This is a genomic window from Defluviimonas sp. D31 (genome assembly GCF_033436765.1).
Lineage (GTDB): Bacteria > Pseudomonadota > Alphaproteobacteria > Rhodobacterales > Rhodobacteraceae > Albidovulum.
Genome location: NZ_JAWQFN010000007.1, coordinates 1 through 109,482, shown reverse-complemented (window position 1 = coordinate 109,482; position 109,482 = coordinate 1). Strand labels below are relative to the sequence as shown.

General features: G+C 66.5%; 111 protein-coding genes, 1 tRNA gene, 1 other RNA gene and 2 pseudogenes (1 of these 115 only partly in view). 52 read left to right on the top strand and 63 right to left on the bottom strand.

The window, feature by feature from the left end:
• The 3 genes in view from R5H32_RS13670 to R5H32_RS13660 are tightly spaced (at most 44 nt apart) and all read right to left on the bottom strand, a layout consistent with a single transcriptional unit that may run on beyond the window.
• Nucleotides 1–83, bottom strand: the 5' portion of a protein-coding gene (locus tag R5H32_RS13670) for a DUF4345 domain-containing protein (RefSeq protein ID WP_318339240.1). 319 nt of this gene lie to the left of the window's left edge; 83 of the gene's 402 nt are visible here — the first part of the coding sequence; the start codon lies at nt 81–83; the stop codon falls past the left edge of the window.
• Nucleotide 84: 1 nt separating this feature from the next.
• Nucleotides 85–915, bottom strand: coding sequence for a DUF302 domain-containing protein (locus R5H32_RS13665; RefSeq protein ID WP_318339239.1), 831 nt, complete (start codon nt 913–915; stop codon nt 85–87).
• Between the two features lie 44 nt (nt 916–959).
• On the bottom strand, nt 960–2,540 hold the full coding sequence (locus R5H32_RS13660; protein ID WP_318339238.1) for an arylsulfatase: 1,581 nt from the start codon (nt 2,538–2,540) through the stop codon (nt 960–962).
• A 148-nt stretch (nt 2,541–2,688) separates the two neighbouring features.
• On the opposite strand from R5H32_RS13660, the gene R5H32_RS13655 reads away from it, so the two are divergent.
• From R5H32_RS13655 to R5H32_RS13635, 5 genes are all read left to right on the top strand, one after another.
• Nucleotides 2,689–3,597: a LysR family transcriptional regulator gene (locus tag R5H32_RS13655; protein ID WP_318339237.1), complete on the top strand. Its 909-nt coding sequence runs from the start codon at nt 2,689–2,691 to the stop codon at nt 3,595–3,597.
• 450 nt (nt 3,598–4,047) lie between these two features.
• Nucleotides 4,048–6,192 (top strand): malate synthase G, encoded by a 2,145-nt coding sequence (locus R5H32_RS13650; RefSeq protein WP_318339236.1) that lies wholly within the window; start codon nt 4,048–4,050, stop codon nt 6,190–6,192.
• A 72-nt stretch (nt 6,193–6,264) separates the two neighbouring features.
• Entirely contained in the window at nt 6,265–6,687 is a 423-nt protein-coding gene (locus R5H32_RS13645) for a GlcG/HbpS family heme-binding protein (RefSeq protein WP_318339235.1), read from the top strand.
• A 96-nt stretch (nt 6,688–6,783) separates the two neighbouring features.
• Nucleotides 6,784–7,563 (top strand): gamma-glutamyl-gamma-aminobutyrate hydrolase family protein, encoded by a 780-nt coding sequence (locus R5H32_RS13640; protein WP_318339234.1) that lies wholly within the window; start codon nt 6,784–6,786, stop codon nt 7,561–7,563.
• A gap of 63 nt (nt 7,564–7,626) precedes the next feature.
• Nucleotides 7,627–8,034, top strand: a complete 408-nt coding sequence (locus R5H32_RS13635) for a cytochrome c (protein ID WP_318339233.1) — start codon at nt 7,627–7,629, stop codon at nt 8,032–8,034.
• A 93-nt stretch (nt 8,035–8,127) separates the two neighbouring features.
• Here the strand turns inward: R5H32_RS13635 and arsC are convergent, their stop codons facing one another.
• From arsC to R5H32_RS13620, 3 genes are read right to left on the bottom strand one after another with little or no spacing between them, the layout of a single operon-like run.
• Nucleotides 8,128–8,475 (bottom strand): arsenate reductase (glutaredoxin), encoded by a 348-nt coding sequence (gene arsC, locus R5H32_RS13630; RefSeq protein ID WP_318339352.1) that lies wholly within the window; start codon nt 8,473–8,475, stop codon nt 8,128–8,130.
• Nucleotides 8,466–9,524 carry a quinone-dependent dihydroorotate dehydrogenase gene (locus R5H32_RS13625; RefSeq protein ID WP_318339232.1) on the bottom strand — a complete coding sequence of 353 codons (1,059 nt, stop codon included), beginning with the start codon at nt 9,522–9,524 and terminating at the stop codon, nt 8,466–8,468. Before R5H32_RS13625 ends, arsC begins: the two co-directional genes overlap by 10 nt.
• Nucleotides 9,521–9,859 (bottom strand): DUF952 domain-containing protein, encoded by a 339-nt coding sequence (locus tag R5H32_RS13620; protein WP_318339231.1) that lies wholly within the window; start codon nt 9,857–9,859, stop codon nt 9,521–9,523. Before R5H32_RS13620 ends, R5H32_RS13625 begins: the two co-directional genes overlap by 4 nt.
• A 152-nt stretch (nt 9,860–10,011) precedes the next feature.
• On the opposite strand from R5H32_RS13620, the gene R5H32_RS13615 reads away from it, so the two are divergent.
• Nucleotides 10,012–11,532 carry a bifunctional metallophosphatase/5'-nucleotidase gene (locus R5H32_RS13615; RefSeq protein ID WP_318339230.1) on the top strand — a complete coding sequence of 507 codons (1,521 nt, stop codon included), beginning with the start codon at nt 10,012–10,014 and terminating at the stop codon, nt 11,530–11,532.
• A gap of 160 nt (nt 11,533–11,692) precedes the next feature.
• Nucleotides 11,693–11,899: a cold-shock protein gene (locus R5H32_RS13610; RefSeq protein WP_318339229.1), complete on the top strand. Its 207-nt coding sequence runs from the start codon at nt 11,693–11,695 to the stop codon at nt 11,897–11,899.
• A 139-nt stretch (nt 11,900–12,038) separates the two neighbouring features.
• On the opposite strand, the gene R5H32_RS13605 is transcribed toward R5H32_RS13610, so the two are convergent.
• Nucleotides 12,039–13,079: a fatty acid desaturase gene (locus tag R5H32_RS13605; protein WP_318339228.1), complete on the bottom strand. Its 1,041-nt coding sequence runs from the start codon at nt 13,077–13,079 to the stop codon at nt 12,039–12,041.
• 189 nt (nt 13,080–13,268) lie between these two features.
• Entirely contained in the window at nt 13,269–13,517 is a 249-nt protein-coding gene (locus R5H32_RS13600; RefSeq protein WP_318339227.1) for a ParB N-terminal domain-containing protein, read from the bottom strand.
• 242 nt (nt 13,518–13,759) lie between these two features.
• Here R5H32_RS13600 and R5H32_RS13595 point away from each other — a divergent pair, with 242 nt between their 5' ends.
• Nucleotides 13,760–15,217, top strand: coding sequence for a calcium-binding protein (locus R5H32_RS13595; protein WP_318339226.1), 1,458 nt, complete (start codon nt 13,760–13,762; stop codon nt 15,215–15,217).
• 145 nt (nt 15,218–15,362) lie between these two features.
• Here the strand turns inward: R5H32_RS13595 and R5H32_RS13590 are convergent, their stop codons facing one another.
• Nucleotides 15,363–16,046, bottom strand: coding sequence for an AIM24 family protein (locus tag R5H32_RS13590; protein WP_318339225.1), 684 nt, complete (start codon nt 16,044–16,046; stop codon nt 15,363–15,365).
• 1 nt (nt 16,047) lies between these two features.
• A complete protein-coding gene (locus tag R5H32_RS13585; protein ID WP_318339224.1) occupies nt 16,048–16,857 on the bottom strand; it encodes a hypothetical protein in 810 nt (269 codons plus the stop codon).
• A gap of 63 nt (nt 16,858–16,920) precedes the next feature.
• Here R5H32_RS13585 and R5H32_RS13580 point away from each other — a divergent pair, with 63 nt between their 5' ends.
• Nucleotides 16,921–17,859: a TAXI family TRAP transporter solute-binding subunit gene (locus R5H32_RS13580; protein WP_318339223.1), complete on the top strand. Its 939-nt coding sequence runs from the start codon at nt 16,921–16,923 to the stop codon at nt 17,857–17,859.
• Between the two features lie 102 nt (nt 17,860–17,961).
• Here the strand turns inward: R5H32_RS13580 and R5H32_RS13575 are convergent.
• Nucleotides 17,962–18,072 (bottom strand): annotated as a pseudogene (locus tag R5H32_RS13575) (hypothetical protein); the annotation flags it as partial.
• Nucleotides 18,073–18,082: 10 nt separating this feature from the next.
• Nucleotides 18,083–18,259, bottom strand: a complete 177-nt coding sequence (locus R5H32_RS13570; RefSeq protein ID WP_318339222.1) for a chromosome partitioning protein ParB — start codon at nt 18,257–18,259, stop codon at nt 18,083–18,085.
• Nucleotides 18,260–18,780: 521 nt separating this feature from the next.
• On the opposite strand from R5H32_RS13570, the gene R5H32_RS13565 reads away from it, so the two are divergent.
• A complete protein-coding gene (locus tag R5H32_RS13565) occupies nt 18,781–19,557 on the top strand; it encodes a DUF1194 domain-containing protein (protein WP_318339221.1) in 777 nt (258 codons plus the stop codon).
• A 151-nt stretch (nt 19,558–19,708) separates the two neighbouring features.
• On the opposite strand, the gene metG is transcribed toward R5H32_RS13565, so the two are convergent.
• The 5 genes from metG to R5H32_RS13540 form a co-directional block, all read right to left on the bottom strand.
• Entirely contained in the window at nt 19,709–21,427 is a 1,719-nt protein-coding gene (gene metG, locus R5H32_RS13560; RefSeq protein WP_318339220.1) for a methionine--tRNA ligase, read from the bottom strand.
• A 56-nt stretch (nt 21,428–21,483) separates the two neighbouring features.
• Entirely contained in the window at nt 21,484–22,839 is a 1,356-nt protein-coding gene (locus tag R5H32_RS13555; protein ID WP_318339219.1) for an arylsulfotransferase family protein, read from the bottom strand.
• Between the two features lie 75 nt (nt 22,840–22,914).
• On the bottom strand, nt 22,915–24,138 hold the full coding sequence (locus R5H32_RS13550; RefSeq protein ID WP_318339218.1) for an MFS transporter: 1,224 nt from the start codon (nt 24,136–24,138) through the stop codon (nt 22,915–22,917).
• Between the two features lie 223 nt (nt 24,139–24,361).
• Nucleotides 24,362–24,928 carry a YceI family protein gene (locus tag R5H32_RS13545; protein WP_318339217.1) on the bottom strand — a complete coding sequence of 189 codons (567 nt, stop codon included), beginning with the start codon at nt 24,926–24,928 and terminating at the stop codon, nt 24,362–24,364.
• A 46-nt stretch (nt 24,929–24,974) separates the two neighbouring features.
• Nucleotides 24,975–25,637, bottom strand: coding sequence for a hypothetical protein (locus R5H32_RS13540; protein WP_318339216.1), 663 nt, complete (start codon nt 25,635–25,637; stop codon nt 24,975–24,977).
• A gap of 168 nt (nt 25,638–25,805) precedes the next feature.
• On the opposite strand from R5H32_RS13540, the gene R5H32_RS13535 reads away from it, so the two are divergent.
• Nucleotides 25,806–26,849 carry an aldo/keto reductase gene (locus R5H32_RS13535; RefSeq protein ID WP_318339215.1) on the top strand — a complete coding sequence of 348 codons (1,044 nt, stop codon included), beginning with the start codon at nt 25,806–25,808 and terminating at the stop codon, nt 26,847–26,849.
• Here the strand turns inward: R5H32_RS13535 and R5H32_RS13530 are convergent.
• Nucleotides 26,843–27,829, bottom strand: a complete 987-nt coding sequence (locus R5H32_RS13530) for a GlxA family transcriptional regulator (RefSeq protein ID WP_318339214.1) — start codon at nt 27,827–27,829, stop codon at nt 26,843–26,845. The genes R5H32_RS13535 and R5H32_RS13530 overlap by 7 nt on opposite strands.
• Before the next feature lie 99 nt (nt 27,830–27,928).
• Between R5H32_RS13530 and R5H32_RS13525 the strand changes: the two genes are divergently transcribed.
• The 3 genes from R5H32_RS13525 to R5H32_RS13515 all read left to right on the top strand — a co-directional run bounded on the left by R5H32_RS13525 (nt 27,929) and on the right by R5H32_RS13515 (nt 30,084).
• Nucleotides 27,929–28,435, top strand: a complete 507-nt coding sequence (locus R5H32_RS13525; protein ID WP_318339213.1) for a lipocalin family protein — start codon at nt 27,929–27,931, stop codon at nt 28,433–28,435.
• A gap of 294 nt (nt 28,436–28,729) precedes the next feature.
• Entirely contained in the window at nt 28,730–29,953 is a 1,224-nt protein-coding gene (locus tag R5H32_RS13520; protein ID WP_318339212.1) for a hypothetical protein, read from the top strand.
• Nucleotides 29,950–30,084: a hypothetical protein gene (locus R5H32_RS13515; RefSeq protein WP_318339211.1), complete on the top strand. Its 135-nt coding sequence runs from the start codon at nt 29,950–29,952 to the stop codon at nt 30,082–30,084. The genes R5H32_RS13520 and R5H32_RS13515 overlap by 4 nt, the downstream gene beginning before the upstream one ends.
• 42 nt (nt 30,085–30,126) lie before the next feature.
• On the opposite strand, the gene R5H32_RS13510 is transcribed toward R5H32_RS13515, so the two are convergent.
• Together R5H32_RS13510 and R5H32_RS13505 are read right to left on the bottom strand one after the other, a co-directional pair.
• The gene (locus R5H32_RS13510; RefSeq protein ID WP_318339210.1) at nt 30,127–30,912 is read right to left on the bottom strand and encodes a sulfite exporter TauE/SafE family protein; all 786 of its coding nucleotides are present in this window, start codon (nt 30,910–30,912) and stop codon (nt 30,127–30,129) included.
• A gap of 90 nt (nt 30,913–31,002) precedes the next feature.
• Complete coding sequence (locus R5H32_RS13505; RefSeq protein WP_318339209.1) at nt 31,003–31,866, bottom strand: helix-turn-helix transcriptional regulator; 864 nt, start codon at nt 31,864–31,866, stop codon at nt 31,003–31,005.
• A gap of 100 nt (nt 31,867–31,966) precedes the next feature.
• Here R5H32_RS13505 and R5H32_RS13500 point away from each other — a divergent pair, with 100 nt between their 5' ends.
• From R5H32_RS13500 to R5H32_RS13490, 3 genes are read left to right on the top strand one after another with little or no spacing between them, the layout of a single operon-like run.
• Nucleotides 31,967–32,185 (top strand): DUF2061 domain-containing protein, encoded by a 219-nt coding sequence (locus R5H32_RS13500; RefSeq protein ID WP_318339208.1) that lies wholly within the window; start codon nt 31,967–31,969, stop codon nt 32,183–32,185.
• Complete coding sequence (locus R5H32_RS13495) at nt 32,178–33,065, top strand: fatty acid desaturase (protein ID WP_318339207.1); 888 nt, start codon at nt 32,178–32,180, stop codon at nt 33,063–33,065. The genes R5H32_RS13500 and R5H32_RS13495 overlap by 8 nt, the downstream gene beginning before the upstream one ends.
• A gap of 36 nt (nt 33,066–33,101) precedes the next feature.
• Nucleotides 33,102–33,995, top strand: coding sequence for an EamA family transporter (locus R5H32_RS13490; protein ID WP_318339206.1), 894 nt, complete (start codon nt 33,102–33,104; stop codon nt 33,993–33,995).
• A 145-nt stretch (nt 33,996–34,140) separates the two neighbouring features.
• Here R5H32_RS13490 and R5H32_RS13485 read toward each other — a convergent pair whose 3' ends face one another.
• Together R5H32_RS13485 and R5H32_RS13480 are read right to left on the bottom strand one after the other, a co-directional pair.
• The gene (locus R5H32_RS13485; RefSeq protein WP_318339205.1) at nt 34,141–34,821 is read right to left on the bottom strand and encodes an NUDIX hydrolase; all 681 of its coding nucleotides are present in this window, start codon (nt 34,819–34,821) and stop codon (nt 34,141–34,143) included.
• Nucleotides 34,814–35,212, bottom strand: a complete 399-nt coding sequence (locus R5H32_RS13480) for a DUF983 domain-containing protein (protein WP_318339204.1) — start codon at nt 35,210–35,212, stop codon at nt 34,814–34,816. The genes R5H32_RS13485 and R5H32_RS13480 overlap by 8 nt, the downstream gene beginning before the upstream one ends.
• A gap of 161 nt (nt 35,213–35,373) precedes the next feature.
• Here R5H32_RS13480 and R5H32_RS13475 point away from each other — a divergent pair, with 161 nt between their 5' ends.
• The 4 genes from R5H32_RS13475 to R5H32_RS13460 all read left to right on the top strand — a co-directional run bounded on the left by R5H32_RS13475 (nt 35,374) and on the right by R5H32_RS13460 (nt 37,494).
• Entirely contained in the window at nt 35,374–35,979 is a 606-nt protein-coding gene (locus R5H32_RS13475; RefSeq protein WP_318339203.1) for an EF-hand domain-containing protein, read from the top strand.
• A gap of 78 nt (nt 35,980–36,057) precedes the next feature.
• Entirely contained in the window at nt 36,058–36,642 is a 585-nt protein-coding gene (locus R5H32_RS13470; protein WP_318339202.1) for an RNA polymerase sigma factor, read from the top strand.
• A complete protein-coding gene (locus R5H32_RS13465; protein WP_318339201.1) occupies nt 36,635–37,009 on the top strand; it encodes a hypothetical protein in 375 nt (124 codons plus the stop codon). Before R5H32_RS13470 ends, R5H32_RS13465 begins: the two co-directional genes overlap by 8 nt.
• 5 nt (nt 37,010–37,014) lie before the next feature.
• Nucleotides 37,015–37,494 carry a periplasmic heavy metal sensor gene (locus R5H32_RS13460; protein WP_318339200.1) on the top strand — a complete coding sequence of 160 codons (480 nt, stop codon included), beginning with the start codon at nt 37,015–37,017 and terminating at the stop codon, nt 37,492–37,494.
• Between the two features lie 9 nt (nt 37,495–37,503).
• On the opposite strand, the gene R5H32_RS13455 is transcribed toward R5H32_RS13460, so the two are convergent.
• Nucleotides 37,504–38,877, bottom strand: a complete 1,374-nt coding sequence (locus R5H32_RS13455) for a diguanylate cyclase domain-containing protein (protein WP_318339199.1) — start codon at nt 38,875–38,877, stop codon at nt 37,504–37,506.
• Nucleotides 38,878–38,965: 88 nt separating this feature from the next.
• Between R5H32_RS13455 and R5H32_RS13450 the strand changes: the two genes are divergently transcribed.
• The 5 genes from R5H32_RS13450 (at nt 38,966) to R5H32_RS13430 (ending at nt 43,826) form a co-directional block, all read left to right on the top strand.
• Nucleotides 38,966–39,262 (top strand): DUF3572 domain-containing protein, encoded by a 297-nt coding sequence (locus tag R5H32_RS13450; RefSeq protein ID WP_318339198.1) that lies wholly within the window; start codon nt 38,966–38,968, stop codon nt 39,260–39,262.
• A gap of 85 nt (nt 39,263–39,347) precedes the next feature.
• Nucleotides 39,348–40,058 (top strand): HAD family hydrolase, encoded by a 711-nt coding sequence (locus R5H32_RS13445; protein WP_318339197.1) that lies wholly within the window; start codon nt 39,348–39,350, stop codon nt 40,056–40,058.
• A gap of 99 nt (nt 40,059–40,157) precedes the next feature.
• A complete protein-coding gene (locus tag R5H32_RS13440; protein ID WP_318339196.1) occupies nt 40,158–41,711 on the top strand; it encodes a trimethylamine methyltransferase family protein in 1,554 nt (517 codons plus the stop codon).
• Between the two features lie 481 nt (nt 41,712–42,192).
• Entirely contained in the window at nt 42,193–42,774 is a 582-nt protein-coding gene (locus R5H32_RS13435; protein ID WP_318339195.1) for a heme NO-binding domain-containing protein, read from the top strand.
• Nucleotides 42,774–43,826, top strand: a complete 1,053-nt coding sequence (locus R5H32_RS13430; protein ID WP_318339194.1) for a GGDEF domain-containing protein — start codon at nt 42,774–42,776, stop codon at nt 43,824–43,826. Before R5H32_RS13435 ends, R5H32_RS13430 begins: the two co-directional genes overlap by 1 nt.
• A gap of 1,084 nt (nt 43,827–44,910) precedes the next feature.
• On the opposite strand, the gene R5H32_RS13425 is transcribed toward R5H32_RS13430, so the two are convergent.
• From R5H32_RS13425 to R5H32_RS13395, 7 genes are all read right to left on the bottom strand, one after another.
• Nucleotides 44,911–45,468: a PqiC family protein gene (locus tag R5H32_RS13425; protein ID WP_318339193.1), complete on the bottom strand. Its 558-nt coding sequence runs from the start codon at nt 45,466–45,468 to the stop codon at nt 44,911–44,913.
• Between the two features lie 4 nt (nt 45,469–45,472).
• Complete coding sequence (locus R5H32_RS13420) at nt 45,473–47,557, bottom strand: MlaD family protein (RefSeq protein ID WP_318339192.1); 2,085 nt, start codon at nt 47,555–47,557, stop codon at nt 45,473–45,475.
• Nucleotides 47,554–48,189 carry a paraquat-inducible protein A gene (locus R5H32_RS13415; protein ID WP_318339350.1) on the bottom strand — a complete coding sequence of 212 codons (636 nt, stop codon included), beginning with the start codon at nt 48,187–48,189 and terminating at the stop codon, nt 47,554–47,556. The genes R5H32_RS13420 and R5H32_RS13415 overlap by 4 nt, the downstream gene beginning before the upstream one ends.
• The gene (locus R5H32_RS13410; RefSeq protein WP_318339191.1) at nt 48,156–48,794 is read right to left on the bottom strand and encodes a paraquat-inducible protein A; all 639 of its coding nucleotides are present in this window, start codon (nt 48,792–48,794) and stop codon (nt 48,156–48,158) included. Before R5H32_RS13410 ends, R5H32_RS13415 begins: the two co-directional genes overlap by 34 nt.
• 884 nt (nt 48,795–49,678) lie before the next feature.
• The gene (locus tag R5H32_RS13405; RefSeq protein ID WP_318339190.1) at nt 49,679–50,344 is read right to left on the bottom strand and encodes a TetR/AcrR family transcriptional regulator; all 666 of its coding nucleotides are present in this window, start codon (nt 50,342–50,344) and stop codon (nt 49,679–49,681) included.
• Between the two features lie 2 nt (nt 50,345–50,346).
• Nucleotides 50,347–51,888, bottom strand: coding sequence for a trimethylamine methyltransferase family protein (locus R5H32_RS13400; RefSeq protein WP_318339189.1), 1,542 nt, complete (start codon nt 51,886–51,888; stop codon nt 50,347–50,349).
• A complete protein-coding gene (locus R5H32_RS13395; RefSeq protein WP_318339188.1) occupies nt 51,888–54,290 on the bottom strand; it encodes an FAD-dependent oxidoreductase in 2,403 nt (800 codons plus the stop codon). The genes R5H32_RS13400 and R5H32_RS13395 overlap by 1 nt, the downstream gene beginning before the upstream one ends.
• Before the next feature lie 248 nt (nt 54,291–54,538).
• Between R5H32_RS13395 and R5H32_RS13390 the strand changes: the two genes are divergently transcribed.
• Nucleotides 54,539–54,808: a hypothetical protein gene (locus R5H32_RS13390; RefSeq protein ID WP_318339187.1), complete on the top strand. Its 270-nt coding sequence runs from the start codon at nt 54,539–54,541 to the stop codon at nt 54,806–54,808.
• A 12-nt stretch (nt 54,809–54,820) separates the two neighbouring features.
• The gene (locus tag R5H32_RS13385; protein WP_318339186.1) at nt 54,821–56,101 is read left to right on the top strand and encodes an ABC transporter substrate-binding protein; all 1,281 of its coding nucleotides are present in this window, start codon (nt 54,821–54,823) and stop codon (nt 56,099–56,101) included.
• 99 nt (nt 56,102–56,200) lie between these two features.
• Here the strand turns inward: R5H32_RS13385 and R5H32_RS13380 are convergent, their stop codons facing one another.
• The 10 genes from R5H32_RS13380 to R5H32_RS13335 are packed head-to-tail and all read right to left on the bottom strand — an operon-like array spanning nt 56,201 to nt 68,741.
• Nucleotides 56,201–57,706: a M81 family metallopeptidase gene (locus tag R5H32_RS13380; RefSeq protein ID WP_318339185.1), complete on the bottom strand. Its 1,506-nt coding sequence runs from the start codon at nt 57,704–57,706 to the stop codon at nt 56,201–56,203.
• Between the two features lie 27 nt (nt 57,707–57,733).
• Nucleotides 57,734–58,594 (bottom strand): alpha/beta hydrolase, encoded by an 861-nt coding sequence (locus R5H32_RS13375; RefSeq protein WP_318339184.1) that lies wholly within the window; start codon nt 58,592–58,594, stop codon nt 57,734–57,736.
• 41 nt (nt 58,595–58,635) lie between these two features.
• The gene (locus R5H32_RS13370) at nt 58,636–60,657 is read right to left on the bottom strand and encodes a CocE/NonD family hydrolase (protein WP_318339183.1); all 2,022 of its coding nucleotides are present in this window, start codon (nt 60,655–60,657) and stop codon (nt 58,636–58,638) included.
• A gap of 3 nt (nt 60,658–60,660) precedes the next feature.
• Nucleotides 60,661–62,673 carry a CocE/NonD family hydrolase gene (locus tag R5H32_RS13365; protein WP_318339182.1) on the bottom strand — a complete coding sequence of 671 codons (2,013 nt, stop codon included), beginning with the start codon at nt 62,671–62,673 and terminating at the stop codon, nt 60,661–60,663.
• Nucleotides 62,670–63,650 (bottom strand): ABC transporter ATP-binding protein, encoded by a 981-nt coding sequence (locus tag R5H32_RS13360; RefSeq protein ID WP_318339181.1) that lies wholly within the window; start codon nt 63,648–63,650, stop codon nt 62,670–62,672. Before R5H32_RS13360 ends, R5H32_RS13365 begins: the two co-directional genes overlap by 4 nt.
• Entirely contained in the window at nt 63,647–64,606 is a 960-nt protein-coding gene (locus R5H32_RS13355; protein WP_318339180.1) for an ABC transporter ATP-binding protein, read from the bottom strand. The genes R5H32_RS13360 and R5H32_RS13355 overlap by 4 nt, the downstream gene beginning before the upstream one ends.
• Nucleotides 64,603–65,415 carry an ABC transporter permease gene (locus R5H32_RS13350; protein ID WP_318339179.1) on the bottom strand — a complete coding sequence of 271 codons (813 nt, stop codon included), beginning with the start codon at nt 65,413–65,415 and terminating at the stop codon, nt 64,603–64,605. Before R5H32_RS13350 ends, R5H32_RS13355 begins: the two co-directional genes overlap by 4 nt.
• A 25-nt stretch (nt 65,416–65,440) precedes the next feature.
• Complete coding sequence (locus R5H32_RS13345) at nt 65,441–66,385, bottom strand: ABC transporter permease (RefSeq protein WP_318339178.1); 945 nt, start codon at nt 66,383–66,385, stop codon at nt 65,441–65,443.
• Between the two features lie 45 nt (nt 66,386–66,430).
• Entirely contained in the window at nt 66,431–67,987 is a 1,557-nt protein-coding gene (locus R5H32_RS13340; RefSeq protein ID WP_318339177.1) for an ABC transporter substrate-binding protein, read from the bottom strand.
• Nucleotides 67,988–68,033: 46 nt separating this feature from the next.
• The gene (locus R5H32_RS13335; protein ID WP_318339176.1) at nt 68,034–68,741 is read right to left on the bottom strand and encodes an XRE family transcriptional regulator; all 708 of its coding nucleotides are present in this window, start codon (nt 68,739–68,741) and stop codon (nt 68,034–68,036) included.
• A gap of 145 nt (nt 68,742–68,886) precedes the next feature.
• On the opposite strand from R5H32_RS13335, the gene R5H32_RS13330 reads away from it, so the two are divergent.
• Both R5H32_RS13330 and R5H32_RS13325 read left to right on the top strand, forming a co-directional pair.
• Entirely contained in the window at nt 68,887–70,905 is a 2,019-nt protein-coding gene (locus R5H32_RS13330; RefSeq protein WP_318339175.1) for a CocE/NonD family hydrolase, read from the top strand.
• Between the two features lie 180 nt (nt 70,906–71,085).
• Nucleotides 71,086–71,448 (top strand): hypothetical protein, encoded by a 363-nt coding sequence (locus R5H32_RS13325; RefSeq protein WP_318339174.1) that lies wholly within the window; start codon nt 71,086–71,088, stop codon nt 71,446–71,448.
• A 167-nt stretch (nt 71,449–71,615) separates the two neighbouring features.
• Here the strand turns inward: R5H32_RS13325 and R5H32_RS13320 are convergent.
• From R5H32_RS13320 to R5H32_RS13300, 5 genes are all read right to left on the bottom strand, one after another.
• Nucleotides 71,616–71,690 (bottom strand) — tRNA-Glu (locus R5H32_RS13320).
• 82 nt (nt 71,691–71,772) lie between these two features.
• Nucleotides 71,773–73,515 carry a single-stranded-DNA-specific exonuclease RecJ gene (gene recJ / locus R5H32_RS13315; RefSeq protein WP_318339173.1) on the bottom strand — a complete coding sequence of 581 codons (1,743 nt, stop codon included), beginning with the start codon at nt 73,513–73,515 and terminating at the stop codon, nt 71,773–71,775.
• A gap of 128 nt (nt 73,516–73,643) precedes the next feature.
• The gene (glpX, locus tag R5H32_RS13310; RefSeq protein ID WP_318339172.1) at nt 73,644–74,609 is read right to left on the bottom strand and encodes a class II fructose-bisphosphatase; all 966 of its coding nucleotides are present in this window, start codon (nt 74,607–74,609) and stop codon (nt 73,644–73,646) included.
• Nucleotides 74,610–74,705: 96 nt separating this feature from the next.
• Nucleotides 74,706–75,992 (bottom strand): homoserine dehydrogenase, encoded by a 1,287-nt coding sequence (locus tag R5H32_RS13305; protein ID WP_318339171.1) that lies wholly within the window; start codon nt 75,990–75,992, stop codon nt 74,706–74,708.
• Nucleotides 75,993–76,120: 128 nt separating this feature from the next.
• Complete coding sequence (locus R5H32_RS13300) at nt 76,121–76,372, bottom strand: hypothetical protein (protein WP_318339170.1); 252 nt, start codon at nt 76,370–76,372, stop codon at nt 76,121–76,123.
• Nucleotides 76,373–76,480: 108 nt separating this feature from the next.
• On the opposite strand from R5H32_RS13300, the gene R5H32_RS13295 reads away from it, so the two are divergent.
• Complete coding sequence (locus tag R5H32_RS13295; protein ID WP_318339169.1) at nt 76,481–77,068, top strand: TetR/AcrR family transcriptional regulator; 588 nt, start codon at nt 76,481–76,483, stop codon at nt 77,066–77,068.
• A 69-nt stretch (nt 77,069–77,137) separates the two neighbouring features.
• Here the strand turns inward: R5H32_RS13295 and R5H32_RS13290 are convergent, their stop codons facing one another.
• A complete protein-coding gene (locus R5H32_RS13290) occupies nt 77,138–78,049 on the bottom strand; it encodes a pirin family protein (RefSeq protein ID WP_318339168.1) in 912 nt (303 codons plus the stop codon).
• 121 nt (nt 78,050–78,170) lie between these two features.
• Between R5H32_RS13290 and R5H32_RS13285 the strand changes: the two genes are divergently transcribed.
• The gene (locus R5H32_RS13285; protein WP_318339167.1) at nt 78,171–78,671 is read left to right on the top strand and encodes a hypothetical protein; all 501 of its coding nucleotides are present in this window, start codon (nt 78,171–78,173) and stop codon (nt 78,669–78,671) included.
• On the opposite strand, the gene R5H32_RS13280 is transcribed toward R5H32_RS13285, so the two are convergent.
• Genes R5H32_RS13280 through R5H32_RS13270 form a run of 3 tightly spaced genes read right to left on the bottom strand, consistent with a single transcriptional unit; the run spans nt 78,663 to nt 81,768 of the window.
• On the bottom strand, nt 78,663–79,340 hold the full coding sequence (locus R5H32_RS13280) for a hypothetical protein (protein WP_318339166.1): 678 nt from the start codon (nt 79,338–79,340) through the stop codon (nt 78,663–78,665). The genes R5H32_RS13285 and R5H32_RS13280 overlap by 9 nt on opposite strands.
• Before the next feature lie 5 nt (nt 79,341–79,345).
• Nucleotides 79,346–79,942 carry a pilus assembly protein gene (locus tag R5H32_RS13275; RefSeq protein WP_318339165.1) on the bottom strand — a complete coding sequence of 199 codons (597 nt, stop codon included), beginning with the start codon at nt 79,940–79,942 and terminating at the stop codon, nt 79,346–79,348.
• Nucleotides 79,942–81,768 carry a pilus assembly protein TadG-related protein gene (locus tag R5H32_RS13270; protein WP_318339164.1) on the bottom strand — a complete coding sequence of 609 codons (1,827 nt, stop codon included), beginning with the start codon at nt 81,766–81,768 and terminating at the stop codon, nt 79,942–79,944. Before R5H32_RS13270 ends, R5H32_RS13275 begins: the two co-directional genes overlap by 1 nt.
• A 397-nt stretch (nt 81,769–82,165) precedes the next feature.
• Here R5H32_RS13270 and R5H32_RS13265 point away from each other — a divergent pair, with 397 nt between their 5' ends.
• The 3 genes from R5H32_RS13265 to R5H32_RS13255 all read left to right on the top strand — a co-directional run bounded on the left by R5H32_RS13265 (nt 82,166) and on the right by R5H32_RS13255 (nt 85,483).
• The gene (locus tag R5H32_RS13265) at nt 82,166–83,596 is read left to right on the top strand and encodes a Glu/Leu/Phe/Val dehydrogenase (RefSeq protein ID WP_318339163.1); all 1,431 of its coding nucleotides are present in this window, start codon (nt 82,166–82,168) and stop codon (nt 83,594–83,596) included.
• 104 nt (nt 83,597–83,700) lie between these two features.
• Nucleotides 83,701–84,498: a crotonase/enoyl-CoA hydratase family protein gene (locus R5H32_RS13260; RefSeq protein WP_318339162.1), complete on the top strand. Its 798-nt coding sequence runs from the start codon at nt 83,701–83,703 to the stop codon at nt 84,496–84,498.
• Nucleotides 84,499–84,559: 61 nt separating this feature from the next.
• Complete coding sequence (locus R5H32_RS13255) at nt 84,560–85,483, top strand: DMT family transporter (protein ID WP_318339161.1); 924 nt, start codon at nt 84,560–84,562, stop codon at nt 85,481–85,483.
• Between the two features lie 10 nt (nt 85,484–85,493).
• On the opposite strand, the gene dtd is transcribed toward R5H32_RS13255, so the two are convergent.
• Nucleotides 85,494–85,931: a D-aminoacyl-tRNA deacylase gene (gene dtd / locus R5H32_RS13250; protein WP_318339160.1), complete on the bottom strand. Its 438-nt coding sequence runs from the start codon at nt 85,929–85,931 to the stop codon at nt 85,494–85,496.
• 156 nt (nt 85,932–86,087) lie between these two features.
• On the opposite strand from dtd, the gene R5H32_RS13245 reads away from it, so the two are divergent.
• Nucleotides 86,088–86,504, top strand: coding sequence for an Hsp20/alpha crystallin family protein (locus R5H32_RS13245; protein ID WP_318339159.1), 417 nt, complete (start codon nt 86,088–86,090; stop codon nt 86,502–86,504).
• Between the two features lie 7 nt (nt 86,505–86,511).
• On the opposite strand, the gene R5H32_RS13240 is transcribed toward R5H32_RS13245, so the two are convergent.
• Entirely contained in the window at nt 86,512–87,453 is a 942-nt protein-coding gene (locus R5H32_RS13240; protein ID WP_318339158.1) for a DUF2927 domain-containing protein, read from the bottom strand.
• Between the two features lie 359 nt (nt 87,454–87,812).
• The gene (locus R5H32_RS13235) at nt 87,813–89,081 is read right to left on the bottom strand and encodes a pseudouridine synthase (RefSeq protein WP_318339157.1); all 1,269 of its coding nucleotides are present in this window, start codon (nt 89,079–89,081) and stop codon (nt 87,813–87,815) included.
• A gap of 102 nt (nt 89,082–89,183) precedes the next feature.
• Between R5H32_RS13235 and R5H32_RS13230 the strand changes: the two genes are divergently transcribed.
• From R5H32_RS13230 to R5H32_RS13220, 3 genes are all read left to right on the top strand, one after another.
• Complete coding sequence (locus R5H32_RS13230) at nt 89,184–89,639, top strand: nucleoside deaminase (protein ID WP_318339156.1); 456 nt, start codon at nt 89,184–89,186, stop codon at nt 89,637–89,639.
• 57 nt (nt 89,640–89,696) lie between these two features.
• Nucleotides 89,697–90,581 carry a sulfotransferase domain-containing protein gene (locus tag R5H32_RS13225; protein WP_318339155.1) on the top strand — a complete coding sequence of 295 codons (885 nt, stop codon included), beginning with the start codon at nt 89,697–89,699 and terminating at the stop codon, nt 90,579–90,581.
• Between the two features lie 373 nt (nt 90,582–90,954).
• Entirely contained in the window at nt 90,955–91,182 is a 228-nt protein-coding gene (locus R5H32_RS13220; protein WP_318339154.1) for a hypothetical protein, read from the top strand.
• 42 nt (nt 91,183–91,224) lie between these two features.
• On the opposite strand, the pseudogene R5H32_RS13215 reads toward R5H32_RS13220, so the two are convergent.
• Nucleotides 91,225–91,917, bottom strand: a pseudogene (locus tag R5H32_RS13215) (metal-dependent hydrolase).
• Between the two features lie 134 nt (nt 91,918–92,051).
• Nucleotides 92,052–92,582 carry a prolyl-tRNA synthetase associated domain-containing protein gene (locus R5H32_RS13210; RefSeq protein WP_318339153.1) on the bottom strand — a complete coding sequence of 177 codons (531 nt, stop codon included), beginning with the start codon at nt 92,580–92,582 and terminating at the stop codon, nt 92,052–92,054.
• 123 nt (nt 92,583–92,705) lie between these two features.
• Between R5H32_RS13210 and gatC the strand changes: the two genes are divergently transcribed.
• The 5 genes from gatC (at nt 92,706) to rnpB (ending at nt 96,443) form a co-directional block, all read left to right on the top strand.
• Nucleotides 92,706–92,993, top strand: a complete 288-nt coding sequence (gatC, locus tag R5H32_RS13205; RefSeq protein WP_263336555.1) for an Asp-tRNA(Asn)/Glu-tRNA(Gln) amidotransferase subunit GatC — start codon at nt 92,706–92,708, stop codon at nt 92,991–92,993.
• Nucleotides 92,990–94,477 carry an Asp-tRNA(Asn)/Glu-tRNA(Gln) amidotransferase subunit GatA gene (gene gatA / locus R5H32_RS13200; protein WP_318339152.1) on the top strand — a complete coding sequence of 496 codons (1,488 nt, stop codon included), beginning with the start codon at nt 92,990–92,992 and terminating at the stop codon, nt 94,475–94,477. Before gatC ends, gatA begins: the two co-directional genes overlap by 4 nt.
• A 32-nt stretch (nt 94,478–94,509) precedes the next feature.
• Nucleotides 94,510–95,355 (top strand): hypothetical protein, encoded by an 846-nt coding sequence (locus R5H32_RS13195; RefSeq protein WP_318339151.1) that lies wholly within the window; start codon nt 94,510–94,512, stop codon nt 95,353–95,355.
• 3 nt (nt 95,356–95,358) lie between these two features.
• A complete protein-coding gene (locus R5H32_RS13190) occupies nt 95,359–96,033 on the top strand; it encodes an N-acetylmuramoyl-L-alanine amidase (RefSeq protein WP_318339150.1) in 675 nt (224 codons plus the stop codon).
• Nucleotides 96,034–96,044: 11 nt separating this feature from the next.
• An RNA gene (gene rnpB, locus R5H32_RS13185) (RNase P RNA component class A) lies at nt 96,045–96,443 on the top strand.
• A 39-nt stretch (nt 96,444–96,482) separates the two neighbouring features.
• On the opposite strand, the gene R5H32_RS13180 is transcribed toward rnpB, so the two are convergent.
• On the bottom strand, nt 96,483–96,710 hold the full coding sequence (locus R5H32_RS13180) for a hypothetical protein (RefSeq protein ID WP_318339149.1): 228 nt from the start codon (nt 96,708–96,710) through the stop codon (nt 96,483–96,485).
• Nucleotides 96,711–96,829: 119 nt separating this feature from the next.
• Here R5H32_RS13180 and R5H32_RS13175 point away from each other — a divergent pair, with 119 nt between their 5' ends.
• The 4 genes from R5H32_RS13175 (at nt 96,830) to R5H32_RS13160 (ending at nt 99,548) form a co-directional block, all read left to right on the top strand.
• Nucleotides 96,830–97,765, top strand: coding sequence for a LysR family transcriptional regulator (locus tag R5H32_RS13175; RefSeq protein WP_318339148.1), 936 nt, complete (start codon nt 96,830–96,832; stop codon nt 97,763–97,765).
• Between the two features lie 225 nt (nt 97,766–97,990).
• The gene (locus tag R5H32_RS13170; RefSeq protein ID WP_318339147.1) at nt 97,991–98,689 is read left to right on the top strand and encodes a tellurite resistance TerB family protein; all 699 of its coding nucleotides are present in this window, start codon (nt 97,991–97,993) and stop codon (nt 98,687–98,689) included.
• 119 nt (nt 98,690–98,808) lie between these two features.
• On the top strand, nt 98,809–98,976 hold the full coding sequence (gene rpmG, locus R5H32_RS13165) for a 50S ribosomal protein L33 (protein WP_017928995.1): 168 nt from the start codon (nt 98,809–98,811) through the stop codon (nt 98,974–98,976).
• A 65-nt stretch (nt 98,977–99,041) separates the two neighbouring features.
• Nucleotides 99,042–99,548 (top strand): GNAT family N-acetyltransferase, encoded by a 507-nt coding sequence (locus tag R5H32_RS13160; RefSeq protein ID WP_318339146.1) that lies wholly within the window; start codon nt 99,042–99,044, stop codon nt 99,546–99,548.
• Nucleotides 99,549–99,596: 48 nt separating this feature from the next.
• Here the strand turns inward: R5H32_RS13160 and R5H32_RS13155 are convergent, their stop codons facing one another.
• Both R5H32_RS13155 and R5H32_RS13150 read right to left on the bottom strand, forming a co-directional pair.
• Complete coding sequence (locus R5H32_RS13155; protein ID WP_318339145.1) at nt 99,597–100,376, bottom strand: Bax inhibitor-1/YccA family protein; 780 nt, start codon at nt 100,374–100,376, stop codon at nt 99,597–99,599.
• 112 nt (nt 100,377–100,488) lie between these two features.
• Nucleotides 100,489–100,695 carry a DUF1127 domain-containing protein gene (locus R5H32_RS13150; protein WP_318339144.1) on the bottom strand — a complete coding sequence of 69 codons (207 nt, stop codon included), beginning with the start codon at nt 100,693–100,695 and terminating at the stop codon, nt 100,489–100,491.
• A gap of 122 nt (nt 100,696–100,817) precedes the next feature.
• Here R5H32_RS13150 and R5H32_RS13145 point away from each other — a divergent pair, with 122 nt between their 5' ends.
• Nucleotides 100,818–101,753 carry a LysR family transcriptional regulator gene (locus R5H32_RS13145; protein WP_318339143.1) on the top strand — a complete coding sequence of 312 codons (936 nt, stop codon included), beginning with the start codon at nt 100,818–100,820 and terminating at the stop codon, nt 101,751–101,753.
• On the opposite strand, the gene R5H32_RS13140 is transcribed toward R5H32_RS13145, so the two are convergent.
• A complete protein-coding gene (locus R5H32_RS13140; RefSeq protein WP_318339142.1) occupies nt 101,654–102,625 on the bottom strand; it encodes an NADPH:quinone oxidoreductase family protein in 972 nt (323 codons plus the stop codon). The two genes, R5H32_RS13145 and R5H32_RS13140, sit on opposite strands and share 100 nt — an antisense overlap.
• 327 nt (nt 102,626–102,952) lie before the next feature.
• On the opposite strand from R5H32_RS13140, the gene R5H32_RS13135 reads away from it, so the two are divergent.
• Nucleotides 102,953–103,315: a helix-turn-helix domain-containing protein gene (locus tag R5H32_RS13135; protein WP_263336521.1), complete on the top strand. Its 363-nt coding sequence runs from the start codon at nt 102,953–102,955 to the stop codon at nt 103,313–103,315.
• A gap of 62 nt (nt 103,316–103,377) precedes the next feature.
• Nucleotides 103,378–104,178, top strand: a complete 801-nt coding sequence (hisN, locus tag R5H32_RS13130) for a histidinol-phosphatase (RefSeq protein ID WP_318339141.1) — start codon at nt 103,378–103,380, stop codon at nt 104,176–104,178.
• 274 nt (nt 104,179–104,452) lie between these two features.
• On the opposite strand, the gene R5H32_RS13125 is transcribed toward hisN, so the two are convergent.
• Nucleotides 104,453–104,725, bottom strand: a complete 273-nt coding sequence (locus R5H32_RS13125) for a hypothetical protein (protein WP_318339140.1) — start codon at nt 104,723–104,725, stop codon at nt 104,453–104,455.
• A complete protein-coding gene (locus R5H32_RS13120) occupies nt 104,722–105,051 on the bottom strand; it encodes a hypothetical protein (RefSeq protein ID WP_318339139.1) in 330 nt (109 codons plus the stop codon). Before R5H32_RS13120 ends, R5H32_RS13125 begins: the two co-directional genes overlap by 4 nt.
• A 146-nt stretch (nt 105,052–105,197) precedes the next feature.
• Between R5H32_RS13120 and R5H32_RS13115 the strand changes: the two genes are divergently transcribed.
• Nucleotides 105,198–106,187: an IS1595 family transposase gene (locus R5H32_RS13115; RefSeq protein WP_318339138.1), complete on the top strand. Its 990-nt coding sequence runs from the start codon at nt 105,198–105,200 to the stop codon at nt 106,185–106,187.
• Nucleotides 106,188–106,325: 138 nt separating this feature from the next.
• On the opposite strand, the gene R5H32_RS13110 is transcribed toward R5H32_RS13115, so the two are convergent.
• From R5H32_RS13110 to R5H32_RS13100, 3 genes are all read right to left on the bottom strand, one after another.
• Complete coding sequence (locus R5H32_RS13110) at nt 106,326–106,775, bottom strand: nuclear transport factor 2 family protein (protein WP_318339137.1); 450 nt, start codon at nt 106,773–106,775, stop codon at nt 106,326–106,328.
• Between the two features lie 26 nt (nt 106,776–106,801).
• Nucleotides 106,802–107,203: a cupin domain-containing protein gene (locus R5H32_RS13105; RefSeq protein WP_318339136.1), complete on the bottom strand. Its 402-nt coding sequence runs from the start codon at nt 107,201–107,203 to the stop codon at nt 106,802–106,804.
• 256 nt (nt 107,204–107,459) lie between these two features.
• Entirely contained in the window at nt 107,460–109,043 is a 1,584-nt protein-coding gene (locus tag R5H32_RS13100) for a LuxR C-terminal-related transcriptional regulator (protein ID WP_318339135.1), read from the bottom strand.
• Between the last annotated feature and the right edge of the window lie 439 nt (nt 109,044–109,482).

The following is a 109,482-nucleotide window of genomic DNA, read 5'->3' as shown; positions in this document are numbered from 1 at the left end:
AAGCCATAGGACAGCGCGATGGGGGTAAGGCCTGCTGCGGTTACAAGCAGGAATGCAGATTGCAGCTTGTTTCTCTCAACCATATCAATTCTCCAGCGCGTCAGCGAAAGTCTTCTGAATTCGCCGATTGATAACCCGCGCCGGCAGGGATTTGCGGACATCATGGCGCTCGGCGAGAGCCAGAAGATCGTTCATGATCACGCGCACCCTGCCATCCTTGTCCTGTAGGACCAGAACCTTCTGGCAGAACGCATCGAGCCCGAGGCTGGGCGCATTCGCCATGGCCCGACCGCCCGGTCCTGGCCCGCCATAAAGCAGCAGCTGTGCAGATCCTATCGCGACTCCGGCAGCTCTGGCGCGTTCGTCGAAATCGACCTCGCCGAACCAAACGGTGTCGTCCTGTGCGGACACAACCTCGCGCAGACGCCGCAGTGTTTCGTCGAAGCCGTGAGGGCTTTCAAGCGTGATCAGCCCGTCCCCGTCCAACCCCTCTGCGGCCAGCACGGTAACATCCCCAGGCGCGATGCCGGCGAGCGCGGTATCGATCCGGGCCTTGTAGCGGTCCCTGAGTTCCTGTGGCAAAGTCACCCCATAGCGGTGTTCAAGGTAGGCAGCGTCGCTATACAGCAGCTTGCTTTCGCCCCCGGACTCAACCTCGTAGGCCAGGATACGCAAGGGCAGGTCCAACCCCATCCTAGGGTCGATCGCCATCAGCGCGGCATCGAGTTCCGGATCGGAAAAGATCAAGACGCGCGAGGGAGGCATCTCCTCGCCCGCCTCGGCCGCAAGGCGCGAATGGTCGATTTCGGCGATGATGTCCAGGCTCTGCGCGGCGGCGACATTCGACATCACCTGGCCGAACAACGCGTCTGAGGGAGCGTGGTTCTGTTCGGAGCGGGCAGGCCCGGCGGCCATGCTGACCGCCACTGCAAGACACGGAATGACGAGATGGAGAGGTCTCATTGCGACAAGCCGCCTTCCTGGTTGATCTGGGCTTCCACCTCGGCGGCATTCGCCGGTGCCGTCCCGCGCGGCGGGAATGCCTGGAAAGACTGAAGATGCTGGCGTACCACGGCATTGGCCGGTCCAAAGGCCCACATCTTGTCGCCCATCCAGCGGATGAACATGCCGGATTCGTCCATCGCCTTTTCATAGGGGTCGCGGCGCAGGTTGGTCAGCAGAGGCGCGTTCAGCTTTTCCTTCGCCCCCGCCCAGCCGTGGTTCTGGACCACGAAATGCGCCTTCCAGTCGCCATACCGGATGGCCTGCAAGTCTGTCCGTTCATAATAGAAGACCTCCTTGCGCCGGCTTTCGCCGGCCCCGGTCAGGAAGCTCAGCTGGTTGTATCCGTCCAGATGCACCTTGTAGCCCTGATAGCCTTCGCGCAGGCGCTCTGGCAGGTCTTCGGGGCCGCCGGCGGCCGCAACCAGTGTCGGCAGCCAGTCGAGGGAGTCGAAGATGCCGTTCTTCACCTGAGCCGCAGGAACCTGACCAGGCCAACGGATGATCGCAGGCACCCGGAATCCGCCCTCCCAGGTCGTGCCCTTTTCACCCCGGAACGGGGTTGTGCCGCCATCGGGCCAGGTCAGCGTTTCCGGGCCGTTGTCGGAGGTGAAGACGACAATCGTGTTCTCTGCCACGCCAAGGGTTTCCAGCCGGTCCAGAACCTTGCCGACATTGTCGTCGTGTTCCTTCATGATCACGTCCTGCAACCCGCGCCCGTTGCCCAGCATGGCCTCGTATTCGGAGCTCAAATGTGTCCAGACATGGGCGCGCGCGGGGGCCATCCAGACAAAGAACGGCTCTTTGTCCTCTACCGCGCGCTCGATGAAGTCGATCGTATGCGCGGTCACTTCGTTCTCGACCGTCCGCTGGCGTTCGCGTGGCAGGGGGCCGTCATCCTCGATCTTCTGAAACCCCACCTTGCCCCAGCGCGGATGGATGGTTTGATCCTCGGTCTCGGTCGCCCAGGCGTGCACCACGTTACGCGGGCCGAACCGGTTGTCGAACTCTTCGCCGCCCGGCCAGTCGGGATCTTCAGAGTATTCCATGGCGTTCAGGTGATAGAGCCAACCCCAGAACTCGTCGAAGCCCCGGTTGGTCGGCAGGAATTCGTTGCGATCGCCAAGGTGGTTCTTGCCGAACTGCCCGGTTCGGTACCCGAGATCCCGCAGCAGTCCGGCGAGCGTGGGGTCATCGGGTGACAGGCCCACCGGATCACCCGGCAGCCCGACCGTATGCATGCCGGTTCTGATCGGCAGTTGCCCGGTGATGAAGGCCGACCTTCCGGCCGTACAAGACGGCTGCGCGTAATAATCGGTCATCCGGACGCCTTCCTGCGCCAGTTGATCCAGGTTCGGGGTCTGAATGCTCTTGATGCCCTGATGATAGCTGCTCAGGCTAGCCCAGCCCACGTCGTCGGCCATGATGAACAGGATGTTGGGCCTGCCCGTGTCTGCCAGCGCCGGAGAAACCGCTGCGATCAGCGCTCCTGAAAAAGTTGCGGCGATGAGCGTGGCAAGTCTGCGTATCTCAAGCATTTTCTGTCTCTCGTTGGGTTCGGCAGCGCAAGTGTACCGCATTCGGACCCAATACTTAGACGCCCCGGTTCACGGAGCGATAGGGGATGCAAAAACTTGCAGAAATCGGTATCTTGATTGTGAGTTGTGCAACCAAGAGACCGGCGTGATGCTCAACCACAAAGCCCTGTCGGCAGTGATCACCCTCATGGAATGCGAGAGTTTCCAGGAGGCTGCAACCATTTTGAAAATGTCTCCGGCCGCATTCTCACGTCACATAAAGGCAGCCGAAGACTATGCGGGATTTCGGCTTTTCATGCGCGGGCGTACCGCCGTTCGCCCAACGGGTCCGGGTGAGGTGTTCATTCGGCACGCGCAGAACCTGCACCGGGCGATCGCGCGCTTTGATCAGGCAACGCACCAGATTCAGCAGGGAGCACAGGGCGGCCTGCTGAGGGTTGCCTGCGGTCCCCTGACAACGCTGACTCTGATCGCACCGGCCCTGCGCGAGGCGTCCCGCCGGTTCCCGAGCCTTCGTTTCAGGGTGCATGTGCGGGCAACGTTTGAGCCGATGCTTGCCCTGAAGCGCGGAGAGATCGACCTCTTCGTGGGAGACCTGACGCATACGCCCCTGATCGACGGCATTGAAGTTCGGGTGGTCGAGAAAAGGTCGGTCATCTTCGTTGCCGCGCCCGGCCACCCGCTACTGCGCGGCGGACCCTATGGCCTGCCGGAAATCCTGCGTTTCCCGCTCCTGTCACCATTCTTGCACCGCCACTGGCGCAACACGGTCACCAAAGCGCTGGGAGATGACGAGACTGCGAAACGCCTGGTGGAGCGTATCCCGGCGGTCGAATGCGACGACTACGCTTTGTTGCTCGATCTGATCGATGACAGCACCTATGTCTGCGGCGGCATGCGTGAAAACTTTGCCGAAGGCCTTGCCTCGGGCAAGTTGCACGAGATCAACGTGGCAGGTCAGATCCCGTGGAACATCAGTGTCGTTCGCCAAAATCAAGAGGTGTCCGACGCTCTCGAGGCTGTCTGGGCAAGTTTGGTTGGCAGACATGACCAATGACCCCGGTCGATGGTTCCGCTGAGAGGAGGTTCATCTACCAAGTTTGGAAGAGATCTAGCATTAGGTTGCTCCTAGTCCCGAATCTAATGCGCTGCGGTTTGGTTGCATCACCCGACCTCGCGGTAGCCACCATGGAATTGCAGGGTGGCCATTTCCCTAAATCTTCCATTGTGTCTGTCGAAATGAACTGCAGACATTTAGCTGTTCACAGATGTTAGCCAACTACAGTGAAGCCAAACCAACCGTTGCTGCTTCACGCGGCATTGGTAGAAATTGGGCTCGAAGCGGACCAACACGGTTAGCGGACGCGCCCAAACCTCATGCTTTGGCCAAAGTCTTCTGTCGGGGTCCCGTGGGCCGCCTCGCGCCCGTCGTTTCCGGCTTGACCTTCCCTCTGCGTCGGCAAGGATGCGAGTGCATACTGTCGTATGCGGAAGCGGAGGGGCGGCAATGGCGCGAGTCGATCGGCAGGGGCTTCGGGTGGCGGAGGAGCTGGCCACCTTCATCGAGGGGCGCGCGCTGCCCGGGACCGGCGTCGAGGCGGACGCGTTCTGGGCGGGCTTCGCGGGAATCGTGGCCGAGCTCGGGCCGAAGAACCGCGCGCTTCTCGCGCGGCGCGACGAATTGCAGGCGAAGATCGACGCCTGGCATGTCGAGCGGCGCGGGCAACCCCATGACCACGAGGCCTACAAGGCCTTCCTCGCCGAGATCGGCTATCTCCTGCCCGAGGGGCCGGAGTTCGAGATCGACACCGCCAATACCGACCCCGAGATCGCCACCGTGCCGGGGCCGCAGCTCGTCGTGCCGATCACCAATGCGCGCTATGCGCTCAACGCTGCCAATGCGCGCTGGGGCAGCCTCTACGACTGCCTCTACGGCACCGACGCTATGGGATCGCTGCCGCCGAAGGGCGGTTACGAGCGCGGCCGCGGCGCGCGGGTCGTGGCGCGGGCGCGGGTCTTTCTCGACGAGGCCTTCCCGATCGAAGGCACGAGCCATGCCGACGTGCGGCGCTACCACGTCAAGGAGGGCGTGCTGCTGATCGACGACATGCCCTTGGTGCATCCGGAGAAGTTCGCGGGCTACCGCGGCAATCCGCGCGCGCCGGAGGCGGTGCTTCTGCGCAACAACGGGCTCCATGTGGAGCTGATCTTCGACCGGGCGCATTTCATCGGCGCCCGCGACCAGGCCTGCCTTGCCGATGTAAGGCTCGAGGCGGCGGTCTCGGCGATCATGGATTGCGAGGATTCGGTCGCCTGCGTCGATGCCGAGGACAAGGTGCAGGCCTATGCCAACTGGCTCGGCCTGATGAAGGGAGACCTCGAGGAGACCTTCGAGAAGGGCGGGCGGAAGGTCAGCCGGCGGCTCGAGCCCGACCGGGTCTGGACCGCGCCGGACGGGTCGGAATTCGCGCTGAAGGGCCGGGCGCTGATGCTTGTGCGGAACGTCGGTCACCTGATGACCAATCCGGCGGTGCTCGACGCCGGGGGCGGCGAGGTCTTCGAGGGGCTGATGGACGCGATGGTGACGGTCCTCATTGCGATGCATGACCTGAAGAAGACCGGGGGGATGCGGAATTCGCATCACGGCTCGGTCTATGTCGTGAAGCCGAAGATGCACGGGCCCGAGGAGGTCGCCTTCGCCGACGAGACCTTCACCCGCGTCGAGGCGGCGCTGGGCCTGCCGCAAAACACCGTGAAGATCGGCATCATGGACGAGGAGCGGCGCACCTCGGTCAATCTCAAGGAATGCATCCGCGCGGCGCGCCACCGGGTCTGCTTCATCAACACCGGCTTTCTCGACCGCACCGGGGACGAGATCCACACCTCGATGGAGGCGGGGCCGTTCAGCCGCAAGGACTTCATCAAGCGCAAGGCCTGGATCACCGGCTACGAGGCGCAGAACGTCGATATCGGGCTCGAATGCGGGCTCTCGGGGCGGGCGCAGATCGGCAAGGGCATGTGGGCGATGCCCGACCTGATGGCGGCGATGCTGGAGCAGAAGGTCGACCATCCGAAGGCAGGCGCGAACTGCGCCTGGGTGCCCTCGCCGACGGCGGCGGTGCTCCATGCGCTGCATTACCACAGGGTCGATGTCTTCGGCGTCCAGGCGAAGCTGAAGAAGGGCGGGCGGCGGGCCTATGTCGATACGCTTCTCGACATTCCGCTTGCCGCTTACCGGAAGTGGACGCCGGCGCAGATCATGCGCGAGGTCGAGAACAACGCCCAGGGCATCCTCGGCTATGTCGTGCGCTGGGTCGATCAGGGGGTGGGCTGTTCCAAGGTGCCGGATCTGAACGATGTCGGGCTGATGGAGGATCGCGCGACCTGCCGGATCTCGGCCCAGCACGTGGCGAACTGGCTGCATCACGGGGTGGTGACCAAGGACCAGGTGATGGAGGCTCTGAAGAAGATGGCCGCGGTCGTGGACCGGCAGAATGCCGGCGATCCGGACTACCGGCCGATGGCGCCGGGGTTCCAGGGGATCGCGTTTCAGGCGGCCTGCGATCTCGTGTTCCTCGGCCGCGAGCAGCCCTCGGGCTATACCGAGCCTGTGCTGCACCGGCGGCGGGCCGAGGTGAAGGCGGCGGAGTAGGGGGCGCTGCCCCCGAGGGCCCCGGGGGGTCTCTCCGCCGGGATGTTTTGGCCAAGATGAAAGGGCGTTTCGATGCTGGGACTTGAGGCGGCGCGGGTGATCATCGCCGAGGCGCTGAAGGCGGGGGCGGCGGCGGGAATGAAGCCGCTGTCGGTGGTGGTTCTCGACCAGGGCGGGCATGTGCTGGCCTTCGAGCGGTCGGACGGCGCCTCGCCGGGGCGGTTCGAGATCGCGCGGGCCAAGGCGCATGGCGCGGTGATGCTCGGCATGGGCGGGCGGGCGCAGATGGCGCGGGCCGAGGCGCAGGGCTATTTCATGGCCGCCCTGAGCGGGGTCTTCGAGGGCAGGATCCTGCCGGTGCCGGGCGGCGTGCTGGTGCGCGACGGGTCGGGCGAGGTCGTGGGCGCGGTCGGGGTCACCGGCGACACCTCCGACAATGACGCGATCGCGGCCGAGGCCGGGATCCACGCGGCGGGATTGCAGCCCGAGGCCTGAGGGCTTTCGTGCAGGGAAGCTGTGCATTCCGCGGGGCTTTTTTTCCCGCGGGGCGCGGCCTATTCTGATCGCGGGGGGGGCGGAGGCGGAGAAGGCATGGCACGGCCCATCGTCGGCATCATCGGCAACATGAGCCTGATCAACAACGAGTATCCGGTCCATGCGGGCGGCACGATGAACTCGGCCGCTGTGGCGCAGGTGGCGGGCTGCATGCCGCTGCTGATCCCCTCCGATCCGCGCTTCGTCAGCGTCGAGGAACTGCTCGCGGCCTGTGACGGGTTCCTGCTGACCGGCGGGCGGCCGAACGTCCATCCCGAGGAATACGGCGAGGCGGCGACCGAGGCGCATGGCGATTTCGACCGCTGCCGCGATGCGATCACGCTGCCGCTGGTGCGGGCCTGCGTCGAGCGCGGGCAGCCGTTCCTCGGGGTCTGCAGGGGGTTTCAGGAGGTCAACGTGGCGATGGGCGGCACGCTCTATCCGGAGATCCGCGAGCTGCCGGGGCGGATGAACCACCGGATGCCGCCCGACGGCACGCTGGAGGAGAAATTCGCCCTGCGCCATGTGGTGCGGTTCACCGAGGGAGGCGTCTTCCACCGGCTCCTTGGCGCGGCGGAGGTGATGACAAACACGCTGCACGGCCAGGGCATCAAGGCGGCGGGGCGACGGATCGTGATCGACGGCCGGGCGCCGGATGGCACGCCGGAGGCGATCTATGTCGAGGGCGCGCCGGGCTTCACGCTGTCGGTGCAGTGGCATCCGGAATGGAATGCGGCCGGCGATCCGGTGTCGCGGCCGATCTTCGAGGCCTTCGGCGCGGCGGTGCGCGCCTGGGCCGGGCGCGCCGGGACCGGGGAGCGACTTAAGACCGCATGAGGGGCGCGCAGCGGGGCTTGCCGCCGCCCCCGGGCAGGGCGATAAGCGGGCCGGAGGTGCGAGATGCGGAACCTGATCATCCTGGGCGCGGCGGCCGCCGCCGGGCTCGGCTACTGGGTCTTCACCCGGAGCGCGCCCGAAACGGGGGCGACGGCCGGACAAGCGGCGGTCTTGATGCCGGAACTGGCGGGCGAGCTTGTCGCGGGCCAGCGCGGGTTCGCCGCGAAATGCGCCTCCTGCCACGGCGAGGTTCTGACCGGGGTCGAGGCCAAGGGGCCGCCGCTCCTGCATCCCTATTACGAGCCGGGCCATCATGGCGACGAGGCTTTCGTCCGGGCCGTGCGGCAGGGCGCGCGGGCGCATCACTGGAGCTTCGGGGACATGGACCCGGTCGAGGGGCTGACCGATGCCGATATCGCCGCGATTACCGGCTATGTGCGCGCGGTGCAGAAGGCCAACGGGATATTCTAGGTCGGTCCCGCGCGGCGGGGACCGGTTTTTCGTACAGGGGAGCGCCGGGGGCGCTGCCCCCGGACCCCCGGGATATTTGGGAAAAGAAGAAGATCAGAAGAGGTCGAGGACCGCTTCCGGCGGGCGGCCGAGGGCGGCGCGGCCGTCGTGGAGGACGAGCGGGCGTTCGATGAGCGCCGGGTGTGCGGCCATCGCGGCGATGAGCTCGTCCTCGCCCGTGTCCTTCGTGAGCCCGAGGTCGCGGAAGAGCGCGTCGCCGCTGCGGACGAGGTCGATCGCCGGGCGGCCGAGTGCGGCGAGGGCGGCGCGGATCTCGGCCTCGGAGGGGGCGTCGGCCTGGTAGAGGCGGATCTTCGGGGCGATGCCCCGCGCGTCGAGGAGCGCCAGCGTCTGGCGCGACTTCGAGCAGCGCGGATTGTGCCAGATCTCGGTCACAGCCAGTCCCTCCGTCCGCTGCCGACGGCCTCGGCGAGGGTGGAAAAGCCCTCGGCTGCGAGGCGGGCATCGAGGCCGGACGCGATCTCCGGGACGAGCGAGAGGCCCTTGTAGACCATCGCCGAATAGATCTGCACCGCCGAGGCGCCGGCGCGGATCTTCTGCCAGGCATCCTCGGCAGAGGCGATGCCGCCGACGCCGATGAGCGGCAGCTTCCCGTCCGTGAGGTCGGACAGGCGGGCGAGGACGCGGGTCGATTTCTCGAAGAGGGGTGCGCCGGACAGACCGCCGGTCTCCGCCTGGCGCGGGCTTTTGAGCCCGTCGCGGGAGAGCGTGGTGTTGGTGGCGATCACGCCGTCGATGCCGGAGAGAAGCGCCACCTCGGCGACGTCGGCAAGGTCGGCCTCGGAAAGGTCGGGGGCGATCTTGAGGAAGACCGGGATCTTCCGCGCGAGGCCGTCGCGGGTCGTGATGACGCCGGCGAGGAGTGCGGTGAGCGCCGCCTTGCCCTGCAGGTCGCGCAGTTTCTCGGTGTTCGGCGAGGAGACGTTGACGGTTGCGAAGTCGATATGGGCGCCGCAGGTCGCGAGCACGCGGGCGAAATCGGCGGCGCGGTCGGCGGAGGTCTTGTTGGCGCCGAGATTGAGGCCCACCGGCACCTTGCGGTCGAGCCGGGCGAGCCGCGCCGCGATCGCCGCGGCGCCGTCGTTGTTGAAGCCGAAGCGGTTGATGACGGCGCGGTCCTCGGTCAGGCGGAAGAGCCGGGGCTTGGGGTTGCCGGGCTGCGGCAGCGGCGTCGCGGCGCCAAGCTCGATGAAGCCGAAGCCGGCGCGGGTGAGGGCCGCGGCCGCCTCGGCGTTCTTGTCGTAGCCGGCGGCGAGGCCCACCGGGTTCGGCAGCGCGAGGCCGGCGAGGCGGGTCGCGAGGCGCGGCGAGCTGACCGGGCCGGGGAGCGGCACGAGGCCCGCGGCGAGCGCCTTCAGCGAGAGCCCGTGCGCGGTTTCGGGGTCAAGCCGGTGCAGCGCGCAGAGGCCGGCGCGTTCGATGAGGTTCACAATACCCCCTCGGGGAAGATGTGGCCGGTCGCGCCGAGCGGCAGGGACTTGTCCCAGACCACCTCGTCGAGGCTCAGCGGGCGGTAGAGATGGGGAAAGAGCGCGCCGCCGCGCGAGGCTTCCCATTTCAGCAGGGGCCCGAGCGCCGCGGCCTCGAAGGCCACGAGGACGAGGTCGCTTTCCTCGGCGAAATGTTTCGCCGCGGTCTCGGCCACCTGCGCGGCGGTCGAGAAATGGATGAAGCCGTCGGCGAGGTCGACCGGCGCGCCGGAGGTCTCGCCGGCGGCGCGGAAGGCATCCCATTCGGGGCGTCGGAAGATCTTGAAGACCAGCATGGCGCTCTCATGCCCGCTTGCGCGGGGCCGGTCAATCCCGTGCCGTCTTGGCGGTGCGGCGGGTTGCTGTCGGGAAAGGCATCACGGGCTTTGACTTGCGGGGGGCAAACCCGCAGTCTGTCTGGATAAAAACACCAACGGGAGATTTGACCATGACGATCCGCGCAAGCCGTATTGCCGCGCTCCTGTCGACCGCCGGCATCCTCGCCGCCGCCGTCCCGGCCGGGGCGGAGACAGTGAAGCTCACGATCCTCGGCGTCGGCGACGCCTACAACTTCGCCGAGGAGGACGGTCGCGGCGGCTTTGCGCGGCTGAACGCGGTCGCCAAGGCCGAGCGCGCCGCCAATCCCAATACGCTCTATGTCTTCGACGGCGACATGCTCTCGCCCTCGCTGCTCTCTGGTTTCGACAAGGGGCAGAACACGATCGACCTGACCAATCTCGTGCCCTTCGACATCGCCGTGCCGGGCAATCACGAGTTCGATTTCGGGCCGGAGAACTTCATCGAGAAGATGAAGGCGTCGAACTATCCCTGGGCAGCGATCAACATCACCAATGCCGACGGCTCGCCGATCGAGGGTCTGGGCGGGGTGATGGTGAAGGAGGTGGCGGGGCTCAAGGTGGCGCTCATTCCGGTGGCGCAGGACACCTCGCCCGAGGTTTCCTCGACCGGGGACCTGAAGTTCCTGCCCACCGTCGACACCGCCATCGCCGCCGCGAAACAGGCGCGCGAGGACGGGGCGGACATCGTGGTCGGCGTGGTGCAGACCGACATGAGCAATGACCGCGCGCTGATCGCGAGCCATGCCTTTGACGTCATCATGTCGGGTGACGACCATTCCTATGCCACCGCCTATGACGGCGTGACGGCCTATGTGGAGACCTCGATCGACGGCCAGTTCCTCTCGCCCATCGACCTCATGGTCGAGATCGGCCAGGACGGCGACGGCAACCGCACGATCGACTGGGTGCCGGCCTTCCGCTTCATCGACACCGCGATGGTCGAGCCCGATCCCGAGAGCCAGGCGATGGTGGACGCCTTCACCGCCAAGCTCGACGAGAGCCTGAACGTCGAGATCGGCGCGACCGAGACGATGCTCGATTCCCGCCGCAACGTGATCCGGGCCGAGGAATCGGCGATGGGCAATGTGATCGCCGACGCGATCCGCGCCGCCACCGGGGCCGATATCGGCTTCACCAACGGCGGTGGCATCCGCGGCGACCGGACCTACGATCCGGGCACGGTTCTGACCCGCCGCGATGTCCTGACCGAGCTGCCCTTCGGCAATGTCACCGTGGTGACCGAGCTTCCGGGGTCGCAGATCCTCGCCGCGCTCGAGAACGGGGTGAGCCAGGTCGAGAAGGGGGCGGGGCGGTTCCCGCATGTCTCGGGGATGAGCTTCGCCTTCGATGCCTCGGCGGAGGCCGGGGCGCGGGTGTCGGAGGTGATGGTCGGAGATGCGCCGCTCGATCCCGACAAGGTCTACAAGGTGGCCACCAACGATTACATGCTCGCCGGCGGCGACGGATATGCGGCGCTCGGCGGCGGCAGGGTGATCGTCAACGCCGGCAACGGCAACCTGATGGCGAACGACGTGATCGACTACATCGTCGCGGCGGGCGGCGTCACGGTCGGAATCGAGGGCCGGATCAAGGCGCTCGGCGCGAACTGACCATCACGGGGGTTGCGAAAAAGCGGCGTCGCGTCCATAGTGGCGGCGCGACGTTACCTCTTTCGACCACTGTCTCCGTCTTCGGCCTCAGTACCTCGATTGCGACTGACTGCGCCGGGCCGCTGCATTTCGTGGGCGGTATATGACAGGAGATATCACGATGGCTACGGGCTCCGTGAAGTGGTTCAATGCAACCAAAGGCTTCGGCTTCATCGCGCCGGACGGCGGCAAGAAGGACGTGTTCGTCCACATCTCGGCGCTGGAGCGTGCCGGGATCCGCGAACTCAAGGACGGCCAGAAGGTCACCTTCGACATCGAAGCCGGCCGCGACGGCCGCGAATCGGCGACGAACCTGCAGCTCGCCTGAGCTTCGGTGACGTTCGGAAATTCGGGAAGGGCGGGGCGAAAGCTCCGCCCTTTTCGATTCCGCGCCGCCTGAGGGGGGCGAAGACGGAAGGGCGGCGAATGCAGGCGGCGGTGCGCCCCGAGCCGCGCGGGCCGGGCGCTCAGCCGGCCGCGGGCAGTTTCCGGGCCTCGGAGAAGGAGAGAAGCCGACGGCCGTGCTCGTCCCACAGGTGGAGCCGCGCGCAGGCGAGGCTCTCGCGCAGCGTCAGCCGCCGCGCCGTCGTCGCGAGCACGCTGTGGTCGCGCAGCACCTCCGGCAGCCGGTAGAACGGGATACGGCTGTAGAGGTGATGGACGTGGTGGATGCCGATGTTGCCGGTCAGCCAGCGCAGCACCGGCGGCAGGTCGTAGTGCGAGCTGCCATGCAGCGCCGCGTCGTGGAGCTGCCAGTCATCGCCGCGGTCCCAGTGCGTGTCCTCGAACTGGTGCTGGACGAAGAAGAGCCAGACCCCGGCCGAGGCGGCGACCAGGACCGTCGGCAGGAAGATCAGCGCCACCGCCTTCACCCCGCCGAAATAGAGGATGCCGGCGAGGATCGCGGCGATGGCGGCATTGGTGCCCATCGCGCTGACCCAGTATTTCGCGCCGCTCCGCATCAGCCCGACGGGCAGCCGGTTCTGGAAGATGAAGAGGTAGATCGGCCCGAGGCCGAAGAGGACGATCGGATTGCGGTAGAGCCGGTAGCCAAGCCGCCCCAAGGGCGACAGCGCGCGGTATTCCTCCACCGTCATCGTGTGGATGTCGCCGATGCCGCGGCGGTCGAGATTGCCGTGCGCGGAATGGTGGATCGCATGGGTGCTGCGCCAGACGTCATAGGGCGTCAGCGTCAGAACCCCGATCGCGCGCCCGGCCCAGTCGGCGAGGGCGCGGCTGCGGAAATAGCCGCCGTGGCCGCAATCGTGCTGGATCATGAAGAGCCGCACCAGGAAGCCGGCGTTGAGCACCGCAATGGCGAGCGCGAGCCAGCCGCTGATCGAGAGCGCCCACCAGGCGACGGCCCAGAGGCCGAGGAAGGGGATCACGCTTATCGCGAGCTCGAAGGCGCTGCGGACCGGGTCGGGATCGCGATAGGCGGCGAGGATGCGCACCCAGTCCTTCGGGTCGGTCATAGCATTGGCGGCGGGCAGGGAGGGAGTGGTCATTCGCGGGGCATCACGTCCATGTTGGGGCGGTCCTTACGGCAAGGCCCCGCGCCGCAGTACCGATCATTGGAAGGGCCCGCCGGATCCGGCCGGCTGTCGTGTCTACAGCAATCGCATGCGGTCTATACCGGCAATCGAACGCTGTCGAGTGGCTGGTTGGCGTCAGATGCGTTCGGCACCGGCTCTGTGTCAATGCAGGCGCGCATGGGCGAGGTAGCCCTCGACCGTTTCCTCGCCGAGGGCCTTCAGTGCCTCGAGCCGGTGCAGCCCTTCGATGAGCACGAAGTCCGCACCGTCGGCGCGGACCCGGATCGGGGTGAGCTGGCCCTCTTCGAGGATGCTCTCGGCGAGCGCCTCGACCTTGGCCGGGTCAAGGGTCTTGGCGCGTTTCGCCGGTACGCGGATGCGGGCGATGGGGAAGGTGGTCTTTTCGAGCATTGTCGCGGCCTCCGGCCCGGAAGGAAAGCCTAGCAGGATGTGGGCGCAGGGGAAGGGGCGAATCCGGCCGCCGCAGCCCGGTTTGTCGGGATCTGCCGCCGACGCCTCTGCCGACGGTAACTCTCTTGATCCAGCGCAGGCGTGGATGGGGCCGATGCGCTACACTCCAGAACTGATCGCGGTCCCGGCGCCCGATATCCTGTCCGGTGACTGAACCGGAATGTTGGACACATGGGGGATTCATGAGCGTTTCACAGAAGAACCTCTCGATATCGGCGTCGCCGCTGACACCGATTTTCGGAACTCCGCGAGACGACACGCTGGCGGCGTCGGCCGAATTCCAGGCGGTGTTCGGCCGCGCGGGCGACGATGTGCTGTCCAGCATGTTCAACAACACGGCCCTGTTCGGCGGTCCCGGCGACGACATGCTCGACGTGACCCTGGATCTGACGGAGAGCGACATCGCCCCGAGCGGGCTGGTCGCGACCTGCGTCGATGGCGGATCGGGCAAGGACACCATCTCCGTCGATGTCACGGCCTTCGCCGACAATCCTGTCGCCGCGAGTTTCGAGACAGTCGTGCGTGGCGGGGCGGGGTCCGATGTCATTGACGTCTCCGCGGTGTCCGATGCCATCGGCGACAGCGTGGTGTCGAACGTCATTTCGGGCGGAAGCGGACATGACGTGATCTCCGCCCTTGCGATCGGCGGTGCGTTCTTCGGTGGCGCAAGCACCGCGATCAACGAGATCCACGGAAATTCCGGCAACGATCACATCACCGCGACGGCGGTCGTTTTCTCCAACTGGAGCCTGCTCGCCAGGAACCACCTCGACGGCGGTTCGGGCAACGACTACCTCTCGGCCAGCACCATCGTGGATTCCAATGTCTCCTCTCCCGAAGGAGTGAACATCCTCTACGGCAGGGGCGGCAACGACACGCTGATCGCCAGCCACGCGACCGATGGCGAGAACGGCACAACGACGCTGACGTCCGAACTTCATGGCGGATCGGGCAACGATTCCCTGACCGCGACCATGGTGGCGCTTGCCGAGGACTCGTCCTCGGGCGTCAACCTCCTCTACGGCGGCTCGGGCAACGACGTGATGTCGGCGAGCGTCGTCGCCGACGCGTTCTTCGGCGCGACCGCTTGCAACACGCTGTATGGCGGCGGCGGAAGAGACACGATGTCGGCCTATGCCGATGCCAGCTATTATTTCCTGGATCCGGACCTTCGCGGCTCCGCCCACAATTTCCTCGCCGGCGGCAATGGCAACGATCACCTGACCGCGACGATCGAGACGGGCAGCAATGGTTTCAGCGAGCTCTACGGCGGAAACGGGCGCGATACGCTCGTCGCCATCGGCGGGATCGGCAACATTCTCGACGGTGGTGCGGGCAACGATACGATCACCGGCAGCGCCGGCCGCGACGAGATCATCGGCGGCAGGGGAAACGACCTGCTGACCGGAGGGTTGGAGTTGGACCACTTCGTCTTCAGGACCGGCGATGGTCGGAATGCGGTGACCGATTTCGAGGACGGGACGGATCTGATCCGGATCACGGCGGGGGCCGCCGATTTCTCCGATGTAACGGTCGTGGCGCGGGGCACGGATACGCTCGTGAAATTCTCGAATGTCACCGTGCTTCTGGAAGATGTCGATGCGTCCCTGGTCGACGCGAGCGACTTCCTGTTTGGATGAGCCGCCGCTGGCGTAGCGAGGTTGGAGGGGCTCTGTCGATGCGCTGCCGGCTTCCCCTCACCGCCCGAAATCACCGGGTCGAGCCCGGAGCGGTCATCCATTGCTTGAGAATCAGGCGTCGCGATTGCCCTCCGCGGGCATTCGGTCATTCAAGGAGCGACCCCTCTATCTGGTCTCCATCCGTCATCCGATTGTGAAGGTACTCATTCCAGTACGGCGTCCAGGACACCAGGACCTTGCCGGTTCCCTCGTACATTCTCAGGCGGGTCTGACCGGAAATGAGATTCCTTGGAAACCGCGCCGACCTGACCGACCGGAACCTGAGCCCCGACGTCCTTCCCAGGACCAGGCGCCCCTGAACCTTCAGTTCACCGTTCGTCACCTGCATCTCTTCGACCGGACCCGGCGCACGGATCGCGGCCGTTCCGGCTCCGCTCAGCGTGGTTTTCCAGGCGAACAGACCGTCTCCGGCCCAAAGGCTTGCGAAGAAGGGATCACGGCAAAAGCCGAGCTCGACGGACCCCTCGCTGGCCCAATACTTGCCAGGTTCCAGGATCCATGTGTCTTCCGCGAGCACATTGAACACATGAAAGCCCGCCAACGAAGGCTGGAGATGGATCGACCCGGTGCCCGAGTAGTACGGCCGGACGCGTGACTCCTTGGTGAAGATGTTGCGAAACAGATCACCGGGCCGCGGGAGCCTTGGCGTGAAAGCGATATTGCCGGAGAGATTCGACAGCGCGCCGTTTGCGGCCCGGGCCGTCTCGTCCTCAAGTTCGATGCATACCTGGCGCATGCCCTCGATGTTCCGCACCTGAAACCGCGCCATCTCAGAACCTCTCGCTGAGTGGTTCGTCCCACACCATCAATCGGGCCCAAAGCAATTCGAAGGGCTTGGGCTCCAATGCTGCCTCGCCGCGCAAGGGCCGGTCCAGTGTCGTAATGACGAACAGGATCACGCCAAGGAACAGAGCGGTAATGCTTCCCAACAAGACGTGCTGTCGCACCCTGATACGAAACATCGTCATCAACAGGATGCTTATCCCGGCGCCAATCAGCACTGCTTGCCAGAGGATGTTCGGGATCGCCGTTACAACGCCCGCCAGTCTCCGTTGCCGCGAGTCCGAGAAATCCTTGAACGATGCGATGACTTCCGAGTGAACAATCTCCTGAGATCGTGTCTCAGGCTCGAATTCCGCCAGCTGCCGCCGGATGGCCTCGGCGCGATTGTATCCGCCGTTGAGAATTCCTCCCTTTCTGTGTGCCGGCCATTCCTTGTGAATGGTGTAGAGAACATAGTCCCGCATCGTCCACTTTGCTTCGCTGCGAAACGGCTCCGGATACACATTGAGTTGCGAGTAAAGCGACCCCAGAGAGGTTGCCTCGTTCAGGATGCTCTCGCTGACCCTTTCGGAGTTCTGGTATGCCGACACCGTGAGCAGACCGAGCAACAGCCCGTAAAAAAGGCTGAAGCCGGAGGTGACATGATTGATTGAAGCGTTGAAGTTCGGTCCGGTGCCGAGCAGCACGCGCAGAAGGGGTTTGACCACAAAGAGCCCGATGGCAACGGCCACAAGAGCCGCGATGAGAAACCATATGGCCAGCCGGTCCGTCGGGATGTCATAAACAAAGTCGGGCAAAGCTTTGATTCACTCCAATTCGCGGAAACCTCACTCTTGGTTACAGCGTCGGGAAAACTCCTCTTGAAGATCGTCGCGGTCGCGGTCGCGGGCGCCAGTATGGGGCCCCAGCCCCTCAGCGCGCAAGAGGTCCGGCTTTTCAGCATCGGCTCCGGTGACATTGCGGGAAACTACTTCTCCGTCGCGCGAGCGATCTGTGACGCGTTCAATGATCATGACGAGACGCGCCGGAGATGCAGTCCCGAGCCCACCGCCGGGTCGATCTACAACCTTAGGATGCTGGCCAGCGGCGAGTTGGGCTTCGCCCTGGTGCAATCCGACTGGCAGACGGCCGCCTATGAGGGAATGGCACCGTTTTCTGGCGCGGAGCCGATGAGGGATCTGCGGACCGCGATGTGGCTCTATCCGGAATCGGTCACGATCATCGGGGCGCCCGGTTCCGGAATTCGCGTCGCGGCCGACCTGGCAGGCAAGACGGTCGACATCGGCCGCCCGGCATCCGGGCGCAATGCGACGTTCCGGTCGCTGATCGCACGGCTTGACATCAGCGAAGACTTCTTTGGCGAACTTCGAGAACTCGAACCCTCGGCTGCGATCGAAGAACTCTGCACGGGACAGATCGACGCGACGGTCTTCGTCGTGGGCCATCCAAGCAAACTCGTCAGCGATGCGCTCAATAAGTGCGACGCCGTTATCTCGGACTTCGCGGGGCCGAGAATCAAGGAGGTCCTGGCCAGCAGTTCCGATTTCCAGAGGTCGGTCATCGATCTGGGCCTGTACGGCTTTCCGGGCGAAAGGGTCGAGACGGTCTCCGTGATGGCGACCCTGGTGACCCTCGAGTCCATGGACCAATCTCTCGTGTCCGATCTGGTCGGGGCGATCCGAACGGACGTGGACAGGCTGAAAGTCAAGACGCCCGTGCTTGGCACGCTCGACCTGTATCTCGACACCCCGTCCGCCACGGTGGTTCCGATGCACCCGGGCGCGGTGTCGGGGAATTAGGGGCGGCAACAGGCCGCCAGCCGAGCGCAGATCCGCGATTGCTTTCCGGCGCTCGAAGTTCTCGGACCTTTACCTTCCGGCGGGAAGGGGGCGAAGCCGGCGCTACGCCCTGACCCCGGCGAACCGTTTCGCCCAGTCTTCGCGGTCCTCGTCGTCGATCTTGGCGAAGAGGACCTCCGGCGTCTCGAAGGCGTGGCCGGGTTTGAGCGCGGTCGGCGCCGGTTCAATGCAGGCGGGCGTGGGCGAGATAATCCTCGACCGTCTCCTCGCCGAGGGCCTTCAGCGCCTCGAGCCGGTGGAGCCCCTCGACGAGCGCCGTCACCTTCTCGGGGTCGAGCGTCTTGGCACGCTTCGCCGGCACGCGGATGCGGTCGGTCGGGAAGGTGGTTTTTTCGAGCATTGGCGCGGCCTCCGGCGCCGGCAGGGTAACAGGATGCAAGATGAGGAAAAAGGACGATCGGTCGTCTTTGCAACGACGCGTCCAATACATGTAGCGTCCTGAGATAGCGGTCGTCCGCGCATGCTCGACAAGATAATCATGGGGGCGAGCTTGGCGAGATCCATCGGAAACCGCGATTAAGCGATCCGCTACTACCGCCGGGGCATGGCCGCGACGCAGGACACCGCCAGCGCCCTCCAATTCCATTGCGTTGATCCGGCAAATAGCATATCAATATTGCAGTCGCGGATGGTGAAATCAGGACAGGAATTCGTCCTTTCAGTACGGCGTCGGTTTGGAGGCGATGCCGGAAAATTTCTGGGCGACGGCGGTGACCTATCGGTTTAAGTTGGACTGCGATGCCATGCGCAATTCGTATGGCGGGTCACGCGAATAAATTCCCAAAACCAAGAAAACTTTGCGAGGCGGATACCGGCTTCGAAATTGTTATTGAATGCAGGGGTATTTTTGTGAGGGCCGCTATGAAGTACTGTGCCATCCTTGTTTCTGTTTTCATGCTCTGGTCCGTTCATCCCAACGCAGCCGATGCGACCTGCTCCGACCTTTCGCTTGTCCTGGCAATCGATGGATCCGGCAGCATCGACGACGGAGAATACGCTTTGCAGGTCGCGGGATACGCGGCCGCATTCGTCGATCCCGAAATCCATCAGGCGCTGGCCGGTGCGGGGATCGTCGACATCGCTGCGGTTTTGTGGGCGGATTCGGATTTTCTTCCTCAGATCATCCCGTGGCATCGCATTCAAAAGTCCAGGGATTCTGCCCTGCTATCCCAAGACATTCTTGCGATGAGGCGCCTGACAACGGGTGATACGGACCTCGGCACAGGTTTGTCGATTGCGCTTGAGATGCTCGATCTGCCAAACCGCTGCACGACTAGGGCAGTGATCAATGTCTCTGGCGACGGGAAGGCCTCCATCGCTCCGAAACGAAAGATCGCCAAGATCTCCCTGCCCGTGGTGAGGGCGCAGGCTGCCGAGCTCGGCGTTGTCGTAAACGGATTGGCGATCGTGAACGAGGTGCCGGATCTGGAGAAATATTATCGCACTGAGCTGATTGTCGGCGATGGCTCATTCGTGATGAAAGTGTCCGATTTCGTGGATTTCAGGCGGGCAATAAAGCAGAAGTTGATTCGCGAGATCGACTCAGCCTATTCAGCATCGCTGGATCACGAGCCCTATTCGGATCGCAGAGTACAGCTTGCTCGATTGACTGACGCGCAGAAGCAGTTTTTTCCTTGAACAGAGAATAATGCGGACATCGAAGTTTCTTCCACTGCAGATCTTCTCGCGTGGAAATTGAGTATTGCCTGAATACGAGGGCGGGGTATGTCCACTCGCCCGCCGCGTGTCTGCGAGGCGGATCACTGAGCGTATTGGCCTGCGACTTGCTTTACGCCCTGACCCCGGCGAACCGTTTCGCCCAGTCCTCGCGGTCCTCGTCGGCGATCTTGGCGAAGAGGACCTCGGGGGTCTCGAAGGCGTGGCCGGGCTTGAGCGCGGTCAGCGCCTCGGCGATGGGGCCGGGCCAGCTGCGGTCCTCGACCTTCATCGCGTCGAGCATCTTCGCGGAGGCGTCGGGGATGAAGGGCTCCGAGAGGATCGCGTAGAGGCGGACGAGGTTGAGGCCGAGGCGGACCATCGCGGCGGCGCGCTCGGGGTCGGTCTTGTGGACCGTCCAGGGGGCGGCGGATTGCAGGTATTCGTTGCCCGCGACCCAGATCGCGCGGAGTTCGGTCGCCGCTTTCCGGATCTCCATCGCCTCCATATGCGCCTCGTAGGCGCGGGTGCGGGTCTCAAGCTCTTCGATCAGCGCGGCGGCGCGCTCGCCGGTCTCGCCGCCCTCGGGCAGGGCCTCGCCGAACTTGGAGCGGCAGAACTTGGTGATGCGGCTGACGAAATTGCCGAGGACGTCGGCAAGGTCCTTGTTGACCGAGGTCTGGAAGTTCTCCCAGTTGAACTCGGAGTCCGAGTTCTCGGGCGCGTGGGAGAGGAGCCACCAGCGCCAGTAATCGGCCGGGAGAAGCGAGAGCGCGTCGTCCATGAAGACGCCGCGGCCCTGCGAGGTCGAGAACTGGCCGCCGTCATAGTTGAGGTAGTTGAAGGACTTGATGTAGTCGACGAGCTTCCAGGGCTCGCGCGACCCCATGATCGTCGCGGGAAAGGAGAGCGTGTGGAACGGCACGTTGTCCTTGCCCATGAACTGGACGTAGCGGACATCCTCCGCGCCCTTGTCCTTGCGCCACCAGCGTTGCCACGCCTCGTCGGAGAGGCCGTTCGCGTCGGCCCATTCGGCGGTCGCGGCGATGTATTCGATCGGCGCGTCGAACCAGACGTAGAAGACCTTGCCCTCCATGCCCGGCCAGTCCTGATCGCCTTTCCTGACCGGCACGCCCCAGAAGAGGTCGCGGGTGATGCCGCGGTCCTTCAGCCCGTCGCCGTCATGGAGCCACTTCTTGGCGATCGAGGTGGTGAGGATCGGCCAGTCGGTCTGGCTGTCGATCCAGGCGTCGATCTCGTCCTTGAGCGCGGACTGGCGGAGATAGAGGTGCTTGGTCTCGCGCACCTCGAGGTCGGTCGAGCCCGAGATCGCCGAGCGGGGATTGATGAGGTCCGTCGGGTCGAGCTGCTTGGTGCAGTTCTCGCACTGGTCGCCCCGGGCGCGCTCGTAGCCGCAGTTGGGACAGGTGCCCTCGATGTAGCGGTCGGGCAGGAAGCGGTTGTCGGCGTGGGAAAAGACCTGTTTTTCCGTCACCTCCTCGATGAAGCCGTTCTGGGCCAGGCGGCCGGCGAAATGCTGGGTAAGGCGGTGGTTCCGCTCCGACGACGAGCGGCCGTAATGGTCGAAGGAGAGGCGGAAACCCTTCGCGAGCTCGGATTGTTCGGCATGCATCCGGGCGCAGTAGTCGGCGACCGGCTCGCCGGTCTTGGCGGCCGCGAGCTCGGCCGGGGTGCCGTGCTCGTCCGTGGCGCAGATGAACATGACCTCGTGGCCGCGGTTGCGCATGTAGCGGGCATAGAGGTCGGCCGGAAGCTGCGAGCCGACGAGGTTGCCGAGATGCTTGATGCCGTTGATATACGGCAGTGCCGAGGTGATAAGAACGCGCGCCATGACCTGTCCGTCAATTTTTTGTCCCGCCGCTCATTATCGCATCGGCGGGGTGGCATCTAGCACCCTTTGTCGCGCATCTCGGCGAGAAGCGCCGCGCCCTCGGCCGGGGGGAGATAGCGGCTCCAGCTTTGCCGCCAGATTTCGTTCCCTCCAGTGCGGTTGACATGACTCGCGGCCAGCCCGCCGTCGGGCGAGAAGAACACCAGCCGGCCGGCATCCGTCTCCTCCACCATCAGGTGACCCGAGGGCAGGATGGTGAACAGCCCCTCGGACGGCGTGCGCACATCCTCCCGCTCCAGCCAGGCGCGATAGGGGCTTGATACCGTATCCCGGGCGAAGTCGTAGACGAGTATCTCGTTCACACCCTCGACCCTTTCGCCGGACCCGCGGTCGTGCATGTTGTTGTTGAAGATGCCGATGCGGTGATCGTCGAGAATGTCGACGTCGTGCTGTGCCGACCATGGCCCCTGGCGAAGCCAGACGATCTCGTCGGTCGAGGGACGGAACAGCAGGACGGCCGAGGCATGGCGCAGGCTGACGAAGACGTCGCCGCGTCGCCAGTGGGGGCCGTCTTCAAGGACCGGTTCGACATCGTTGAGATGGATCGGATCGCGGTAGAATGGCGAGCGGCCGAAGAGGATATGGCCGTATCCCTGTTGCAGCATGACCTCGGCGATGGACCGTTCATAGAGGATCTCTCCTCCGGCCGAGAGGTTGATGACCGTGTCGTCGAAGAAATCCTCGGCGGCGCCGGGGATCGCCGAGCGCCGGAGATGGGTGGAGGTCCAGATCGTGCCATCGGCTCCCCGTTCGGACGAGTGGTGATAGAGACCCTCGTCCTTCATCCAGACCCGTTCGCCGCAGGCGTCGATGCGGGCGAGGGGCGAGGTGTGGTCCTTGACCAGCAAGTCCCCGCCGTCGACGGCGATGGGGTGGATGGCCCGGAACAGCCGCGTGCTCCAGTGCCCCGTCGGCCGGAGCGGCGTGCTGCGGTCGGCGCCGTCGAAATAGGCGTCACCCCGGAGGTCAATCCGGTGAAGCACCTCGAACGCCGCGAGATCTGTCAGTTCGATGACCGAATGGCCCGCGTCTCCGTCGTAGCGGCTGTGCAGGAGATAGCCGGCCATCGGCGGATTGGCCGCCGCCCCCGCCACCCAGCCGCGCTGCCCGGCGAAGCGGCTGCTGTCGTCAACGGCAAGCTGGGTGTTCGTGCCCGCCTCCTTCAGCACGCTGCGGATGTTGCCCGGGATCGAGGCAACGGTCCAGGCCGCCTTGCCGACCGCTCCGAACTTGTCCCGGTCGGCCGAGACGCTGCGGACGATTCCGCCGAAGAGCACCGCGGCGGCGACGGTGAGGAGCAGGAGGAGCAGGACAACCCAAAGCTCGATTTTTCGGAACAGGAACTTTTCCATCTCAGCAGGCTCCGCGGCTTTTGCCGTCATTTGATCAGAAAATCAATTGAAAGCAAAGAATTAAGCTCGCTTTCTTCACGACGGCCGGCGGCCGCCGGACAACAGGCGCCCGATCAGGAACGATGTCCGCGGGATGTACCTGTAGGGCGTTCTGTCCGCCGGTGCGGGCCGGGCGCGCATTCTCAGAAGGCCGAAGACCAGGAGGCAGACATGGGTCGCGGCGATGAAGACGAACATCGCCGGCGCGCCGTAGGCCTCGATCAGCGCCGAGGTGACGACGGGCGAGGCGATGGCGCCGACGGCGTAAAGGAACATCAGCGCGGCCGAGAGCTCGACCCGTTCCGAGCTCTGGGCGAAGTCGTGGGCATGGGCGGCCGAGACCGAGTAGATCGGGATCGTCGCCATGCCGAAGAGCGCGGCACCGAGATAGACGCTGGCCACGCCCATGCCCGAGAGCCCCACGGTCACCGCGCAGGAGGCGGTGGCGGCGACCGAGAGCCCGATCAGGACATGGCGGCGGTCGTACTTGTCGGCGAGCCAGCCGAGCGGGAACTGCACCAGCGCGCCGCCGACGACATAGGCGGCGAGGAAGAGCGCGATCTTGTCGGCCGAGAGCCCGACCTCGATCCCGTAGATCGGGCCGACCATGCGGAAGGCCGCGCCGGTGACGCCGGAGACCACGACGCCCACCGCGGCGAGCGGCGAGCGGCGCCAGGCCATCGCGGGCCGAAGCCGCGGCGCCTCGGGCATCTCGGGCTGCTCGACCCGGCTTACGGTGATCGGCAGGAGCGCCGCGCAGCAAAGGAGCGCGAGGAGGTTGTAGGAGAAATAGACCGCGGGGCTGAGGATGCCGATCACGAGTTGGGCGCCCAAGGAGCCGGTGATGTCGACGACCCGGTAGATGCCCAACGCGCGGCCGCGCGTCTCGTTCGTGACCTTGGCGTTCAGCCAGGCCTCGATGATCGTGTAGCAGCCCGCGACGCAGGCGCCCGAGAGCATCCTGAGGAGCGCCCAGGCGATCGGATCGACGATCATCATGTGGGCGATGAGGCCGATCGTGCCGGCCGCGGTGAAGGCGGCGAAGGCGCGCGAATGGCCGACCGCGCCCATCAGGCGGGGCGCCCACCAGCAGCCGATGAAGAAACCGAAGAAATGCGCCGAGCCGAGGGTGCCGATCTCGGATTTGGTGAAACCGAGCTCGACGCCCGAAAGCGCGTCCAAGGGGGCCACGCCGCCAGTGCCGAGCTGCAGCAGGATGACCGACAGGAAGAGGGCGGCGAAGGAGATCAGCAGGCGCATCGCGAGGGGGCGGTTTCTTCTGGATGGCGCCACCATGTCGCGGACGGGCGGAAATGCCCATAGCAAAACCGTGCGTCCCGCAGGTTTTCGCCCGGCCATGCCGCGCGGATCCTTGCGCATCCGGGGCGATGGCGTTCCGGGCGCAGTGTGACCCGATTGTGCGCCCGTTCCGGGCGCAAGCGATGTCTCGCGCCCTTCGCGCGGCGAAGGGCGCTCGGGCCGGTCAGCCGGCGCGGCGAATCCGGGCGAGGATCTTCAGCCGTACCACGTCGCCGACCATGTCGGGAAAGCCGGAAGCGCCGAATGCGGAACGCGGGACCGAACCGGTCAGCAGCACCGAGAGCGCATCGCGCTCATCCGCTTGGCTGCCTTCCGGCCGGTACAGCCGCGCGTCGAGCATCACCATGCGGGTGACGCCGCGGATCGTGATCCGACCCGCGATCGTCGCGCCGGTCGGGGTCGCGCGTACCGCGGTGCTTTCGAACAGGATCTCGGGAAAGCGGCGCGTGTCGAGCACGCTGCTGCCCTTCAGCGCCTCGGTCGCGAAGGGGATGTTGGCGCGCGCGGCGGCGGGATCGAGCGTGACCCGGACCCGGCTCGCGGCGGCGCGGTCGAAGTCGAGCACAAGTTCTGCGGCCCGGACCGGCATCTGGCCGCGGATGACGCCTTGGGTGAAATCGGCCTCGAAGCTGACGCGGGAGCGGGCGGCGTCGAGTTGGTAGCGCAGGGGCTCGGCCGCCGCCGGGGTGGCGAGGCCGAGGAGAAGCAGGATGGCGGCAAGGCGGCGCATCGCGGGGCCCTTCGCGGGACCCGCCGGGGCGCGGGCCGGGGCCAGTCTAGCCCGCGCGGCGCGGATCTTCCGTCATTTCCTCGTGAGCGGCGGATTTCACCCGCGCCAGCGTGAAACCCGCGCGGCCGGGCGGCGCGGCGATGATCCAGGTGCCCGGCGGCTCGGCCCGGGCGCGGAGGAGATCGAGCCGCCAGCGGGTCTCGCCCGGCGCATGGCAGGGCGCGATGTGCCAGCGGCTCTCAACCCCGGCCGCGCCGCCCGCGCCGGGGGTCAGCATCAGCCCGGTCGGCGTCACCCGGCCCTCCTCGGCGCCGGTCTCGGCGGCGAGATGGAGCCGGCGGACGGGCGTGAGCCGCGGCGGCTCGGGCAGTTCGGCGACGACGAGCGCCACCGCACCGCCGCGCAAGGCTTCCTCGAAACACCACAGGAGGTCCTCGGGCCGGCGCGGGGTGACGAAGACCAGCCGTCCGGGCTCGATGAAGGACAGGACACCCTCTGGAAAGAGCCGCTCGGGCAGCCAGCCGGGGCGGAGCCAGAGAACCAGCCCCTCGGTCCCGCGCGCCGCCATCAGCGCCAGCGTCCGCCGCGCCGGGCCGCAGAACTCGTGCACCCGCGCCCGCGCGAGGCCGAGCGCGCCGAGAAAGGGCAGCGCGGTGCGCGGCCGGCGGTTCTGGCGCGAGACGAGCTGGGCGAGGGCGTGAGTCGGCATGGGGCAAGGATATACAGTTCTTGTTTCGTTCTCAACGCCCCGCGCCCACGCCCCTGCTCTTCTTCATTGCCCAAATACCCCGGGGGTCCGGGGGCAGCGCCCCCGGCCGCGCTTGACGACGGGCGCGGGCGCGGGCCAATCTCGCCCCCGTGCAATTCGGGAGGGGCCATGCGACGCGTCACGCTCGGGACGAGCGACCTCGAGGTTTCGAACCTCTGCCTCGGCACCATGACCTGGGGCAGCCAGACGCCCGAGGCCGAGGCCCATGCCCAGATCGACCGTGCCGCCGAGCGCGGCGTCAATTTCCTCGACACCGCCGAGATGTACCCGGTCAATCCGGTGCGCAAGGAAACCCTCGGCCGCACCGAGGAGATCATCGGCAGCTGGATCGCGAGAAGCGGGCGGCGCGAGGACTGGGTGATCGCCACCAAGATCGCGGGCGAGGGCAGCATCGCACGCGACAAGGGCGAGCTGATCGACGCCGGCTCGATCCGCCGAGCGCTCGACGCCTCGCTCAGGCGGCTCCAGACCGACCATGTCGACCTCTACCAGTTCCACTGGCCCAATCGCGGCAGCTACATGTTCCGCCAGAACTGGAGCTACGACCCCTCGAAGCAGGACCGCGCGGCGGTGCTCGCGAACATGGAAGAATGCCTCGCGACGCTGGCCGCCCTTCGGGCCGAGGGCAAGATCCGCCACTGGGGACTATCGAACGAGAGCGCCTGGGGCATGGCGCAGTGGCTCCGGCTCTCAGGTGAGGGCGCGGGGCCGCGGCCGCTGTCGCTGCAGAACGAGTATTCGCTGCTCTGCCGGCTCTACGACACCGACCTTGCCGAGCTCGGCCATAACGAAGGGGTCACGCTTCTGGCCTTCTCGCCGCTCGCCGCGGGGCTCCTGACCGGCAAATACGCTGGCGACGTGATCCCCGAAGGATCGCGCCGCGAGGCCAATCCCGGTCTTGGCGGGCGGGTATCGCCTCGGGTCTGGGAGGCAGTCTCGGCCTATCTCGGCATCGCGAACCGGGCAGGGCTCGACCCGGCGCAGATGGCACTGGCCTGGACTCTCACCCGGCCCTTCCCGGTGGTCCCGATCTTCGGCGCGACGACGCTCGCGCAGCTCGACCATGCGCTCGACGCGGCGGACTTGAGGCTCGATGACGATGTTTTGGCCGGGATCGCGGCGGCGCATCGCGCCCATCCGATGCCCTACTGACGGCGCCGCGTGGGCGCGCGGAGCGAGGAGGCGGCCGCGCCGAAGCGGGCGCGGAAGGCGCGGGCGAAGGCGACCTGGCTCGAAAAGCCGGTCCTGAGCGCCACTTCCTGCAGCGGAAGCCGGGTGTCGGTGACCATGCGCCGCGCCTCGTCGAGGCGCAGGTCGAGGAAGAAGCGGCCGGGACTGGTGCCGAGCCGCTCGGCGAAGAGCATCTCCAGCCGGCGCTGCGACAGGCCGATGCGGCGGGCGATCGCCGAGATGGGCAGCGGCTCCTCGATTGCGCCCTCCATCAGCGCGATGGCGCGGCCGAGCGCGGGGTCGCCCCGGGCGAGGCGGGCGGCAGACACCGCCTGCTGCGGCACGGTGGCGGCGTGCAGCGGCTCGTAGAGGAAGGCGCCGGCGACGCGGAGCATCAGCTCCGCCCCGTGCCGGGCCCGGATCAGCTCCAGCATCATGTCGAGCGCGGGCGCGGCACCGCCCGCCGTCACCATCGGGCCCGAGATCACATAGCGGTCGCGGCGCACGTCGATCGCAGGAAAGCGGTCGGCGAAGCTCTCCAGATCTTCCCAGTGCACGGTCGCGGCGCGGCCGTCGAGAAGCCCCGCGAGGGCGAGAAACCAGGGGCCGCCGTCGATGCCGGCCATCGCCCGGAGCCGCGGCGCGAGCCGCCGCAGCCGCGCGAGGAGCGGCGGCGTCGCCTGCTCGGCGAGGCGGAAGCCCGCGACGACCATCAGGAGGTCGGCCTCGAGCCGGTCGGGCAGCGGCTCGGTCGCGATCTCGAACCCGGCCGTCAGTGGCACCGGGCCGCCTGCGGCCGAATAGTAGCGCCAGCCGAAGACGCTCCGCCCGGCGCGCCGGTTCGCCGCGCGCATCGGATCGACCGAGGCCGCCAGCGACAGCGCGTTGGTCTCGGCCATCACCAGCACCGCCACCGTGAGCGGCGCGGGGTCGGAGGCGAAGATCGAGTTTTCGGTTTTCATCAAGTGGTTTCGTATTTCGTGCAGCGATCGCGCGCAAGCCGGCTTGTGCCGGCGCCGCGGCTCGCGGAGTGTGGCGGCCTGACTCGGTAGGAGACCGCCATGCCCCGCCGCGCCCTCGCGCTTTGTCTCGCCCTTGCCGCCTGCGCCGCGCCGCCGCCGCCAGTGTCCGGCTATCGCGACAGCGCCGCGCTGATCTCCTCGGCCGCGGCCTTCGATCCGGCGCGGTTCGCCGATGTCTGGCATGTCGCCGCGGCTTACGGCGACGAGGCGCGCTGCGGCCCGCTGACCGAGACCTGGGCGGCGACCGGGCCGGGCCGCTACCGGGTCACCGGCACGGCCTGCGGCCCGAGCGGCGCGCGCGCCTTGGCGACGGACGCCGTGGTGACCGGGCCGGGGCGGATCACGCGGGACGAGGCCGGCGGCCCGGCAGAGCTCTGGGTGCTCTGGGTCGATGCGGATTATCGCGTGGCGGTGATCGGCACGCCCACCGGCCGCTTCGCCCGCGTGCTGTCGCGCACGCCCGAGGTGCGGCCGGACCTGATGCAGGCGGCGAGGGACGTGCTGAAATTCAACGGTTACGATCCGGCGGGGCTCCAGCCGATCTAAATGGACCAGTAACCCGGAAGAACGGGCGGCTGCGGTGAACCGCCAACGCTTTTCGTGCCCGTGAAGCATATACAGATCAGTCTGTTCTGGAAACCGCGGTCGGTCACGCGCCCGGACGCTCCCTGACGGCCACAACGGCAGATCGACGTGGCGACGGGCGCGCCGCAAGAGCGGCGTCTGGACCGCGGAATTCCGAAAGTTGTTTTGAGGGGGCCGGCAACGTAAGCTCAGGACTTTCTAACTGTTTGGATCAATGCCTGGTGAAGACCCACAGACTTTGTGAAAGGAGAATCAATGCTTGTTCGAAACCGGTGCGGTGAAGCCCTGGATATCCAAATCCACAATTCTACAAGCTTTCTCGATATTGTCCCCGTCGGTGACTCCTACATGATTCTGCAAAATGGCGAGGACCACGACATGAGGGTCGATGCCGATCCGGGATATGTCTGGGCTTACAAGAAGCCCAGAAGCAAGGGATGCTGGAAGGGCGGTCCGTATCGGAACGCCGACACCGTCCTCGTCAAGAAGAGCGGCAATGGTCTCGAATTCGTCAACTACACGACCGTAAAGAACAAGTGGGACGGCATCCGGCAGAAGGCTGCGACCAGCGCGAATGCGGTCGAACCTGGAATCGAGATCGCGTCGTTGCTTCTTTCGGCGCTCGTAACCGGCATCGCGGCGACCGGCACGAAGGGGGCGCTGCCGTCCGGGATGATGCTCGGGATCGGATCGCTGCTTCTGATGGGGCTGGGCGTCGCGACGGAATCGGGAGAGTTGCCGCCACCGCCGGACCTGTCGGAGATCGAGAGCGCGGTACGCGACATCGTGGAGCAGGCGCTTGATGAGCACAGCGCCAAGGATCATGCGAACCGGCTCATCGAGGCGTCGTTCATGCTCATCGAAAGCGGCGGGACCGCGCATTCCCAGTTGCTTGGAAGGTCGGACATGGGAAAGCTGTTCGAGTTGTCTCCCCACGACTACTGGGATTTCCGTGACGCGAATGAGGACTACCAGAAGTCGACGGGTGAGTTCTGGAACAGTCTCACCACGCTCTACAACAATCCCGATATCGCGCGCTTTGTTCTGCCGGCCCTGTTTGCGGGTATTTCGGCGCGTCTCCAGATATGGCGGATACACGATTTCATCCGCCATTTGGATGGCGGCCGGATTACCAGCGAGGATCTGGACAAGTTCGTCAAGCAGATCGACCGCGGTATCGAAAGCCTGACCGCTGCAACGGACTCGCTGCGCAACAAGGTCCTAGCTGACATTGACAAAGAGGGTGTGCCCAGGCCGTCCCCAGAAGCGAATGAACTGACCCGGACGATGACATTCAGGTACACGGGATCCGACAGTCTGGACTTCGCCGACACAGCCCTCAAGCAACTTGGCCACCTCAAGGAACTGGTCGTCGAGGATCTCGCGAGTCTTAAGAGCGGCGGCGGTATGAAGCACTATTGGAAGGCCGAGTGGGACGCGGCAGAGAGAGCGCCGGTACCCAAGCGGCCGGGGATGTGAACAACGACCGCAACGGCCGCTTCGCCCGCGTCCTGTCGCGCACGCCCGAGGTGCGGCCGGACCTGATGCAGGCGGCGAGGGACGTGCTGAAATTCAACGGTTACGATCCGGCGGGGCTCCAGCCGATCTGACCGGCCCGGAAGCGTCTCCCGCTCCGCTGTGGCGGCTCCGTCTCACGAGGCGGCGGGCGAGCCGCCGGTCGCGACGCTCTGGGCCACCACGAGGGCGGCCAGCGCGATCAGGATCCGCAGCACCCAGCGCCGGAACGCGTCTTCGCCGGTGCGCCGGAAGCTGCGCGCGCCGAGCCAGACGCCGAGCAGGAGCGCCGGCAGCCAGAAGCCGAGCTGGATGAAGCTCCGCCCGGTGATCAGGCCCTGGGTCGCGAAATAGCCCGCGCCCAAGAGGTCCGAACAGAAGAAGTAGAAGATGATCGACGCCCGGCCGATGGCCGCGGCGCCGGGGGCTGAGAAATAGAACAGCACGACCGGCGGGCCGCCGACCCCGAAGGCCCCGTTGAGCAGTCCCGAGGCGGCCCCGATGCCGGTGCTCGCGGAGGACCCGGGCCGGCGGGCGAGCCGGAACCCCTTCAGCATCAGGATGGCCGCGGCGATGACCACCAGCCCGAGCCCGATCCGCGCCGGTGCCTCGGGCAGGTTGACCAGGACCAGGGTGCCGACGGGCAGCCCGGCGACGTAGCCCAGGAGAACCCATCGCAAAGAGCGCCAGTCGATCTCGCGCCAGATTCCCGGCAACAGGTTCAGCGAGGCGAGGATCTCCATCAGGAAGATCGTCGGCACGATCTGCGCCACCGGCATCAAGAGCGAGATCGCGGTGATCGAGATCAGCGAGAACCCGAACCCGGCAAAGCCGCGCACGACCGCGGCGACGAGAATCGCGGCGCTGCTGAGGACGATCGTTCCCCAGTCCCCGAAGATGGCCGAGAAGGTCTCTGCACCCATGCCGCGCGCCCGCACCGATGGCCGCGCGCAGTCTAGCACAGGCCGGGCGGTTCTCCACCGGGCAGAATGCGGGGAAAGGGCACGCCCGGCTCAGAGCCCGGCGTCGCGGGCGAGCCCGTCGAGAAAGCCCGGAAAGTCGCGGGCGCCGACCTCGGCCTCGCGCACCAGCCAGTCGAAATGGCCCGAGAAGCTCGTCACCCGCGCGCTGTCGCGGAAGGCGATGTAGTGGCGGCCGAGATAGAGCACGGCGAGGAGCGGGCCGAACACCGTCACCGGGGCCGAGAACACCCGGCGCGCGTCGAAGAGATAGATCCGGAGCGAGGGGTAGAGCTGGGCGTAGAGCGACTTCAGCCGGGCGATCTGTTCGGCGCGGATCGCCGCCGGCAGGCCGCGATAATAGCCCTCGGCGCGGGCAAAGGCCTCGATCTCGTGGCGGGGCAGCGCGATCTCGTAATCCGACCCCGCTTTCGCCATCCAGTTCAGCCGGTCCTCCGAGGCGCCGATCGCCTGGTCGGCGGTGCGGCCGAGCTGGGGTTCGTATTCCCAGCGGAGCATCGCCCGGGTCTTGAGCATGTCGGGCAGTGTCGCCGGCACATGGCGTACCTTGTAACCCGCCGCCTCCTGGTGCCAGCCGAAGATGGTCTCGTCGATCAGCGCCCGAGGCGCCTCGGTCATCGTCAGCGAGGTCGCGAGCAGGTCGGCGAGCCGCTCGGGCCGCTCGGTCAGGCCGAGGAGCCAGTCGGCCGAGACCCCCAACGCCGCGGCGCATTCGGCCACGACCTGGGCGTTCGGCAGCCGCGCGCCCTGGCCGGTGAGGAGCTGCGAGATGGTCGAACGGTCGACACCGACGGCGCGGGCGAGGCCGCTCTGGGTCGTCTCCTTCTCCGCCATCGCCTGGGCGAGACGGTCGCGAAACAGACCGGCGCGGTCGCGTTTGTCGATATTTTTGCGCATCTGGTGAAAAATATCACGGATGATGAGAAATGTTAATCATATTCGGAATTCGCAATCCGGCCGCGCCGAGGTTAGCTGGACATAGGGGGAAGGAGCGTGAATGGACACTGGCAAACGTACGATACTAAAGGCAATTCTGTGGAACGCGCTGGGACTTTTGACGATGTCCCTCGTGGGGCTCGCGATGACCGGCTCGGCCGCCGTCGGCGGTGCGATGGCGGTCATGAACACGCTGATCGGGCTGACCTGCTACGTCGCCTATGAGCGGGTCTGGGCGCGCATCGGCTGGGGCCGGACCGGCGGGCACAGCCATGGCTGAGCGGACCCCTGCCGTCGAATGGCCGACGCTCGCGCTCATCGGGGCGGTCTACCTTGTATGGGCCGGCGCGACGCTCTGGCTCGCCGCCTGGTCGCTGCCGCTCGCGATGGTGGCGCTGACGCTCGCGGTGACGCTGCATTCCTCGCTCCAGCACGAGGTGCTCCACGGCCACCCGTTCCGGTCGCGGCCGCTCAACGAGGCGCTGGTGTTCCTGCCGATCGGGCTTTTCTACCCCTATGGCCGGTTCCGCGACCTGCACCTCGCGCATCACCGCGACGAGAACCTCACCGATCCCTATGACGACCCGGAATCGAACTATCTCGACCCGGCGGTCTGGGCGCGGCTGCCGGGGGCGCTGAAGCTCCTCTTCAGGGTCAACAATACGCTCCTGGGGCGGATGGTGTTCGGCCCGGCGATCTCGGTCGCCGCAGTTCTGCGCGCCGACTTTCGGGCGATTTGCGCCGGCGATCGGGCAATCGCGCGGGACTGGGCGCTGCACGCGGCGGGGCTCGCGCTCGTCGCACTCTGGATCGCTTCCGCGGCGATGCCGTTCTGGGCGTATTTCGTCTCGGCCTATGCCGGCATGTCGATCCTGAAGATCCGCACCTTTCTCGAGCACCGTGCCCATGACCTCGCGCGCGGCCGCACGGTGATCGTCGAGCGCGGCGCGGTCCTGCCGTTCCTGTTCCTCAACAACAACCTCCACGTCGTGCATCACAGCAAGCCCGGCATGGCCTGGTACCGGCTGCCCGCGCATTACGCCGCCAACCGGGCGGAGTTCCTGCGCCGCAACGACAACTACGTCTTCGCCTCCTATGGCGAGATCTTCCGGCGCTACCTCGTCAAGCCGAAGGATCCGGTGCCGCATCCCTTGCGCTGAGCTTCCAAGCACCGCAGGGCCGTGCCAGAAGGGGGCATGAGCCCCTGGGTGATCCTCACGCTGGCCGCCGCGGCCCTGCAGACACTGCGCTTCATGCTGCAAAAGCAGCTTCGGGGCGCAGGTCTCTCGACCGGCGGCGCCACCTTCGCACGGTTCCTCTTCGCGGCCCCGGCGGCGGCTTTCCTCGCGATGCTCGCTCTGGCGGCGGCCGGAACCCCGCTACCCTGCCCGGCGCCGGCCTTCTGGGGCTATGTCGCGATGGGCGGGCTCGCGCAGATCGTCGCGACGATGCTGACGGTCGCGCTCTTCCAGTTCAGGAATTTCGCCGTCGGCGTCGCCTTCACTAAGACCGAGACGGTGCAGGTCGCGCTCTTCTCGGCGGTCTTCCTCGACGAGGCGGTGGGCGGGATCGGCTGGCTCGCCATCGCGCTCGGCCTCGCGGGCGTGCTCCTTCTGTCGAAGGCGCCGGCGCGGGGCGCGCGGCTCTTCGGCCGGCCCGCGCTCTACGGGGTCGCGGCCGGGGCGCTCTTCGGGCTCTCGGCGATCGGCTATCGCGGCGCGACGCTGGAACTGATGCCGCTGCCCTTCTTCCTCCGCGCGCTCCTCGCGCTCGCCGCGGCGACGACGCTGCAGACCGCGGCGATGGCGGCCTGGCTCGGCTGGCGCGAGAAAGGCGAGATCGCCCGCGTCCTTGCCCGCTGGCGCCGCACCGCGCTCGTGGGGCTTGCCGGCATGCTTGGCTCGCTCGGCTGGTTCGCGGCCTTCGCCCTGCAGAACGCCGCCTATGTCCGCACCCTCGGCCAGGTCGAGATCGTCTTCACCCTCCTCGCCTCCGCGCTCGTCTTCCGCGAAAGGCTGAGTCCGCGCGAAGCCGCAGGCATGGCGCTCGTCGTCGCCTCGGTCGTGGTGATCGTGCTCAGCTTCGGCTGAAACGCCGTTTCCCTCATCTTGCCGTATGGGCCCTTACATTCTTCTTTTTGAAAATATCCCCGCCGGAGGCAAACCCGAGCGGCCCTTGCGAAAGCAAGGGGCGCGAGACGCGATCATGCGCGCGGGAACCGCGCGCGCGACCGGATCAGACGAGCCGCCGGAAAGCCGGAACGGAGCCGGAATTGTCGAAGAACGGCACACCGTCCTCGACCGGCTCGCCCTTCAGGTGCGCGGCGACCTCGCCCAGCACCACTTCGGTGATGAACGGCAGGTTGAGCCGCCGCGCCGCGCCGAGCGGCACCCAGTGCAGGTGGCTGAGCTCGTCGGAGGCGCGGGCGAAATCGTCCGGGTCGCCGGCGATCGCCGCGGCATCGGCGAGAAAGAAGCGCGCGTCGAAGCGGCGCGGCCGGCCCGGCGGCGTGATCGCGCGGAAGACGAAGCTGAGCGCCGCCGCCGCCGGCAGGTGCCCTGTCGCGGCGAAGTCGCGCCAGCCCTCCGGCACGGCTCCGGGCCAGGCGCCGGGGGTGCCGAGGATGAGCCCGGTCTCCTCCCAGAGCTCGCGGATCGCCCCGGCGGCGAGCGCCGGGCCGAGGCCGGGTGCCGCGCAGTCGGCGATGCGGGCAAGGCAGCCCGGCGCAAGGTCGGAGGCGAAGGGCACCGAGGCATCGGCCGCGTCGACCGCGCCGCCGGGGAAGACGTACTTGCTCGGCATGAAGGCCGCGCCGGCGCCGCGCTGGCCCATCAACACCGCGGGCTCGTCCCCGTCGCGGCGCACCAGAAGCACCGTGGCCGCGTCGCGGACCGGCGGGGAGGCGGCCTCAGACATCGCCGCCCGTGCCGAAGCCGTGCATCCTCTTGGCCCATTGCAGGGCCACGAACATGCCCTTGATCCGCGGCAGGAGATAGAGCGAGAGCGCGACGCAGCCAGTCGCGAAGATCCCCGACAGCACCAGCGGGTCGGGGCGGAACTCGACGAAGGCCCAACCGATCAGCGGCGCCATCAGGTGGCCGACGATCAGGATCGTCACATAGGCCGGCCCGTCATCGGCGCGCTGGTGGTGCAGCGCCTCGCCGCAGGCGGGGCAGGCGTCCCGCACCTTCAGGTAGCCCTTCAGAAGCGCGCCCTCGCCGCAGGAGGGGCAGCGCCGGCGCCAGCCGCGCAGGAGCGCCGGCTTCATCGGCCGGTCATCCTCGGGTTCGATCGTCACATCGGTCATGGTCGCGTCTCCTGTTGCCCAGCATCTAGCACCGAACCGAGGCCGCGCGATACCCCGCTGCGCTTTTTCGCCCAGCGACCGACGGAACCGCCCGGCCCGCGCGTTTCATGGATCAGAGGGCGGCGCGACCGCCCGGCTCTTGCAACGGAAAGGAATCGAGGATGATCAGGAAAAGCCTTCTCGCAGCACTTGCGCTTTCGGTCGGGGCCGCGGCGCTCGCCGCACCGACCGTCCTCGCGGCGCATGACCGAGGCTTCGGGCGCGGCGGCAAGTCCGGGCACGAGATGCGCGGCGGCATGATGGGCCACGGGATGATGGGCGGCATGATGGGAATGGGCGGCATGATGGCCGGTCCCGGGCTCGACTTCGCGGAACTCGACGCCGATGGCGACGGCAAGATCACCGAGGAAGAGTTCCGCGCCCACCGCCAGGCCGAGATCGCCGGGCTCGATGCTGACGGCGACAACCTGATCTCGGCCGAGGAACTGGCGGCGCATATCGCCAAGCGGATGCAGGCGCGCGCCGAGGTCATGGCCAAGCTGATGCTCGAATCCCGCGACCTCGACGGCGACGGCAAGCTCGGCGCGGCCGAGATGCTGGCGATGCCGATGCCCGAGCGGATGTTCGGCTTTGCCGATGCCGATGGCGACGGCGTGGTGAGCGAGGACGAGTTCGACGCCGCGCATGAGCGGATGGGCCGCCGCGGCGCCATGCACCGCATGTTCGCGCCCGACGCGGCCACGGGCGAAGAAGGCGGCACCGAGTGACGATGAGGCGCTGCCCGCCCCGGCACCGGGGCGGGCAGCGATTGCGGTTTCACGGGTTTGAGGCTAGCCATTCCGCCGATGGGCAACGTAGTCGACGCATTGGCCGAGGCCTCGGACGAGGCGCTCCTGGTCCTTTACGGCAACGGGGATCCGGAGGCCGCGCGGCTTCTGACCGCGCGGTTGGCGCCGGTGGCCTACCGGGTCGCGGCGCGGATGCTCGGCGATCCGGCCGAGGCCGAGGACGTGGCGCAGGAGGCGATGCTGCGGCTCTGGCGCCTCGCGCCGGACTGGCAGGGTGGCGCGGCGCGGGTCTCGACCTGGCTCTACCGGGTCGCGGCCAACCTCGCCACGGACCGGCTGCGGCGGCGGCGCACGCTGCCGCTCGACGCCGCGGCCGAGCCGGCGGACGAGCGACCGGGAGCGGTTGCCGGGCTCGTCGCTCAGGACCGGGCGGCGGCGCTCGAGGCGGCGCTGATGCGGCTGCCGGAGCGGCAGCGCCAGGCGGTGGTGCTGCGCCATCTCGAAGGGCTCGCCAATCCCGAGATTGCGGAGATCATGGAGGTGGGCGTCGAGGCGGTGGAAAGCCTGGTCGCGCGCGGCAAGCGGGGATTGACAGAGGCGCTGGCGGGCCGGCGCGAGGAACTGGGGTTTGATGATGGCTGAGACGGACCGGACGGACGAGAGGCTCGAGGCCTTCTTCGAAGCAGCGCGGAGAGAGCCGCCGGTGCCTTCGGAGGCGCTTCTGGCGCGAATCCGCGCGGAGGCGCGGCAGGTGAAGGACGTGGCACGGCCCGTTGCGGCGCCGGTGCCCCGGGTGCCGCTCCGGGCGCGGCTCGCGCAGGCGCTCGGAGGCTGGCAGGGGCTCGGCGGGCTCGTCACCGCGACGGCGGCGGGCCTCTGGATCGGCTATGCGGGCATCGCCGATCCGGCGTCCTATGGCGGCGACATCCTGGGACTGGAGCCAGTCGCCGCGTCGGTCGAACTGATGCCGGGGACCGAGGATTTCGCGGCGCTGGTGATTGGGGAGTGATGGGCATGACGGAGCCGGAACAGACCGGGAAGCTCGGCGCGGGCTGGATGAAATGGGCGCTCATCGCCTCGCTCGGCCTCAATCTCTTCGTCGTGGCGGTGATCGCCGGGTCGATGGCCGGGCATCATCGTGGCGGTGGCCACTGGCGCCCGCATGACGTGGGTTTCGGGCCCTTCACCGAGGCGCTGAGCCGCGAGGACCGCGCCGCCCTGCGCGACGCCTTCCTCGCCGCGCGGCCGGATTATCGCGAGATGCGCCAAGAGATGCGTGGCGATTTCGAGCGGCTCGTGGCCTCGCTCCGGGCGGAGCCCTGGGATCCGGCCGCGGTCGCTGGGGCGATGGCGGCGCAGGGCGCCCGCACCGCCCAGCGGCTCGAGCTTGGCCAGCGGCTTCTCGTCGAGCGGATTTCCCAGATGTCGCCGGAGGCGCGGCACAAGCTTGCCGACCGGGTCGAGGTGGCGACGTCGCGGCGCTGGTGGCGCTGAGGGCGACGCTCAGGCGGCGCTGCGGCCGACCGTGACGATGTTGCGGCCATCGGCCTTGGAGTCCATGAGCGCGCGGTCGGCGAGATCGACGAGATCCTCGACAGAAGCCGGCCCCGGACCGAGCGCGAGGCCGATCGAGAGCGTGACCGGGATCGCCCCGCCGCCGTCGGGCACCGGCACGAGCCGGTCGCCGATCACCCGGCGCAGCCGTTCGGCGGTCGCCTGCGCGGCCTCGGGTGTGGTGTCGGGGAGCGCCACGAGGAATTCCTCGCCGCCGATCCGGGCGAGGAGGTCGACCGCGCGCAGGTTGCCGCGCAGCCGCGCGGCCACCTCGACGAGCACCGCGTCGCCGGCGGCATGGCCGCGGCTGTCGTTGATCGCCTTGAAGCGGTCGAGGTCGAGCACCATCACCGCGAACTGCCGTCCCGCCGCGCGCGCGCGCTCGGCGATGCGGGAGAGATGCGGCAGCGCGTAGCGGCGGTTATGGAGCCCGGTGAGCGGATCGGTCATCGCGAGCCTGAGCCCGTTCTCAAGCGAAGCGCGGAGCCGGTCGGACTGCCGCTTGCGGGCGATCTGGGTGCGGATCCGAAGCGCCATCTCGACCGGATCGGCGCCCGCCTCGATCAGGTCGCTCGCACCGAGGTCGAGCGCCACGGCGGCGGTGTCGCGCCCGTCGCGCGGCAGCATCACGCAGACCGCCGAGAAGCGGGTCGCGGGTCGCGAGCGCAGCTCCGACATCAGCGTGAGGCCGTCGCCCGGCCGCGCGAGGTCGGCGGCGACGACGAAGACATCCGGCACCGGCCCCGAGCCGAGGTCGCCGAGCACCGCGCTGGCGTCGAGCACCTGGAGCCGGTCGTTCAGCCGGCCCGCAAGGTCGCGTTTCCAGGCGAGCGCGGTCTCGGCCCGGCCGGCGATGAGGCCGACGAGCGCGGGACCGGCGAAGGGTTGCGGCCCCTCGGCGAACCCAAGCTCGCGGTAGGTGCCGTCGCGCAGGCCGAGTTGTTCGGCCGTCTCGCGCGCCCGGAGTAGGCTCCTGAGCCGCGCCATCAGCACCGCCTCGTCGAGCGGCTTCCAGAACACCTCTTCGGCGCCCGCGGCGAGCGCCTCCATCTTGCGCGCATGGTCGTGGAAGGCGGTGACCATCACCACCGGGATGCCGCTGGTCGCGGGGTCGGCCTTGAGCCGACGGCAGACCTCGATCCCGTTCATGTCGGGCAGTTCGACATCGAGAAGCACGAGATCGGGGCGCATCGCGCGCGCCCGTTCCAGCGCCTCGGCGCCGCAGGCGGCCTGCACGGTCTCGTAGAAGGCGGAGGCGAGCTTCACCTTCAGGACGATCCGGTTCGTCGCGACGTCATCCACGATGAGAATCTTCCCAGCCACGGCCGTGCTCCGTCCCGTTTACTTGCGCGTTCGTTGCCCTCATGATTCAGTCACAATGGTTAAGAAATGCTTTCCGGGGCGGTAACGAATGCGAAATACAACGGCGGTAGGGCGGGACTTCGCCGAAACCCTGGCGCTCCGGGCGTTGTCCTGGCTCGCGGGCGAGGAGGACCTGCTGCCGGTCTTCCTCGGCGCGAGCGGGCTCTCGGCGTCCGATCTCCGCGAACGCGCGGCGGAGCCGGATTTTCTCGTCTCGGTGCTGGATTTCCTGCTGTTGGACGATGCCTGGGTGATCGGCTTTTGCGACGCGGCGGGCTACGATTACGCGGTGCCGATGGCGGCGCGGCAGGCGCTGCCGGGCGGGGCCGAGACCCACTGGACCTGAGGCCATCGGCCTTCGGCGTTGCCTTGCGGGCGGAAAACCGGCAGGGTCTGGCCCAAACCCCGCCATCGCGGGAACGGGAGGAATCATGACCGAGATCCGCGGGCTTGTCTTTGACAAGGATGGCACGCTCTTCGACTTCCGCGCGACCTGGGGCGGCTGGTCGCGGCGCATGCTCGAGGAACTGGCGGGTGGTTCCGCCGATCTTGCCGCGACGCTCGGCGCGGCGATCGGCTATGACCTGCGCGACGGCAGCTTCGCCCCTGACAGCCCGGTGATCGCCCATACCGCGCCCGAGATCGCGGCCTACCTCCTGCCGCACCTGCCGGGCGCCGATCATGCGGTTCTGGTGGCGCGGATGAACGCGATGGCGGCGGTGACCGACCTTGTCGCCGCGACGCCGCTCGTGCCGCTCTTCGAGGCGCTCACCGCGCGCGGCCTCAGGCTCGGTCTTGCGACCAACGATGCCGAAGAGCCGGCGCACGCGCATCTGAAGCAAGCCGATGTCGCGCGCTTCTTCCAGTTCGTCTCGGGCTTCGACAGCGGCCACGGCGCCAAGCCAGATCCCGGCCCGCTTCTCGCCTTCGCCCGCTCGCAGGGACTCGCGCCCGAAAACGTCGCCATGGTCGGGGACAGCCGCCACGACCTCGTCGCCGGGCGCGCGGCGGGGATGCGCACGGTGGCGGTGCTGACCGGCGTCGCCGAAGCCGAGGACCTGGCCCCGCTCGCCGACGTGGTCCTGCCCGATATCGGCCATCTGCCGCGCTGGATCGACACGCAGGTGATGGCCGAAACCTGAGGGGCTCGCTCCAAAAACGACGCAATCCTGTCGCGGAAGGGTGCGAAGTGAAGCCTCCGCCTGCCGATGCTGTCCCGGACGGGCATCGGAGGACAGGGCATGTCGAGCGAGATCAGGCGCAAGCGGGCGGGCGGACGCGCCGGCCATGCCGAGCGGGCCGGGGTTAAGGCGATCGACCAGATGGAATGGCGCATCCCGGTGAACCCGGACCGGCCGATCGAGCCGATGGGCCCCGAGGGCGTTCTCGCGATCCACAAGGGCGCGATGCGGATCCTGAGCGAGATCGGCATCCGTTTCTTCAACGACGAGGCGCTGGCGATCTTCAAGCAGACCGGCTGCAGGGTCGAGGGCGACACCGTCCGTATGGACGAGGATTTCGTGATGGAGATGGTCGGCCGCGCGCCGTCCGAGTTCACCATCACCCCGCGCAACCCGGCCCGTGCCTTGCCGATGGGCGGCAAGCACATCCTCTTTGGCAACGTCTCCTCGCCGCCGAACTACTGGGACCTTGAGCGCGGCAAGGTCTCGGGCTTCATGGAAGGGTTCCGCGACTTCATCAAGCTGACGCAGTATTTCAACTGCATCCATTTCGCCGGCGGCTATCCGGTCGAGCCGATCGACGTGCATCCCTCGATCCGCCATCTCGACTGCCTCTATGAAAAGCTCACGCTCACCGACAAGGTGTGCCATGCCTATGCCCTGGGCAAGGAGCGGGTCGAGGACGGGATGGAGATGGTCCGCATCGCCGGGGGACTCAGCGAGGAGGCGTTCCGCGCCCGCCCCCACATGTACACCAACATCAACTCGGTCTCGCCCCTGAAGCACGACTTCCCGATGATCGACGGGGCCTTGCGGCTGGCGCGGAACGGGCAGGCGGTGGTCGTGACGCCGTTCACGCTTGCAGGCGCCATGGCGCCGGTGACGATGTCGGGCGCGGTGACGCTGTCGATCGCCGAGGCTTTGGCGGCGATCGTGCTTCTGCAATACGTGGCGCCAGGGGCGCCGGTCGGGATCGGCACCTTCACCTCCAACGTCGACATGAAGTCGGGCGCGCCCGCCTTCGGCACGCCGGAATACATGCGCGCGACGCAGATGACCGGGCAGATGGCGCGGTTCTACAAGCTGCCTCTGCGCTCCTCGGGCGTCTGCGCGGCGAACGTGCCGGACGGCCAGGCGATGTGGGAGACCTGCAATTCGCTCTGGGCGGCGATGCAGTCGGGCACCAACATGGTCTATCACGCGGCGGGCTGGCTCGAGGGCGGGCTGATCGCGTCCCCGGAGAAGTTCGTGATGGACTGCGAGGTGCTGCAGATGATGCAGCGCTACATGGAGCCCGAGGTCTGGGGCACGGGGCCGGACGATATCGCCATCGACACGATCGCCGAGGTCGGCTCCGAGGGCCATTACTTCGGCTGCCAGCACACCCAGGACCGCTACACGACGGCCTTCTACCAGCCGATCGCCTCGGACTGGCGCAACTACGAGGCCTGGCAGCTCGACGGTTCGGTCTGGACCGCCGAGCGGGCGCACCGGATCTTCAAGGCGATCATCGCCGAGTTCGAGGCGCCGCCGATGGACGAAGGGATCCGCGACGAGCTGAAGGCGTTCGTCGAGCGCCGCAAGGCCGAGGGCGGGGCGCCCACCGACTTCTGAGGCGATCCGGCGGAATGCGCGGGCTGGGGCCCGCGCATGCGCGTTCATCTCGCGACCTTCGCGGGGGCGGGCCGCTCGGGAGCCGCTACGCGGGGGATAGTTCAGGGCAAGACGAAGGGGGCGCGTTCCGCATCGCGGTGGCCTGCGGACGCAAACCCGGCCGAGCGGCTCGAGGGCTGGGGCAGGAAGGTCATGCTTGGGCCTCCGTCCGCGGTCTGCGCCCGGCCCGCAGGGCTGCGGGTCACCTTGTTCGAGCCGCGCGTCGCTGACGGCCGGGTCCGGACGGAGACATGGAACGCCGACTCCGGTGGTGCCGAGGGGGGCGGGCCTTAAGGGCGCTCGCATCGGGTGGGGATCGCGCTGTGTCGCAGCGCAGGCGGCGCAATAAGGCCGGGGAACTCCTCGTCGATCGCGTGTGCGGCTTCGGCGTTTCTTAACTCGGTCCGGTCTAGGCTTGGTCCCGGATAGGGAAGGGTGTGCCATGCACGGTCTCGTCAACCGGTCGATCCAATGTTTTCTGCGCGACACCTACGGTGCGGCGCTCTGGGCCGCGGTCGCGGCCGAAGCGGGTCTGGAAGCGCAGGGCTTCGAGGCGATGATGACCTACGACGACGCGCTGACCGATGCGGTCATCGACGCGGCTGCGCAGCGGCTGGCAAAGCCGCGCGAGGCTCTGTTGGAGGATCTCGGTATCTATCTCGTCGGCCGCGAGCCCCTGCGGCGGCTCTTGCGATTTGGCGGCCTGGACTATGCCGACTTCCTTCAGTCGCTCGCCGAACTACCGGATCGCGTGCGCCTGGCGGTGCCCGACGTCGACATGCCGGACCTCTCGGTGATCGCCACCGGACCGGGCCGCTTCACGCTTCTGTGCCGGGGCGGGCATCCGGGATACGCGGCGGTCTTTGCCGGGATACTGCGCGCGATGGCGGACGATTTCGGCGCGCTCGCACTGATCGAGGCCGGTGCCGCGCAGGGCATGGCGGATAGCGTCACGATCGAACTGCTCGAGGCGCAATTCGCGACGGGCCGGCGTTTCGATCTGGCGCGGCCGGGACGGGCGTGATGGACGCGGCGGTGAGATCAGGCCCGGCCTGCATCGACGAGGCGGAACTCGGCCGGCTGATGCCTATGTTCCTGTGGATCGCGCCGAGCGGGCATATCCGCGCCGTCGGGCCGACCCTGGCCAAACTCTGCGACGGGCTGGTTCTGGTCGGTATGCGGTTTTTCGAGGTCTTCGAGGTGAGCCGGCCGCAGGTGGTGGCGACGATGGCGGAAATGCGCCCGCTCGCGGGACAGCGGCTGCATCTCTCGCTGCGCCAGCCGCCGCGCACCGCGCTGCGCGGGCTCTGCGTTCCGCTGCAGGACGGCCAGGGCGCGATCCTCAACCTCTCGTTCGGCATCCGGGCCGCCGAAGCCGTCCGCGAGCACATGCTCAGCAACCGCGATTTCGCCCCGACCGACCTGACGGTCGAGCTGCTCTACCTGACCGAGGTCAAGGAGGCGGTTATGGAGGAACTCGCCGCGATGAACCGCCGGCTCCAGGCGGCGCAGCGTGCGGCCGAGGCCCAGGCGCTCAGCGATGCACTGACCGGACTCGCGAACCGGCGGTCGCTCGACCAGGCACTGGCGCGGGCTCTCGCCGCAGTCCGGCGCGGCGGAGTGGGGTTCGCACTGCTGCATCTCGACCTCGACTTTTTCAAGACGGTGAACGACACGCTCGGCCATGCGGCCGGCGACCTTGTGCTGAGCCATGTCGCCGAGGTGCTGCGCTCGCACACGAGGGTCGAGGACGTTGTGGCTCGCGTCGGCGGGGACGAGTTCGTCCTGATCCTCGGCGGTCCGATCGACGGTGCGGAAGTCATGAAGGTCGGGGCACGGATAATTGCCGGCCTCGAACGTCCCGTTGCGTTCGACGGCCGCGAGTGCCGGATATCCGGCAGCATCGGGGCGACGCTGTCGGCCGCTTACGCAGCACCGGATGCCGACCGACTGCTCAGCGACGCCGATTCCGCGCTTTACGTCTCCAAGCGGCGGGGGCGGGGACGATGCACGATCCATTGGGTCGAGCCCGATGGGCCAGTCGGGGCGAATCCGTCGGCTGATGGCTTGCGGTGATGGCCGACCTTGCCGGACGGGCGGATCGGGGAAATGCCCTGGCAGACAGCGAGATCACGGAACCGCGGGGTCGGTCGCGCCACGCTGCGATAGCGGCGGCTTGGCAAGGTGGCGCGCCCGGCCAAGAGAAAGGAGCGCCACGAGATGAGCGGGCCAAAGAGCGGCCGGAGAGTTTCGGCGGATGCCGGCGCGACGGGGCGAGGACGGCTGCCTCGTTCCAAATTCCTCCTGGGCAGTGTGATCCGGGACCGATGCCTGGTTGCGGCGCCTGGCCGGTCGCGCAACCGCGTTGCAGGCCTTCGCGATTGCCGCCGGTCGCGTCGGTGCAGGCGGGCAGTCGCAAGGTGGGATTGCACGAAACTCGTGAGAACCGCCGCCGCGGTGGTTCGGCTCGCGGGGCTGGACGGGTTAGCACGCGTCGGGACAGGTCAGGAGAAGCGGGCGGCGGACCTGGTGCGTCCGTGGCCCGGTCGTGAGGGGGTGATCGCTGCGGCCCGAGGCTCTGGTACGGTGTCCTTGGCACCGGAGCGGCGACGCAACGAACCGGGGCCGGCGGCAGCGATAGCGGCTCGGGCAGGGCGATGACGGAGGGCGTCGATATGAGTCGCGATGACCGGCGGGAGCGCTGGCGTGAGGCGCGTTTCTGGCCTGCGTGCAGACGTCGAGGCCGACACGCGCGATGGGGACGTTCTTCGCGGACCGACGCTCGGTCCGCGGCGTGGTTCAGTAGGCGACTGTGTGCGGGCAATCCCGGCTGCGAGCGCCGCAATCGACGTACCGCTGTCCGTCGCGATGCCGGATGGGGCGGGCTGACCGGTGGGGAACGGGCCGGTCGACGACATGGTTCGGCGCGCGAGTGTGCGGGCGATCTCGCTCGCGGTCGCCGCGATTGCTGCGCCTTTGGTCCTTGCGATGTCGGATGGGTCAGGCTGACCTGCGGGAGAGGGGCCGGTCCGCGGCATCGTTCGGAACGCATGTGCGCGGTGTACCGCGACCGGGAGAGCCACGGTCGCTGCGCCTTTGGGCGTGTCGACACCGGATGTATTCGGCCGTGCGGCGCGGAATGGGACGAGAGACGGCGTGATCAGCGCGCGAGTGTGCGGGCGATTTCGGTCGCGAGCGCCGCGATCGCCGCGCCGCTGGCCGCGGCGACGCCGGATGCGCCGGGCTGGGCGGCCGGAATGCGGATGTCGAACCGTTGGAGACGTTCGCGAACCGCCCCGTCGGGTGCGGAGATCGCGTATTGGCCGGAAAAGTCGAAGCTGCCGTCGGCCCGTGCCAGCATCCGTTCGACCCGGACGTCGAGCAGGGCATCGGCGGGCTCGGAAAGCGGCCAGGGCTCGGCGGCGACGGTCGCGCTGGTCGCGTTGTCGAGGCTGCGGGCGAGCGCGGCGGTCACGCCGCGCACCGGTTCATCTGCCCAGAGCGAGGTGCGGATGTTGCGCAGAGCGCCGCCCTGTTCCTCCTGGGAGATCTCTATCGCGGCGGCATAGGCCGGCAGCGACACGTCGCGGACCTCGATCGTCGCGACCGGAACGGCGATCGGCGTCGCCGCTGCCGGAGTGTTGATCAGGAAGCGGTCGGCGTTGCCGGCGCAGCCGGCAAGGGTGCAGATAATGCAGACGAGGGCAGCGCGGCGCATCGGGTCAGCGTCCTATAAGGAGGGAATTGGGATTGCGCTCGATCGCGCGGGCAAGCTGGCTGACGGCGCGGGCGGCGCTGCGGACCTCGCGCAGCGCCGAGAGCGTCTCGCCGTTGAAGCTGGAGCGTTCGCCATAGGCGGCGATGAGCGCCTCGGACTGGGCGACGAGCTTCTCGAGCCGGGCGGACAGGTCCGGAAGGCTCTCGGTGGCCTTCGCGACCGCGTCGGCGGCGTCGCGGGCCGAGGCCATGGTCGCGTTCGCATTCTCGACGGCACCGCCCTCGCGCAGTTCGGTCAGCGTCGTGCGGATCTCGTCAAGCGCAGCGTTCAGCGCGGGCGGCAAGTCGCGCGCGGCCTCGCTGCCGATCACCTTGTCGGCGCTGTCGAGCACCCGGGTCGCGGCGGCGACGAGCTCCTCGGCCTCGAGCGAATTGGCCTTCTTCGCGACCGCGCGCAGGTCCTCGACAAGGGCGGGGAACTCCGCCGAGGCGGTGGCGATGTCGGCGGTGATCGTGTCGGCGCGCTCGAGCGCGGAGGCGAGGTTCGTCATCGCGCCGCCCTCCTTCAGCTCGCTCACCACGGCGCGCAGTTCGGCCACAGTGGCGCGGATGTCGCCGGGCAGCGCCCGCATCGCATCGTCGTTGACGAGCGAGCGCGTATCCTCGAGGAGCGCCACGACCGTGTCGGGCACGGCGCGGGTGCTCTCGGAGCTCGTCACCGCCTCGATCGAGGCCATCATCTTGATCGCCTGTTCGATCAGCTCCTCGACGGGAAGGGCGTTGATCCGTTCGAACACGCCCTCCGCGGTCGCGGTGAAATCGGGCAGGTTCGACTTCTCGCTCGGCAGGATCGGGAGCGGTTCGGCCGCGCGGTCGAATATGGCCGGGTCGGCGTCCGGTATCTCGACCAGTTCGACGATCAGTGCGGCACTGAACATGCTGGTGGCTGCCAGACGGGCGCGCAGACCCTCCCCGACCGCGGCCTCGAAGAAATCGAGCGTGTCGGCCGCGCCCGCGCCCGCGGGCAGGCCGAGCCTGTCGGGCTCGATTGCGAGATTGGCCATAAGCCGCACGCGCGGGCCGGTTTCGTCATCCTCGACCTGCGCGGCGATCGCGGTGACCTCGCCGACCTTGAGCCCGCCGTAGCGCACGTCGGCACCGGGTTCGAGGCCGCTCACGGATTCGCCGAACTCGGCGGCGATCTGGACGGCATCGGCATTCGACCGGGAGACCAGGCTTTTGCGCGCGGTGGGCTGGTCGGGATAGACTTGGAACACATGGCCGGGGCTGACCGGCTCGCCGCCCTCGTAGATCGAGTCGAACTCGACCCCGCCGGCCAGAAGCGAGGCCATGCTGTCGAAGTTGACGCTGAGACCGGCGCCGCTCAGCGAGACGTCGAAGCCTGAAGTGTCCCAGAAGCGGGTCGCCGAATTGAGCCTTCGGTCGTGCGGCGCTTCGATGAAGGCGTCGACGACGATGGAGTCGGTCGTGACCGTGAGCCGCGGCTTTTCGAGCCGCCCGACCTCGACGCCGTGAAAGAACACCGGCGCCCCTTCGGAGATCAGGCTGCCGTCATCGGTAATCAGCGTGATGCGCTTGCCTTCGCGTCCGGGCTGCACCAGCGGCGGGCCGTCGGCGCCTTCGAACCGGTAGGCCTGCACGCCGGCCTCCTGGTCCCAGGCGCCTTCGATATAGACGCCGGACAGCACCGTGGAGAGGCCCGAGATGCCGCGGGTGCTGACCTTGGGGCTGACGATCCAGAACTGCGCCTCCTTGTCGAGGAAGGGGGCCACGTCCTTGTCGATCCGGGCGCGAACCAGAACCTTGGTGAGGTCAGGGGTGAAGGTCACCTGCTCGACCCGGCCGATGGTGACGTCGCGGTAGCGGATCGTCGTCTCGCCCGCCGTGACGCCGGGGGCGCTCTGGAAGGCAATGTCGACCAGCACACCGCGATTGGCGAAGTTCTGCCAGGCGAGGCCGAGCGAGATCGCGAGCGCGAGCACCGGCACGAGCCAGACGAACGAGAGATTCCGCCAGAATGACGGCTTCGGCTTCGAGATGTCGAGCTCTGCGGGGCGCGGTTCGGTCACGTGTCGTCTTCCTCATAGGCGTCCCAGAGGGTGCGCGGGTCGAAGTTCTGCGCGGAAATCATCGTGAATGCAACGGAAAGCGCAAAACTGACCGCGGCGATGCCGGGATTGATCGTGGCGGCGAAGTCGAACTGGACGAGCGCGGAGAGGATCGCGACGACGAAAACGTCGATCATCGACCAGCGGCCGATGAACTCGACGACCTCGTAGAGATGCTGCCGGCCGTGGCCGCGGATGACGACCGCCGAACGTGCCGAGAGCGCGAGATAGGCGATGGCGATGAACTTGCCGATCGGGATCAGCACCGAGGCGGAGAAGACGATCAGCGCAACGCCCCAGGAGCCGTGGTTCAGAAGCTCGATCGCGCCGCCGACGATCGTGTTCTCCTGCGTCTTTCCGAAATTCGTCGTCAGAAGCATCGGATAGGTGTTGGCGGGGATATAGGCGACCATGCCGGCGAAGAGCCAGGCCCAGACCCGTTGCAGGCTCTTGTCATCGCGGCTCCGCAGTGTTGCGCCGCAGCGCCGACAGGCGGGTTCGCCGGCGGCATGGACCTTGCCGCAGCTGGTGCAGCCGACGAGCCCCGCCCGCCTCGCGGTCAGGACCGCCTGCGTTCTTCGAGCGTTTTCCATATCGTCAGCCTGCACATGAAGTTGTCCTTGAGCACGGTCACGAGGACCAGTGCCGCGAAGGCCCAGAACGCGGGGCCGAGCGTGACCTTGGCAAGGCCCGCGATCTTCACCATCGCCACCGCGACGCCGAGGATGAAGATCTCGGCCATCGCCCAGGGCCGCATCGCTTCGGCCCAGCGGAAAACGCGCTCGGCCTGGGCGGCGGGACGCCAGCCAAGCGCCATCGGCGCGAGCGCGTAGGTTATGGCAACAAGCCGGGCGAAGGGCAGGGCGACGATCATCGCTCCGACCGCGACAGCGAGCGGCATCATCCACCCTTCGGAAAAGGCAAGGACCGCGCCGAGAACCGAGCTCTGCCGGTTGAGGCCACCGGCCTGAAGCTCGAGGAAGGGGAAGAAGACCGCCGCCACCATGAGGATAGCCGCAGTCGCGGCGAGCATCACGATACGCGTCAGCGCGCCGTCGCGCGGCGTCATCAGGGTCGTGCCACAGCGATGACAGCGGGCGCGCGTGCCGGGAACGACCACGGTCGCGTGATGGAGCGCGTCGCAGGTCGGGCAGGCGATGAGCCCGTCGAGCTGGGAAATGGGGGTCGTCGCCGTCACTGCTGTTGCGCCTCCTCCTCGGTCGCCGATCCGGTGCAGGTTACAGGAGGGAACGCGCCGAGCGCCAGACCGGGATTCCGCTTTGCATATTCACGGCTCTCATGCTGTCGCGGTGCGTTAACTGTGATTTGCAAATGTCTGTAATTTATTGAAAAAGTCAGGTTATGGTGAGTGAATCCGATCCTTGAATGCAAAAGAAGAGAGTCCGCAGATACAAACAAGTGCAACCAGTCAGGGGCGTAACAGTCGAACTTGGGTCACCTGTTACGGGGTGGGCGCAGGAAGGGACTGCAGCCGATCCTGCCACGATTTCAGGCGCTGGGCGAGGTCACGGGTGGTACGACCGACCGCGAAAAACGCGCTGCCGTTCGTGCCGGTTGCCCCGGCAATCCGGGCGTGCCGCGACCGGCGCGGCAGCAGCCTTCCAGGAGCCGGAAGCCAAGGATGCAGAAGAGCTTGATCCAGCCATATCTCGTTTCCTTCGCAGCCATAAGAGCCTTGCGGAAATCGGGAGTCGCAGCCTTTCGAAACTGCCATGAAATGCGACATCGAGCTGGCACGTCGGCAGAATACGGGGCTTCGCGGCAACTGCAAACTGTTCTGAGATCCTCGGCAATAGCGGATAATGCGGGATCACGTAACAGCCACATGCATTCGCCTGCTGATGTCTTGGGCATCACCCGTCCGGACCACATCTTTCAATGCGCCAGGGGGTTACGAGAACAGTCGAGCCAACGTTCCTGATCTCCAGATCGTGCGATCTCGCGCGTCCGACTTAGCACCCGCCCGGTCGGAATCGGCCGGCATTCCAGCTACGCTTCGCTTCGGGGCCGGCCGTTCTGCACGAATTCCATGCTTCTGCTGCCGCGCAGCATTGCGGGTGGTCACTTTACCGCCCTCGAGATCGCCCAAGATCGAAAGCTCTCGACCTCCTCGGCGCTGGCGTCCTTGCCGGTGAAGCCGAGCAGGTAGCCTTCGAGTCGTCCCATGCGGATCCGCATCGGTTCGCTCTGATCCAACGCGTGGTAGCCGAGCTGCATGAAGTAGAGGATGCGGGCGCGCACGTCAGCCTCGTAGTCCGAATAGCCGTAGCGGCGGAACATAGCGGACACAGCCGCCAGCCGCGTATCGTCGGCCCTGTCGATGACGCGGCGGACCGACCCGTCGCGCCGCGCCCATTCCCGAACCGCGAAATCGAGCCGCTGGTCGAAAAGCGCCGGGTCGATGAAGCAGCGGAAGAAATTGCAGACCGCTCCGGTAATTGTTTCTGCCGGAATTTCACAATGACGCACGAGGATCGCGGTATTCGTCCCCTCCCACTCGGCCAGAAGGGCATCGAGAAGATCCTTTCGGCTCTTGAAGTACCAGTAGAAGGAGGACCGCGCGACACTCAACCGCTCGCCGATCGTCAGCACCTTGACCTCGGCCACGCCGTCGGAAACAAGAATATCCTGGGCGACGTTCAACCAATCCTCGCGCGTGACGCGCTGGCCCGTGGCGGGCGCGTCCTCGTGGGCCAGTTTGACGATCTTTCCCTTCGATTGCGTCATGTTCAGCTCTCCGGTGGGGCGCCGCCCTCGGCGGTACGGCGCGCGATGTAGTCTTTCACAGCCTCGATCCTGCCGGGATCGAGCGGTGCGCGCCAATCCTCCGCCACGATACGCTTCCAGATGCCCGTCGCGCGCGTGTTCGCGTCCTGAGCCCCGCGTTCGGTCCAGGTGCCGAAGTTTGACCAGTCGGCGACAAGGGGTTCGTAGAACTCGCTCTGGTAACGGGCCATGGTCTGCGCAGTCGCGAAGAAGTGCCCGCCCGGAGTGACTTCCGCAATTGCATCAAAGCCGATTTCATCGTCGCCGCAGGGTGTTTCGGTGCAAAGCTCTGCGACCATCTGCAAGGCCTCGATATCGGTGATCATCTTCTCGTAGCTGATGTTCAGCCCGCCTTCGAGCCACCCGGCGGAATGGATGATCGTCGTCGCCCCGGCCATGAGGCAGCCCCAGAGCGCGAACTGCGTCTCGTGCGCGGCCTGCGCGTCGTTGATATTGCCCGCCGATCCGGTCGCGCAGCGCCATGGCAGGCCGATCAGTCGCGCAAGCTGCCCGGCGGCCAGGGACGCTTTGAAGTGCTCCGGCGTGCCAAGCGCCGGAGCACCGGACTTCATGTCCACGTTCGAGGTGAATGTGCCGTACATTACTGGCGCGCCGGGCCGGGCGAGCTGGCTCAGGGTGATCGCCGCCAGGGCCTCGGCATGGCTGAGAGTGATCGCGCCTGCGACCGTGATCGGCGCCATGGCTCCCATCAGGGTGAAGGGCGTCACAATCGCGACCTGCCCGGCACGGGCGAAGTCGATCAGGCCTTGCGCCATCGGTATGTCGAGTTGCCGGGGAGAATTGGTGTTGATGATCGTGTAGCAATGCGGATCGGCGGCAAATCCGGCGTCGTCCAGCCCGCGTGCGAGCTTCAGAAGCTCGAAGCTTTCCCGCGTTTGCGGCGTGCCGCGCGAAAACACGAATGGAACCTTGTCGGACAGTTCGACCTGGGCCTTCATCGTCGCGTAGTGGCGCAGATGGACCGGCACGTCCTGCGGCTCGACGAGCGGGGGGACAAGGTGCAGGACGTCGAAGGCCTGGGTCAGTTGCACAAGCTCGCGAAAATCCCTCTCGGTTCCCGGCCGCCGGCCGCGTTCCAGATCGGTCGCATGCGGGCAGCCCGCGCCCGGCTGGAAGGTCAGGCCGCCGAGTTCGAGAAGCAGGTCGCGCTCGGGACTTCCGCCGCGAATCGCGAAGGACCGAGGCGCGGAGACAAGGGCCGCCGCCACGATCTCGCGGCCGAGAAAGACCATTTGGCTGTCCTCGTCCACCCGCGCCCCGGCGGCGCGATAGATGTCCCGCGCTTCGGGCAGGAGTACGCGGACACCGAGTTCTTCGAGGATGCGCAGCGCGGTTTCGTGCATTGCCGCTATCCGGTCGTCGGAGAAGACCTTCATCGGCGGGAAGGGGTTGCGCAGCCGGCTGTAGTTGACGCTGCGTCTTGCGCCTTCGGTACGGTCGCCGCCGCGGCGGCCACGTCGTCGGGCTCCGGTTTCGGTTTCCATCATCCGCGCATCCTCCTTCCCTCGGGATCATACGGCGACGGTGCGATCACGCGGGCCGGCCGCTCCTGTCCGACGATATGCGTGGTGAGACCTGTGCCGATCGCATTCGCGCCTTCGTCGATCATCGCCAGCGCATAGGACTTGCCCATCGTGTGACCGTACCCGCCCGAGGTGACGAAACCGACGCGCCGGCCATCCCGCCAGATCGGCTCGTAGCCCGAGGCGTCTGCATCCGTCGCGTCTACCTCCAGCATCACCACCCGCCGCGACGGTCCGGTTTCACGTTCGGCCAAGGCCGCCGCCTTGCCGACGAAGTCGCTCTTGTCCCAGGCGATCCAGCGGTCCATGCCGGTTTCACCCGGCGTATAGGCCTGAGTGAACTCACGGCTCCAGATGCCGAAGGATTTCTCAAGCCGGAGCGAGAGAAGCGCGTTGAAGCCGACCTCGCGCAGGCCGAGGTCGGCGCCTGCCGCCAGCAGCATGCGCCGCAGAGCGATGTGCTCTGCGGCTGCACAATGGATCTCGTAGCCAAGCTCGCCGGCAACTGACAGTCGACCGACCCTGGCCCGGATGAGACCGATGTCGAACGTCCCGCAGCCCATGAAGGGCAGATCGGCAATCGGCCCATCTGTGAGCCTTTCGAGAATCCGGCGACTTTCTGGCCCCGAGACGCCGAAGCCAACGGTGGCGTCCGATATGTCGCGCAATTCGACACCGTCGCCCGCATGGTCGGTGAACCAGCGCATGTGCCAGGCGCGCAGGTAGTAGCTGCCCATGATCCACCAGGTCCCGTCGCCCCAGTTGAAGACAGTCAGGTCACCCTTCAGCCTGCCGGATTCCGACAGCATCGGCGCAAGCCGAGCGCGGCCCGGTCCGGGCAGTTTGCAGGCCATGATCCGGTCGAGCCAGGCCTCAGCCCCCGGGCCCGTCGCCTCGAACCGCGAAAAGCCCGTAATGTCCAGGAGCCCCGCAGCCTCGCGCACCGCGCGACATTCCTCAGCGACCAGAGGAATGGCGTTAGATCGCTTCAGCGTCGGTTTCTCCGCGAACCCTTCAGGTGCGAAATAGAGCGGTACTTCCAGTCCCCAGCTCGCGCCCCAGCGGCATCCGGCCGCCGTCATTTCGCTGTGGGCGCCGGACATCTTCAGTGGCCGCCCGGCGGGGAGCTGTTCGTTCGGATAGGTCATCACGAAGCGGCGGGTGTAAAACTGCCCCGTGGTCTGACGGATATATTCCTTGTTCTCGGCAAAGGCGCCGTAGCGGGCGATGTCCATCCCGAAGATATCCGCCTCGGGTTCACCCTCGACGATCCACTCGGCAAGGCTCTTGCCGACGCCGCCGCCCTGCAGGAAGCCTGCCATGACCGCGCAGGCGCACCAGTAGCCGGGCTTTCCGCGCACCGGGCCGACCAGCGGGTTGCCATCGGGCGAGAAGGTAAAGGCGCCGTTGACCCAGGTCTTGATCCCGGCCTTCTGAAGCACCGGGTAGCGTTCGAAGCCCAGCGTCAGTTCGCGTTCGATCCGGTCGGGGTCTTCCTGCTGGAGCTGAAAGCCGTAGTTCCAGGGCGCGCCGTCCATCATCCAGTGTTGGTGGTCGACCTCGTAGATCCCCAGCAGCATGCCCTTCTGGTCCTGCCGCATGTAGGTGAAGCCTTCGAGGTCGACGACCAGAGGCACCTCATGATCAAGTTCGGCGATCTCGGGGATGGCCTCGGTGATCAGGTAGTGGTGGTTGAGCGGCGAAACCGGCAGCTCGATCCCCGCCATACGACCAACCTGCTTGGCCCACAGGCCGGCAGCATTGACGACGTGTTCGCAGGTGACCACGCCCTTCTCGGTCACGACCTTCCAGCCTTCGGCCGTCTGGTGCAACTCCAGCACGCGATTGTGCTCGATCACCTCTGCGCCGCGCTTCTTCGCGGCACCGGCATAAGCCTGCACCGTGCCGGTGGTGTCGACATAACCCTCTCGGTCCGCCCACATGCCGCCCAGGATGCCGTGGGTGGACAGAACCGGGCACTTTTCCTGCGCCTCTTCAGGCGTGATCAGGCGGACATCCTCGATCCCGATCGACTGGAATGTCCGGTAAGCGGACTGTAGCCATTCCCACCGGTCGGGCGTTCCCGCCAGCGTCATGCCGCCGGTCATGTGCATGCCGACGGACTGGCCGCTTTCCTTCTCGATCTCGCTCAGAAGGTCGATCGTATAGGCCTGCAGGGACGCAATATTCGGGTCGGCGTTCAGAGCATGGAAGCCGCCCGCCGCGTGCCACGACGACCCCGCCGTCAGCACCGAACGCTCCATCAGGCAGACATCGGCCCAGCCAAGTTTGGCAAGGTGATACAGCACCGAGGCCCCAACGACCCCGCCGCCGATCACGACAACCCTATAGTGCGACTTCATGAGGAACACTCCCTGTCTGGCGCTGGCGAATTGAGTCTTGGCAGCGATGATCGCCACCCGGATAGACATAAGTGAACAGGCTCATTTTTCCAACAAAAAAGGCATAAGCGAATCTATATTCGCGTTATACGTACATTAGTGTCTATTCCACGCTCGGGAATCTGGGAGGATGAGCAGCGAAAGATGCAATGGATCGGAATCTTCACCCTCTAGTCGCGATGTATGCGCGCGAACACGCAGACGGTCAGATGAACCGTCGCGAGTTCCTGGCGCGCGCCACCGCGCTCGGCACTTCGGCGGCGGCAGCCTATGGTGTGCTCGGTCTGACGATGCCCACGCCCGCCGAGGCGGCGCCTGCACGCGGTGGCACGCTGCGCGTGAACATGGAGACCAAGGCGCTCAAGGATCCTCGGACCTGGGATTGGACCGAATATGCCAATTTCTGCCGCGGCTGGCTGGATTACCTCGTCAATTTCAACCGCGACGGAACCGTCTCTGCGAGCCTGCTTGAAAGCTGAGAAGCGAACGAGATGGCGGATCAGTACACTTTGCACCTGCGTCAGGGCGTGACCTGGAGCAACGGCGACGCCCTTACCGCCGAGGATGTCCTGCACAACTTCGCTCGCTGGGCAGATGGCAATGTCGAAGGCAACTCCATGGCGACCCGTGTCGCCGCACTGCAGGATCCGGAGACCAGGCTGTTGAAGGAGGGTGCTGTCGTGATCATCGATGACCACACGCTGCAGCTTCACCTCGTGAATTCCGACATCTCGATCATCGCGGCGCTTTCCGACTATCCGGCGGCCGTTGTGCATCGCAGTTACAACGACGGCGATCTTCTGGATAATCCGATCGGAACCGGCGTCTATTATCCGGAAAGCTACGACGTCGGCGTTGCCGGCGTTCTGGTGCGCAACCCCGACCTGACCCATTGGCGCGGAGGCGGCTGGCTTGACCGGATCGAGTTCATCGATCTCGGCACCGACCAGGCGGCACTTCTGGCCGCCTCCGAAGGCGACGAGATCGACCTGACCTACCGGACCGATGGCGACTACGTCGAAACCTTCGATTCCATCGGCTGGACCCGGAGCGAGGTGGTGACGGCCAACACCATCGCCGTGCGCTTCAGCCAGCTCTCGGCGCCCTATGACAACCGCGAGGTGCGCAAGGCGATCCAGATGGCGGTGGCGAACGAGCAGGTGCTCGAGCTTGCGATATCCGGGTTGGGGCTGCCGGCCGAGAACCACCATGTCTGCCCGATACACCCGGAATATGCCGAGCTGCCGCCGATGCCCCACGATCCCGCGGCAGCGAAGGCGATGATCGACGCAGCCGGCCACGGCGACACGGAATTCGAGCTCATTTCTCTCGACAACGACTGGCAGGCCAATACCTGTGATGCCGTGGCGGCCCAGATGCGGGATGCCGGCATGAACATCAAGCGGACGATCCTGCCCGGTTCGACGTTTTGGAACGACTGGACGAAATACCCGTTCTCGGCCACCGAGTGGGGGCCGAGGCCCCTTGGCGTACAGGTGCTCGCACTGGCCTACAAATCCGGCGTTCCCTCGAACGAAAGCGGCTTCGCGAATGCCGAATTCGATGCGTTGCTGACCAAGGCGCTGTCGATCGCCGATGCGGATGCCCGGCGCGAGGTCATGAAGCGGCTGGAAGAGATCATGCAGGAAGAAAGCGTGATGATTCAGCCCTACTGGCGGTCGGACTTCAACCACTCAAACGGGAAGTTCGCCGCAGTTGACGTGCATCCGTTCTATCAGCTTGACCTGCACGACATTTACCTTGCCAGCTGAGCCGGGGCGCAGCGCGTCAAGGCAGGGGCCGCCGGCGGCGGCCCCAAGGGCCGGGTTGATCGGGCAAGCAATGACCGGGCGGACGGCTCTCGCGTTGGGCTAGGTGTTGAGGGGTGCCGTAGTCGGACCGAGGCGCACCCCTGGACGCAGTCTCTTGTAGGAAACATCCGCGAGGACGCATGGGAATGCGCCGGGGGCCTCGACGAGCAGAATCTCCTGGGCCAGCGGCTCGAAATCGGCCCGGAAATGGGCGGTGCTCTTGACGCAGACAATGCGCGCAGCCTCGGGCATCAGTCCGAAATGGGTGAACAGCGCGCGGTCGAGGCACTGGATCCGGATCGAGGTGACCACGACGCGGATGTCGCAGCTGCCTTCGATAACACTTAGCGCGGCGCTTGGTCCCAGCATTGCCGTTCCACCGCAGTACATCTCTCCGGTATAGCGGCAATGGCCGTCGCTCAGGGCTTCGACGCGGAAAAGCCCCTCGTATGGCTGATCACCGGGCAAACCCGACCGACCGCCCATCGCGCCGGAAATCGTTTCGCCGATCCCGGACCTATGCGCTGCCTCCGCAATGTCCGGGTCGTGCATCAGCCCGAGGATCACGCCGGTTGCACGCTGGTCGATCAGCGCACGTAAAAGACCGGTTGTATCCGACGTCCCGCCGGCACCGGGGTTGTCCTGCACGTCGGCAATCACGACGGGCCGCCCCGGCGGCGCGGCAAGTGCTCTCGCTAAGGCACTCCCCGGTGAAAGGAGCAAACAATCGAACCGTGGCTCGGCCGCCAGCATATCGGCCAGGGCGACATCGGCCATCTGTTCGGCTTGATCCTGCGAGGGTGCGTGGGTCACAACCGCCGGTCCGGCATCCGCGATGTCGGCCGCGGTGAATCCAAGCGCGAGCTCGGCATGGGGCGCCCCGTCGTCCCCAAGTGCGACGAGTCCCGCATAGAGGCTCCGCGCCGGTTCGGTGCCAGTATGCTGAGCATGGAGCGGCACCAGATACGGCGCTTGCCTGAACGCCATCGCGGGCCGCTGTCCGCCAAGTTGGGCACGAAGGGCGCCGAACGCGCGTACCCCGGTCTCGGCCATGTCGAGATGCGGATAGGTCCGGTAGATGCAGATCGCGCTGGCATGCCGCACCATTTCGGCAGACAGGTTCGCATGCAGGTCAAGGCTGACGACGACCGGCAGATCCGGGCCGACCATATCGCGCAGCCGATGGAGCAGCGCGCCCTCGCCGTCCTCAAGGCTTTCGGTGACCATCGCGCCGTGCAGGTCGAGATATATCGCATCAACCGGGGCAGCGCTTCGAATGCCCGCAAGGATGCGACCGACGATCGAGTCGAAGGCTTCGTCGGTCACCGGACCCGAAGGTTCTGCCGCACACCAGAGGATCGGGAGCAGGATCACTTCGGGATCGCGACTCGCCGCAGCGGCAAAACCGGCAATCGGCAGGTTCATGCCGCGCGTGCCCTCGATCACCGCCGCGCCGGTCAGAAGGGCCGGCCAACTGTCGGCCATCTCGAACTCCGCCAGACCCGCACGCCCCGGTGCAAAGGTGTTCGTCTCGTGCTGGAAACCGGCAATGGCGATCAGTGCCATGGTTGCCCTTTGCCGTCGGCCCGGACCTCAGTGCGCGCCATGCGCCAACTCCTCCGAGATGATCTCGCGCAGCTTTTCGGCGACGATGTCGGGGCGATGGCGGGCGACCGAAACATGGCCAAGGCCAGCGATCTCGTGGAAGGTGCCCCGGGGTGCCAGATCCGAGACGACCTTGCACATGGCAGGTGGCGTTTGCACGTCCTCGGAAAAGGCGATGACGTGGATTGGAACCGGGCAGGTCTTCAATCCCTCACGGCAGTCGAAGTCCAGGCAGGCCTCCCATTGGTCGATCAGGTCCTTTGGGTCGCGGTCGCGGAACCGCTCGGTATAGGCGGCCTTGATTTCGGCCCAGAGGTCGGCATTGCCCAGTGCCTTGGCGGGGAAAGCGTAGGGTGCGTAATGCGGCGCCAGGAAATAGTCGGGCAGCACGATCCCGTCCTTGCGCAGATCGATTTCGGCCTGCATCCAGTCTCGGGTGAAGCCGTCGATATAGGCAGAGGTGCCCATCGGGATGGCGAGCCTTACCTTGTCGGGAAAGTCGATCGCCGTCTGCTGGGTGACCAGCCCGCCCAACGAAAGACCCGAGACGATGGCCGGGCCGTCGCAGAACGCGTCGATCACCGCCGCGCAGTCGCGGGCGTAGTCTGCCATCGTCCAGGGCGCCGGCGGTGCCGTCGTGGCGCCTGCGCCGCGCGGATCGTAGGAGATGCAGCGGAAGCGGTCGCCAAGCCGCGAGAATTGCTGCGAATAGCCCTCGGCCGTTGTGTCTCCGCCGGGGATGAATACGATGTCGGGGCCGTGGCCACCGATCGCGACCCGCATCGTGACACCGTCCGAAGTCAGGCTGTGGAATTCCACGCCTGGTCCAAAACCGGGAAATGCACCCATTCGCGCTCCTCCATTCGCGTCGCGGCAAAGCCCCGTGGCGTTTAAACAAGATCTCTCGGAATCGCCTCGGACCACGACTTCTCGGTGACAAGGCCATCGACGTCGCGCGCCTCGAGTTCGGCGGTGATCTTCCAAGTGTCTCGCAGCGCCTCCACAGCAACCGTCACCGCGACTTCGGCCCGCCAATCGTCACGGGAATAGGATTTCTGCCAGCGAATCGTGGCTTTGGCTGAATTCGGATCGTCGGGATGGATGCGGAACTGATCGTCCGTGACATAGCGAACGGTCATGCCCGTGTGCAGGTGCCGCTGTCGTCCGGTGTCGTCGAAGCGGGTATAGGTCTCGATCCCCGTGGAATAGTCCTGCAACAGGGTTCGGCGCTCCGACCCGGCCTCTATGATCTCGACGCGAAGCGGCGCCGCGCCTTCGGCGGGTCCGAACGCGGGCAATTCGGGCCCGTCATCCGCCCGGTCGTGCAGCGGCAAATCCAACCGCGTGTCGGTCAGGTGGAGCGTCGCCTTCTCGGCCGACGGCCAGATGATCGGCCAGTAGGCGGAGGCCAGAGCGAGCCTGAGCTTGAAGCCAGCCGGGATATGCTGACCAATGACGTTCAGTTGCACGACCGCATCCACCGGTGTGCCTTCGGGCAGCGGTTCGGGTTGAGAATGGCTGTCGCGGTGGGTCAGGTTGAGCACGCCGAAACTGACGAGCCGCGCACTGCCGTCCGGGGCGACCATCGACAGGACGGCGGCGAGGTTGGCCTGTGGCACATCGCTCACTACCCGAGTTTTCAGTAGCGGGAAGCCCAGGATCTCCATGTCCTCGGCGAGGGGCGCGCTCTCGAAGAAGGACATACGCCCCGCCTCGTGGTTCTGATCGAGCGCCCCGTCGGCACCGGTGCCGTAGATGCACCAGGTCTGGGCGGCCATGCCCGCCGTCTCGGGCGAACGGAGTGTGATCGGCTCGGCTCCTGCCGCCTGGCTGGCATGAAGTCCGTCGGCGTCGACGTGCAGCACCCGCACATCTTTCTTGGCGCGCGGCCATTCCGGCAGGCCGAGCCAGCGGCCCGGTCGGTCCACTGCATAGGGGCTCGGCGCGGCCGGCTCCTGCATCCAGAGCCGCATCATCGGCTCGTCCATGATGCCGGTCTCGATCCCCTTCAGGTGCTGGTCCCACCAGCGCAGGCATTCCTGCAGGAAACCGATGCGCGGTGCAGGCGTGGCAAAATGCGGATACTTGTGCGCCCAGGGCCCCACCAGCGCCTTTCTCGGCCCCGGCAGGTGCTCCATCATCCGGAAGATCGGGTTCGTGTAGCCGTCGGCATAGCCGCCCACCGCGTAGACCGGCACCTCGATGTCGGCGTAGTTCTCGCAGACCGATCCGTGCCGGTAGAAGGCGTCGCGCCGCTGGTGGCGGAACCAGTCGAGCATCCAGAGACCGTTGCCTTCCAGCCGCTCGCGCCACATGTCGCGCCACCTTTCGCCGACGATCGCCGGGTCAGGCGGCGTGTGGGCAATGGCGAAGGCGGTCGCACCCCATGCGAGCTTGTCCGTGAGGCAGGCGCCGCCCATGAAGTGGATATCGTCGGCATAGCGGTCGTCGGTCGAGCAGAGCGAGATCACCGCGCCAAGCGCCGGTGGACGCCGCGCGGCGACCTGCAAGCCGTTGAACCCGCCCCAGCTGATCCCGATCATGCCCACCTTGCCGGAACACCAGCGCTGGGCCGCGAGCCAGTCGATCACGGCGAGGCAATCGTCCTGCTCCTGCAACAGGTATTCGCCCTTGCACACGCCCTCGCTGTCGCCGGTGCCACGCATATCGACGCGGACGCCGGCATAGCCGAACCCCGCGAAATATGGATGGGTCAGGTGGTCTCGCTCCACCGTCCCGTCGCGCTTGCGGTAGGGCAGGTATTCGAGGATCGCGGGCACCGGGTCGGTTTCGGCGTCTTCGGGCAGCCAGATCCGCGCCGCGAGCTGCACGCCGTCGGGCATCGGGATCCAGCAATTCTCTATCTCGCGGATCTTGCGGGGGTAGTCGGTCCGGACAGGAATATCGGGCATGGCTTACATTCCGTTGCGGGGGATGGTGAAATCTTGGGCGTTCTCGAAGAACAGCTCGTCGCCGCTCCAGCACTCGATCCGGGCGGTCAGGTGAAAGTCGGTCGCGGTCGCGGTCTGCTCCGCGTAGGTCTTGATCCGCACCTTCCAGTCGTCGCGCGTGAACCGCGCCTCCTGTTCCATGGTGGCGCGCGCCGAGAGCGGATCGGCGGCGTGGATCGTGTAGCGGCGGTCGGAGATATCGCCGAGTACCGTGCCGATATCGTCGAGCCTTAGATCGCCGACGGGGCCGAATACGCCGCCATCAAGGAAGAACCGTTGGGTTTCGAGGCCCGTGGTCAGGTCGGCATGTATGGAACGCTCCATCGACCCGTCCCGGACCCGCGTGACCGGGCGGCGGCCCTCGCGCTTCGGCGGGTCTGGCAAAGGTCGCGGTTCGGGGGCGTTGCGGGTCGAGGTGCGAACCGGCAGATGCAGCGCCGAGTTTCCGGAGCGGAGCATCAGCGTCACCGGCTCGGGTGCGGGCCAGAGGATCGGCCAATAGGCCGACGCGATCTGAAGGACCAGCCGGTGCCCGGCCGGAACCCGGTAGCCGATGCCGTGCAGCGGCACGGTCACCGCCATCTCCTCGCCCGGAACGACGGGCGCCGGTGCCGTGTCATCGAGGCGATGGGTCAGGTTGCAGAACCCGCGCGTGATCAGGGTCTGCGCACCGTCTGGTGCCTCGTCGATCAGCAGAACCGCTGCAATACCCTGTTGGCGATCGGCACTGACACGGAGATCGACCCTCGGCTGACCAAGGATTTCGAGCGGCGCTTCGAGCGGTGTGCCGCGAAGCTGCAGTGCACCGCCGGCATCGCTCCGGCAGTCGGTCGGCATGTCGCCGGGGATCGCGAAGGAGCACATGTCGCCGCCGGCCGAACCGAAGGTCTGCGGCGAGCAGACCGACATGTCCGATCCCCCTTTCGGTTCGTCGCCCAGTTCGTCAGGATTGAGCCAGAGAACCCGGTCGGACACATTCGGCGATGGCCATCGGACCTCCTCCACCCAGCGGCCGGGCCGGTCAGCTTGGCTGCCGGCGGGTGCCACACTGTCCTGCAACCAGAACCTCAGCGGCGGTTCATCCATCAGCCCGGTATCCCGACCCTTCAGCCAGTGGTCCCAGAACCGGATCACCTCGGCCACGAAATCGGCTTTCGGGGTGGGACTGCCCTCATGCGGATAAAGATGGGCCCAGGGCCCCATCAGCACCTTGACCGGCCCTCTCAGATGTTCCGCGATACGGAACGGCGTATCGCGGAAGAGGTCCGCCCAGCCCCCGAAGAAATAGACCGGCACCTCGACATCGGCGTAGTTCTCGCAGATCGACCCGCGCCGCCACATCTCGTCATGAGTCTGGTGTTCCAGCCACATCGCGGGCCAGAACCTCATGGCTTCGAGGCGCTCGCGCCACATCTGTTCCCAGCGATCCGCGCCGACGATCGCCGGATCGGGCGGCATGGCGTTGTAGAGCTGCATGATCGAGCCCCACCAGAAATTGTCGTTGGCGAGGCAACCGCCGTAAAAATGGATGTCCTCACGCCAGCGGTCGTCACAGCCCATGACCGGCGCGATGGCCTTGAGCGCGGGCGGGCGGGTCGCGGCGACCTGGAACGAATTGTAGGCGCCCCAGCTTTTCCCGAACATGCCGACATTTCCGTCGCACCAGTCCTGATCGGCGATCCACTGGATGACGTCGTGGCCGTCCTGAATCTCCTGATGAGAATACTCGTCCTCGGCGACGCCCTCGCTGTCGCCGTAGCCACGGATATCGACGCGGATGGCGGCATAGCCGGCGGCAGCGAAGTGGGGATGCATGCTTTCGTCACGCATCCGGGTGCGGTCACGGCGTCGATAGGGGATGTATTCGAGGATTGCCGGAACCGGCGTCTGGCGCGCACCGTCCGGCAGCCAAAGACGAGCGGCGAGCTTCACGCCGTCGGGCATGGGAATCCAGACGGTCTCGATCACCTCGGTCATTGTGCGGTCTCCCTGATGGCCGGGGGGCGTGCGCCCGGCGACAACGGAAAGTGACAGGCAACGCGGCGGTCCGCGCCCTGCGTCGCCGGCGCCTCGGTTGTGCAGCGGGCCTGCGCCCAGGGGCAGCGGGTGTGGAACTCGCACCCCCTGGGCCGGGCAAGCAGCGAGGGAACCTCGGCGGGCAGCGATATCCGGTCCTTTGCCTTGTCGGGATCTGGCTCGGGATTCGCGCTGAGGAGCGCCGCGGTGTAGGGATGCGCGGGTGCCTGGAAGATCGCCTCGGTCTCACCCGTCTCGACGAAGCGGCCGAGATACATGACCGCCATCCGGTCAGCGACATGGTGCACGACATGGAGATTGTGGGTGATGATCAGCATGGCGAGCCCGAGCCGTTCGCGCAGGTCGTTGAGCAGGTTCAGCACCTCGCCCTGGACGGAGACGTCAAGCCCCGCCGTCGGTTCGTCGGCAATGATGAGCTTGGGGTCGAGGGCGATCGCACGCGCCACGCCGACGCGCCGTGCCTGCCCCCCCGACAGCTGGTGCGGAAACCGGTTCGCGAAATCGCCCGAAAGGCCAACGAGCGACAGAAGGCGATCTGCTTCGGCCCGCAGGTCGGCCTGGACGCCGTGGACCCGGAAGGGTTCCGTCACGATGTCACGGACCTGCATCCGCGGTGAAAGCGAGCCGACCGGGTCCTGGAACATCATCGCCATCTGGCGGCGCAGCGGTTTCGTCGTCGCGCCCCTCAGGCCGTCGATCCTTTGACCATCGAAGGTGATCTCGCCCGCCGAGATCGGCTGAAGCAAATTGACCGCGCGCGCGAGCGTCGTCTTGCCAGAGCCGCTTTCGCCGACCAGCGCGAAGGTTTCACCGGCCGCAATGTCGAAGCTGACCCCGGCGACACCCAGAATGGCGCTGCGCTGCATGAGCCGCCCGACCGGAAACGAGACCTGGAGATCACGCACGGAAAGGATCATGTCGTCACCATGTGGCAGCGGGCCAGGTGGCCGCTCTGAACGGCCTCTTCGGGCGGCGGCGTGTCACAGATTGGGGCCCGGCGGCGGCAGCGCGGCGCGAAGACGCATCCGGGCGGACGGTCGCGAAGGTCGGGTATTTCGCCGGGGATCGTCGGCAGATGCCGCGTGCGGCTCGACTGGCGGGCCGGGTCGCAGTCGAGAAGCCGTTCGGTGTAGGGGTGACGTGGCGTGTGGAAAACCTGCCGGGTCGTGCCGCGCTCGACCACCTCGCCGGCATACATGACGACCACGTCCTCGCAAAGCTCCGCGATCACGCCCAGATGGTGCGAGATGAAGAGAACCGAACAGCCGATCTGTGCCTGAAGTTCCTGCAGAAGTTCGATCGTCGCGACCTCCAGCGTCGCGTCGAGCGCGGTCGTCGGCTCGTCCGCGATCAGGAGCGCGGGCTCCATCATCAAGGCCATGGCGATCGCGATACGTTGCTTCATTCCGCCGGAAAACTGGTGGGGGAAGCGCGCCAGTGCCGCCTCCGGATCGGGAATGCGCACGCGGCGCAGCATCGCCACGGCGCGCTCGGTTTTCTCCGATTTGCTCAGGCCGGACCGATATTGGATGTTGGTCATCTGCCGTCCGACCGAGATCACCGGGTTGAGCGCGCCCATCGGATCCTGGAAGACGGTTGCGATCTGCGGTCCGCGCAGCGCGTTCATCTCGCGCGGAGCAAGTCGGGCGAGATCGCGCCCCTGAAACAGGATTTCGCCGCCCGAGACGCGGCCGTTATCCGCAAGAAGCCCGAGGATCGCGTTGATCAATGTCGACTTTCCACAGCCGGATTCTCCGACAATTCCGACGATGCGTCGCTCGGGAACCTCGAAGGACACGTCCTTGAGCGCATGCAGCTCGCCGCCTTCGGTCGCGAAGGTCACGTTGAGATTGTGGATCGACAGGACCGTCATCCGCGCCTCTTCAGCCTTGGATCGAACACGTCGCGCAGGGTCTCTCCGAGGAAGGTGAAACCGAGCGTCGTCAGAATGATCGGCAGACCGCCCGCGACTGCGATCCATGGCGTGTCGCGGATCGCGGTGAAGCCGTCATTGAGGATTGCGCCCCAGGACGGGGTCGGCGGCCTCACGCCAAGGCCGAGAAACGACATTCCGGCCTCGATCGCGATGACGACGGGAATGTCCATCGAGGCGAGGATAAGCAAAGGCCCGATCACGTTGGGCAGGATATGTACCCGCAGGATGCGCCCTGCGCCGGCCCCCATGCTCTGCGCAGCCGTGACGAATTCCGCCGATTTCAGCGCCAGCGTCTGGGTGCGGATGATCCGAGCGTAACCGGGCACGTTCACGAGCACGACGACAACGACGACGGCGGTCAGCGACGGGCCAAATAGCGTGACCAGCGCCAGCGCGAGCATGACCGTGGGGAAGCTCTTCAAAGCGTCGAAAACAAGAATCATGAGGTTGTCGAGCCAGCGTGGACCATAGCCCGCGATAAGCCCCAGGACGATACCGATCGTGAGAGAGGCCGCGGTGGCGAAGAGCGCGACCGAAAGCGCGATCCGCCCGCCATGCAAGACCCGTGCGAAAAGATCGCGGCCAAGCTGGTCGGTTCCCATCAGGTGGTCCAGTGATGGCGGCAGGAACCGGTCACGAGGCGCGATCTTGTTCGGATCGGCGCTGGCGATAAGATCCGCGAAGACGGCGCCGCCGATAACCAGGACGACCAGGAAAATCCCCAGCGCGCCAAGGGGCTCTGCCAAGATCCGCCGGGCGGACCGGAGGGTGCTAGAGGCTGCTGCGGACACGGGGATCGAGGGCTCCTACAATGAGGTCGGCGACGAGATTGATCAGGACGAAGAGCACGGTCGTCACTAGGACGGCGCCGGTGACGAGCGGGTAGTTCCGGGTCAGGATCGCGTCATAGACGAGCTTTCCGACCCCGGGTCGGGCAAAGACGATTTCGGCGAAGACCGCCGAGGACAGCATCTGCCCGATCCCGACACCAAGGAGCGTGATCGTGGGCAGGATCGCGATCGTCAGCGCGTATTGATAGGTGATCTGGCCATCCGGCAGGCCGAAGGCGCGTGCCGTACGGATGTGCTGCGCCTCCAGCACCTCCAGCATCGAGGCGCGCACCATGCGCGCGATGTATCCGACCCAGCCGAGCCCGACAGCGATGGAGGGCAGGATGAGGTGCACGATCTGATCGGATAGATTCCCAGGCTCGCCGGCCCCGATCGCGGGCAACCAGCGCAGCGAGACGGCGAAGATCAGGAGCGCGTAGATCGCGACGACGAATGAAGGCACTGCAATCACGGCAACGCTCAGGACGCCCACCAGCCGGTCGGCGAGACTGCCGCGCTTGACGGCGGCCCAGCAGCCGAGGGGGATGCCAAGCGCGACGGACCAGATCATGCCACCGGCGATCAGGGCGAGCGTGTAAGGCAATTGCTCCATCACGACGCGGGAGACCGGCCGGTTCGAAAGAACCTCATTTCCGAGATCGCCCTGCCAGGCATTGATGAAGAAATTCCAGAACTGCACCCAGACTGGCTGATCGAGCCCCATCTTGATCCGAAGCGCCTCGCGCATCGACGCGGTCGCGCGCGGACCAAGTGCCACGGCGGCCGGATCGCCGGGGATCAGGTAGATCATGGAAAACAGGATCAGCATCGCCACGGAGACGATGAGGACGGCCAGCCCAAGGCGCGCGAGGGTATAGTGCAACATCTTCGTGAGAATGCGGAGCGACCCTTGCGGGCCGCCCCTGTTCCCTTAGGCGGGTTTGAATTCGGCGAGCAGCGACTCGCCGTTCGGCTTCAGGCCGGGCAGGATCGTGTCGCGGTGAATCGCCCCCACGACCTCATGGGTGAAGAAGACGTAACAGCCGCTCTCGTCCATAAGCGCCTGCATCTTCTTGTAGATCTCGTCGCGCTTGGCAGTGTCGCTTTCGACGAGGCCCTGCTCGTGCAGATCCTTGTACTCGGCGCTGTTGAACCGTTCCCAGTTCCAGACGCCGATCTGCTCGGGTGTGAACCAGACCGTGGCCCAGCTCGGATCGGGCTGCATCGAGAATCGGCTGAGGATGAGCTGGAGATTCATGAAGTAATCGCCTTCCTTCGCCCCGAGCGTCCAGAACGTGCCACTGTCGTTCTGCTTGATCTCGCAGGTGACGCCGACATCGGCGAGGTTGGCCTGGATGACCTGCGCCGCCGCCAGCCGTTCGGACTGGTTGAGGATGTCGAGCGTGACACTAAGGCCCTCTGCCCCGGCCTCGGCCAGCAACTCGCGCGCCTTGTCTGGGTCATAGTCGTAGGTCACGCTGTCGCGCGATCCCGGCAGGCCCGGCGCGATGATGCCGTTGCCCACGGCAGCGGCCCCGAAATAGGCTGCGTCGACTACAGACGTGCGGTCTATGGCATGCTGGATCGCCCGACGGACGCGAACGTCCTGGAGCGCCTCATTGTCTTGGTTCATCCCCAGCCAGACATAGGCGAGCGATGGCTTTTCCAGCACCACGCTGCCCGCGGGCGGGTTTTCCTTCAGGCGCGGAAGCGACGAGACCGAGGTCCATGTGTAGTCAAGGTCGCCAGCTTCGAAACCGCGCTCCGCGGTCGCCGGGTCTTCAATCGGGATGATGTGGATCTCGTCGAACCCGCCCGGTTCGTGCTGCCAGTCGGGGTTTCGGCGCAGGATCGTCTTCTGCTTTGGCACCCATTCGGCCAGCAGGTACTGCCCCGACTGCGCAACCGGCGTCGTGGTCATCTTGTCGCCCAGCTCCTCCATCGCGCGTTTCGACAGGATGCAGGAAGCCGCCGTAGGCAGGGTCGTCGTCCAGAGCGGAACGAACTTGTTCTTGAGATGGATGAGGCCGGACAGCTTGTCCTTGACCTCGACCTCCTTCAGCGCCGACCAGTCGCCCGCATAGGGGCTTTCCATAGCCGGGTCGGCAAAGCGCTCGATCGAGAATTTCACGTCCTCGGCCGTCATCTGGCCGTAACCATCAGTGAAGCCGATATTGTCTTTCAGCGTGAACGCCACCGTGACATCGTCGAGCTGTTCGATGCTGTCAACGGCCACGGCCTTCCAGTCCCATGTGTCGCCGGGCTGCGGGGTTACCATGGGTGCGAAGATCGCGGTGATGATATCGCCCTCGGGCACGGACAGGCGGAACGCCGGATCGAGAACCTGAATGTCCGAATAGGACCTAAGTGTAAGAACCTTCCCGTCCTGCGACAAAGCCACGCGTGGCACCGCCACCGTTGCAGCCCCGAATGCACCTGCCGCAGCGAGGAACGAACGACGCGAAACCCCGGAATGATAGATCGTCATCGGTTATAGCTCCCTGTTGTTTGTCGTATTTCCGTCTTTTCGGCTCTCAAGCCGAGCCACCTTCTCCTTGCTGATTTGTCTGGTCCTTTCGGACCGTCTGGGCCCCCACCACCACGTCTTTCGGAATGACGATCGGGGCGATTGCCCAGATCAGTCTAGCAGGCTTGTCCGTCCGATTTCTTGCGTTGTGAATGATTTCGGTTGGAAAGCTGAAACTGTCCCCTTCCTGAAGCGTGATGAATTCGTTCTCGAGTTGCAGTTCGAGTTTGCCTTCCAGAATGAAACCATGCTGTTCGCCGGCGTGCTGATAGATCGTATGGCCCGGCCGCTCGGAGTGCGGTTCGTATTCCGCGATGCCCATCAAGATCTGACCGGCGATCGAACTGGAAAGAAGTTCGTCACTGAGGCCGATCTGGGTCTTGTCTTCCCGGTAAAGCCGGTTGAGGTCCCGGCGGTTCCGCTTGCGCACGACATAGGCCCGCTCCATCGGTCCGGACCCGGGACGACGGGCAAAGAACCAGTCGGGGTCGATGTCCAGGGCCGTCGCGATCTTGTGGACGACCTCGATCGACGGGCTGGTGGCGCTCCGCTCGATCGCGCTGAGATGGCTGACGGAGATCCCTGTTGCCGCCGCCACGTCCTTCAGCGTGAGCAGGCGCGCCTTGCGCACCTGACGCATCTCCGAGCCGAGCGAGATCAGGTTCTCGGCGGCGACGAGCGCATCTTCGTCGAGGGTCGAGTCATTTCCGTCCATCAGCGATCGACATCCATCAAAGGTGAGTCGCACGGGAATACTGACACAATATTCGCCTACGAAAAGAATTTTATAGAGAAATTCTTTGCTAGTATTACGCTGACCGAAAACGGCTGACGGCTGTCCGTCCAGGAGGGCGTTTCAAGTGCCTGAGAAGATTGATCATTCGAGCGCTGGTGATGTACGGGAATCGGAACATGTCTGGATCCCGATGGAGGACGGCACACGCCTTGCCGCACGGATCTGGTGGCCCGGGGGGGCGGGTCCCTTCCCGGCGATCCTCGAATACATCCCCTACCGCAAGCGCGACATGGTGCGCGCCCGGGACGAGCGCAATCATCCCTATTTCGCAGCGCACGGCTATGTGTGCCTCCGCGTCGACATGCGCGGCTCGGGCGACAGCGAGGGTGTCATGCCCGACATGTATGCCGATGCGGAACTCGGCGACGCGCGCCAGGTGATCGAATGGATCGCGGTGCAGGACTGGTCATCCGGCGCGGTCGGCATGTTCGGAACCTCGTGGGGCGGCACGGCCAGCCTGCAGGCCGCGGTCGATGCGCCCGGACCGCTGAAGGCGGTGCTCGCCAACTGTGCGACGGCGGACCGGTTCGAGGACGACATACACTGGATGGGCGGTTGCCTTCTGACCGACAGTTTCGAATGGGGCGCGACATTGCCCGCCATACTCGCCGCCCCGCCCGACAGTGCGACGCTCGGCCCCGACTGGCGCGTCGTGTGGGAAGACCGGCTCAGGGACGCCACCTTCCCGCTAGAAGCTTGGATCAGGAACCGAACGCGCGGCGCGTACTGGCGGCACGGGTCAGTGCGCTTCACGGCCGAGCGTCTGTCCTGCCCGGTCCTGACGATAGGCGGTTGGGCTGATCGCTACTCGAACTCCGTCATATGCCTCGCGAGGGCGCGGCCCGATCTCTGCTGGGGGATCGTCGGCCCCTGGGGACATCATTACCCTGACCATGCTGAACCAGGCCCGGCCGTTGGATTTCAGGACCTCGCGCTTCAATGGTGGGATCATTGGTTGAAGGGCCACGACAACGCGGTGGCCGATTGGCCGTGGCTGCGGCTTTGGCGGCGGGAATTTGATCCGCCGCAGGACCGGCTACACGATCGGAACGGCGACTGGATCGAAATAGCTCGGCCCGGCTCGCCCGGCTGGACCCGTCTGCACCTGCGACATGACGGTTGCCTCGCCGCTGATGCCGGTGCCGCGGCGACACTTGCCATCCCCTCGGACCTGCGACACGGGATCTGCGCAGGAGATACCGGCTATTTCGGTCGCGTCGGCGGCCTTCCCCTGGATCAAAGCGGTGATGACGCGCGAGCGCTATGCTTCGACAGCGCCCCCTTGGCCGCCGCCCTTGACGTCATCGGCCATCCCGTGGTCTCGGTGACGGTCCGTCGCGACCGACCACGCGCGCAGTTGGTCCTGCGGGTCTGCGACGTGGCTCCGGACGGGCGATCCAATCTCGTGACGCGCCATGTCGTCAATCTGGCACTGGACGACAAGCTCGACAACGACAGACCTTTCGCTGCCGGCGAACCCTCCGCATACCGTCTTACCCTTCCGGCCACTGCCTATCGCTTCGCCGTCGGTCATCGCATTCGGCTTTCCGTCGCCGCTTCCTACTGGCCCCTCGTCTGGCCCGAACTGCCGCTCGCCCGTTGCTCGATCGTGACGGATGGGGCTACGCTGGATCTGCCGACCGAATGCCGTGCCCGTCCCCTTTCGCATCAGTTTCCGGCAGTCAGGCGGCTGCCCGCCACGGCGAACTGGAGCGTCCGATCCGAGGGCGCGCTTGTCCGCGACACCGACCTCGGGGAGCCGGATTGCCTGCGAATGAGCTGGAAGCAACCGATCTTGTCCTACCAGTTCCAGCAGACCGCGACGACATTCGCCTACCGCACATCGGCCGAATACAGGGCGGACCTTGACGAGGCCGTCGCCGCGACCTGCACGATGGAACACTGTCAGGAAATCGCCCGTCCCGATGGCACCTGCAAGATCGAATGCACTCTAAGTTCCAGGATGACTTCTTCCGAGTTGATAGTGAATTCCCGCCTTGCGGTCCGGTGGAACGACGACGAGGTCGCCACGCGCGTCTGGGGCTCGATTTTCCGGCCGTCCGACCGGGGCGGTCAGGGTTGAAATTGAAGGGACATCTGAACGCCGCGTGCCAGATTGTGCGCCGACGGAAGGCAGGGCCGAGGTTTCGGCGCGGTCGCCTAGCCACGGTCTTCTCCTTGCTGGCAGCATCACGCCGCGCGATCGTCGAGAAATTGGTCCAACGGATCAACTTCTGACGCGGCTCAAACACGGAACATCCACGTGTCCAGATTGCTCAGATTTCCGGAATCACCTCTCCTTCAAGGCGAATGGCTTGTCTTCAAGCGGCAGAAAGGAAAGACCTGCGCCCCGATCCGGCTGGAAATCCCGATCATCCCGGAACAGCGACGCATCATCGACGTCGGTACCACAAGCGACCTCACGTTCCTGGTGAACGGTTACGGGCGGGCATTCAAGAATGCCGGATTCGGCCATCGCTTCCGAAAATGGAGCGACGAGGCGGGCCTGTCGGAGCGTTCCTTCAACGGGCCAAGGAAAGCGGCCGCCGCCGCGCGCTTGGACTGGATGGCCCCCACGGAATTCGAGATCTTGGCGATCACCATCACCAGACCTCCAAGGGGGTAACGAGGTACAGAAAAAGCGCCATTCAGAAAGTTCGCGCCCAAGCGGCCCTTCGCAAGATGACAGACGGGTAGAGTTGGAACAAACCTGTCCTGTCTTTGACCCCGGTTGCGCACGGTGTGACAAGACCGGTCCTTAAGCGTCTGATTTTTCGGGAATAAAAAACCAAGTGGCAGCCCGTAGGGGAGTCGAACCCCTCTTTTCAGGTTGAAAACCTGACGTCCTAACCGATAGACGAACGGGCCGCGCTTGGCGTGGGGCGGTGTTTAAGCGAGTGCCGTGGGGCGCGCAAGAGGCTTTTTTCAGTTTTTTCACCGGGCGCGAAGATTAGCTCCGCGCCGCGTCTTCGAGCCTCAGTTGCGGCTTCGATCGGCCCTGCCAGTGGTTGAGTTCGAGCCGCCCCGCGAGGTGCAGACGGAGCCCGCCGTGGCCTTCCAGCATGGGGCCGAGACCGCTGTCGAAGGCACCGAAGGCGATCGCCTCGACCGCGGTTGACTGGCCGTCCGAGAAGCCCAGTCTCAGGTGGGTCTCGCCGATCCGGCGGGTATGGGTGATCGTCACGCTGGGAAAGGCGAAGCGCGGCGCCGGGGCGGCCTGGCCGAAGGGGCCGGCGCGCTCGATCTCCTCGATGAGGGAATGGGTCACCGCGCCCGGCATCAGGAGCCCGTCGAGCCGTAGGTCACGCGGGCCGATGCGGTCCGCGCCCTGGCGGGCAAGCAGGCCGCCGAGCCGCTCCATCGCCGCCTCGAGCCGGTCGCGGGCGACGGTCAGTCCGGCCGCCATGCGATGCCCGCCGCCCTTGAGCAGGAGCCCGTCCGTCGCGAGCCGCTGGATCGCGGCGCCGAGATCGACCCCCTCGACCGAGCGGCCCGAGCCCTTGCCCTCGTCGCCGTCGAAGCCGATGACCACGGCGGGGCGGTTTGTCGCCTCCTTGAGCCGCGCCGCGACGATGCCGACGACGCCGGGATGCCAGCCGTCGCCGGCGGCCCAGACCAGCGGCCCGTCAAGGCCGCGCGCCTCGGCCTGGGCGAGGGCGGCGTCGCGGACCCGGTTCTCGATCTCGCGGCGTTCGGTGTTCAAGGCATCGAGCCGTTCGGCAAGTGCCTGTGCCTCATGCGGATCCTCGGTCGCCAAGAGCCGCGCGCCGAGATCGGCGGCACCGATCCGTCCGCCGGCATTGACGCGGGGGCCGAGCAGGAAGCCGAGGTGATAGGGCGTCGGCGCGCGGTCCATCCGCGCCACGTCGGCGAGCGCGCGGAGCCCGATCCGCTCGCGCCGGGCCATAACCTTCAGCCCTTGCCGCACCAGCGCCCGGTTGACGCCGACAAGCGGCGCCACGTCGGCCACGGTGGCCAGCGCCACGAGGTCGAGCATCGCCATCAGGTCTGGGCCCTTGGCACCCTCTTCGCGCAGGAGCCGGTTCGCCTCCACCAGCATCAGGAACACGACCGAGGCGGCGCAGAGATGGCCGAGCGATCCGTCTTCGTCCTGCCGGTTGGGGTTCACCACGGCAAGCGCGGGCGGCAGCGTCTCGGCGCCGAGATGGTGGTCGAGCACCACCACGTCGGACCCTGCCGCCGCCGCGATCGGTCCGTGGGACAAGGTTCCGCAATCGACGCAGAGGATGAGGCCGTGATCGCGCGCGAGTGCGGCCATAGCCGGTTCGTTCGGGCCGTAGCCCTCGTCGATCCGGTCGGGGATGTAGAGCGTGGCGTCCCGGCCCATTGCGCGGAGCCAGGTGAGGAGGAGCGCCGCCGACGATCCGCCATCGACATCGTAATCGGCAAAGACCGCGATCCGCTCGCGGTCCCTGACCGCCTGCAGGAAACGCCGGGCGGCGGGTTCCATGTCCTTCAGCCCGCGCGGATCGGGCAGGAGGTCGCGCAGCTGCGGCTCGAGAAAACGCCCGGCCTCCTTCGGTACCACTCCGCGCGCCACCAGCACGCGGGCAAGCGCCGCCGGCAACCCGGTCTCCTGCGTCATCGCCTCGGCGAGCCGGTCGGCCTCGACCGACGGGCCGGTCCAGCGCCGGCCGGTCGCGGAAGACTCAACCCCGAGATATGCGGTCATGTGCCTCCTGACGCGGAAACCGGCCGAAAGACCCGCCCGCCCTTCATCTTGCCCGCAATACCCCGGGGGTCGTCCATTGGGGCGCCATTGGTTCGAGACCCAATGGACGACGGGCAGGCCCCCCGTCGTCAGCGGATCGGGTTGCGGTAGATCATCCGCCGCACCGATCCGGTCTTCGAACGCATAAGGATCGTCTCGGTCTGGATGAAATGCGGCTCACGCTTCACACCTTGCACGATCGAGCCGTTGGTCACGCCGGTCGCCGCGAAGATCACGTCGGCCTGCACCATCTCGTCGCGCGCATAGACGCGGTTCAGGTCGGTGATCCCGGCCTTGGCCGCACGGCCGCGCTCGTCGTCGTTGCGGAAGAGAAGCCTTCCCCAGATCTGCCCGCCCATGCATTTCAGCGCCGAGGCCGCCAGCACACCCTCGGGTGCCCCACCCGAGCCCATGTACATGTCGATACCGGTCAGTTCCGACTCAGCGCAGTGGATAACGCCCGCGACGTCGCCGTCGGTGATAAGCCGGATCGCCGCGCCGGTGGCGCGGATCTCGGCCACCATGTCGGCATGGCGCGGCCGTTCGAGGATGCAGACCGTGATGTCGGTGGGCTTGCACTTCTTCGCCTTGGCAAGCTCGACGACCCGCTCGGTCGGGCTCATCTCGAGCGAGACGACGTTCTTCGGCAGGCCCGGGCCGACGGCGAGCTTGTCCATGTAGACGTCGGGCGCGTGCAGCAGCGTGCCGCGCGGCGCCATCGCGATGACGGTCAGCGCGTTCGGCATGTCCTTGGCGGTCAGCGTCGTGCCTTCGAGGGGATCGAGCGCGATGTCGACTTCCGGCCCGTTCCCGGTACCCACTTCCTCGCCGATATAGAGCATCGGCGCCTCGTCGCGCTCGCCCTCGCCGATCACCACGGTGCCCTTGATGTCGAGGAGGTTGAGCTGGTCGCGCATCGCGTTCACCGCGGCCTGGTCGGCGGCCTTCTCGTCGCCGCGGCCGATCAGGCGCGCGGAGGCGTGGGCGGCGGCTTCGGAAACGCGGGCGAGGCCCAGCGAGAGCATGCGGTCGTGGAATTCCTGGGCGTCGGCCATGGTCTGTCCCTTAAGGTCGGTTTCTCTGCATCTAGCCGGTCACGCCCCTTTGGGGCAAGGGCGAAGGGCCGCTGCACGGCCCACCGACGGTACCGGTCAGACGGTTTCTATCCGGATCGCCACCGGCTCGCCGCTGACGACGCCGGTTGCCGGCAACCGCTTCAGCGCGTGGTCGATCGCGTCGCGCGTCGTCTTGTGGGTGACGATCAGCACCGGCGCGGTGGAGTCGGCATGGTGGTACTGCCGCATCCGGTCGATCGAGATTCCCTCCTCGCCGAGCACCGTCGCCACCTTGGCGAGCGCGCCGGGCTTGTCCGAGAGCGCCATCCGCAGGTAATGCGGCGCCGGGGCCGTGGCCTTGGCGGGCACCGGATCGGCGAGCGTCGCCGCGGGTTGGCCGAAGGTCGAGATCCGCGCCCCGCGGGCGATCTCGATCACGTCCGACATCACCGCCGAGGCTGTCGGGCCTTCGCCGGCGCCCGCACCCCTCAGCACGATCTGGCCGACGCTGTCGCCCTCGAGGACGACCATGTTGGTGCCGCCCTGGAGCTGGCCAAGCGGGCTTTCGGCCGGGACGAGGCAGGGCGACATCCGCTGTTCGAGCCCGCGTCCGGTCATCTGCGCGACGCCGAGAAGCTTGATCTTGTAGCCCATGTCGCCTGCGCGGCGGATGTCGTCGATCGAGATCCGGCCGATCCCTTCCAGTTCCACCGCGTCGAAGGCGACCTTGGTGCCGAAGGCGATGGCGGCCAGCAGGCTCAGCTTGTGACCTGCGTCGATCCCGCCCACGTCGAGATTGGGGTCGGCCTCCAGGTACCCGAGCTGGCGCGCCTCCTCGAAGACCTCGGCGTAGGGAAGTCCGGCGCTCTCCATCCGGGTCAGGATGTAGTTGCAGGTGCCGTTCATCACACCCATCACCCGGCGGATCTCGTTGCCCGCGAGCCCCTCGGTCAGCGCCTTGACGACCGGGATGCCGCCCGCGACGGCGGCCTCGAAGCGGATCACGCGGCCGTGCTCCTCGGCCGCGAGCGCGAGCTTCTGGCCGTGGATCGCGAGCATCGCCTTATTGGCGGTCACGACGTCCTTGCCGGTCTCGATCGCGGCCTTGGTCGCGGCAAGCGCCGGTCCGTTCGAGCCGCCCATCAGCTCGACGAAGACATCGACGTCGTCGCGCCGGGCGAGGGCGACCGGATCGTCCTCCCACTCATAGCCGGAGATGTCGGCGTCACGGTTCTTGGAGCGGTTGCGCGCGGACACGGCGGTAACCACGATCTCGCGCCCGGCGCGGCGCGCGAGCAGGCCGGCATGGTGCTGGACGATCTTGACGGTGCCAATGCCCACCGTGCCGAGGCCGGCGATGCCGAGACGCAGGGGGGTGGACATGAGGTTCTCCGTGGTGATTGGACCGCGCGGGCAAGTCGCGCGGCTCTTATCCTGTCCGGCGCCGCCTTGCAACGCACCCGCGCGAAATGGCGCCGGACGAGGGCGCGGCGGCCACGCTCCGGCGTCGCTCAGGCGTCCGGATCGAACTCGCGCAGTGCCTCGGCCCGCGCCTTCAGCGCCTCCGCTTCGGATTCGAGATCGGGCGTCGGATCGGCCTCGGGCGTGGGCGGCGTAATGGAATCGAAGGTTTCGAGCTGCAGGAACTCTGGATAGGGGGCGTCGCCGACCGCCGGGTTCGCGGCGGCCTCGACCTCGGGAAAGCGGGCGCAGGCAGCCAAGGCCGCACAGGTCAGGACAGGAAAGAGGAGGGCGGCGCGCATCGTCAAGGTCTCCGGCAGGCGGGCGGCAGAGTAGTCCGGTCGCCGCGCCGCCTGCAAGCGGCCACCGCCGGGGATTGTATTGAACGTGCGTTCAGATACTCTGCCGCCATGGCACGCAAGACCGGCTCCCATTCCGAAATCACCGGCCCCCGCATCCGGGCGGCGGCGCTGAAGCTCTTCGCCCGGCACGGATTCGCCGCCGTCTCGATGCGCCAGATCGCCGCCGAGGTCGGGGTCCAGGCGGGCGCGCTCTACCTTTACACGCCGGACAAGGAGACCCTGCTCTTCGATCTCCTGAAGGAGCACATGGACGAGCTGATCGCCGCCTGGGAGGCCGAGCCGCAGGGGAAATCGCCGCGAGAGCGGCTCGAGGCCTTCGTGCGCTTCCATATACGGTTCAACCTCGATCGGCCGGACGCGGTGTTCCTGTCCTACATGGAGCTGCGCAATCTCGGGCCGGCGAACTTCGCCGCGATCGAGGCGCTGCGGCGCGATTACGAGAACCGGCTCGAGGAGATCCTCGACGAGGGCCAGGCGGCGGGCATCTTCGCAGCGCCCGACACAAAGCTCGCCACGCTCGCGATCATCGCGATGCTGACCGGGGTCAACACCTGGTACCGCGAGGGCGGGCGCCTGAGCCGTGACCGGGTCGGCGCCATCTACTGGGACATGGTCCGCAAATCCGTCGCCGCCTGACCGTCACCTTCACATCTTGCCCGGAATATCCTCGGGGGGCAGACGCCCCCCCCCCGGGGTCGCCCCGCCTCACCCGGCGGGGCGGATAAAGGTCCCGTTCCGCAGATCGGCCATCGCCTGCATGAGTTCGGCCTTCGTGTTCATCACGATCGGCCCGTGCCAGGCCACTGGCTCCTCGAGCGGGGCGCCGGAGATCAGGAGAAAGCGGATGCCCCGGTCGCCGGCCTGCACCGTCACCTCCTCGCCGGTGCCGAAGCGCACCAGCGTGCGGTCGCCCGACAGGTCGCGGATATGGACCTCCTTTCCCGCCACCTCCTTCTCGAGCAGCACGCCCTCGGGCAGGCTCGCCTCGGAAAACCGCCCGTCACCGTCGAAAACATAAGCGAATGCGCGGCGATAGGTGTCGATCTTGAAAGTCTTTCTCACCCCCGCGGGGACGAAGACGTCAAGGTATTGCGGGTCGGCCGCGATGCCGTCGACCGGGCCGGTTTGGCCCCAGAACGCGCCGACGATCACCCGCACCCGCGTGCCGTCGTCTTCGATCACCTCGGGGATGTCGGCGGCCTTCACGTCCTGGTAGCGCGGTGCCGTCATCTTGAGCCGAGAGGGCAGGTTGGCCCAGAGCTGAAAACCGTGCATCTGTCCCTTCGCGTTTCCGAGCGGCATTTCCTGGTGCAGGATCCCCGATCCCGCGGTCATCCACTGCACATCGCCCGCACCGAGCCGGCCGGCATTGCCGAGGCTGTCGCCGTGCTCGACGGTCCCTGCGAGCACATAGGTGATCGTCTCGATGCCGCGGTGCGGGTGCCAGGGAAATCCTTTCAGGTAATCCTCCGGCCGCTCGTTGCGGAAATCGTCGAAGAGCAGGAACGGGTCTAGCTCGGTCGGATCCTGAAAGCCGAAGGCGCGGTGGAGCCGCACGCCGGCGCCTTCGAGCGTCGGCCGGGCAGAACGGGCTTCAAGGACGGGGCGGATCGACATTTGGGTTCCTCCTGGGGCTTTGCCGTAATATAGGGCAAAAACCCGCGGGGCGGAGGGCTTCTCCGCCGCGGGGCATCACAGGACCTGTGCCGCTGTGCACAGGAGCGCCAGGGGGCACGGAATGAAAGACGTTCAGGACGAAATCCTCGCCAGAATCACGCCCTCGGCGGCGCGGCGCGCCTTCGCGACGGGCGTTCTCGCCGCGCTCGGCACGCTCCTGGTGCTGCTCGCGTTCCTGCGTCCGCCCGACTCGGTGCCGCTGCAGCTCTTCGTTGCCGTGCTCGGGATGGCGGTGCTCGTACTCTGCGTGCGGCTGTACCGAGCCACCGGACAGGGGCTTTTGCTCACCGCCGCGGGGATCCGCGACACCGCCGGGCGCGAGGTCGTCCGACTCGCGGACATCCTCAAGGTCGAGCGCGGGATCTTCGCCTTCAAGCCGTCGAACGGATTCCTGCTGCACCTGAGCGCGCCGCAGCCGCGTGTCTGGGCGCCGGGCCTCTGGTGGCGTTCGGGGCGGCGGGTCGGGATCGGCGGCGTGATCTCGGGCGCCGAGGGACGGTACATGGCCGACAGGATAGATGCGTTGCTCGTGCAGGGTTCCGGCGGGCAGACGTCAGCCTGACACGTCCGAATCGATCGACGGATCCCGGGTGCCGTCGTCGTTGCCGTCGCCATTCAGTTCCATCATCCTGTCGCCGTCGTAAACGCAGGCCGGAACCGTCGTGCCGTCGTCGGGATCGTATTTCACGCAGGACGTGAAACGCGGCGAGGTCGGAACGAAGGTCGTGAGCCATTGCGAGGCGAGCCCGACATCGAAGATCGGCTCATAGGCCATGCCGGTTTCGACGATGATCACGGCCTCGCCCTGGGGCATCACCGGAATCCGGGTCACCTGTGGCTGGATCGACCCGGTCGTCTGCGCCGGGGTCTTGCCGGAGGCGTGGGACCAGGCGATTTCGTAACGCTCGTCCTTGTCGTCCCAGATCACGCTCGAGAGCCGCACCCAGGTCGGTTCGGGCGATACGGTCATGTAGTCGAAGAGCCTGTTCAGCCCCTCGATATAGGCGGCGTCAACGGCGTCGTCCTGCTGCACCCGCGAGACCATGTCGGCGATCGTGTAGGCGGCCTTGAGATTGAGGTTCTTCTGGCGGAAGGCGTCGAAGAACTGGATCGAGGCGACGAACCACCAGATCAGCCAGACGCTGGCGATCAGCCCTTCGATCGGCACCGAGCCCCGGGTGTCGGTGGCGAATTCCTGGCCGCGAAGCCTGAGGCGTGAGAGCAGGGACATGGGTCTCAGCCTCCCTTGTCCGGTTCGTTGACAAAGGCGGTCACCGAGACCAGCGAGTAGGCTCCGGACTCGTCCGTGGGCAGCCGGATGCCGATCCCGGATGCCGGAAAGACGGGGTCGAATTTCGCGCAGGCCCGGATCAGCATCATCTCGGTGCCGGCACCCGGCGAGTAGGAGGGCGGAATCACGATGTCGCTGGACCGGCTGGCGCAGGTTGGCCCCGTTTCCAGCTGTGCCCAGGTCTCTGTGCTGACCGGGCGCAGCTCGACCAGGAGGGACGTCTCGCAGTTCGGGAGCAGCACGGTGTGCCGGCAGACGGCGCGGCGGAACGCGGCGTGCGACACCTGCCGGCTTGAATCTTCGTTGGCGAAGCCGTCCCTCGGCTGTGCCCAGGTCCCCAGCCGCAAGTCGCGCACGGTGAGGTCGAGAGCGCGTTCGAGCATCATGTGGCGCGTCATCATCACGCCGATCTCCAGCGAGGACATCATCAGCATGATGAAGAACGGCAGGAAGATGACGAACGGGATCGTCGCCGTCGAGCCATCCTCCTCGCGGATCTTGCGCCGAAGCCAGGCGCGCAGGGTATCGGTCGGGGCCGCCATCAGTGGGTCAGCCTCAGCTTGGTGATCGCGCCCGCGACGCCGGCGAAGGCATCCGAGATGTCCTTGCCGTTGACCGCGTAGAAGCCGGAGTTCTGGCAGGCGGAGAGCAGTTTCTGGGCCTCTGACGGCGCCTCGAACGCGATCGAGAAGATGCGGATGTCGCGGCCCGGATCCTTGGCGGCATCGCAGACGGCGAGGGTCCGCATGTCCTTCGTGCTTGCGGTGGAGGTGTTCGCGACGGATGTGTTCGCGACCGGATCCTCCGCGTCGGGGCGCCACCGGTTGCGCAGTTCCTGGTCCTCGTAGGCGCCGTAGATGATCTCGTCCGAGAAGTAGAACATCGACATCGACGCCCAAACCTCCGGCCAGGTCATTTGCTGGGCCATCGGATGGGTGCCGTCAAACCCGGCGTCGTTCGCCTGCGACATGCCGCAGGTCTCGGTCTCGCCTGCCCCGGTGCAGACATCCGCGTCATAGCTGGCATCGCCCCAGGGGGTGTCACGCCAGGCCTGCAGGGCGAAGACGTAGAACTTGCCGCTTTGCGGATCGAAGAGCGAATACTGCTCCTTGGCATCGTCGCCCAGCTCGTCGCCCGGATCCGTCGTGTAGGCGGCATTGCGCCACAGCGGGCTCATCCCCTCATCGTAGTACGGGTCGCCGTCGTCGTTGTTGCGCAAGCGGTATTCGGTGGAATTTGTGCCATCCGTCATCAGCACAATCACCTTCAGTGCCTCGGCGCCGTTACGCCCTTGAGGGCTGCCGAAATCAAACGGGCGGCCAGCAAAGTCGATCGGCAGCTCGCCCGTCCCGACCATGCCCTCGACGACGCCCCGCATCGACGGATCGAGGAGCGCCGCGCCCCATTTCATGCCGATGTCGATCGAGGTGTTGCCCTCGGCCTCGAGACCGTTGATGAAACTCACGAGCGCCGCCTCGTCGCCCGAAAATGGCAGGATCTGGCGGTTGGCCCCGGTCGGGCAGTTGGTCATCTCGGGCGGGGCCGCCAGCCTGAACGGATCGAAATGGCCGTTGCGCTGGTACCGGCGGTCGTCCGGGCCGAAGCCAAAAGCGATGGCCGTGGTCGTGAAGTCGCTCTCGGTCTTGCTGAAGGCGCCCACCACGTCGCTGAACTCGATGCAGTTCGAGATACCGTGCTCGACCGTCATGTTGAAATAGCTCGCCAGCTCGTCGGACATCGCGACCTGGGTCGCGTAGGGAACGATCGATATGGAGACCTTGCCAGGCTCCACGGAGTCGAAGATCTGCTCGACGAAGGCTTTCGCCGCGTCCTTTAGGTGGACCAGCCGACCGTCGCTGTTCATCGAACCCGAGACGTCGAGCACGAGGGAGATTTCCATTTCGTCGATGGCCTTCTCGACCCTCGACGAGGCCGGGGTTTTCAGCGTCGACACGCCGGCAAGCTCCGCGAACCATGTGTCCATCGTTTCCGCCGCGCGGATCTCGATCTTCTGGAGCACGTCGTCGGCGCCCCGCGTGACGACGATGTCCCTGTGCGTCGGCGGTGTCAGCCCGGCCTTGACGAAATGGTCCCTCACCACATCTTCGGGGGGCCGCGTCTGCCGGGTGTCGGCCGCGGCGAGTGCGGCGCTGTCGACGGTGTTCTGGAGAACCGTGCGCCGCTCCTCGAACCGCATCAGGTCGAACGCGACACCGGCGAGAACAAGCATCATCACGAAGGTAAAGAGGCCGAAGATCACAAGAGAGCCGTCTTCCGCACGCCGGAAGCGATCCAGCCTGACATGAAGGCTGCGGAGCGACGCCCGCAAAGCGTGGGCGCCGCAGGAGGCTTTCCGAAACTGTGACATCCTCTTTACCCTTTCCACGCCTTCTCCATGGACGAGTCATCGAAGTGTTCACGCACGCTTGCGCAGGGTCCCCCTGCGCGGGAGCAATTCTGCGGACTGGTATGGGGTGAAAATATGGCGATGAGCGCGGCATAGCCCGATTGGCCTCGATTCGGTACGGCATCGTGCCCTTTTGCGCGGATCATTGCCGAAAGGGGCGCGCTTTTTGGCCCTCCGGACCCCCGCAGGGCGGCCGGGTTCGCCGGATTCCTGCCTGAAGCGTCGCGGGTTGTGTTTCCTTTGCGCTCTGGTAACCAAGGCGCCGTAGTGTGACCGACGGCGCCGGACATTCCGGAAGAAGCAATGCCGCGGCACGCATCCGGCCGGTAATGGCCGGTGGCCAGCCAGGGAGGAAAAAATGGCCTTCAACGGGGAACCGAGCTTCCGCCAGTCCGTGGATCTGATGTTCAACCGCGCCGTCGCGGTGATGGATCTCTCGCCCGGACTCGAGGAGAAGATCCGGGTCTGCAACTCGACCTACACGGTGCGGTTCGGTGTTCGCCTCAGGGGCGCGATCCACACCTTCACCGGCTACCGCTCCGTCCATTCCGAGCATATGGAGCCCGTGAAGGGCGGCATCCGCTTCGCGACTTCGGTGAACCAGGACGAGGTCGAGGCGCTCGCGGCGCTGATGACCTACAAATGCGCGCTGGTCGAGACGCCGTTCGGCGGCTCGAAGGGCGGGCTCTGCATCGACCCGCGCCAGTATGACGAGCACGAGATGGAGCTCATCACCCGGCGCTTCGCCTACGAGCTGATCAAGCGCGACCTGATCAACCCGGCCCAGAACGTGCCCGCCCCCGACATGGGCACCGGCGAGCGCGAGATGGCCTGGATCGTCGACCAGTACAAGCGGATGAACACCACCGACATCAACGGCGCGGCCTGCGTAACCGGCAAGCCGCTGAACGCCGGCGGCATCCAGGGTCGGGTCGAGGCGACGGGGCGCGGCGTGCAATACGCCTTGCGCGAGTTCTTCCGCCATCCCGACGACATGAAGGCCGCGAAGCTCGACGGCAAGCTTGACGGCAAGCGGGTCATCGTCCAGGGCCTCGGCAACGTTGGCTACCACGCCGCGCTCTTCCTCTCGATGGAGGACGGCGCCCGGATCACCGGGATCATCGAGCGCGACGGCGGGCTCTTCAATTCCGAGGGCATGAACGTGCAGGCGGTGCGCGACTGGCTGGTCGAGACCGGCGGTGTCAAGGGCTGCCCGGAAGGATCGTATGTCGAGGACGGCGCGAAACTCCTTGAAGAGGACTGCGACATCCTCGTCCCGGCGGCGATGGAGGGCGTGATCCATCTCGGCAACGCCGGCAACATCAAGGCGCCCTTGATCATCGAGGCCGCGAACGGCCCCGTCACCGCCGGCGCCGACGAGATCCTGCGCGGCAAGGGCACGCTCATCATTCCCGACATGTATGCCAATGCCGGCGGTGTGACGGTGTCCTATTTCGAATGGGTCAAGAACCTCAGCCACATCCGCTTCGGCAGGATGCAGCGGCGCCAGGAAGAGGCGCGCCACCAACTCCTGATCGACGAGCTGGAGCGGCTCTCGAACGACAAGGGGCTCGGCTGGACGCTGTCGCCGGGCTTCAAGCAGCAGTACCTGAAAGGCGCCGGGGAACTGGAACTGGTGAGGTCGGGCCTCGACGACACGATGCGCGCCGCCTACCAGTCGATCAGCCACACCTGGCACAGCCGCAACGACGTCACCGACATGCGCATGGCGGCCTATATCGTCGCAATCGACCGGGTGGCGAAGAGCTACCGCTCCAAGGGGCTCTGACCGCCCGCGCGTGACGCCGCGTCACGGAGTGCCGTGACCTCGGCCGGTGGCCTTCGGTCGCCGGCTCTGGCATCGTCGCCCCGCCACCAGACGCGAGGGATGCCATGACCCGGATCGACGACCTGCCGCTCGCCAATCTCGCCGTCACCACGGATGAGGCGGGCATCGCCAACGTAACGCTGAACCGCCCGGCCAAGCGCAACGCGCTCGACGCGGCGACGATCGAGGAACTGGTGACGCTGTTCTCGGCGTTGCCGCGCGCGGGAGTACGGGCCGTGGTGCTGAGGGCCGAGGGGCCGCATTTCTGCGCCGGTCTCGATCTCGTCGAGCATCTCCATGCCGAGCGGACGGCGGCCGATTTCATGCATGTGTGCCTCCGCTGGCACGAGGCCTTCAACAAGATGGAGTATTCCGGCGTGCCGATCATCGCCGCGCTGAAGGGCGCGGTCGTGGGCGGCGGGCTGGAGCTCGCTTCGGCCGCGCATGTCCGGGTCGCGGACGCCTCGACCTATTTCGCTCTGCCGGAAGGGCAGCGGGGGCTCTTCACCGGCGGCGGCGCGACGATCCGCGTGGCCGACCTCGTCGGCAAGGCGCGGATGATCGACATGATGCTGACCGGCCGGGTCTACCGGGGCGAGGAGGCGGTTTCGGTCGGAATGTGCCAGTACCTCGTCGAGGACAGCGAGGCCAAGGCCTACGACCTCGCGCGGGCGGCGGCGCAGAACCCGCCGCTGTCGAACTTCGCGATCTGTTCGGCGATCAGCCACATGCAGAACATGTCCGCGCTCGACGCCGCCTATGCCGAGGCCGTGGTCGCGGGAGTGGTCAACACGCAAGCAGAAGCACGCGGCCGGCTCGAGGCCTTCGCCGACAAGACCGCCGCACGGGTCCGGCCCGACTGACGGTTTCGGCTTGCGCTCGCCCGCGCGCCCGGTCTTTCTGGCGCCGGAGAAGGGGGTGGCCATGACACCTTTGCGCGGCATCACGCTGAAACTCTGTTCGGTCACGGTTTTCGTCGGCATGGCGAGCCTCATCAAGGCCACGTCCCATGTCGTGCCGCCGGGCGAGGCGGTATTCTTCCGCTCGGCCTGCGCGATGCCGGTTATCCTGATCTGGCTCTTCGCGCGTCGTGACCTGCGCGCGGGACTCGCGACGAAGAACCCGCTCGGCCATTTCTGGCGCGGCCTCGTCGGCGCGGCGGCGATGGGCTTCGGCTTCGCCGGACTCGGGCTTCTGCCGTTGCCCGAGGTGACGGCGATCGGCTACGCGGCGCCGCTCCTGACCGTGGTCTTCGCGGCAATGTTCCTCGGCGAGGAGGTGCGCGCCTTCCGGATCGCGACGGTGGCGCTCGGCATGGCCGGCGTGCTGGTGATCCTGTCGCCGCGGCTGACCGCGCTCGGCGCGGGCGAGATCGGCAGCACCGAGGCGCTGGGCGCGATCGTGGTCTTCGTCGGCGCGGTCTTCGCCGCGCTCGCGCAGGTCTTCGTGCGCCGCCTCGTGCAGGTGGAGCGCACCGCGGCGATCGTTTTCTACTTCTCGCTCAACGCAACATTCCTGTCGCTGGTCACCTTGCCCTTCGGCTGGGTCTGGCCCGATCCCGCGAGCGCCGCGATGCTCGTCCTTGCCGGAATCCTCGGCGGGCTCGGCCAGGTACTTCTGACCTCCTCCTACCGCTATGCCGATGCCTCGGTCGTAGCACCGTTCGAATATGCCTCGATGCTCCTGGCACTCGGCGTCGGCTACGTGGTCTTCGACGAGGTGCCGACGCGCACCGTGCTCGCGGGCGCGGCGCTCGTGGTCACCGCCGGGATCCTGATCATCTGGCGCGAACACCGGCTCGGGCTCGAGCGCGCGCGCCAGCGCAAGGCGATGACGCCGCAGGGATGAACGCCCGGGCTCAGGTTTCGAGCCAGATCGTCACCGGGCCCTGGTTGACGAGATGCACGTCCATATCGGCGCCGAACTCGCCGTTCGCGACCGTGATGCCCTCGGCGCGGAGCCGGTCGGAGAAGTAGCGGTAGAGCCGCTCGCCCTCGTCCGGCGGGGCGGCGGTCGAAAAGCCGGGCCGGTTGCCGCGCGAGGTGTCGGCGGCGAGCGTGAACTGGCTGACGACAAGGGCCGCGCCGCCGGTGTCGACGAGCGAGCGGTTCATCTTGCCCGCCTCGTCCTTGAAGATGCGGAGCTTGGCGATCTTGGCGGCAAGCTGGTCGGCCTCGGCCTCGCCGTCGCCCTGCATCGCGCAGACGAGGATCATCAGGCCGGCGCCGATCTCGCCAGTGACGCGGCCCCCGACGGTGACGCGGGCCTCGCTGACCCGTTGGACAAGTGCGCGCATCGGAGGGCTCCTCGGCTCGTATGGGGGCGTCACGCGGCATAACCCGGGTGACAAGCTGGCGCAACCGGGCGGGGCCGCGCCGATTGACGCGCGTCAGGGCCGGCGTGGCAGGGCGGGTTCAAGATCGGACCGGTTTGACAGCACTGGAGAGTCGTCATGGTCGAGAAAACCCCTGCAAGCACGTTCTGGCCGTCGTTCTACGAGCCGTTCCGGCATTTCGGGACGCGGCTTTCCGAATGGCTGGCCCCTGCCGCCGAGGCGTCCTCGGACGGCAAGGTCTACCGCATCGCGGTGGAGCTCCCCGGCGTCGAGGAGAAGGACATCGACATCAGCATCGACGACGGCATGGTCACGGTGAAGGGCGAGAAGAAGGAGAGCCGCGAGGAGAAGGGCGAGACCTGGTATTTCAGCGAGCGCCAATACGGCTCCTTCAGCCGCTCGTTCCGGCTGCCGGCCGACGCCGATCCCGGCAAGGTCAGTGCCGCGCTCAAGGACGGCGTGCTGATGCTGACCGTGGAGCGCGCCGCGCCCGAGGTGACCAAGGCCCGCAAGGTGCCGATCGGGCGCGGCTGACGCCGGTTCAGCTCTCTCCGGGCATGAGTTCGGCGGCGATGATCTCGACGATCGGCCGCGCCTCCGCGAGCGTCATGCCCGGTCTCAGCCGCCGGTCGTAGAGCATCTTCAGCATCAGCTCGTCCTGCCGGGTCAGGGTGGCAAATTCCTCGTTGTCGTTGAAGATCGACGGCCGCGCGCGCGGGTAGTCGGCGACGAGGCCGAGGCTCTGCGCCAGTTCCTCGTGGATGCAGGAGAGCCGCAGCCGCTCCGGCAGTTCGCCGCGGATCACGCTGATGGCGTCGCTGTAGGTCGCGCTGGTGCCCGAGGTGAAGGCGAAGACGGTGCAATAGGTCTCGGGTGCCATCGCGGTGACCGACCGGAGCGCGGCCTCGGATGTGCCGGGCGCAAGCTCGGCGATCCGGGGCGCCACGGCTCCGCGTTCGTCGGTGTTGAGGATCATCACGGTATGGTTGGGACGCCAGGCGGTGACGCGCATCGGGATCCCGGTCAGTCGCGACAGCCGCTCGAGATAGCTTGTGATCGCCGCCCGGTCGGTTTCGCGCTGGTCGAGAGGCACGGAGGCGCCGAACTCCACGTTGAGCCGCAGTGGCGTGTCCCAGCGGTGAAGCCGATTCTCGCGTGACTGCGCGACGAGCCGGCCACCCTCTTCGGTGAACTCGTCGTAGAAGGCGATGCGCATGAAGTTCTCGGCGAGGTCGTCCGGCCCGAACGGCGCGTCGGTTTCGCCGCCGTCGATCCTCAAGAGGTCCTGGGCCAGGTAGTTTGCCTCGACCCGGCCGTAATAATCGCGCGCGGCGAGGGTTTCAGCCGAGGGCCGCGCGGCGACCGGCTTGGGCGTGCCAGGCCCGCTCGCGGCGCCGGGTGCCCGCGCGGCGGGGTCGCAGGCCGCGAGTGCCGCGACGAGCGCGGGCAGCAAGACGAGGCGCGACAGGAGGGCAGGGCGCATCTTCGGTCAAACGCTCCGTGCCGGTCGGATGCGGGCGGGCGCTGATGCCGGGCGCGCAAGGCGTTCTGGCCGGGTACAAGCAGGAGGTCGGTTGCCATCGCGATCCAGATCGGGACGCGGTCCGCCGGCACGCCTTTCGCCCATCATCTCTCCCTTTTCCGGTCGCCGTGTTGCCGGATCGAGGGCGCCAGACGCGCCATCCTGAACCCTGTCCGGATTCGCGTGTCCGTTCCCCACACCATGCGCGCAACACTGGCATGGCGCGGCGCGCGGGCCAAGCCCCGGTCGCCACCGCGACTGCCGGCAGTGCCGGAATTTGCGGTTCACGCGCCGGCAAGGCCGGCGCGCCGGGGCCGGGCTTACTTCCGGCCGGGCTTCGGCCCGCGCCGCGCAGCGCCACCCGGCCGCGGCCCACGGTCGCCCTCGCCGCGCGGGGCGCGGGGCTTGTAGGGGCGGTCGCCGGAGCGTTCGGGCCGGTCGCCGTCGCCACGCGGGGCGCGGGGCTTGTAGGGGCGGTCGCCGGAGCTGCGCTCGGGCCGGTCGCCGTCGCCGCGCGGGGCGCGCGGCTTGTAGGGACGGTCGCCGGAGCGTTCGGGCCGGTCGCCCTCGCCACGCGGGGTACGGGGCTTGTGGGGGCGGTCGCCGGAGCTTCGCTCGGGCCGGTCGCCCTCGCCGCGCGGGGCGCGGGGCTTGTAGGGGCGGTCGCCGGAGCTGCGCTCGGGCCGGTCGCCCTCGCCGCGCGGGGTGCGGGGCTTGTAGGGGCGGTCGCCGGAGCGCTCGGGCCGGTCGCCGCCGCTGCGCGGTTTGCGGGGGCGGTCTGCTCCAGCCGCCGGGCGCTTCGGGCCGCGCCGTTCGCCGCCGTCACGTCCCGCTTCCGCAGCGCCGTCGCCGCCGTCCGCGAGACCGCCGAGCTGCTCGCGCAGCACGCGGCTTTTCACCTCGACGACATCGCCGAGCTTCATCTTGTTCAGCCGGAACGGGCCGTAGCTGACCCGGATCAGCCGGTTCACGGTCAGCCCGACCTCGGTCATCGCGCGGCGGATCTCGCGGTTCTTGCCCTCGCGCAGGCCCACCGTAAGCCAGGCATTCGCGCCCTGCTGCTTGTCGAGCGTGATGTCCATCGGCAGGAAGTCCTCGCCGTCGATGGTCACGCCCCGGCGCAGCGGATCGAAGGTCGCCTCGTTCGGGCGGCCGTTCACCCGCACCCGGTATTTCCTGAGCCATCCGGTGGAGGGCAGTTCCAGCTGCCGTTTCAGCTCGCCGTCGTTGGTCAGGAGGAGCAGCCCCTCGGAATTGAGGTCGAGCCGGCCGATGCTCATCACCCGCGGCATCCCCTCGGGCATGGTGTCGAAGACCGTCTGGCGGCCCTTCTCGTCCTTGGCCGAGGTCACGAGGCCGACGGGCTTGTAGTAGAGCCAGAGCCGCGCCGGCTGCGGTTCGTCGATCGGCTTGCCGTCGAGCGTCACCTTGTCGGAGGGCAGGACGTCGAGCGCGGGGCTTTTCACCGGCTTGCCGTTCACCGTCACCCGGCCGTCGAGGATCATCTTCTCGGCATCGCGGCGCGAGGCCACGCCCGCGCGGGCCATTACCTTGGCGATACGCTCGCCCTGTGCGGTGTCGTCGGTCATGGCGCGGAGCCCTCAATCTGGTCTGAAGCGCCCCCTCTAAACCCATTCGCGCCCCGGGGGAAGCGCTTGCGTGCGCCGCCGGGGCAGGGCATCACGGGGGCCATGAGCGGATTTCGCAGCCATATGGAGGCCGCGCTCGCCGAGGCGCGGGATGCGGCGGCGCGCGGCGAGGTGCCGGTGGGCGCGGTGATCGTCGCGCCCGATGGACGGATCGTCGCCGCGGCCGGAAACCGCACCCGCGAGCTGAACGATCCGACCGCCCATGCCGAGGTGCTGGCGCTCCGCGCCGCCTGCGCCGCTGCCGGGTCGGAGCGGCTGCCGGGGCACGACCTTTACGTCACGCTCGAACCCTGCCCGATGTGCGCCGCCGCGATCTCGTTTGCCCGCATCGGCCGGCTCTACTACGGGGCGGAGGATCCGAAGTCCGGCGGCGTCGCCTATGGCGCGCGGGTCTACGCCCATCCGCAGTGCCACCATGTCCCGGAGGTCTATGACGGGATCGGCGCGGAACCGGCGGCGCGGCTCCTGCAGGCGTTCTTCGCCGGGCGGCGCGGCTGACAAGGCTTGGTCCGGCGGCGCGATCGGTCTAGCCTTTGCGCAAGCGGGGAGGGGACCATGACCGAGACCTTGCCGGAACGCTCGAGGATCTACCGGGGCCGGATCACCGATTCGACGATCTGGGGCCGGTTCGCGCTCAGGTCCGGCGACGCGCTCGTGGTGACGCCGCCGAAATGCGGCACGACCTGGGTGCAGGCGATCGTGCTGATGCTGATCCACGGCCGACCGGGCATGGACAAGCTTGTCGACCAGATCTCGCTCTGGGTCGATTGCGGCTTTCGCGACGTCGATGCCCGCGCCGCGGTACTCGCCGGCCAAACCCACCGGCGCTGCATCAAGTCGCACACGCCGCTCGACGGGATCACCTACGATCCCGGTTGCACCTATTTCGCGGTCTACCGCCACCCGCTTGATGTGCATTTTTCGATGCGCCGCTTTGCGCTCTCGATGAATGTCGACCTGATGAACGACCGTTTCCCCGACGATATTTCCGAGGGATTCCGGATGTATCTGGAGGACCGTTCGAAGGACGGCGGCAACGACGACATGACGCTCGATTCCATCGCCTACCACTACGACTCGTTCCGGCGCTGGGCGCATCTGCCGAACCTGCATCTGCTGCACTACGCCGATCTCACGCGCGACCTGAAGGGGCAGGTCGAGCGCATCCAGCGGATCCTCGGCTACGACCATCCCGAAAGCCTCGTCGACGAGATCGTCGAGGGCGCGCGGTTCGAGACCATGAAGGCCAATGCGCGGGAGGCGGTGCAGGAGGAGAACTCGGTCCTCGACAATGCCGCGAGTTTCTTCGAAAGCGGGACCAGCAAGAAGTGGGAGAAGCACCTCACCGGGGAGGAGGTCGCCCGCTATGACCGGCGCATCCGCGAACTGCTGCCTGAAGAAGACGTGCGCTGGCTGGAATGGGGCGCGGCGGCCGCGTGATGCGCGATCGTGTCGGGGCAGACACATACAATCGCCTTCGGAACCAGGTACAATTCTGCGCTTTGTATCCGCCGGATTCGGTGTATGGTGCGCGCGTCCAGACACCAGAAGAAGGAGGCGTAGGATGACATTCCATGATCTTGCGATGCTCCGTCGAGGTGCGTGGACCCTTGAGACCGCAGCAACGTGGTACCCGGCCTATCACGGCCACTGCTGACGTCCTCGCCGCCGGGCGACCGCCCGGTCATTTCCACCAATCCTGACGCGCCCAAGTGGTCCCTTTCGCGGGACGACTGCACCCCGCCGAGCGGATTCGCATTCAAACCCAACCATTGAGGAACCGGCGGCCATGGGCAGCCGGTCGTGTGAACACATGAACGTCGAACTGCATCTCGACCCCCGCCCTCCCGCCGCCGCGCTGGAGGATCTGATCTCCCGGCACGGCCCGGCCCGCGTCGCGGCGGCGCTCCTGGGCGTGCTCGCGGCGCGGCTCAGGCCGTCGCGGCGGCGCTCCGCGGACGATCTGTCAGGCTGGCTCCGCCGTGACATCGGGCTAGACCCTCTGGACAAGAGCCCGGAGTACTGGAAGTTCCTGCCTTGAAGGGCCGGGTGCGGGGTGCCGCGCCCGGCCTCTTGCGCGGGATCAGAGCGTGATCGGGACCAGCACTTCGGGCTCGATCACCTCGACCCCGGACAGCCCGGCCTTCAGCTCGTCCGCCGACTGAGCAAGGATGGGGAACGTCTTGTAATGGCAGGGAATAACGGTCTTGAAGGCGAAGAACTTCTTCGCAGCCTAGGCCGCGGCCTTCATGTCCATCGTGTAATGGCCGCCGGCGCAGAGGATGCCGATGTCGGGCTTGTGGTACTCCCCCATCCAGCCCATGTCCGCCATCACGTCGGTATCGCCCGAGACATAGATCACATGGCCCTCGCCGGCGATCATGAAGCCGGCCTCCGAGCCTGCGGGCTGCGGCAGGCCGCCGGCGAAGTCGATGCTTGATGAATGGCAGGCGTTTACCATCGTAACCTTCGCCCCGCCGAGATCCACAGTGCCGCCCTTGCCGAAGCCGAGCGCCTCGACGCCCTCGGCACCGAGCACGACCGAGAGCTCGTGAATGCAGGCGACAGGGATGCCGGCGTCCTTCGCGATCGCGACGGCATTCGAGGCGTGGTCGCCGTGGCCGTGGGTCAGGAGAATATGGGTCGCCCCTGCGACCGCTTCGGCGCGGCGCTTTTCGGGGAATGACGGATTGCCGGTGACCCAGGGGTCGACGAGCAGCACCGCGCCCTCGATCTCGATGCGAAAGCCGGAATGGCCGAGCCAGGTGATCTGCATGGAACCCTCCCTTGTGCTGGCGCGCTTGGGTAAGGCTAGAGCGTCGGTGGCGGTGAGACAACCGTTCCGTCCGGCGCGGCGGCCGGGCCGGGAGGGCGAATTTTCGGCGAAAATTCGGGGTCTCCGGCCGGGCGTCACGCCAGCCAGGTCACCGGGCAGCCGATCCGCTCGAGGAAGGCGAAGAGGTCGTCTCGCGACATCGCGACGGTGCGGTCGTTGACGAGCGGGTGCATGTAGATCACCTCCGCCTCGCGGGCGGCGGGGTCGAGGTGGAAGCTCACGCCGGTCTTCACGCCGTTGACCATCGCGAGCGGGCTGACCGCGCCCGGCCTGATGCCGAGATGCTCGAAGAGCCGTTCCTCGGAGCCGAAGGAGAGGTTGCCCGCGCCGAGCGCGACGCCGAGCGCCTTGAGGTCGATCTCGCGGCTCTGCTCCAGCGTCACGAGGTGGTTCCGTTTCTTCTTGTCGCGGAGATAGAGGTTCTTGATCCGGAGCGCCTTTTCGCCCGGCTGGACGAAGAGATGTTCCGCGGCCTTGGAATCCTCGACCGTCCGGAGCGGGGCATGGGTGAAGAGCCGGTAGGGCAGACCCCAGGCGTCGAGCTCGGCGAGAAGCGCGTCGGAGCTGAGGGGCAGGCTGTCCTGATAGGCGGAGGAGGCGTCCATGTCGTACCTTTCGCTGGCGGGCGGACAATAGGGGCGCGCGCGGCCCCCCGCAATGCCCGGTCCGGCTTGCGGCCCCGGCGCGGCACGGCTAAACGGTGCGGGACGTTTTTCAAGGGGGCACCCATGTCGATCGACACCGATACCGCCCGCAAGGTCGCGCATCTGGCGCGCATCGCCGTGAAGGAAGAGGACCTGCCGGCGCTGGCGGGCGAACTCTCCGCTGTTCTGGCCTTCATGGAGCAGCTCAACGAAGTCGATGTCGAGGGCGTCGAGCCGATGACCTCGGTCACGCCGATGCGGCTCAAGCGCCGCAAGGACGTGGTGACGGACGGGAACATGCCCGAAAAGATCCTCTCGAACGCGCCCGACGCGCGCGAGGGTTTCTTCGCAGTGCCGAAGGTGGTGGAATGAGCGAACTGAACAGACTGACCATCGCGGCCGCGCGGGATGCGCTGCGCAAGGGCGAGGTGACCTCGGCCGAGCTGACCGAGGCCTGCGTCGCCGCGATCGAGGGGGCCGGGGCGCTCAACGCCTTCGTCCACAAGACGCCCGAGATCGCGCGGGAGCGTGCGGCGGCGGCGGACCAGCGGATCAAGGCGGGCGACGCGCCGGCGATGTGTGGCATCCCGGTCGGGATCAAGGATCTTTTCTGCACTAAAGGCGTGCCCTCGCAGGCGGCCTCGAACATCCTTCAGAACTTCCGTCCCGAGTACGAATCCACCGTCAGCCAACAGCTCGCGGACGCGGGTGCCGTCATGCTCGGCAAGCTCAACATGGACGAGTTCGCGATGGGCTCGTCGAACGAGACCTCCTGCTACGGCAATGCGGTCAACCCCTGGCGGCGTGGCAATGACGATACGGCGCTGACGCCCGGCGGGTCCTCGGGCGGCTCTGCGGCGGCGGTCGCGGCCGATCTCTGCCTTGGTGCCACCGGCACCGATACCGGTGGCTCGATCCGCCAGCCCGCGGCCTTCACCGGCATCACCGGGATCAAGCCGACCTATGGTCGTTGCTCTCGCTGGGGCATCGTCGCCTTCGCCTCCTCACTGGACCAGGCCGGGCCGATGACCAAGGACGTGCGCGACGCGGCGATCATGCTGCAGGCGATGTGCGGTCATGACCCCAAGGATTCGACCAGCGCCGATCTCGCCGTGCCGGATTTCGAGGCCATGCTCACCGGCGACATCCGCGGCAAGAAGATCGGTATCCCGCGTGAATACCGCATGGATGGCATGCCCGAGGAGATCGAGGCGCTCTGGCACAAGGGGGCCGAGATGCTCCGCGATGCCGGTGCCGAGATCGTCGACATCTCGCTTCCGCATACGAAATACGCGCTGCCGGCCTATTATGTCGTGGCGCCCGCCGAGGCCTCGTCGAACCTCGCGCGCTATGACGGCGTCCGCTACGGCCACCGCGCCAAGCTTGCGCAGGGCGACGGCATCACCGAGATGTACGAGAAGACCCGCGCCGAGGGCTTCGGCCACGAGGTCCAGCGCCGGGTGATGATCGGCACCTATGTGCTCTCGGCCGGCTTCTACGACGCCTATTACAACCGAGCCCGCAAGGTCCGCGCGCTGATCAAGCGCGATTTCGAGACCGTCTTCGCCGACGGCATCGACGCGATCCTGACGCCGGCGACACCCTCGGCGGCCTTCGGGCTCGGCGAGATGGCCGATGCCGATCCGGTCGCGATGTATCTCAACGACGTCTTCACCGTCACCGTGAACCTCGCCGGCCTGCCGGGCGTCGCGGTGCCGACGGGGCTTGACCGGCAGGGCCTGCCGCTCGGGCTCCAGCTCATCGGCCGGCCGTGGGAAGAGGGTGATCTGCTAAATCACGCCTATGTGCTGGAGCGCGCGGCGGGATTTGTTTCCAAGCCGTCGAAATGGTGGTAAGGCGCGCTCCGAAGGGGAATTGGAAATTCGCGATGCGTAAAATTGTGCCTAGCCTGACGCTGCTCTTCGTGGCGGCCTGCCAACCCTCGGGACCGGCCAACCAGACCGGCGGCGTCGGATTCGAGAGCTACAGCGACTATCAGAACAGGCGCATGGCCGAAGTTCAGGCCCAGGTGCCGGGGCAGATGCCGATCAACACCGCGCAATCCCCGATGACGACCTATCCGCAGCCCATGACCACCGGCACCGGTGCGCCGACCGCGGCGGAGCTCGCGCAGGCGGGTGTCACCGGCGCGGCCGCTCTGGCGAATACGCAAACCGCGTATCCGCAGGCGGCGTATCCGCAAACCACCTATCCGCAGACGACCTATCCGCAAACCGCGTACCCTCAGACCGCTTATCCGCAGACGACCTATCCGCAGGTCGCCGCACCCGTCTATCCGCAGGCGACGGCCCCGGCGGCGGTCGTCCCCGCCGCGCCGGCCAACCATACCGGCATCTCCGACGAGCAGGAGTTCAGCGCGGTCTCGTCGCGCGAGACGATCGAGTCGGACAAGGAGCGAATGGCCGCGAACCGCGCGCAATACGAGCAGATTCAGCCGACCGAACTGCCCCAGCGAGAGGGTGGATCGGGCCCGAACATCATCGAATACGCGCTCAGCGCGCCGAACCGGCTGGGCGAATCGATCTACAAGCGCTCGGGCGTGGCGCTCGCCAACCACGAGCGCGCCTGCGCCCGCTATGCGACGCCCGAAGATGCGCAGAAAGCCTTCCTGAAGGCCGGTGGTCCGCAGCGCGACTCGAAGAACCTCGATCCCGACGGCGACGGCTTCGCCTGTTTCTGGGATCCGACCCCGTTCCAGAAGGTGCGCGGCTGAGGCGTGGCGGCGGCCTCCGCCTCGCCCAATTTCGGTGAGCGGCGCGGCGGCGCGCGGCCGAGCCTGATCGTCCTCCACTATACCGCGATGCCAACCTGCGCCGATGCGCGGGCGCGGCTGTGCGATCCGGCCGCCGAGGTCTCGGCGCATTACCTGATCTCCGAGGCTGGCGTCGTCGATGCGCTGGTGGCGGAGGAGGCGCGGGCCTGGCATGCCGGGGCAGGGGCCTGGGGGGCGATCACCGACGTCAACTCGCACTCGATCGGGATCGAGCTTTCCAATCCCGGCGATGCGCCGTTCCCCGAACCGCAGATGGCGGCGATGGAGGCGCTTCTGGCGGGCATCATGGCGCGCTGGACGATCCCGCCCGAGCGGGTGATCGGCCATTCCGACATGGCGCCCGAGCGCAAGCGCGATCCGGGGCCGCGATTCGACTGGCGGCGACTGGCGCGGGCCGGGCTCTCGGTCTGGCCCGGCGCGCATGGCGATCCCGACACCGCTTTCGCCGCCTCCGCCCGCGCCTTCGGTTATCCCGACGCGGCGCCCGAGATCCTGCTCGCCGCGTTCCGGCTGCGCTTCCGGCCCTGGGCCGTCGGACCCGAGGATGGGGAAGACCGGGCGCTCGCCGCCGATCTCGCCCGCCGCTTCCCGGTTGACGGCGGCACGGCGGACGCCTAACTCCACGGTGCGCGGATGGCCGGATGACCGCGAGGGGCGACCTTCGAGGAAAGTCCGGACTCCATGAAGCGACGGTGCCGGGTAACGCCCGGCCGGGGAAACCCGAGGGAAAGCGCCACAGAGAAGAGACTACCCCGGACTTGTCCGGGGAAAAGGTGAAACGGTGGGGTAAGAGCCCACCGCGGACTTGGCAACAAGGACGGCACGGCAAGCCCCACCGGGAGCAATGCCAAATAGGGGCCTCGCGCGGGGCAAGTCCGCAAGGATACTGACCGCAGGGACGCTTCAGCCCGAGAGGCCCGGGTTGGCAGCTTGAGCGCGCCGGTAACGGCGCGCCGAGAGGAATGGTCATCCAGCACCGGATCACGGTCCGGGGTGGACAGAATCCGGCTTACAGGCCATCCGCGCATCCTTTGCTTATGATCCGCCCGTCCTCGCGTCACGCGGACCTATCCGCGCCGGTCGGCAGGAGTGATCGGCAGACCCCGCACGGCCCGGAAGAGCGCCGCAAGCGGGGCAACGAGCCGCGCCAGCGACACCCGGCGGCGGTACGCGGCCTCGGCGTGCAACTGCTCCGCCCTGCGCTCGATGTGCTCTTTCAGCGCGATCGCATGGCGCTCTTGCGGGCGGCCAGAGCGGTGATCGGTGACGAGATGGCGGTGGTCATGTCCGAACATCTTTCCATCCTTCGTTCTGCTGACTTGACGATGGCAAGGATGGTAATTGAGTCCGATTGAGCGAATAATTCGCTTAGTGTGTCATTTACTATTTCGAAAAGTGGAATAATACTTGCGGCATGGACATGCTCCTGGCCATGAAGGTTGCCGCAGAGATCGCCCATCGCGGCAGTTTCACCGCGGCGGGCCGCGCACTCGGTCTGTCGCCGCCCTCGGTCAGCCGGATCGTCTCCGAGCTTGAAGCCGACCTCGGCGTGCGGCTCTTCAACCGAAGCACGAGGCATGTCGCGTTAACGGAGGAGGGGCAGGCCTTCTTCCAAAGGGGCGAGGCGATACTTGAAGAAATCGATGCCTTGAGAGAAGTGACGCGCGCGCAGCATCGTGTCCCCAGTGGCCAGATCACGCTCAGCTCGTCGGTGGCATTCGGCAATGAGTTGCTGCCGCCGGCAATCGCGGGGTTTCTGGCCAGGCATCCGGAGGTGCAGGTTCAACTCGGCGTTTCAAACCGGACCGTGGACCTCATTCAGGAGCATGTGGATATCGCGTTTCGCATTGGCGTTGGCGGGTTGCCGGACTCGACGCTCAAGGCGGTAAGGGTTCTCGATTACCGGCTGATTTTCGTCGCGTCGCCCGGTTACCTGAGCGCGCATGGCTACCCGGCCGATCTGGAGGAGCTGAAAGGGCGGCCCGTCGTCAAGCTTTTCACAGGCAGTTGGGGCCATGTTCATACCCTTCAGACGCCGGATGGCCCCGTTGAATACCGTCTCCCGGACGCGTTCGGCGTTGACGCATTCCGGGCCCAGCTTGGGGCGGTTCTCGCAGGGCATGGCCTCTCGCTCATGCACGACTACGTTGCCGCACCGGAGATCGCAGCGGGGCGGCTGGTCCACGTTCTGCCCGGGTTTCAGACGGTGCCGCAATCGGTCTTTGCCGTTTACGCGCACCGTCACCTGATGGCGACGCGAATTCGGGTCTTTCTCGATTTCATCCTCGAGTGGTTTAAAGGCCGGAACACGCCGCTCGGCGGCCCGGCTGTCGCGGAGGACAGCCGGTAGGCTGCGGCAGGGCGGCTCCTGCCCGACTACGGGACGGTCGCGCAGCCGAGTCACGCTGTATTCCGGCTCCGGACTCGAGTGCCGGCCAGGGGCCGGGTCATCGTCGACTACCTCGTCGACCACTTCGCCCGCCGATCGGCAAGGGTGGCGCAGGTGCTTGGGTGATTTTCGCTGATTTTCTGGCGGTTCGCGGTATCATGGCCGCGAACAACACGGAGGAGCACCATGAGTTTCGTCAAGACGCTGGCGGCGCTGGCCGCCGGATTCGCCGCTGCCAAGGGCTATGACAAGTACCAGGGCATGGGGGGCATGGCTGGTGTGAAGAAGATGATGAAGGAGGCCGGAGAGCCGGGCGGCATGGTCGATCAGCTTGGCGCGAGCGCCGAGAAGATGGGCGTGCCGGGCGGCGCCCGCGCCGTGCGCGATCTCTACGAACAGTTTGGTGGCGCGACAGACGCCGCCGAGGCCGGGCTCGGCGGGCTTCTCGCCTCAATGACCGGCGCGGCCAGTGCCGGCAGCAAGGCGATGGGCGAGATGATGGGCGCGATGGTGGGCGCAAGCCCGGCCTCGGTGGTCGCCGAGGAACATGCCCGGCTGATGATCCGCGCCATGATCCAGGCCGCCAAGGCCGATGGCGAGATCGACGCCGAGGAGCAGCGCAAGATCCTCGACCATCTCGGCGATGCGAGCGCCGAGGAGGTCGCCTTCGTCCGTGCCGAGCTGCAGCGGCCGTCGGACGTGATGGCGCTGGCGCAGGCCACCGACGAGTCGATGCGGGCGCAGATCTACGCCACCTCGCTGATGGCGATCCGGGTCGACAACCCGGCCGAGCACGTCTATCTGAACCAGCTCGCCCAGGCGCTGAGGCTCGATCCGGCGACGCGGGCGCGGCTGCACCGGGAAATGGGGCTCGCCGCGGGGTGAGCCTGCAGAAATTGCGCGGTTCGGGGCAGGATTGCGGTTGACTCCGTCCCGTGCCCGGGTAAAAGGCGGGCTCCAAGGATTTCGCGGGCGGCAGACCGTCCGGCTGTAGGAGAACGACGATGGCGAAGCCGACGACGATCAAGATCCGTCTGAACTCGACGGCGGGCACCGGGCACTTCTATGTGACCAAGAAGAACGCCCGCACCATGACCGAAAAGATGGTTGTGCGGAAGTACGACCCGGTCAAGCGCGAGCATGTCGAATACAAGGAAGGCAAGATCAAGTAAGACCTGCCGGATCGACGAGGATCAGGGCCGCGCAATTGCGCGGCCTTTTCTTTTGGTGGAGTGCCATGGCCGACGGCTTCACGATCCGAACGGCGCGGCCGGCCGATCTCGCTGCGGTCGACGCGTTGCTGGCGCGGTCTTATCCGCGGCTGCTCGCGCCCGACTATCCGCCCTCGGCCCTCGTGCTTGCACTGCCGCTTCTGGCAAGGGCGCAGCCGGCCTTGCTCGCCTCCGGGCGCTACTTTCTCGCAGAGGCCCCCGACGGGCAAGTGATCGGCGCGGGTGGCTGGTCGCGGGCCGCACCGGGTTCCGGCGGGACCGGACCGGGCCTCGGCCATATGCGCCATCTCGTGACGGATCACCGGCATCTGCGGCAGGGCATCGCGCGGGCGATCCTCGCGCGGGTCTTCGCGGAGGCGCGTGCCGACGGTGTGGGGGAACTTGACTGTCTGTCGACGCGGACGGCGGTGCCGTTCTACGAGGCGGTCGGCTTCGAGTGGCGCGAGGACGTGACCGTCGCGCTCCGGCCCGGCATCGACTTCCCGGCGGTCCGGATGCGGGCGCGGATATGAAAAGGGCCGGGGAGATCCCCGGCCCTTCGATCTTCGGTTCGGCTCAGATCACTCGCGGTTGCCGAGGAACTGAAGCAGGAACATGAACATGTTGATGAAGTCGAGATAGAGGTTCAGCGCCCCCATGATTGCCGACTTGCCGAGCCATTCCGCATCGCCGTGCTGGGCATGGGCGATGTAGGTGTTCTTGATGTTCTGCGTGTCATAGGCGGTGAGGCCGGCGAAGATCAGCACGCCGAGCGCCGAGATTGCGAGCTGGACCGTGCCCGAGCCGAGGAAGATGTTGACGATCGAGGCGACGATCAGGCCGATCACGCCCATGATCAGGAACGAGCCCCAGCCCGAGATGTCCTTCTTCGTCGTGTAGCCCCAGAGCGATAGGCCGGCGAAGGCGATCGCGGTCACGAGGAAGGTCTGCACGATCGACATGCCCGTGAAGACCAGGAAGATCGAGCTGATCGAGACGCCCATCACCACGGCGAAGCTGTAGAAGACCAGCTGCGCGGTGGCGGCCGACATGCGGTTGATCATCGCGGCGAAGCCGAAGACGAAGGCCAGCGGCGCGAACATCACAACCCATTTCAAGGGCGAGAGGTAGAGCGCGGCGCCGAAGCCGGTCAGGTACTTGTCGGCACCGATCTGGGCGGCGGCGAGCGACGGGTCGGTGGTCACCGAAAGGCCGGCAATCGCCCACGCGGCGGCCGCGGTCAGCAGCATGCCGACGGACATCAGCCCGTAGACCTTGTTCATATGGGCGCGCAGGCCCTCGTCGATCGCAAGCGTCCGGGCGCCTACCCGGCCGGCACGGATCGTTTCATATTCAGCCATCTAAGCCTCCAGATGCGTTTCCACCGGGCGCGACGTCGCCGTCGCGCCCTCCGAAGGCAAATATCGGGAAGCATGCGCGCGAATTCAAGCTTTTCCAGCCCGAAATGGATGATTACCGGCGCCAGTAATTCGGCACGTCCCAAGCCGGGCGCCCGGCTTCGCGGCGGGCCTCGTCCGCGGACACGCCGATGTCCTTCAAGAGATAATCGTTGAGATCGGCGAGCGCCTGGCGCTGGCGACGGACCTCCAGCATCAGCCGCAGCCGGTCGATGAGCCGGCGGCGCAGGCGGGGCAGGCGGTGTGCGAGTGCGCGTTCCATCGGTATTCCTTTCGTCTGGTAATGGATTGACCATTGTTCATCAGCAGGCTTGATAAATATGGCGCGATGTGATGAATTAGTGAAATGAATGCTTGTAGCGTAAAACATAACGGAATGTGATGATGGCCCGGAATCTCGATCTCACCGCCCTGCGCGCGCTGGTCGCGGTCGCCGATGCCGGCGGCGTGACGCGTGCGGCGGGGCTCCTGAATCTCACGCAGTCGGCGGTCTCGATGCAGATCAAGCGGCTCGAGGAGGGGCTGGGGCTCGGGCTCTTCGTCCGCGCGCAGCGCCGCCTGACGCTGACGCCGGAGGGCGAGCAGCTTCTCCATTATGCGCGGCGCATGCTGGAGCTGAACGACGAGGCGCTGTCGCGGCTCGCGGATACCGGCGTGGCCTGCGAGATCCGGCTCGGCGTGCCGCATGACATCGTCTACCCGGCGATCCCCGGAATCCTGCAACGGCTCAATGCGGTCTATCCCTGCGCCCGCGTCAACCTTCTGTCCTCGTTCACGCCGCTGCTGAAGGAGCAGTATGCGAAGGGCGAACTCGACCTGATGCTGACGACCGAGGAGGCGCCGGGCGAGGGCGGTGAGAGCCTCGCGCGGCAGTCTCTGGTCTGGGTCGGCGCGCCGGGCGGGATGGTCGCGCGGCGCCGGCCGCTGCGGCTCGGCTTCGAGGAGAACTGCAGGTTCCGCCCGGTGGCGATCGGCGCGCTCGACCGCGCGGGAATCGCCTGGGAGATGGGCTTCACCGGCCGCTCGAACGACACGATCCAGGCGATGATTGCGGCCGATCTCGCCGTCTCGGCGCGGATGCGGGGGTTGATCCCGGACGGGCTGGCGGAGGTCGTGGGTGCCGATCTGCCCGATCTCGGCACGATGCAGATCTGCCTTTACGACGCCGGGATCAGCAAGGGCGAGGTCACCGACCGGCTGAAAAGCGAGATTGTCGCGGCCTACGCCTCGGCCGAGACCCGCACCACGACCTTGCCGGTCGATTTCCGCGCCCGCAGGAGCGCCAGCGCCTCTTCGGCCCGTGCCAGCGGCAGCCGGTAGGAGATGTGGGGCCGGAGCCCGCCCTCCTGATACCATCCGAAGAGCGTGGCGAGGCTCGTCGTCAGGACCTCCGGCCGGAACTTCAGATAGCCGCCCCAGTAGAGCCCCATTACCGAGAGGTTCTTGACGAGGAGGTGGTTGGCCTTGATCTGCGGCACGGTCCCGCTCGCGAAACCGATCGTGAGGATGCGGCCGTCGGGGTTGGTCGCGCGGAAGGCGGCGTCGAACTGTTCGCCGCCGACCGGGTCGTAGACCACGTCGGCACCGCCGAGCGCCTTGATCGCGCCGCGCAGGTCGCCGGCCTCGCTGTCGATCAGGTGGTCGGCGCCGGCGGCCTCGGCCGTGGCGAGCTTGTCGGCTCCGCGTGCGCAGGCGATGACGCGTGCGCCCATGCGCTTGCCGATCTCCACGGCGGTCAAGCCGACCCCACCCGCGGCGCCGAGCACGAGGAGCGTCTCGCCCGGTTGCAGGCGCGCCTTGTGGTCGAGCGCAACATGGCTCGTGCCGTAGGCGACCTGGAACGCGGCCGCGTCGTCGAAGGGCATCGCGTCGGGCAGCGGCACGCAGCGCGCCGCAGGAAAGCAGCCGTATTCGGCGAGCCCGCCGCAGGGCGCATGCACCGCGACCCGCGTGCCGGGGGCGGGGCCTGTGACGCCGGGCCCGAGCGCATCGACCCAGCCTGCCGGCTCCATCCCGAGCGTCAAGGGTGGCTCGGGCCGTTCCTGGTACTTGCCCTCGATCATCAGGAGATCGGCGAAGTTCAGCCCGCAGGCCGCGATCCTGAGCCGGACCTCGCCGGGGCCGGGTTCCGGCAGCGGGAGATCGCGCAGTTCCGGCGACCCGCCGAAGGTTTCGATACCGAACGCTTTCATCTTACCTCCCTCGCTCGAGGGGAGGCTACCCCTCCGATTGAGCGGTTTCCAGTGGCATTGAGCAGGGTGGCATTTGCAAAATGAACAAGGCTTCCCGCAAGATCTTTGCGAAATGAATTGCAAAATGCAAAATTCTCCTGAGGCGAGCGACACGATCTGTATTTTCGTATAGGATGACACCGTGCGATAAATATGGATTCTTGAAGGGAACGGCATCGGCTGCGCGTGACCTTCGCCTTTTTGGTAATTCCTTATCGAATTTCGGGGAGGTTATTATGAATGGCATGAAATTTGCTAGTTTAATGGCATGGTAGTGTGGAGGCGGATATGAAACACCCTGTAGATGTGCACGTTGGCAAGCGGGTCCGGCATCGGCGCTGGATGGTCGGCATGACCCAGCAGCAGCTTGCGGACAAGGTCGGCATCAAGTTCCAGCAGATCCAGAAATATGAAACCGGCATGAACCGGATTTCCGCCTCCCGGTTGTGGGATATCGCGGATGCGCTCAGCGTGCCGATCAGCTTCTTCTTCGAGGGGCTCGATTCCCGCACGCCGATCGTCGAGGAGATCGACGGCGACATCCTCGCCGACAAGGAGGCGCTGATGCTGGTGCGCTCCTACTACGCGATCCCCGAGGCGCAGCGCCGCCGGCTCTTTGATCTCGCCAAGGTTCTGTCCGACGCAGCCTGAGGCGACTTGACCGGGAGGGGCACCGGGGGCTACCGCTGGCGCAAAGATGCGCGAGGCCCCCGATGAGCCCTTTCCCCGATTCCGAGCGTGACGCGCTCGTGGCCACCGCCCATGCCCTGGCCGACGCCGCCCGCGAGGCGACGCTCGCGCATTTTCGCGCCGACGGGCTGTCTGCCGATACCAAGGAAACCAGCCGCTTCGACCCGGTGACGGTCGCCGACCGCGCCTCGGAGGAGCGGATGCGGGCGATCCTCGCCGAGCGGCGCCCGGACGATGCGATCCTTGGCGAGGAGTTCGGGCCGAAACCCGGAACCTCGGGCCTGACCTGGGTGCTCGACCCGATCGACGGCACGCGCAGCTATCTCTCCGGCACCCCGACCTGGGGGGTGCTGATCGCGCTCTCCGACCCGACCGGCCCGCTCTTCGGCCTGATCGACCAGCCCTATATCGGCGAACGCTTCGCCGGCGGGTTCGGGATTTCCGAGGTGACCGGCCCGATGGGGGTGCGGCCGCTCAGGGCACGCCCGGCGCGGCCGCTTTCCGAGGCGATCCTTTTCACCACCTTTCCCGAGGTCGGCACCGAGGCCGAGGGCGCGGCCTTCCGCCGGCTCTCCGCGCGGACCCGGCTCACCCGCTATGGACTCGACTGCTACGCCTACGCGCTCGTCGCCGCCGGCCAGATCGACCTCGTGGTAGAGGCGGGGCTGCAGGCCTACGACGTGCAGGCGCCGATCGCGGTGATCGAGGCGGCGGGCGGCATCGTCACCGACTGGGAGGGCCGCCCCGCACATCAGGGCGGAAGGGTGCTGGCCGCGGCCAATCCCAAGATCCATCGCGCGGCGATGGAAGCGCTGAACGGCTAGGTTGCACAAGTTCCGCGAGGGACTGCCGTCGCACGCCGGGCGCGACGGCCAGCGGCCCGAGTGGCCCGCTCGCGGTGGATCTACTGCGAGGCGCCTCGCCGCCATCAATCGACCGGAAATGGTCCCGCGTCTCCGATCCGCCCGGCGCACGATTCAGGTTTCGCTCGCCTTGCATCCGGTGCCGCAAGCGCGCCATGCAACACATGACGGCAAGGTGCCGTGGGCCTGAATGTCCGTCGAACTGGAACCCATTTTTTTCTTTCCCGATCATGACTTATCCGGGCTTCATCTTGAAATGTTTCGGCAGCCGCAGGCCGGCCTCCTTGGCGGCGTTATGCAGGTCGTCCGAAAGATACATTTCGGGATCGATCAACTGCCGGTCGCGCCACAGATGTGCGCCCGCCGTTGCCTCCGCCGATACAGCAAGTCCCTCGATATACTTCTTGTCTGGCAAGCGGGACGAGTAGCGACCAGAAAGCTCCAGCCGCTTCCACGCGCCCTCGGCGCTCTTCTCCGGGACAAACGCATCCAGGAACCGGCCGATCACCAGAACGTGGTAGGATTCAGGGTACTCCACGCCCTTCGGCATGGTGATCCGGACGGATGGAACTGATGCATACCGGGGTCGATCCGCTCCAGCAGGTCCTTCATCGGCGTCGTGACAGCCATTATGCCGGCAAGGCTGATGAAGGAACCGAGATTCCTGTAGGTCTTGTCGGTCCGGAACTCGGTCGGCCATTCATGCGGTTCGATTGGCGTCAGCGGGGGATTGCTGCCCATGGGCACACCGATTTCGGACGAGAACTTCCAAGTGACTCTGGATATGTAGTCGATAGGACGCGTTCCAAAGCGGGCCTTTTCTGCCTCGGTCATCTGATTGTAGTGTTCCGTGAGCCTTTCCCGACGGCCAACAAACTCACCGTCCGGAAAAAAATGGAGGTGTCCGCAAACCGTGTTGGTTCGCTTCGTCAAATGACGGGTTGGCCAATATTCCTCCGCCTTTCCAGCGGAGGATACCTTTGCTACACCACGATTTTCGTCGCTTTCTCGATGCCCTCGACGAGCTGAACCCGGCCCAGATCGAGGATGCCCAGACAAAGATCCGGGACCTGCGGCGAAAGACGGAGGCGATTTCTGAGATCGAGGCACGGACAAACCAAGAACACAAGTGCCCGTTCTGCGGCGACGAGCGACGTCAGAAGTGGGGCCGCACACGGACCAAGGTCCAGCGTTACCGATGCGGAGGCTGCCAGAAGACCTATTCAGGCCGAACTGGGAGCGCCATCGGCCGCATCCATCGTCCTGACCTGTTCATGGTCGCGCTGAGGGACATGCTGGGCACCTCCGCGCCGCAATCGGTGCGCAAGCTTGCGAAGCGGCTCGGGCTCAACAAATACACGGTCTGGCGCTGGCGGATGCTGGTCTTCTCGATCATCGGCGAAGGTGCAGCGACGGCCTTCTCCGGGATCATCGAAGCGGATGAGACCTACCAACGGGAGTCCCGGAAGGGTTCTCGGGAATGGGCTCGGCACTTCGCCGATCCGCAGAATATCCCGCAGCCGCCACGCCCCAGGTGGGAGGACTTCACAACACAGGGGCTGAAGATGATGCGGGGCCTCTCGAGGTGGCAGCTCCCCATTCTCACCGTCGCTGACCGGAGCGGCGCGCGGCTCTTTCAGCGCCTGGCGAACCGCAAAGGTGCGACGCTTGAGCGCGCAATGAATCCCCTGGTTCCTGGCGATGCCGTGCTCTGCTCGGACGGGGCCAACGGCTATGCGAAGCTCGCAACGGCAAGCGGTATTGAGCACTTCGTGGTCGGCAGCAAGCCGGGCACGCGTGTCGCCGCGGGCTGCTATCACATCCAGAACGTGAACTCGCTCCACGCCCAATACAACAAGTTCATAAAGCCCTTCTGCGGGCCGGCCACGAAGAACCTCAACGGCTACATTCGTTGGCTGGAGGTGCGGCTGGGAGGGGCGCTGCCAGCCGACATAATACGAACCTCATAGCGCAACGTCGATGCGGTCCGACGTCCGCTCCGAGCCCGAAACCGACGTGTTCGCAGCTGCGGTAGAATGGCTGCAATGGACGGTTTCCCGACCGCCTCGTGTTTCCGCGGAGCGATCACCTCTCAGGGCGCGCTCCGATCAGAAATCGAAATCGCCGGTGGCAACCACGTCGTCAGGCAACCATGTCTCGTGGACCTGCAAGATTTCAACGCCGCCGGAAGGCTTCTCTCCCAGCACCATTGTGGTGATACGCCCGTTGTTTGGCTGGTCAGAGTCCTTGGCCGCTTTCTGCCATTCCTGGTAGTTGACGACAGCCATCTTCCCGTTGACGTGATTCACGCGAATGTCGCGGATCTTGATGCGGAAGTCGGGGTTCGTGCCGTAGATCGACGACATGTAACCCTTAAAGTCTGCTTTCCCGAACCGGCGACCGGCAGGGAAGATCGCGACGAAGCGGTCCGATATTCGGTCTAGCGCATTTCGCTGAAAGGTTTCCGCATTTCCGGGGCACCGGCCGCCGACCCAATCGGTGAAGAAGGCGTGGATATCGAAAATGGTGTTTTCTATGTCTGTGGTCTGCAGGGACATATTCGTCTCCTTTGGTCTGTCAGGGGTCACTCGGGCGCGGGAACCTGGATCGGGGCACCGGCATCGCTAACCGCGAAGATCAGCAGCGTTGCGGGTTCGCTCGCGCTCATGTTGCGGCCGATCATCGGCAGGTTCGGAACCTCGTAGGCCACCTGCCCGGGTGCCAGTTGCGCGGGCGGCTGACCTTCGACTTCAAGTTCCACGGCGCCCTCGAGTACGAACATGAACATGTGTCCGGGATGCAGATGACGTGGCGTCTCGAAACCGCCCGGCACGTCGATTTGCAAGACGTTGACTTCCTTGCCCTCCATTCCGGCGAGGGGCTGGTTCAGTAGCATGGTCACGGTTTCCTCGTCCGCGCCGGCCGGGAGGGTGCCGGTCATAGATGCAAGGGCAATTGCGGTGAGTGTCGTTGTCAGTCTGGTCATGGCGTGTTCCTTTTTGTGGTTTTGGTTTGAAGGGCGGTCGGTCCGGCTTTGGCCCGCCATACCGTTAACCGAGCGGTGTAAGCGACGAGCGACATGAACGTCGTGCCAGTGCCTTGCCTCCGCACCCCGTGCGCTGATCGATATGGTCTGCATGCCTCGTTTCCTTCACGAACCATGGGGTCGAAGGTAGATCGGGCGGGGCGGCGCCCGCTTCGGTGAGGCTGCCGATGGTCCGTTCTTTTTTGTTTGGGTAGAATTACCCAGAGCCGCCGGGTGCGGTCAGCTTGTTGGTGATCGCCCAGGCCGATGCGGCGGCACGAGTCGGTGCGTCGATGCGGGTCAGGATATCTGATACGTGCCGGTCAACGGTGCGTTCCGAAAGACCCAGCTGGCCGGCGATCTCGCGGTTCGTCAGGCCCTTGGTGACAAGGTGCAGCACCTCGGTCTGCCGACGCGTCAGGATCGACGCCTCGCCATGAGCAAGTTCGCGGATGAGTGCGTCCGCATCCTGCCGTTCGGGTTCGGCCCCCAAGGACGCGAACGCGGTGCCGGCGGCGCGTGCCTCGGCCATGGCGCCGTCGACATCACCAAGTGCGCCACAGGCCCGAGCGCTACGCAATCGCACCCGCGCAAGGCGGTAAGGGCAGGCCAGATTGCGCCAAAGACCTGTGGATCGGGCGTAGAACTTGACGGCCTGTTCGGGCAGATCGTCCTGAGCCGCCAGATCGCCCTGCATCTCGGCCAAAGATGCGGCCACGGCGTCCGAAGGATAGGTTTCGGCCAATGCCTGCATCTCTTCGCAGAACGCTCGGGCTTCGTCCAATTTCTTCAGACCGAGGGCGATTTCGACCGCCGCCCCGAGAAGCCGCATCCGCTCGGTCGGCGCGTCGGTGGCCGCCAAGGCCCTGCGGATCGCTGCCGCCGCCGACTGACCGGACCCCTGCCGCAACCGCATCAGCGCCAGCCCCGGCTGAGGGTCAAACCCCAAGGCGCTCGCCTTGCGGTAGCTCTCGTCTGCGGCATCGTACGCGCCGCGCAGCCGGTGCAATTCGCCCTGCTGATAGTGCGCGGGGCCGGCGTGATGTGCCGCCGGACCTGCCGTCAGACGCTTGATCGCGACGCGGGCTTCCGACTCGGCTTCCGGCCATCGTCCATCGAACATCAGAATCTCGGACCGGTGTATCAAGCAGCGACCGGTAAACGCGACCAACTCGGGTTGTTTCGCGCACCATGAAGACAGGGCTTCGGTCCACTCGCTGGCGCGCCGCAGGATCTGATAGCGTTGGCAGGCCTCTATGACGCTGCAATAGATCAGGCCTGTCACGATGGGTGACAACCGCCCTTCCGTGGTCGCCACCATCGTCTCGTCCAGCGACGACAGGCCCTTGTGAAGGTCGCCGAGCGCCAATTGAGCGCGTCCGACAAGATGGCGCGCAATCGCGGAAAGATCTTCGTCGCCGTAACGCTCGCCGATCTCCAGCGCTTTTTGGGCAAAGTCGACCGCTGCATGGTTGTCGCCCGCGCCAAAACTCGTCTCGACCTTTGGAAGCAACAGGTACCCGGCCTCTGCACAGTCGGTTCCGGCTTCCTGCAGCACATGTCCCGCACGCGCCAGCCAACCGCCACCGCGTCCATGCTCGTGTCGGAACAGGAGCGTGAGGCCAATCCAGAACGCGGTCCGGGCTGCTTCGCGTGGCGCTTTCGTGTCGGTATAGGCGTCAAACGCCCGGCCCATCAGGTCGAGATAGGTGTCCTCGCGCCCGGTCATGTAGGCCGCAGTGGCGTAGTCGCGAAGACTGTCGCCATCGACAATCGCACCTGATCGATCTGCTTCGGACATTCCTGCAAACGCACACTCCCACTCGCCGGCATTTGCCAGCGTAGTCGCAGTCGCAAAGTCGGAACCGGAAGCCATTCCGGAATTGTAACAGGAAAATCCACGGTGCGAACTTTCGGTTCGACGTCGGCGGAGGTTAAGCGTCCGCTCAATGCCGTTCACGACAGCCTGGTCAGGTGAACCCAAGGTCTGGATCGTCCGCACCCCAGACATAGGCCTCACGAAACTCGCGGCGGCCGGCATGAAGGACCGCTTTTCTTCTGCGGTGCAGCTGAAGGCATCAGTCGATCGGCATACTGCATCGGCGAGCGTCGGAGCCGAAGCATTTCCGGTATGGGCTCGAAGCTGACCTGCGGCGGCGCAGCATTGGGGGTCTACGGCACGGATCTGAGACCCGCCATTGACCGTTGGCCCTACAATCGGTGGTCAACGCGGCGTTGAT

What these genes read in the sequence shown, in the direction of transcription:
- R5H32_RS13665 (WP_318339239.1), bottom strand. Translation starts at nt 915, where the DNA reads ATGGCCGCCGGGCCTGCCCGCTCCGAACAGAACCACGCTCCCTCAGAC.
- R5H32_RS13660 (WP_318339238.1), bottom strand. Translation starts at nt 2,540, where the DNA reads ATGCTTGAGATACGCAGACTTGCCACGCTCATCGCCGCAACTTTTTCA.
- R5H32_RS13655 (WP_318339237.1), top strand. Translation starts at nt 2,689, where the DNA reads ATGCTCAACCACAAAGCCCTGTCGGCAGTGATCACCCTCATGGAATGC.
- R5H32_RS13650 (WP_318339236.1), top strand. Translation starts at nt 4,048, where the DNA reads ATGGCGCGAGTCGATCGGCAGGGGCTTCGGGTGGCGGAGGAGCTGGCC.
- R5H32_RS13645 (WP_318339235.1), top strand. Translation starts at nt 6,265, where the DNA reads ATGCTGGGACTTGAGGCGGCGCGGGTGATCATCGCCGAGGCGCTGAAG.
- R5H32_RS13640 (WP_318339234.1), top strand. Translation starts at nt 6,784, where the DNA reads ATGGCACGGCCCATCGTCGGCATCATCGGCAACATGAGCCTGATCAAC.
- R5H32_RS13635 (WP_318339233.1), top strand. Translation starts at nt 7,627, where the DNA reads ATGCGGAACCTGATCATCCTGGGCGCGGCGGCCGCCGCCGGGCTCGGC.
- R5H32_RS13620 (WP_318339231.1), bottom strand. Translation starts at nt 9,859, where the DNA reads ATGCTGGTCTTCAAGATCTTCCGACGCCCCGAATGGGATGCCTTCCGC.
- R5H32_RS13615 (WP_318339230.1), top strand. Translation starts at nt 10,012, where the DNA reads ATGACGATCCGCGCAAGCCGTATTGCCGCGCTCCTGTCGACCGCCGGC.
- R5H32_RS13610 (WP_318339229.1), top strand. Translation starts at nt 11,693, where the DNA reads ATGGCTACGGGCTCCGTGAAGTGGTTCAATGCAACCAAAGGCTTCGGC.
- R5H32_RS13605 (WP_318339228.1), bottom strand. Translation starts at nt 13,079, where the DNA reads ATGACCACTCCCTCCCTGCCCGCCGCCAATGCTATGACCGACCCGAAG.
- R5H32_RS13600 (WP_318339227.1), bottom strand. Translation starts at nt 13,517, where the DNA reads ATGCTCGAAAAGACCACCTTCCCCATCGCCCGCATCCGCGTACCGGCG.
- R5H32_RS13595 (WP_318339226.1), top strand. Translation starts at nt 13,760, where the DNA reads ATGAGCGTTTCACAGAAGAACCTCTCGATATCGGCGTCGCCGCTGACA.
- R5H32_RS13590 (WP_318339225.1), bottom strand. Translation starts at nt 16,046, where the DNA reads ATGGCGCGGTTTCAGGTGCGGAACATCGAGGGCATGCGCCAGGTATGC.
- R5H32_RS13570 (WP_318339222.1), bottom strand. Translation starts at nt 18,259, where the DNA reads ATGCTCGAAAAAACCACCTTCCCGACCGACCGCATCCGCGTGCCGGCG.
- R5H32_RS13565 (WP_318339221.1), top strand. Translation starts at nt 18,781, where the DNA reads ATGAAGTACTGTGCCATCCTTGTTTCTGTTTTCATGCTCTGGTCCGTT.
- metG (WP_318339220.1), bottom strand. Translation starts at nt 21,427, where the DNA reads ATGGCGCGCGTTCTTATCACCTCGGCACTGCCGTATATCAACGGCATC.
- R5H32_RS13555 (WP_318339219.1), bottom strand. Translation starts at nt 22,839, where the DNA reads ATGGAAAAGTTCCTGTTCCGAAAAATCGAGCTTTGGGTTGTCCTGCTC.
- R5H32_RS13550 (WP_318339218.1), bottom strand. Translation starts at nt 24,138, where the DNA reads ATGCGCCTGCTGATCTCCTTCGCCGCCCTCTTCCTGTCGGTCATCCTG.
- R5H32_RS13545 (WP_318339217.1), bottom strand. Translation starts at nt 24,928, where the DNA reads ATGCGCCGCCTTGCCGCCATCCTGCTTCTCCTCGGCCTCGCCACCCCG.
- R5H32_RS13540 (WP_318339216.1), bottom strand. Translation starts at nt 25,637, where the DNA reads ATGCCGACTCACGCCCTCGCCCAGCTCGTCTCGCGCCAGAACCGCCGG.
- R5H32_RS13535 (WP_318339215.1), top strand. Translation starts at nt 25,806, where the DNA reads ATGCGACGCGTCACGCTCGGGACGAGCGACCTCGAGGTTTCGAACCTC.
- R5H32_RS13530 (WP_318339214.1), bottom strand. Translation starts at nt 27,829, where the DNA reads ATGAAAACCGAAAACTCGATCTTCGCCTCCGACCCCGCGCCGCTCACG.
- R5H32_RS13525 (WP_318339213.1), top strand. Translation starts at nt 27,929, where the DNA reads ATGCCCCGCCGCGCCCTCGCGCTTTGTCTCGCCCTTGCCGCCTGCGCC.
- R5H32_RS13520 (WP_318339212.1), top strand. Translation starts at nt 28,730, where the DNA reads ATGCTTGTTCGAAACCGGTGCGGTGAAGCCCTGGATATCCAAATCCAC.
- R5H32_RS13510 (WP_318339210.1), bottom strand. Translation starts at nt 30,912, where the DNA reads ATGGGTGCAGAGACCTTCTCGGCCATCTTCGGGGACTGGGGAACGATC.
- R5H32_RS13505 (WP_318339209.1), bottom strand. Translation starts at nt 31,866, where the DNA reads ATGCGCAAAAATATCGACAAACGCGACCGCGCCGGTCTGTTTCGCGAC.
- R5H32_RS13500 (WP_318339208.1), top strand. Translation starts at nt 31,967, where the DNA reads ATGGACACTGGCAAACGTACGATACTAAAGGCAATTCTGTGGAACGCG.
- R5H32_RS13495 (WP_318339207.1), top strand. Translation starts at nt 32,178, where the DNA reads ATGGCTGAGCGGACCCCTGCCGTCGAATGGCCGACGCTCGCGCTCATC.
- R5H32_RS13490 (WP_318339206.1), top strand. Translation starts at nt 33,102, where the DNA reads ATGAGCCCCTGGGTGATCCTCACGCTGGCCGCCGCGGCCCTGCAGACA.
- R5H32_RS13485 (WP_318339205.1), bottom strand. Translation starts at nt 34,821, where the DNA reads ATGTCTGAGGCCGCCTCCCCGCCGGTCCGCGACGCGGCCACGGTGCTT.
- R5H32_RS13480 (WP_318339204.1), bottom strand. Translation starts at nt 35,212, where the DNA reads ATGACCGATGTGACGATCGAACCCGAGGATGACCGGCCGATGAAGCCG.
- R5H32_RS13475 (WP_318339203.1), top strand. Translation starts at nt 35,374, where the DNA reads ATGATCAGGAAAAGCCTTCTCGCAGCACTTGCGCTTTCGGTCGGGGCC.
- R5H32_RS13470 (WP_318339202.1), top strand. Translation starts at nt 36,058, where the DNA reads ATGGGCAACGTAGTCGACGCATTGGCCGAGGCCTCGGACGAGGCGCTC.
- R5H32_RS13465 (WP_318339201.1), top strand. Translation starts at nt 36,635, where the DNA reads ATGGCTGAGACGGACCGGACGGACGAGAGGCTCGAGGCCTTCTTCGAA.
- R5H32_RS13460 (WP_318339200.1), top strand. Translation starts at nt 37,015, where the DNA reads ATGACGGAGCCGGAACAGACCGGGAAGCTCGGCGCGGGCTGGATGAAA.
- R5H32_RS13450 (WP_318339198.1), top strand. Translation starts at nt 38,966, where the DNA reads ATGCGAAATACAACGGCGGTAGGGCGGGACTTCGCCGAAACCCTGGCG.
- R5H32_RS13445 (WP_318339197.1), top strand. Translation starts at nt 39,348, where the DNA reads ATGACCGAGATCCGCGGGCTTGTCTTTGACAAGGATGGCACGCTCTTC.
- R5H32_RS13440 (WP_318339196.1), top strand. Translation starts at nt 40,158, where the DNA reads ATGTCGAGCGAGATCAGGCGCAAGCGGGCGGGCGGACGCGCCGGCCAT.
- R5H32_RS13435 (WP_318339195.1), top strand. Translation starts at nt 42,193, where the DNA reads ATGCACGGTCTCGTCAACCGGTCGATCCAATGTTTTCTGCGCGACACC.
- R5H32_RS13430 (WP_318339194.1), top strand. Translation starts at nt 42,774, where the DNA reads ATGGACGCGGCGGTGAGATCAGGCCCGGCCTGCATCGACGAGGCGGAA.
- R5H32_RS13425 (WP_318339193.1), bottom strand. Translation starts at nt 45,468, where the DNA reads ATGCGCCGCGCTGCCCTCGTCTGCATTATCTGCACCCTTGCCGGCTGC.
- R5H32_RS13415 (WP_318339350.1), bottom strand. Translation starts at nt 48,189, where the DNA reads ATGGAAAACGCTCGAAGAACGCAGGCGGTCCTGACCGCGAGGCGGGCG.
- R5H32_RS13405 (WP_318339190.1), bottom strand. Translation starts at nt 50,344, where the DNA reads ATGACGCAATCGAAGGGAAAGATCGTCAAACTGGCCCACGAGGACGCG.
- R5H32_RS13400 (WP_318339189.1), bottom strand. Translation starts at nt 51,888, where the DNA reads ATGGAAACCGAAACCGGAGCCCGACGACGTGGCCGCCGCGGCGGCGAC.
- R5H32_RS13395 (WP_318339188.1), bottom strand. Translation starts at nt 54,290, where the DNA reads ATGAAGTCGCACTATAGGGTTGTCGTGATCGGCGGCGGGGTCGTTGGG.
- R5H32_RS13390 (WP_318339187.1), top strand. Translation starts at nt 54,539, where the DNA reads ATGAACCGTCGCGAGTTCCTGGCGCGCGCCACCGCGCTCGGCACTTCG.
- R5H32_RS13385 (WP_318339186.1), top strand. Translation starts at nt 54,821, where the DNA reads ATGGCGGATCAGTACACTTTGCACCTGCGTCAGGGCGTGACCTGGAGC.
- R5H32_RS13380 (WP_318339185.1), bottom strand. Translation starts at nt 57,706, where the DNA reads ATGGCACTGATCGCCATTGCCGGTTTCCAGCACGAGACGAACACCTTT.
- R5H32_RS13375 (WP_318339184.1), bottom strand. Translation starts at nt 58,594, where the DNA reads ATGGGTGCATTTCCCGGTTTTGGACCAGGCGTGGAATTCCACAGCCTG.
- R5H32_RS13370 (WP_318339183.1), bottom strand. Translation starts at nt 60,657, where the DNA reads ATGCCCGATATTCCTGTCCGGACCGACTACCCCCGCAAGATCCGCGAG.
- R5H32_RS13365 (WP_318339182.1), bottom strand. Translation starts at nt 62,673, where the DNA reads ATGACCGAGGTGATCGAGACCGTCTGGATTCCCATGCCCGACGGCGTG.
- R5H32_RS13360 (WP_318339181.1), bottom strand. Translation starts at nt 63,650, where the DNA reads ATGATCCTTTCCGTGCGTGATCTCCAGGTCTCGTTTCCGGTCGGGCGG.
- R5H32_RS13355 (WP_318339180.1), bottom strand. Translation starts at nt 64,606, where the DNA reads ATGACGGTCCTGTCGATCCACAATCTCAACGTGACCTTCGCGACCGAA.
- R5H32_RS13345 (WP_318339178.1), bottom strand. Translation starts at nt 66,385, where the DNA reads ATGTTGCACTATACCCTCGCGCGCCTTGGGCTGGCCGTCCTCATCGTC.
- R5H32_RS13340 (WP_318339177.1), bottom strand. Translation starts at nt 67,987, where the DNA reads ATGACGATCTATCATTCCGGGGTTTCGCGTCGTTCGTTCCTCGCTGCG.
- R5H32_RS13335 (WP_318339176.1), bottom strand. Translation starts at nt 68,741, where the DNA reads ATGGACGGAAATGACTCGACCCTCGACGAAGATGCGCTCGTCGCCGCC.
- recJ (WP_318339173.1), bottom strand. Translation starts at nt 73,515, where the DNA reads ATGACCGCATATCTCGGGGTTGAGTCTTCCGCGACCGGCCGGCGCTGG.
- glpX (WP_318339172.1), bottom strand. Translation starts at nt 74,609, where the DNA reads ATGGCCGACGCCCAGGAATTCCACGACCGCATGCTCTCGCTGGGCCTC.
- R5H32_RS13305 (WP_318339171.1), bottom strand. Translation starts at nt 75,992, where the DNA reads ATGTCCACCCCCCTGCGTCTCGGCATCGCCGGCCTCGGCACGGTGGGC.
- R5H32_RS13300 (WP_318339170.1), bottom strand. Translation starts at nt 76,372, where the DNA reads ATGCGCGCCGCCCTCCTCTTTCCTGTCCTGACCTGTGCGGCCTTGGCT.
- R5H32_RS13295 (WP_318339169.1), top strand. Translation starts at nt 76,481, where the DNA reads ATGGCACGCAAGACCGGCTCCCATTCCGAAATCACCGGCCCCCGCATC.
- R5H32_RS13290 (WP_318339168.1), bottom strand. Translation starts at nt 78,049, where the DNA reads ATGTCGATCCGCCCCGTCCTTGAAGCCCGTTCTGCCCGGCCGACGCTC.
- R5H32_RS13285 (WP_318339167.1), top strand. Translation starts at nt 78,171, where the DNA reads ATGAAAGACGTTCAGGACGAAATCCTCGCCAGAATCACGCCCTCGGCG.
- R5H32_RS13280 (WP_318339166.1), bottom strand. Translation starts at nt 79,340, where the DNA reads ATGTCCCTGCTCTCACGCCTCAGGCTTCGCGGCCAGGAATTCGCCACC.
- R5H32_RS13275 (WP_318339165.1), bottom strand. Translation starts at nt 79,942, where the DNA reads ATGGCGGCCCCGACCGATACCCTGCGCGCCTGGCTTCGGCGCAAGATC.
- R5H32_RS13270 (WP_318339164.1), bottom strand. Translation starts at nt 81,768, where the DNA reads ATGTCACAGTTTCGGAAAGCCTCCTGCGGCGCCCACGCTTTGCGGGCG.
- R5H32_RS13265 (WP_318339163.1), top strand. Translation starts at nt 82,166, where the DNA reads ATGGCCTTCAACGGGGAACCGAGCTTCCGCCAGTCCGTGGATCTGATG.
- R5H32_RS13260 (WP_318339162.1), top strand. Translation starts at nt 83,701, where the DNA reads ATGACCCGGATCGACGACCTGCCGCTCGCCAATCTCGCCGTCACCACG.
- R5H32_RS13255 (WP_318339161.1), top strand. Translation starts at nt 84,560, where the DNA reads ATGACACCTTTGCGCGGCATCACGCTGAAACTCTGTTCGGTCACGGTT.
- dtd (WP_318339160.1), bottom strand. Translation starts at nt 85,931, where the DNA reads ATGCGCGCACTTGTCCAACGGGTCAGCGAGGCCCGCGTCACCGTCGGG.
- R5H32_RS13245 (WP_318339159.1), top strand. Translation starts at nt 86,088, where the DNA reads ATGGTCGAGAAAACCCCTGCAAGCACGTTCTGGCCGTCGTTCTACGAG.
- R5H32_RS13240 (WP_318339158.1), bottom strand. Translation starts at nt 87,453, where the DNA reads ATGCGCCCTGCCCTCCTGTCGCGCCTCGTCTTGCTGCCCGCGCTCGTC.
- R5H32_RS13235 (WP_318339157.1), bottom strand. Translation starts at nt 89,081, where the DNA reads ATGACCGACGACACCGCACAGGGCGAGCGTATCGCCAAGGTAATGGCC.
- R5H32_RS13230 (WP_318339156.1), top strand. Translation starts at nt 89,184, where the DNA reads ATGAGCGGATTTCGCAGCCATATGGAGGCCGCGCTCGCCGAGGCGCGG.
- R5H32_RS13225 (WP_318339155.1), top strand. Translation starts at nt 89,697, where the DNA reads ATGACCGAGACCTTGCCGGAACGCTCGAGGATCTACCGGGGCCGGATC.
- R5H32_RS13220 (WP_318339154.1), top strand. Translation starts at nt 90,955, where the DNA reads ATGAACGTCGAACTGCATCTCGACCCCCGCCCTCCCGCCGCCGCGCTG.
- R5H32_RS13210 (WP_318339153.1), bottom strand. Translation starts at nt 92,582, where the DNA reads ATGGACGCCTCCTCCGCCTATCAGGACAGCCTGCCCCTCAGCTCCGAC.
- gatC (WP_263336555.1), top strand. Translation starts at nt 92,706, where the DNA reads ATGTCGATCGACACCGATACCGCCCGCAAGGTCGCGCATCTGGCGCGC.
- gatA (WP_318339152.1), top strand. Translation starts at nt 92,990, where the DNA reads ATGAGCGAACTGAACAGACTGACCATCGCGGCCGCGCGGGATGCGCTG.
- R5H32_RS13195 (WP_318339151.1), top strand. Translation starts at nt 94,510, where the DNA reads ATGCGTAAAATTGTGCCTAGCCTGACGCTGCTCTTCGTGGCGGCCTGC.
- R5H32_RS13180 (WP_318339149.1), bottom strand. Translation starts at nt 96,710, where the DNA reads ATGTTCGGACATGACCACCGCCATCTCGTCACCGATCACCGCTCTGGC.
- R5H32_RS13175 (WP_318339148.1), top strand. Translation starts at nt 96,830, where the DNA reads ATGGACATGCTCCTGGCCATGAAGGTTGCCGCAGAGATCGCCCATCGC.
- R5H32_RS13170 (WP_318339147.1), top strand. Translation starts at nt 97,991, where the DNA reads ATGAGTTTCGTCAAGACGCTGGCGGCGCTGGCCGCCGGATTCGCCGCT.
- rpmG (WP_017928995.1), top strand. Translation starts at nt 98,809, where the DNA reads ATGGCGAAGCCGACGACGATCAAGATCCGTCTGAACTCGACGGCGGGC.
- R5H32_RS13160 (WP_318339146.1), top strand. Translation starts at nt 99,042, where the DNA reads ATGGCCGACGGCTTCACGATCCGAACGGCGCGGCCGGCCGATCTCGCT.
- R5H32_RS13155 (WP_318339145.1), bottom strand. Translation starts at nt 100,376, where the DNA reads ATGGCTGAATATGAAACGATCCGTGCCGGCCGGGTAGGCGCCCGGACG.
- R5H32_RS13150 (WP_318339144.1), bottom strand. Translation starts at nt 100,695, where the DNA reads ATGGAACGCGCACTCGCACACCGCCTGCCCCGCCTGCGCCGCCGGCTC.
- R5H32_RS13145 (WP_318339143.1), top strand. Translation starts at nt 100,818, where the DNA reads ATGGCCCGGAATCTCGATCTCACCGCCCTGCGCGCGCTGGTCGCGGTC.
- R5H32_RS13140 (WP_318339142.1), bottom strand. Translation starts at nt 102,625, where the DNA reads ATGAAAGCGTTCGGTATCGAAACCTTCGGCGGGTCGCCGGAACTGCGC.
- R5H32_RS13135 (WP_263336521.1), top strand. Translation starts at nt 102,953, where the DNA reads ATGAAACACCCTGTAGATGTGCACGTTGGCAAGCGGGTCCGGCATCGG.
- hisN (WP_318339141.1), top strand. Translation starts at nt 103,378, where the DNA reads ATGAGCCCTTTCCCCGATTCCGAGCGTGACGCGCTCGTGGCCACCGCC.
- R5H32_RS13120 (WP_318339139.1), bottom strand. Translation starts at nt 105,051, where the DNA reads ATGACCGAGGCAGAAAAGGCCCGCTTTGGAACGCGTCCTATCGACTAC.
- R5H32_RS13110 (WP_318339137.1), bottom strand. Translation starts at nt 106,775, where the DNA reads ATGTCCCTGCAGACCACAGACATAGAAAACACCATTTTCGATATCCAC.
- R5H32_RS13105 (WP_318339136.1), bottom strand. Translation starts at nt 107,203, where the DNA reads ATGACCAGACTGACAACGACACTCACCGCAATTGCCCTTGCATCTATG.
- R5H32_RS13100 (WP_318339135.1), bottom strand. Translation starts at nt 109,043, where the DNA reads ATGTCCGAAGCAGATCGATCAGGTGCGATTGTCGATGGCGACAGTCTT.